At 33.4% G+C, this 115343-nt stretch carries 103 protein-coding genes, 1 tRNA gene and 1 riboswitch (1 of these 105 running past the window's edge); of the genes, 56 read left to right on the top strand and 48 right to left on the bottom strand.

What is annotated here, in order from left to right:
• The 7 genes from ACSVH2_RS00520 to ACSVH2_RS00490 all read right to left on the bottom strand — a co-directional run.
• Nucleotides 1-2022, bottom strand: the 5' portion of a protein-coding gene (locus ACSVH2_RS00520) for a peptidylprolyl isomerase (RefSeq protein WP_438091205.1). The gene continues 78 nt to the left of window position 1, outside the view; the window shows 2022 of its 2100 coding nt (coding positions 1-2022); the start codon lies at nt 2020-2022; the stop codon falls past the left edge of the window.
• Between the two features lie 107 nt (nt 2023-2129).
• On the bottom strand, nt 2130-3389 hold the full coding sequence (locus ACSVH2_RS00515; RefSeq protein ID WP_438091204.1) for a hemolysin family protein: 1260 nt from the start codon (nt 3387-3389) through the stop codon (nt 2130-2132).
• A 3-nt stretch (nt 3390-3392) separates the two neighbouring features.
• Nucleotides 3393-3590, bottom strand: a complete 198-nt coding sequence (locus ACSVH2_RS00510) for a hypothetical protein (protein WP_438091203.1) — start codon at nt 3588-3590, stop codon at nt 3393-3395.
• Nucleotides 3591-3592: 2 nt separating this feature from the next.
• Nucleotides 3593-4144, bottom strand: coding sequence for an LPS export ABC transporter periplasmic protein LptC (gene lptC / locus ACSVH2_RS00505; RefSeq protein WP_438091202.1), 552 nt, complete (start codon nt 4142-4144; stop codon nt 3593-3595).
• Nucleotides 4144-5418: a hypothetical protein gene (locus ACSVH2_RS00500; RefSeq protein WP_438091201.1), complete on the bottom strand. Its 1275-nt coding sequence runs from the start codon at nt 5416-5418 to the stop codon at nt 4144-4146. The genes lptC and ACSVH2_RS00500 overlap by 1 nt, the downstream gene beginning before the upstream one ends.
• A gap of 11 nt (nt 5419-5429) precedes the next feature.
• Complete coding sequence (locus tag ACSVH2_RS00495) at nt 5430-6680, bottom strand: hypothetical protein (protein WP_438091200.1); 1251 nt, start codon at nt 6678-6680, stop codon at nt 5430-5432.
• Nucleotides 6677-7405, bottom strand: coding sequence for a type III pantothenate kinase (locus ACSVH2_RS00490; RefSeq protein ID WP_438091199.1), 729 nt, complete (start codon nt 7403-7405; stop codon nt 6677-6679). Before ACSVH2_RS00490 ends, ACSVH2_RS00495 begins: the two co-directional genes overlap by 4 nt.
• Nucleotides 7406-7503: 98 nt before the next feature.
• Here ACSVH2_RS00490 and ACSVH2_RS00485 point away from each other — a divergent pair.
• The 6 genes from ACSVH2_RS00485 (at nt 7504) to ACSVH2_RS00460 (ending at nt 15347) form a co-directional block, all read left to right on the top strand.
• Nucleotides 7504-7576, top strand: a tRNA-Phe gene (locus ACSVH2_RS00485).
• 272 nt (nt 7577-7848) lie between these two features.
• A complete protein-coding gene (locus ACSVH2_RS00480) occupies nt 7849-10017 on the top strand; it encodes a S9 family peptidase (RefSeq protein ID WP_438091198.1) in 2169 nt (722 codons plus the stop codon).
• 36 nt (nt 10018-10053) lie between these two features.
• Nucleotides 10054-11577, top strand: coding sequence for a peptide MFS transporter (locus ACSVH2_RS00475; RefSeq protein ID WP_438091197.1), 1524 nt, complete (start codon nt 10054-10056; stop codon nt 11575-11577).
• A gap of 74 nt (nt 11578-11651) precedes the next feature.
• Nucleotides 11652-13310: a peptide MFS transporter gene (locus ACSVH2_RS00470; RefSeq protein ID WP_438091196.1), complete on the top strand. Its 1659-nt coding sequence runs from the start codon at nt 11652-11654 to the stop codon at nt 13308-13310.
• Between the two features lie 3 nt (nt 13311-13313).
• Nucleotides 13314-14825 carry a peptide MFS transporter gene (locus ACSVH2_RS00465; protein ID WP_438091195.1) on the top strand — a complete coding sequence of 504 codons (1512 nt, stop codon included), beginning with the start codon at nt 13314-13316 and terminating at the stop codon, nt 14823-14825.
• A 54-nt stretch (nt 14826-14879) separates the two neighbouring features.
• Nucleotides 14880-15347, top strand: a complete 468-nt coding sequence (locus ACSVH2_RS00460; protein ID WP_438091194.1) for a thioredoxin family protein — start codon at nt 14880-14882, stop codon at nt 15345-15347.
• A 9-nt stretch (nt 15348-15356) separates the two neighbouring features.
• On the opposite strand, the gene ACSVH2_RS00455 is transcribed toward ACSVH2_RS00460, so the two are convergent.
• The 4 genes from ACSVH2_RS00455 to surE are packed head-to-tail and all read right to left on the bottom strand — an operon-like array spanning nt 15357 to nt 20030.
• A complete protein-coding gene (locus ACSVH2_RS00455; protein WP_438091193.1) occupies nt 15357-17387 on the bottom strand; it encodes a ComEC/Rec2 family competence protein in 2031 nt (676 codons plus the stop codon).
• Between the two features lie 41 nt (nt 17388-17428).
• Nucleotides 17429-18046: a C40 family peptidase gene (locus tag ACSVH2_RS00450; RefSeq protein ID WP_438091192.1), complete on the bottom strand. Its 618-nt coding sequence runs from the start codon at nt 18044-18046 to the stop codon at nt 17429-17431.
• Nucleotides 18047-18094: 48 nt separating this feature from the next.
• Entirely contained in the window at nt 18095-19207 is a 1113-nt protein-coding gene (lpxB, locus tag ACSVH2_RS00445) for a lipid-A-disaccharide synthase (RefSeq protein WP_438091191.1), read from the bottom strand.
• A 52-nt stretch (nt 19208-19259) separates the two neighbouring features.
• Entirely contained in the window at nt 19260-20030 is a 771-nt protein-coding gene (gene surE / locus ACSVH2_RS00440; RefSeq protein ID WP_438091190.1) for a 5'/3'-nucleotidase SurE, read from the bottom strand.
• A gap of 212 nt (nt 20031-20242) precedes the next feature.
• Between surE and ACSVH2_RS00435 the strand changes: the two genes are divergently transcribed.
• The gene (locus ACSVH2_RS00435; RefSeq protein WP_438091189.1) at nt 20243-22420 is read left to right on the top strand and encodes a carboxy terminal-processing peptidase; all 2178 of its coding nucleotides are present in this window, start codon (nt 20243-20245) and stop codon (nt 22418-22420) included.
• A gap of 90 nt (nt 22421-22510) precedes the next feature.
• On the opposite strand, the gene rodA is transcribed toward ACSVH2_RS00435, so the two are convergent.
• The 6 genes from rodA to purH form a co-directional block, all read right to left on the bottom strand.
• On the bottom strand, nt 22511-23770 hold the full coding sequence (rodA, locus tag ACSVH2_RS00430) for a rod shape-determining protein RodA (protein WP_438091188.1): 1260 nt from the start codon (nt 23768-23770) through the stop codon (nt 22511-22513).
• A gap of 12 nt (nt 23771-23782) precedes the next feature.
• On the bottom strand, nt 23783-25723 hold the full coding sequence (gene mrdA / locus ACSVH2_RS00425; protein ID WP_438091187.1) for a penicillin-binding protein 2: 1941 nt from the start codon (nt 25721-25723) through the stop codon (nt 23783-23785).
• On the bottom strand, nt 25720-26226 hold the full coding sequence (locus ACSVH2_RS00420) for a rod shape-determining protein MreD (RefSeq protein WP_438091186.1): 507 nt from the start codon (nt 26224-26226) through the stop codon (nt 25720-25722). The genes mrdA and ACSVH2_RS00420 overlap by 4 nt, the downstream gene beginning before the upstream one ends.
• A complete protein-coding gene (gene mreC / locus ACSVH2_RS00415; protein WP_438091185.1) occupies nt 26219-27046 on the bottom strand; it encodes a rod shape-determining protein MreC in 828 nt (275 codons plus the stop codon). The genes ACSVH2_RS00420 and mreC overlap by 8 nt, the downstream gene beginning before the upstream one ends.
• Before the next feature lie 91 nt (nt 27047-27137).
• Nucleotides 27138-28166, bottom strand: coding sequence for a rod shape-determining protein (locus ACSVH2_RS00410; RefSeq protein WP_438091184.1), 1029 nt, complete (start codon nt 28164-28166; stop codon nt 27138-27140).
• A 55-nt stretch (nt 28167-28221) separates the two neighbouring features.
• A complete protein-coding gene (gene purH / locus ACSVH2_RS00405) occupies nt 28222-29748 on the bottom strand; it encodes a bifunctional phosphoribosylaminoimidazolecarboxamide formyltransferase/IMP cyclohydrolase (protein ID WP_438091183.1) in 1527 nt (508 codons plus the stop codon).
• Between the two features lie 195 nt (nt 29749-29943).
• Between purH and ACSVH2_RS00400 the strand changes: the two genes are divergently transcribed.
• On the top strand, nt 29944-31200 hold the full coding sequence (locus ACSVH2_RS00400; protein WP_438091182.1) for an ABC transporter permease: 1257 nt from the start codon (nt 29944-29946) through the stop codon (nt 31198-31200).
• A gap of 8 nt (nt 31201-31208) precedes the next feature.
• Here the strand turns inward: ACSVH2_RS00400 and ACSVH2_RS00395 are convergent, their stop codons facing one another.
• The 4 genes from ACSVH2_RS00395 to ACSVH2_RS00380 form a co-directional block, all read right to left on the bottom strand.
• A complete protein-coding gene (locus ACSVH2_RS00395; protein WP_438091181.1) occupies nt 31209-31805 on the bottom strand; it encodes a hypothetical protein in 597 nt (198 codons plus the stop codon).
• Nucleotides 31806-31875: 70 nt separating this feature from the next.
• Nucleotides 31876-32730 (bottom strand): acetyl-CoA carboxylase, carboxyltransferase subunit beta, encoded by an 855-nt coding sequence (gene accD, locus ACSVH2_RS00390; RefSeq protein WP_438091180.1) that lies wholly within the window; start codon nt 32728-32730, stop codon nt 31876-31878.
• A gap of 77 nt (nt 32731-32807) precedes the next feature.
• Nucleotides 32808-33875 (bottom strand): class II fructose-bisphosphate aldolase, encoded by a 1068-nt coding sequence (fbaA, locus tag ACSVH2_RS00385; protein WP_438091179.1) that lies wholly within the window; start codon nt 33873-33875, stop codon nt 32808-32810.
• Between the two features lie 71 nt (nt 33876-33946).
• Nucleotides 33947-36496: a POTRA domain-containing protein gene (locus ACSVH2_RS00380; RefSeq protein WP_438091178.1), complete on the bottom strand. Its 2550-nt coding sequence runs from the start codon at nt 36494-36496 to the stop codon at nt 33947-33949.
• Nucleotides 36497-36532: 36 nt separating this feature from the next.
• Here ACSVH2_RS00380 and ACSVH2_RS00375 point away from each other — a divergent pair, with 36 nt between their 5' ends.
• Entirely contained in the window at nt 36533-37264 is a 732-nt protein-coding gene (locus ACSVH2_RS00375; RefSeq protein WP_438091177.1) for a TrmH family RNA methyltransferase, read from the top strand.
• A 19-nt stretch (nt 37265-37283) separates the two neighbouring features.
• Here ACSVH2_RS00375 and ACSVH2_RS00370 read toward each other — a convergent pair whose 3' ends face one another.
• The 4 genes from ACSVH2_RS00370 to ACSVH2_RS00355 all read right to left on the bottom strand — a co-directional run bounded on the left by ACSVH2_RS00370 (nt 37284) and on the right by ACSVH2_RS00355 (nt 39650).
• Nucleotides 37284-37985 carry a porin family protein gene (locus ACSVH2_RS00370; RefSeq protein WP_438091176.1) on the bottom strand — a complete coding sequence of 234 codons (702 nt, stop codon included), beginning with the start codon at nt 37983-37985 and terminating at the stop codon, nt 37284-37286.
• Nucleotides 37986-38007: 22 nt separating this feature from the next.
• Nucleotides 38008-38739 (bottom strand): bifunctional demethylmenaquinone methyltransferase/2-methoxy-6-polyprenyl-1,4-benzoquinol methylase UbiE, encoded by a 732-nt coding sequence (ubiE, locus tag ACSVH2_RS00365; protein ID WP_438091175.1) that lies wholly within the window; start codon nt 38737-38739, stop codon nt 38008-38010.
• An 84-nt stretch (nt 38740-38823) separates the two neighbouring features.
• Nucleotides 38824-39318, bottom strand: coding sequence for a dihydrofolate reductase (locus ACSVH2_RS00360; RefSeq protein WP_438091174.1), 495 nt, complete (start codon nt 39316-39318; stop codon nt 38824-38826).
• Entirely contained in the window at nt 39318-39650 is a 333-nt protein-coding gene (locus ACSVH2_RS00355) for a 2TM domain-containing protein (protein ID WP_438091173.1), read from the bottom strand. Before ACSVH2_RS00355 ends, ACSVH2_RS00360 begins: the two co-directional genes overlap by 1 nt.
• Nucleotides 39651-39888: 238 nt before the next feature.
• On the opposite strand from ACSVH2_RS00355, the gene ACSVH2_RS00350 reads away from it, so the two are divergent.
• Nucleotides 39889-40185 (top strand): isoamylase early set domain-containing protein, encoded by a 297-nt coding sequence (locus ACSVH2_RS00350; protein ID WP_438091172.1) that lies wholly within the window; start codon nt 39889-39891, stop codon nt 40183-40185.
• Nucleotides 40186-40265: 80 nt separating this feature from the next.
• Here the strand turns inward: ACSVH2_RS00350 and ACSVH2_RS00345 are convergent, their stop codons facing one another.
• From ACSVH2_RS00345 to ACSVH2_RS00325, 5 genes are all read right to left on the bottom strand, one after another.
• A complete protein-coding gene (locus ACSVH2_RS00345; protein ID WP_438091171.1) occupies nt 40266-41234 on the bottom strand; it encodes a hypothetical protein in 969 nt (322 codons plus the stop codon).
• Between the two features lie 13 nt (nt 41235-41247).
• Nucleotides 41248-42072: a thymidylate synthase gene (locus tag ACSVH2_RS00340; RefSeq protein ID WP_438091170.1), complete on the bottom strand. Its 825-nt coding sequence runs from the start codon at nt 42070-42072 to the stop codon at nt 41248-41250.
• 44 nt (nt 42073-42116) lie between these two features.
• Nucleotides 42117-42746, bottom strand: coding sequence for a bifunctional nuclease domain-containing protein (locus ACSVH2_RS00335; protein WP_438091169.1), 630 nt, complete (start codon nt 42744-42746; stop codon nt 42117-42119).
• Nucleotides 42747-42924: 178 nt separating this feature from the next.
• The gene (locus ACSVH2_RS00330; RefSeq protein WP_438091168.1) at nt 42925-43893 is read right to left on the bottom strand and encodes an electron transfer flavoprotein subunit alpha/FixB family protein; all 969 of its coding nucleotides are present in this window, start codon (nt 43891-43893) and stop codon (nt 42925-42927) included.
• A gap of 59 nt (nt 43894-43952) precedes the next feature.
• On the bottom strand, nt 43953-44699 hold the full coding sequence (locus ACSVH2_RS00325) for an electron transfer flavoprotein subunit beta/FixA family protein (RefSeq protein WP_438091167.1): 747 nt from the start codon (nt 44697-44699) through the stop codon (nt 43953-43955).
• Between the two features lie 243 nt (nt 44700-44942).
• Between ACSVH2_RS00325 and ACSVH2_RS00320 the strand changes: the two genes are divergently transcribed.
• The gene (locus ACSVH2_RS00320) at nt 44943-45920 is read left to right on the top strand and encodes a pyruvate dehydrogenase complex E1 component subunit beta (RefSeq protein ID WP_438091166.1); all 978 of its coding nucleotides are present in this window, start codon (nt 44943-44945) and stop codon (nt 45918-45920) included.
• 61 nt (nt 45921-45981) lie between these two features.
• Nucleotides 45982-48471 (top strand): DUF5686 family protein, encoded by a 2490-nt coding sequence (locus tag ACSVH2_RS00315; RefSeq protein WP_438091165.1) that lies wholly within the window; start codon nt 45982-45984, stop codon nt 48469-48471.
• Nucleotides 48472-48526: 55 nt separating this feature from the next.
• On the opposite strand, the gene ACSVH2_RS00310 is transcribed toward ACSVH2_RS00315, so the two are convergent.
• Entirely contained in the window at nt 48527-49246 is a 720-nt protein-coding gene (locus ACSVH2_RS00310; protein WP_438091164.1) for a glycosyltransferase family 2 protein, read from the bottom strand.
• A gap of 188 nt (nt 49247-49434) precedes the next feature.
• Between ACSVH2_RS00310 and ACSVH2_RS00305 the strand changes: the two genes are divergently transcribed.
• Nucleotides 49435-52035, top strand: a complete 2601-nt coding sequence (locus tag ACSVH2_RS00305) for a sodium-translocating pyrophosphatase (protein ID WP_438091163.1) — start codon at nt 49435-49437, stop codon at nt 52033-52035.
• A gap of 77 nt (nt 52036-52112) precedes the next feature.
• Here the strand turns inward: ACSVH2_RS00305 and ACSVH2_RS00300 are convergent, their stop codons facing one another.
• Nucleotides 52113-52727, bottom strand: coding sequence for a deoxynucleoside kinase (locus tag ACSVH2_RS00300; protein ID WP_438091162.1), 615 nt, complete (start codon nt 52725-52727; stop codon nt 52113-52115).
• Nucleotides 52727-53521, bottom strand: a complete 795-nt coding sequence (locus tag ACSVH2_RS00295; protein WP_438091161.1) for a hypothetical protein — start codon at nt 53519-53521, stop codon at nt 52727-52729. Before ACSVH2_RS00295 ends, ACSVH2_RS00300 begins: the two co-directional genes overlap by 1 nt.
• A gap of 119 nt (nt 53522-53640) precedes the next feature.
• Here ACSVH2_RS00295 and ACSVH2_RS00290 point away from each other — a divergent pair, with 119 nt between their 5' ends.
• Genes ACSVH2_RS00290 through ACSVH2_RS00280 form a run of 3 tightly spaced genes read left to right on the top strand, consistent with a single transcriptional unit; the run spans nt 53641 to nt 58177 of the window.
• Nucleotides 53641-54543 carry a GLPGLI family protein gene (locus ACSVH2_RS00290; protein WP_438091160.1) on the top strand — a complete coding sequence of 301 codons (903 nt, stop codon included), beginning with the start codon at nt 53641-53643 and terminating at the stop codon, nt 54541-54543.
• Between the two features lie 11 nt (nt 54544-54554).
• Nucleotides 54555-55403 (top strand): GLPGLI family protein, encoded by an 849-nt coding sequence (locus ACSVH2_RS00285; RefSeq protein WP_438091159.1) that lies wholly within the window; start codon nt 54555-54557, stop codon nt 55401-55403.
• 26 nt (nt 55404-55429) lie between these two features.
• Entirely contained in the window at nt 55430-58177 is a 2748-nt protein-coding gene (locus ACSVH2_RS00280) for a carboxypeptidase-like regulatory domain-containing protein (protein WP_438091158.1), read from the top strand.
• Between the two features lie 91 nt (nt 58178-58268).
• Here ACSVH2_RS00280 and metK read toward each other — a convergent pair whose 3' ends face one another.
• Nucleotides 58269-59519 (bottom strand): methionine adenosyltransferase, encoded by a 1251-nt coding sequence (gene metK / locus ACSVH2_RS00275; RefSeq protein WP_438091157.1) that lies wholly within the window; start codon nt 59517-59519, stop codon nt 58269-58271.
• A gap of 736 nt (nt 59520-60255) precedes the next feature.
• Between metK and ACSVH2_RS00270 the strand changes: the two genes are divergently transcribed.
• The 8 genes from ACSVH2_RS00270 (at nt 60256) to ACSVH2_RS00235 (ending at nt 70619) form a co-directional block, all read left to right on the top strand.
• Complete coding sequence (locus tag ACSVH2_RS00270) at nt 60256-61548, top strand: O-acetylhomoserine aminocarboxypropyltransferase/cysteine synthase family protein (RefSeq protein ID WP_438091156.1); 1293 nt, start codon at nt 60256-60258, stop codon at nt 61546-61548.
• A 126-nt stretch (nt 61549-61674) separates the two neighbouring features.
• Complete coding sequence (locus ACSVH2_RS00265; RefSeq protein ID WP_438091155.1) at nt 61675-62670, top strand: alpha/beta fold hydrolase; 996 nt, start codon at nt 61675-61677, stop codon at nt 62668-62670.
• On the top strand, nt 62657-63757 hold the full coding sequence (locus ACSVH2_RS00260) for an aspartate kinase (RefSeq protein WP_438091154.1): 1101 nt from the start codon (nt 62657-62659) through the stop codon (nt 63755-63757). The genes ACSVH2_RS00265 and ACSVH2_RS00260 overlap by 14 nt, the downstream gene beginning before the upstream one ends.
• A 103-nt stretch (nt 63758-63860) precedes the next feature.
• A riboswitch (SAM riboswitch) is annotated at nt 63861-63950 on the top strand.
• Between the two features lie 115 nt (nt 63951-64065).
• The gene (locus tag ACSVH2_RS00255; RefSeq protein ID WP_438091153.1) at nt 64066-65055 is read left to right on the top strand and encodes a homocysteine S-methyltransferase family protein; all 990 of its coding nucleotides are present in this window, start codon (nt 64066-64068) and stop codon (nt 65053-65055) included.
• The gene (gene metH / locus ACSVH2_RS00250) at nt 65055-67727 is read left to right on the top strand and encodes a methionine synthase (protein ID WP_438091152.1); all 2673 of its coding nucleotides are present in this window, start codon (nt 65055-65057) and stop codon (nt 67725-67727) included. The genes ACSVH2_RS00255 and metH overlap by 1 nt, the downstream gene beginning before the upstream one ends.
• A 36-nt stretch (nt 67728-67763) precedes the next feature.
• Nucleotides 67764-68720: a methylenetetrahydrofolate reductase [NAD(P)H] gene (metF, locus tag ACSVH2_RS00245; RefSeq protein ID WP_438091151.1), complete on the top strand. Its 957-nt coding sequence runs from the start codon at nt 67764-67766 to the stop codon at nt 68718-68720.
• 50 nt (nt 68721-68770) lie between these two features.
• Nucleotides 68771-69859, top strand: coding sequence for an acyloxyacyl hydrolase (locus ACSVH2_RS00240; RefSeq protein WP_438091150.1), 1089 nt, complete (start codon nt 68771-68773; stop codon nt 69857-69859).
• Between the two features lie 10 nt (nt 69860-69869).
• Nucleotides 69870-70619: a head GIN domain-containing protein gene (locus ACSVH2_RS00235; protein ID WP_438091149.1), complete on the top strand. Its 750-nt coding sequence runs from the start codon at nt 69870-69872 to the stop codon at nt 70617-70619.
• 3 nt (nt 70620-70622) lie between these two features.
• Here the strand turns inward: ACSVH2_RS00235 and gldA are convergent, their stop codons facing one another.
• Nucleotides 70623-71522: a gliding motility-associated ABC transporter ATP-binding subunit GldA gene (gene gldA, locus ACSVH2_RS00230; RefSeq protein ID WP_438091148.1), complete on the bottom strand. Its 900-nt coding sequence runs from the start codon at nt 71520-71522 to the stop codon at nt 70623-70625.
• A 412-nt stretch (nt 71523-71934) separates the two neighbouring features.
• Here gldA and ACSVH2_RS00225 point away from each other — a divergent pair, with 412 nt between their 5' ends.
• The 5 genes from ACSVH2_RS00225 to ACSVH2_RS00205 all read left to right on the top strand — a co-directional run bounded on the left by ACSVH2_RS00225 (nt 71935) and on the right by ACSVH2_RS00205 (nt 77825).
• Nucleotides 71935-72762: a prephenate dehydratase gene (locus ACSVH2_RS00225; RefSeq protein WP_438091147.1), complete on the top strand. Its 828-nt coding sequence runs from the start codon at nt 71935-71937 to the stop codon at nt 72760-72762.
• A 141-nt stretch (nt 72763-72903) separates the two neighbouring features.
• Nucleotides 72904-74049, top strand: a complete 1146-nt coding sequence (locus ACSVH2_RS00220; RefSeq protein WP_438091146.1) for a pyridoxal phosphate-dependent aminotransferase — start codon at nt 72904-72906, stop codon at nt 74047-74049.
• A 25-nt stretch (nt 74050-74074) separates the two neighbouring features.
• A complete protein-coding gene (locus ACSVH2_RS00215; RefSeq protein WP_438091145.1) occupies nt 74075-74914 on the top strand; it encodes a prephenate dehydrogenase in 840 nt (279 codons plus the stop codon).
• 70 nt (nt 74915-74984) lie between these two features.
• On the top strand, nt 74985-76067 hold the full coding sequence (locus tag ACSVH2_RS00210) for a chorismate mutase (protein ID WP_438091144.1): 1083 nt from the start codon (nt 74985-74987) through the stop codon (nt 76065-76067).
• 102 nt (nt 76068-76169) lie between these two features.
• The gene (locus tag ACSVH2_RS00205; RefSeq protein ID WP_438091143.1) at nt 76170-77825 is read left to right on the top strand and encodes a hypothetical protein; all 1656 of its coding nucleotides are present in this window, start codon (nt 76170-76172) and stop codon (nt 77823-77825) included.
• A gap of 63 nt (nt 77826-77888) precedes the next feature.
• Here the strand turns inward: ACSVH2_RS00205 and ACSVH2_RS00200 are convergent, their stop codons facing one another.
• Nucleotides 77889-78941: a DUF4421 family protein gene (locus ACSVH2_RS00200; protein ID WP_438091142.1), complete on the bottom strand. Its 1053-nt coding sequence runs from the start codon at nt 78939-78941 to the stop codon at nt 77889-77891.
• 144 nt (nt 78942-79085) lie between these two features.
• Here ACSVH2_RS00200 and rsgA point away from each other — a divergent pair, with 144 nt between their 5' ends.
• The 15 genes from rsgA to ACSVH2_RS00125 all read left to right on the top strand — a co-directional run bounded on the left by rsgA (nt 79086) and on the right by ACSVH2_RS00125 (nt 91647).
• Nucleotides 79086-80063, top strand: a complete 978-nt coding sequence (gene rsgA / locus ACSVH2_RS00195; protein WP_438091141.1) for a ribosome small subunit-dependent GTPase A — start codon at nt 79086-79088, stop codon at nt 80061-80063.
• A gap of 12 nt (nt 80064-80075) precedes the next feature.
• A complete protein-coding gene (gene dtd / locus ACSVH2_RS00190; RefSeq protein ID WP_438091140.1) occupies nt 80076-80528 on the top strand; it encodes a D-aminoacyl-tRNA deacylase in 453 nt (150 codons plus the stop codon).
• A 1-nt stretch (nt 80529) separates the two neighbouring features.
• Entirely contained in the window at nt 80530-80856 is a 327-nt protein-coding gene (locus ACSVH2_RS00185; RefSeq protein WP_438091139.1) for a nucleotide pyrophosphohydrolase, read from the top strand.
• A 47-nt stretch (nt 80857-80903) separates the two neighbouring features.
• Nucleotides 80904-82181, top strand: coding sequence for a 3-phosphoshikimate 1-carboxyvinyltransferase (locus ACSVH2_RS00180; RefSeq protein WP_438091138.1), 1278 nt, complete (start codon nt 80904-80906; stop codon nt 82179-82181).
• Nucleotides 82182-82330: 149 nt separating this feature from the next.
• Nucleotides 82331-83380 (top strand): tRNA preQ1(34) S-adenosylmethionine ribosyltransferase-isomerase QueA, encoded by a 1050-nt coding sequence (gene queA, locus ACSVH2_RS00175; protein ID WP_438091137.1) that lies wholly within the window; start codon nt 82331-82333, stop codon nt 83378-83380.
• A 155-nt stretch (nt 83381-83535) separates the two neighbouring features.
• On the top strand, nt 83536-84819 hold the full coding sequence (gene kynU, locus ACSVH2_RS00170; RefSeq protein ID WP_438091136.1) for a kynureninase: 1284 nt from the start codon (nt 83536-83538) through the stop codon (nt 84817-84819).
• 83 nt (nt 84820-84902) lie between these two features.
• A complete protein-coding gene (locus tag ACSVH2_RS00165) occupies nt 84903-85265 on the top strand; it encodes a four helix bundle protein (protein WP_438091135.1) in 363 nt (120 codons plus the stop codon).
• A 58-nt stretch (nt 85266-85323) separates the two neighbouring features.
• Nucleotides 85324-86409: an agmatinase family protein gene (locus tag ACSVH2_RS00160; protein ID WP_438091134.1), complete on the top strand. Its 1086-nt coding sequence runs from the start codon at nt 85324-85326 to the stop codon at nt 86407-86409.
• A gap of 205 nt (nt 86410-86614) precedes the next feature.
• Entirely contained in the window at nt 86615-87094 is a 480-nt protein-coding gene (locus tag ACSVH2_RS00155) for a DUF2231 domain-containing protein (RefSeq protein ID WP_438091133.1), read from the top strand.
• Nucleotides 87095-87111: 17 nt separating this feature from the next.
• Nucleotides 87112-87789 carry a response regulator transcription factor gene (locus ACSVH2_RS00150; RefSeq protein ID WP_438091132.1) on the top strand — a complete coding sequence of 226 codons (678 nt, stop codon included), beginning with the start codon at nt 87112-87114 and terminating at the stop codon, nt 87787-87789.
• The gene (locus tag ACSVH2_RS00145; protein ID WP_438091131.1) at nt 87786-89162 is read left to right on the top strand and encodes a sensor histidine kinase; all 1377 of its coding nucleotides are present in this window, start codon (nt 87786-87788) and stop codon (nt 89160-89162) included. Before ACSVH2_RS00150 ends, ACSVH2_RS00145 begins: the two co-directional genes overlap by 4 nt.
• Nucleotides 89163-89253: 91 nt before the next feature.
• On the top strand, nt 89254-89490 hold the full coding sequence (locus tag ACSVH2_RS00140) for a hypothetical protein (protein ID WP_438091130.1): 237 nt from the start codon (nt 89254-89256) through the stop codon (nt 89488-89490).
• A gap of 24 nt (nt 89491-89514) precedes the next feature.
• Nucleotides 89515-90213 (top strand): rubrerythrin family protein, encoded by a 699-nt coding sequence (locus ACSVH2_RS00135; RefSeq protein ID WP_438091129.1) that lies wholly within the window; start codon nt 89515-89517, stop codon nt 90211-90213.
• A 12-nt stretch (nt 90214-90225) separates the two neighbouring features.
• The gene (locus ACSVH2_RS00130) at nt 90226-90720 is read left to right on the top strand and encodes a DUF2231 domain-containing protein (protein ID WP_438091128.1); all 495 of its coding nucleotides are present in this window, start codon (nt 90226-90228) and stop codon (nt 90718-90720) included.
• A gap of 225 nt (nt 90721-90945) precedes the next feature.
• Nucleotides 90946-91647, top strand: coding sequence for a VIT1/CCC1 transporter family protein (locus tag ACSVH2_RS00125; protein ID WP_438091127.1), 702 nt, complete (start codon nt 90946-90948; stop codon nt 91645-91647).
• Nucleotides 91648-91838: 191 nt separating this feature from the next.
• On the opposite strand, the gene gntH is transcribed toward ACSVH2_RS00125, so the two are convergent.
• The 7 genes from gntH to ACSVH2_RS00090 all read right to left on the bottom strand — a co-directional run bounded on the left by gntH (nt 91839) and on the right by ACSVH2_RS00090 (nt 97462).
• Nucleotides 91839-93035 (bottom strand): guanitoxin biosynthesis MBL fold metallo-hydrolase GntH, encoded by a 1197-nt coding sequence (gene gntH, locus ACSVH2_RS00120; protein WP_438091126.1) that lies wholly within the window; start codon nt 93033-93035, stop codon nt 91839-91841.
• Between the two features lie 362 nt (nt 93036-93397).
• On the bottom strand, nt 93398-93784 hold the full coding sequence (locus ACSVH2_RS00115; protein WP_438091125.1) for a hypothetical protein: 387 nt from the start codon (nt 93782-93784) through the stop codon (nt 93398-93400).
• Nucleotides 93785-93864: 80 nt separating this feature from the next.
• On the bottom strand, nt 93865-94386 hold the full coding sequence (locus ACSVH2_RS00110; RefSeq protein WP_438091124.1) for a hypothetical protein: 522 nt from the start codon (nt 94384-94386) through the stop codon (nt 93865-93867).
• A gap of 41 nt (nt 94387-94427) precedes the next feature.
• The gene (locus tag ACSVH2_RS00105; RefSeq protein WP_438091123.1) at nt 94428-94838 is read right to left on the bottom strand and encodes an energy transducer TonB; all 411 of its coding nucleotides are present in this window, start codon (nt 94836-94838) and stop codon (nt 94428-94430) included.
• Between the two features lie 173 nt (nt 94839-95011).
• Nucleotides 95012-95503 (bottom strand): hypothetical protein, encoded by a 492-nt coding sequence (locus tag ACSVH2_RS00100; protein ID WP_438091122.1) that lies wholly within the window; start codon nt 95501-95503, stop codon nt 95012-95014.
• Nucleotides 95504-95671: 168 nt separating this feature from the next.
• Nucleotides 95672-96073, bottom strand: a complete 402-nt coding sequence (locus ACSVH2_RS00095; protein ID WP_438091121.1) for a hypothetical protein — start codon at nt 96071-96073, stop codon at nt 95672-95674.
• A gap of 471 nt (nt 96074-96544) precedes the next feature.
• On the bottom strand, nt 96545-97462 hold the full coding sequence (locus tag ACSVH2_RS00090) for a carboxypeptidase-like regulatory domain-containing protein (protein ID WP_438091120.1): 918 nt from the start codon (nt 97460-97462) through the stop codon (nt 96545-96547).
• A 408-nt stretch (nt 97463-97870) separates the two neighbouring features.
• On the opposite strand from ACSVH2_RS00090, the gene ACSVH2_RS00085 reads away from it, so the two are divergent.
• Together ACSVH2_RS00085 and ACSVH2_RS00080 are read left to right on the top strand one after the other, a co-directional pair.
• The gene (locus ACSVH2_RS00085) at nt 97871-100258 is read left to right on the top strand and encodes a penicillin acylase family protein (RefSeq protein ID WP_438091119.1); all 2388 of its coding nucleotides are present in this window, start codon (nt 97871-97873) and stop codon (nt 100256-100258) included.
• 75 nt (nt 100259-100333) lie between these two features.
• Nucleotides 100334-101686, top strand: coding sequence for an FAD-dependent oxidoreductase (locus ACSVH2_RS00080; RefSeq protein ID WP_438091118.1), 1353 nt, complete (start codon nt 100334-100336; stop codon nt 101684-101686).
• Between the two features lie 38 nt (nt 101687-101724).
• Here the strand turns inward: ACSVH2_RS00080 and ACSVH2_RS00075 are convergent, their stop codons facing one another.
• The 3 genes from ACSVH2_RS00075 to ACSVH2_RS00065 are packed head-to-tail and all read right to left on the bottom strand — an operon-like array spanning nt 101725 to nt 103977.
• On the bottom strand, nt 101725-102084 hold the full coding sequence (locus ACSVH2_RS00075) for a cupin domain-containing protein (protein WP_438091117.1): 360 nt from the start codon (nt 102082-102084) through the stop codon (nt 101725-101727).
• A gap of 4 nt (nt 102085-102088) precedes the next feature.
• Nucleotides 102089-102457: a DMT family protein gene (locus ACSVH2_RS00070; RefSeq protein WP_438091116.1), complete on the bottom strand. Its 369-nt coding sequence runs from the start codon at nt 102455-102457 to the stop codon at nt 102089-102091.
• Complete coding sequence (locus tag ACSVH2_RS00065; protein ID WP_438091115.1) at nt 102457-103977, bottom strand: helicase HerA-like domain-containing protein; 1521 nt, start codon at nt 103975-103977, stop codon at nt 102457-102459. The genes ACSVH2_RS00070 and ACSVH2_RS00065 overlap by 1 nt, the downstream gene beginning before the upstream one ends.
• Nucleotides 103978-104370: 393 nt before the next feature.
• Between ACSVH2_RS00065 and ACSVH2_RS00060 the strand changes: the two genes are divergently transcribed.
• The 8 genes from ACSVH2_RS00060 to ACSVH2_RS00025 all read left to right on the top strand — a co-directional run bounded on the left by ACSVH2_RS00060 (nt 104371) and on the right by ACSVH2_RS00025 (nt 111276).
• Nucleotides 104371-105192, top strand: a complete 822-nt coding sequence (locus ACSVH2_RS00060) for a MotA/TolQ/ExbB proton channel family protein (protein ID WP_438091114.1) — start codon at nt 104371-104373, stop codon at nt 105190-105192.
• A gap of 42 nt (nt 105193-105234) precedes the next feature.
• Nucleotides 105235-105861 carry an ExbD/TolR family protein gene (locus ACSVH2_RS00055; RefSeq protein ID WP_438091113.1) on the top strand — a complete coding sequence of 209 codons (627 nt, stop codon included), beginning with the start codon at nt 105235-105237 and terminating at the stop codon, nt 105859-105861.
• A 19-nt stretch (nt 105862-105880) separates the two neighbouring features.
• Complete coding sequence (locus tag ACSVH2_RS00050; RefSeq protein WP_438091112.1) at nt 105881-106444, top strand: ExbD/TolR family protein; 564 nt, start codon at nt 105881-105883, stop codon at nt 106442-106444.
• 32 nt (nt 106445-106476) lie between these two features.
• Complete coding sequence (locus ACSVH2_RS00045) at nt 106477-107268, top strand: energy transducer TonB (RefSeq protein ID WP_438091111.1); 792 nt, start codon at nt 106477-106479, stop codon at nt 107266-107268.
• Between the two features lie 233 nt (nt 107269-107501).
• The gene (locus ACSVH2_RS00040; protein WP_438091110.1) at nt 107502-108422 is read left to right on the top strand and encodes a PstS family phosphate ABC transporter substrate-binding protein; all 921 of its coding nucleotides are present in this window, start codon (nt 107502-107504) and stop codon (nt 108420-108422) included.
• A 10-nt stretch (nt 108423-108432) separates the two neighbouring features.
• Entirely contained in the window at nt 108433-110094 is a 1662-nt protein-coding gene (locus ACSVH2_RS00035; protein WP_438091109.1) for a tetratricopeptide repeat protein, read from the top strand.
• Between the two features lie 117 nt (nt 110095-110211).
• The gene (locus tag ACSVH2_RS00030; protein WP_438091108.1) at nt 110212-110844 is read left to right on the top strand and encodes a 7-carboxy-7-deazaguanine synthase QueE; all 633 of its coding nucleotides are present in this window, start codon (nt 110212-110214) and stop codon (nt 110842-110844) included.
• A 27-nt stretch (nt 110845-110871) separates the two neighbouring features.
• Nucleotides 110872-111276 carry a DUF2059 domain-containing protein gene (locus ACSVH2_RS00025; protein WP_438091107.1) on the top strand — a complete coding sequence of 135 codons (405 nt, stop codon included), beginning with the start codon at nt 110872-110874 and terminating at the stop codon, nt 111274-111276.
• 43 nt (nt 111277-111319) lie between these two features.
• Here the strand turns inward: ACSVH2_RS00025 and ACSVH2_RS00020 are convergent, their stop codons facing one another.
• The gene (locus tag ACSVH2_RS00020) at nt 111320-112018 is read right to left on the bottom strand and encodes a class I SAM-dependent methyltransferase (RefSeq protein ID WP_438091106.1); all 699 of its coding nucleotides are present in this window, start codon (nt 112016-112018) and stop codon (nt 111320-111322) included.
• A 77-nt stretch (nt 112019-112095) separates the two neighbouring features.
• On the opposite strand from ACSVH2_RS00020, the gene ACSVH2_RS00015 reads away from it, so the two are divergent.
• A complete protein-coding gene (locus ACSVH2_RS00015; RefSeq protein WP_438091105.1) occupies nt 112096-112590 on the top strand; it encodes a YkgJ family cysteine cluster protein in 495 nt (164 codons plus the stop codon).
• A 207-nt stretch (nt 112591-112797) separates the two neighbouring features.
• Here the strand turns inward: ACSVH2_RS00015 and ACSVH2_RS00010 are convergent, their stop codons facing one another.
• The gene (locus ACSVH2_RS00010) at nt 112798-114015 is read right to left on the bottom strand and encodes an exo-beta-N-acetylmuramidase NamZ family protein (protein ID WP_438091104.1); all 1218 of its coding nucleotides are present in this window, start codon (nt 114013-114015) and stop codon (nt 112798-112800) included.
• Between the two features lie 4 nt (nt 114016-114019).
• Between ACSVH2_RS00010 and ACSVH2_RS00005 the strand changes: the two genes are divergently transcribed.
• Complete coding sequence (locus ACSVH2_RS00005) at nt 114020-115252, top strand: ABC transporter permease (protein WP_438092244.1); 1233 nt, start codon at nt 114020-114022, stop codon at nt 115250-115252.
• Nucleotides 115253-115343 lie beyond the last annotated feature (91 nt).

The following is a 115343-nucleotide window of genomic DNA, read 5'->3' as shown; positions in this document are numbered from 1 at the left end:
AACTTGTGGTTTCAATTTATTAACGTAGTCAGTGTATTTTGCAATAGCTGGAGCTTTTGTAACTGCTTTGGTTGAAATTACATATACACCAGAATTTCCTTCAATAGGTTTTGAAATTTGACCTGCTTTAGATGAAAATGCAGTTCCAACTACTTTTGGTTCAAATCCAGCTCCAGGAACATTAGGGTTTTCTATAGTTAAATCTAAAGCGTTCGTTACTGTTACTCTATTAGAAGCTGCAATAGCTGCCAATGATGTACCATTCATTTTTGCTTTAATCTTTTCAGCTTTCTTTTTATTCTTTAAAATTGGCTCAACTTGTGGTCTTGCTTCTTCAACTGCCATTAAACCTTTTTCATTTACTTTTTTCAATTTAGCAATAACGTGTCCAACATTTACTATTTCAAAACGTTTTACACTTCCTATTTTGGTTCCACTTTCAAACGCCCATTTTACAATTTGTCTTTGATTACTCATTGAACCAAAGTTCTCGTCAATAGCTTTAACTCTAACCGATGGATTAACGGTTAACTTCATTTGTTTGGCTAATGCAGCAAAATCTTTGTTAGCAGCATCCATTTCAAATTTTGTTGCTGTTGTGTATGTTTTGTCATTCGTTGCTTCTGAAGGCTCAATTTTTTGAGCAATAGTTGCTAATTTTATAGCATCTTGTTTGTCAGTAACATTAATAATGTGGTAACCAAATTCAGTTTCTACTAAACCAATTTTTCCAACCGGATTATTGAAAACAAAATCATTAAAAGGTTTCACCATTTGTCCTGGTGCAAAGTATCCTAAATCGCCACCTTGTTGTGCAGATGAATCATCAGAGTTTGACATTGCCAAAATCATAAACATAGATGGATTTGCTAATGCTTGTGTTAGTAAACCTTCCGCTTTTGCTTTTGCTTGTTCTTTTGTTCTTTTCTCTTTTTTGTTAGGAACTTGTGTTCCTTCCCAACTAATTAAAATGTGGCTTGCTTTTGATTTAGCACCCGCTTTTCTTCCTAAAGACTTAGAAATACAATAATAATTATTGTACATGTATGGTCCATAAATAGCGCCAGTAGCTAAATTAAATAATTGCTCTGCATTTTCTGCTGGTAAATCTTGTTTGGCAACATACGTTGAATCAAAAGGAATATCAGAATTCATGTTGACAAACTCAGCGTTGTTTGTAACCGATTGAAAACCTGGAATAGTATCATTTTTACCAGTTTCTTTGTTATAACGAACACTTGGTAAAAGTAATGCATCTACATTTTTCTTAATTTCGGCTTCATCTTGAGCAGATGGTTTTTCTTCAATCAGAACATAATCCAACTCACGTGATTCTTCCGATTTGAATTTCTTTTCCTTAGTTTTCATGTAAGCAGTAATTTCCTCATCAGAAATTTTTACATCACTATCTTTAATGCTTGAAAAAGGAACAGCAACAAAATCAAAATTTACTTTGTTTAATTCTGCTTCATATTTCATTTTCCCTTCAGCTTCAGTAGTATACATTGCACCTTTAACCAAAGAATTGTAGATTTGATACTTTGCATTTAGTTCAGCATCTTTTTCTCTTTCTTTCAACATTTGAATCCCCTCAGGATTTGATTTGAAGTAATCTTTAAATTTGGTTAAGTCAAATTTTCCTGCCGCATTTAAAAACATTTGATTTTGTCCAATGTTTGGATCAGCTTTAAATACTTCAACAATATGTTTTTCACCTACACGTAAACCTAATTTTTCGAACTCAGCAGTAAGTAAAGCAATGCTCACTTCTTGATTCCAAACTTGATTTGAAGCTTGTAAAGCAGTCATGTTTTGACCATTTTGTGGATTCTTTTCTGTGTTTGCTACTTTTACTCTAAATTCTTCAAAAGAGATATCTTTTCCATTAACACTTCCTACGTCTTTTGATAAACTTTTAAATCCTTTAGTAAATAAATCTTGCACGACAAATGCCAATAAAGCAAAACCTATAGCCAATAAAAGTAAACCCGAACGTTTTCTAATTTTTGATAAAACTGCCATTTCTATTCTTATTAATTTTTATTTCAGTTTGCGAAAATACAATTATATGTGAAATAATAATACTCACAGCGTTATAATTTCATATATTTTTTGATTTTTTTTGGAAATTAATCCAATATAGTCATTTTTACTAACTCAATTTTTTTGTTAGTAGCTTCTTCAATCAGAAATTGAAAATTTCCTATGGTAATTTGACTTCCTTTTTGTGGAATTTCTTTTGAAAAATCAACAATAAATCCGCCCAAAGTACTGTATGAATCATTCTCGGGAATATTCAATTTGTATTCCTCGTTTAAATATTCAACATCTAATCGGGTAGAAAATAAATAGGTGGATTTGTCCAATTGGTTTTCGATTAAAGATTCTACAGAGTCATGTTCGTCTTCAATTTCTCCAAAGAGTTCTTCCACAATATCTTCCATAGTAATTATTCCCGAAGTTCCGCCATATTCATCTAAAACCACAGCCACACTTTTTCTTTTTTTGGTAAGCAAATTCATGGTGTCTTTAATGAAAACCGTTTCGGGAACAAATTCAACTGGAATCATCACAGACTTGATGGTTCTAGGTTTTTTAAATAGTTCAAATGAGTGAATGTAACCCACAATATCATCAAGGGTATTGTGATACACTAAAATTTTTGAATAGCCCGTTTCAATAAATAATTCTCTCAATTCTACCACAGAACTATATAAGTCAACTGCCACCAATTCTGTTCGAGGAGTCATAATGTCTCTTGCTTTCACTCCCGAAAATTCGAGCGCATTTTGAAAAATTTGAATTTCAGAGTCGATATTTTCATGGTCTTCAACCGAATTCATTTGCTCTGTAATATAATTGCCCAATTCAACTTTACTAAAGGAAAGTGTGATTTGGTCGCCTTCGGTTTTAAAAAACTTTTTCAACACATAATCTGAAATTCCTATCAAAGTAGATGAAATGTAGTAAAACAATTTGTAGAAGAAGTAGGCAGGAAGTGCAAAAATTTTAATAAAACTATTAGCATAAATCTGAAAAAAAACTTTGGGTAAAAATTCAGAAGTTATTAAAACTATTAAGGTTGAAATGGTAGTTTGTAATAATAAATTGGACAAATCTGTGAAATGATAGCCTAAATTTTTGAACCAATTCATTAATAAATCGCCCATAAAAAAACCATAAACCACCATAGCGATGTTGTTGCCAACAAGCATTGTGGCAATAAATTTTGAGGGTTTTTCAGTAAGTTTAGTTAGGATTTTGGAAATAAAATCGTCTTGTTTTTTTTCGATTTCAAGATAGATTTTATTGGAAGAAACAAAAGCTATTTCCATTCCAGAAAAAAATGCGGAAAGTATCAAACACAGAATGATTATTCCGATTTCCATGGATTAAGGTTTTTTGTTTTGGTCTTCAAACTTTCTAGCAAACTTTCTTCTGAAGAAAAACATAAAGACTCCAATTGCCGTAAATCCCAATCGTAAATAGGCACCTTCTTTATTTCCGGCATTGTATTCTCTGAAGCCATCAATTGCAAAAAGGATTGCTGCAATCAAATAGGCGTATTGGGTAAATTTTAAATAGTTCATAGTTATTTTGATTGGACTTCTCCTGATATTTTTTGTGAGTTTATTTTTTTGAAATCTTTACTAAAATCAATTCCTTCTCCATAAGAAACTCCTTTTGGAGAGGTAAATTTAAACTTTTTTTCTGTAAAAAACCATTCATTCTTTTGGTCATAATACAACTGTTCTGTTTCTAGTTGTTCCCCGTTTTGGTTGGATATTTTTACGTTGCCTTGCAAATCGATTATATTGGTGGCTTTGTGCGAAATGGCATAAGCAGCATCAATATAGGTTTCTTTTCCATTTTTATCATATAAAGTGAGATGAATTCCTCTCGGAAACTCAGTATATGGAAATTCAACCGTAGCATAGTCAAGCATTTTTGGACTAATTAGATTGGCTGTAATTCTGCCCGAATCTGTATATTTTAAGTTAATAGAATCGGCATCGCCACTTGGAGCAAATTCAGAAACTCCCATTTTTTGTACATCTTTGAAATTGCTTTCACAGGAAACAATAGTGATACAAAAAAATATCGCAAAGAAAAAAGGAACACTATTTCTAAAAATGGATTTCATTATTTGGATGGAAAAGTAACGGTTTCATTAATCCAACAACCAATGGTTAGGGATTTTCCATTCATTTTTGCTTTTTTAATTTCGTCTTGAGTTAACGATTGTAAAGCATAGTCTGCCGCCATTTTATCTGCCGTTGGTTTTAATTTTGGATCTGCCACACCTGCTTTTTTCACCGTTTGAATAGCTAGATAATACACCGCTTTTTTCTCAAAATCTGTTTTTCCACATTCCTCTTTACTTGAAGCATATTGCTGTGCTAAAAACAAATAAGCTTTTCCCATTTTCGGATCAAAGCTTATGGCTTTGTATAGATATTCTTTTGATTTTGCTTTTTCACTACTTACTAGACCTGTAGCCAATGTATAGTATATAGTTGCTTTTTCAACGGGATTGGTTTGCAATTGTGCTGATTCTTCATAAAAACGAATCGCCTCAGGGAATTTTCTTTGTTTAACAGATGTCAACGCCATGAAATAAGCCGATTGAGCCGTAACTTGTATAGTATACAATTTTTCTGCCATGGTATAGAAAATGGGCTTTGCACTACATTTTCCTGAAAGATTGCTTAAAGCAGTTGATATCCAAACTGTATTTTCTTGATTGGCATCATACTTTTTTTCATAATAAGTACTTAAGTTATCACAAGTTGCTACCTCTTTTGCCAAAGCAATGATTCCGCGTTGTGCTGTTTTATAATCTTCTATTTTGTCAGGATTTGAAATTTGCAATTGGGTGAGCAAGGCATTTACCAAAGTATATTTTTCAAGAACTACATCTGAAGTAAATTTTTTATCGGCTGCTTTGTATTTTTCATAATACAAACTGAAATACAAATAAATAGAATTGGCATTAGTGATACTATTGGGAGCATTTAAAAAACCACTTTCGAGCAAACCGAAGATTTCTTCTTTGGAATCAATTTTATTATCATATAAAGCCATGGCTTTATTCACTTCAAAATCACCAGTAGATAAGGGAAAATTTTTATTGTATAGATCATACAATTTCATTTTATCTCGAACTAAAGCTGTTTTTTCTTCATCATTAACCGCATTGTCAATTTTATATTGAAGAATGGAAAATCCATCAGTGTAAACAGTTTCACTTTCTTTTGGGCAATTTTTTTTCACTTCGCTCCAAAGTTCAAATGATTCAGCTATTTTTTTTGCTTTGTAAAGTTCTTGGTAAGCAGCCATTTTTGGCAAACAGTCATACTTTTGCGCATTCAAAATGGATAAAAATAGAATACAGACAAAAGAAAAGATAGTTTTCATAACTGAGGCTTTTAATCAAACTTACGTTTCACGAACCATCTATCACTAAATGATAATCCTACTACAAAGTTGATATAGTTTTCTTCTACTAAGTTATAGTATTTTGTGCCTCTTTTTCCAATTTCAATACCTAAATTTATATTTGAAAAAGTTCCATTTATAGGTAAACCTACACCAAATGTTCCTGCAAAATCGGTAATCGATTTAGTTTGAAGTACTAAACCCGTGTTTTCATAGCGCAAACCAGCACGATAAGTAACTCTTTTGAAGTAATTGGAATAGGAATTATAATTTGGAATAAAATAACCTCCTAAGTTATAACGAACAGTATTTTCAAAATAGGCATCATCAATATCGTTAAAACGATTCGACATTACACTGTTTTCAATTAAAGAAATTTCTCCACCAATAAGCCAACTTTTCACTCTTCCATAACCTGTTCCAAAGGTTAATTTTGATGGGATTTTAATATCGGTGTCTTCTACGTCAATATCTTGAGATTCAATAACCCCAATGGCACCTGAATTTAAAAATTGAATAATATCAATACTTCGCGCATTGTTAAGTCTCATTTGAGATTGTGGTGTGTAGGACAAACTGGTGAAAAATGCACGATTTCCTTTGAATTTTGTTTGATAAGTAATACCAAAATCGGCATTTATTCCTTGTAAGTTGGAATAATTATTTTCACGTGTTCCATATTGAACTGTGTTTATAAAACGCAAACTTGTAGTTTCAATAGTTCCAAAACTGTATTGAACATCCACTCCAAGATTAATTTTTTTAGTTAATTGATAACCCGCACCAACAAAAAACTTATTGACACCACCAACACCACCATATCTAGAAAACACAGGAGGTGTATCTCCAGATAGGGTCTGAATTTTGTATCCTACAGAACTGTAGGGATAAAGTGCAATAGCGAAACCAAGTTTCCCTGTAGGAATACCTACCGCAAAATAATCGAGCGTAGTACGTTTAGATCTTTCTTCTTGGGTTTCTGTTTTGTAATTATTAGAATTGTAAGTTCCTGCAACGCCAAAAGAAGTTAATTTGAGACTTGCTAAGTGAGCAGGATTTTGAAGATTTATGTGAATACTATCAGGAAAAACAGAAATTCCTCCCATAGAACGAGTGTCAACCGTACCTTTAAATCTAATATCACCTATTCCATAAAATGAATATGCTGATGAAGTTCCTTCTTGAGCTAAAGCAGTAAATGAAATTAGTAAACATAGGCTTACTATAATTTTTTTAATCATTTTTGATTGTATTGAAAAGTTTGGTTCAAACTTTCTAGCAGAAAATTTGAATTGGCAAATATGGTATTTTTTAATCGTTTAGCCAAAAAATCTCCATCACCACCCGTTAAAATTATGATAAATTTAGCGTATTGGGTTTTATATTGTTCGATAAAACCGTCTATTTCAAGAATTACACCATTAATCACTCCGGAGTGAATAGACTCTTGTGTTGAGTTTCCAATAGTATTTTCGGGATATTTTTTAGTAAGTAAAGGTAATTTTGCTGTATGCTGGTGCAAAGCTTCATAGCGCAGTCTTATTCCGGGAGAAATAGCACCACCAAGATAATTGTTTTTAGAATCAATGAAATCATAAGTAATACAAGTTCCTGCATCAATAACTAATCTATTTTGATTTGGAAATTGTAAAACGGCACCAGCTGACAAAACCATTCTATCAATTCCTAAAGTGTCTGGCGAAGCATATAAATTGTGAAATGGAAACTTAGTTTCTTTGGAAATGAAAAAGACGGAAACCTTATTTTCAAAAGTCAAAAAAGTATTTTTTTCAAGATTTCCAACAGATGCTACCACAATAGTATCAATTTTTTGAAATTGTTTTAGAATAAAATCAATATCAGAAATCAATTTCTCTTTGTTTAAAATTACGATTTCTACAGGCTTACTGTCTTCAAAGACAGCGGCTTTTATTCGAGTATTTCCAATATCAATAGCTAAAACCATACAGTTGTTTTTGAAGACGCTAAGTTACGAATAGATTTTTTTTATTAATTGTTTTGGATAAATTAAAAATCGTTCTATATTTGCACCCGCATTAAAAAGGTACCTTAGCTCAGTTGGTAGAGCAATGGACTGAAAATCCATGTGTCCCTGGTTCGATTCCTGGAGGTACCACTGAAACCCATCGCTGAAAAGTTGATGGGTTTTTTGTTTGGTAAAAAACATTGTTATTTTTTTTTAAAAGAAATCATAATCTATGTGTCCTTGGTTCTTTAGAAGCTTCGGGACTGGAGGTACCACTGAAACCCATCACTGAAAAGTTGATGGTTTTTTGTTTTCGGCAATTTTGAAAGTCAAAAAACTTTCGAAACTGCATTTATCACAAAAAAGCGTGTTTATTTCTAAATTTTTCACTAAAATTGACGGTTTTTAAAAATCAATTTTTAATGAAATCAAAATTCATAATCGCTCTTTTCCTTTTATCATGCTTTGTGATTGAAGCGCAACAAAAACTAACAGTTGAGGAAATATACTCAGGAGCTTTCAGACCTGAGGCCATGGATGAACTTGTCGCCATGAAAAACACCAACCAATACACTGTTTTAAATTTTGACCGAGCCACAAGATCCATGCAAATTGATTTGTATGATTTTGCTACACTCAAAAAAGTAAATACAATAATTGACACCAAAAATTTTGTTGAATTGTCTGATGGCATTGACAGTTTTGTTTTTAGCAATGATGAAAAGCAAGTATTACTCGCCAATAATACTAATCCCATTTTCCGTCGATCCTTCACTGCCGATTATTTTTTGTATTCGTTAGAAACAAAAAAACTCACCAAAATTTTAGAGCAAGTACAAGAACCAACTTTTTCTCCCGATGGTACAAAAATAGGTTTTGCCAAAGAGAACAATCTTTATTTCTATGATATTGCTACTCAAAAAACTACTCCAGTAACAACTGATGGCAAAAAAAATAGCATCATTAACGGTATAACAGATTGGGTTTATGAAGAAGAATTTGCTTTTGTGAGAGCTTATGATTGGAGTGCTGACAGCAAAAAAATGGCGTATATCCGTTTTGACGAAACTGAAGTTCCAGAGTTTTCTATGAATATTTTTAAGAAAGAGCTGTATCCATCGGTTGAAACATTTAAATATCCTAAAGCAGGCGAAAAAAACTCTAAAGTCTCTTTACTAGTTTATGATGTTCCTTCAGGAAGTTCAAAAACGGTTGATTTGAGTAAATACAATGATTTTTACATCGCTCGAATCAAATGGACAAATGATGCCAATACACTTTCGGCTCAAATATTAAACCGTCATCAAGATAATTTAGATTTGCTTTTTGTAGATGGAACTTCGGCCAATGCTAAAGTAATTTTAAACGAAAAAGATAATGCCTATGTTGATGTTACCGATAATTTGACTTTTTTAAAAGACAACAGTTTTATTTGGACATCAGAAAAAGATGGTTTCAATCACATTTACTTGTATGACAAGACTGGGAAGTTAAAAACTCAAGTGACTAAAGGCAATTGGGAAATCACCGCCTATTACGGTTTTGATGAAAAAAACAAAACTATCTATTACCAATCTGTTGAGAATGGATCAACAATTAGAGATGTATATCGCATAGGATTAGACGGTAAAAACAAAGTAAAATTATCGCAACAAGTTGGTACGAATGCTGCTACTTTCAGTCCGAATTTTGACTATTTTATCAATTCGTATTCAAGTTCAAGTCAACCAACAATTTATTCTTTAAATAATTCTAAAGATGGTAAACAAATCCAATCCATTATTGATAACAAAACGTTAGCTGAAAAAGTAAAAAAATACAATTTACCTACCAAAGAATTCTTCGTACTCACTACTGAAAAAGGAAACAAGTTGAATGCTTGGATGATAAAACCTTCTGATTTTGATGCAACCAAAAAATACCCAGTTTTCATGTATCAATATTCTGGACCAGGTTCACAAGAAGTGGATAACAAATGGAATACAGCAAATGACTATTGGTTTATGATGTTGGCACAACAAGGCTATATTGTTGCCTGTGTAGATGGAAGAGGGACAGGTTTTAAAGGTGCGGCTTTTAAAAAATGTACTCAAAAAGACTTAGGAAAATTGGAAGTGGAAGATCAAATTGACGCCGCCAAAGTCATCGGAAACTATGGGTATGTGGATAAAAGTAGAATAGGTATATTTGGCTGGTCTTACGGCGGATTTATGTCGAGTAATTGTTTGTTTAAAGGTGCTGATGTTTTCAAAATGGCAATTGCCGTTGCACCAGTTACCAACTGGCGTTTTTATGATAGCATTTATACGGAGCGCTATTTACAAACCCCACAAGAAAACCCGAATGGTTATGATGATAACTCACCTATAAATCATGTAAGTAAATTGAAAGGAAACTTTCTTTTAATTCACGGAACTGCTGATGATAATGTGCATGTTCAAAACAGTATGCAAATGATAGAAGCTTTGGTACAAGCCAACAAACAATTTGATTGGGCAATATACCCAGATAAAAACCACGGAATTTATGGAGGAAAAACCAGAATACAATTGTACAACAAGATGACCACTTTTATCAAAGAAAAATTATAACAACTAAAACCAAAACTAAAACTAAAACAAATCAATATGAGTGAAACAACAGTAAAAACAGGACATCCAAAGGGATTATACTTCCTTTTCTTCACAGAAATGTGGGAGCGATTTAGTTATTATGGAATGAGAGCCATCTTTATTCTTTTTATGACAAAAGTGTTATTAATGAAAGATGCTGATGCATCACAAATTTATGGAAGTTACACTGGATTAGTCTATTTAACGCCACTTTTAGGAGGTTATTTGTGTGATAAATATTTAGGAAACAGAAGAAGTATTGTTATTGGTGGACTATTAATGGCATTGGGACAATTTTGTATGTTTTTGAGTGCTTCGGCTGGTGCAAATGGTGGAATTTCAATAATGTGGATGGGATTAACAGCGATTATTATTGGAAATGGATTTTTTAAACCCAATATTTCAACCATGGTTGGACAATTATATCCAGCCAATGACAGAAGAATTGATAGTGCCTTTACTATTTTCTATATGGGAATAAATCTTGGAGCATTTTTCTCGCCATTAGTTTGTGGTTCTATGGATTTCAAGTGGGGATTTTTAGCTGCTGGAGTTGGAATGTTACTAGGTTTAGTCGCATTTGTTTTAGGACAGAAAAAATACCTTATTTCTGAAGAAGGCAAGCATATTGGCTTACCAGTAAAAAAATTAGATGTAAAAAGTATCGGAATGATTGTTGGTTCTATTGCAATTATCTTTTTTATGTTGAACTTCAAGCAAATGTTTAAAAGTGATGTAGATATTATTAGTTATTTTATTTACGGCGCTATGATATTAATGCCAATATTGATTTTTAGTGATAAAAGTCTATCTAAAATTGAAACTCAAAGAATAACCGTAATATTCATTTTGGCTTTCTTCGTAATTTTCTTTTGGGGTGCATTTGAACAAGCTGGTGCTTCTTTAACATTATTTGCTGATAGGCAAACCGAAAGAACACTTTTTGGTTGGGAAATGCCGGCATCCTATTTTCAATCAGTTAATCCATTAGCGGTTATTTCGCTTGCACCAATTATGACTATAGTTTGGGGATTTTTGTATGCTAGAAAATTAGAGCCATCATCGCCTAAAAAAATGGCAATAGGTCTAGGATTAGTAGCCATGGGATATGTTGTAATTGCCATTGCTGTTAAAGGTTTAGGTTTAGGAGAAAAAGTGTCAATGTGGTGGTTAATTGGTTTATATGTAATTCATACTATCGGAGAATTATGTTTATCCCCAATTGGATTATCTATGGTTTCTAAACTAGCGCCTTTACGTTTGTCTTCTTTAATGATGGGAACTTGGTTCTTAGCCAATGCTGCAGCCAATAAGTTTGCAGGAACACTAAGTGCTTTAATTCCCGGAGGAGAAGATGGAACTGGTGGACCAACCCATTTCTTAGGATTTCAAATCACAAACCTTTATGAGTTTTTCGTGTTATTTATCATCATGTCTGGTACTGCTGCAGCTATATTATTTGTGTTGAGTTCTTGGTTAGAAAAACGTATGCACAATGATCATGTAGAAGGTGTTGATTTAGAAGTTGAGAATAGATAAACTGTTTAAAAATATTTTTATATCTTTCAAACCTCCAAGATTTATTGGGGGTTTGTTTTTTAAATAAATAAATTATGTGGAAAAGTCATCCTAAAGCACTGCCTTATTTGTTTTTATCCGAAATGTGGGAACGTTTTGGTTACTATTTAATGATCGGAATTTTTACACTTTATCTTAAAGATGTCGAAGCTGGTTTCGCTATGACCGAAAAAGAAGCTTCCGATTTATACGGAACTTTTATTGCCTTAGTATTCTTAACACCATTCATTGGCGGTTTAGTTGCCGATAGGTATTTGGGCTATAAAAAGTCTATAGTTATTGGAGGAATAATGATGGGTGCAGGATATTTTATGATGGGAATTCATAGTTTGCCAATGCTTTATTTAGCCATGACTTTGGTAATTTTGGGTAATGGATTTTTCAAACCCAATATCTCAACACTGTTAGGGAATTTCTACAACGAAGACCAATACAAAGAAAAGAAAGACGAAGGATACAACATTTTCTATATGGGAATTAATGTTGGTGCTTTCATTTGTAACTTTTTTGGAGCAGCTTTGCAAATACTTTTAGGTTGGCAATATGCTTTTATGGCGGCTGGAGTTGGAATGTTTATTGGTGTAATCGTATTTCTTTTAGGTACAAAACATTACGGCAATAAAACAGAAAAGAAAGGATTTCAAGAAGGCGATATGCCTTTTTACAAAATTGTATTGTATATTTTAGTGCCATCAGTTGTTTTTGGTATCATTGGTTGGTTGACAAAAGGTGTTCAATCGGATACCAATTTAGATAGCGCTATTTTTGGTTCTGATAGTACCGATGCTTTTATCTTTGCTTGTATTCCAGTAATTTATTTTTATGGAAGTTTATATTTCAAAGCGAAAGTTGAGGATAAAAGACCAATAGGTGCTTTGCTATCTATATTTGCTGTAGTAATTTTGTTTTGGGCGGTTTTTAAATTAAATGGTTCAGCATTAAATACTTGGGCAGACAGATATACGGATAGAGAAATTACCGGGAATACTAAAGCCGTTTTCAGCACACTAAAACTTTCCAAAGAAATAGAATTTAAAAAGGACACAACTGAACTTTATGATTCGAGTTTCCGACTTCAAAAAGAAAATGGAGAAGTAAAAAAAGTAGTTGATTATCCTATTTACTTCAGAAACGTGCACAAAGAAAATATTCCTCAAGAAGGAAGTAAAATAAGTATTTGGGCAACTAATTTAAGTCAATCGATAAATCCAGGTTGGGTAATTATTTTAACACCATTGGTTGTGGCATTTTTCACCTTTTTGCGAAGTAGAAAAAAAGAACCATCCACTCCAACAAAAATCGCTTTTGGATTGTTAATTTCAGCATTATCGGTTTTAGTGATGGTTGCTGCAGTTCACATTGGGAACAACGGAATGGAAAAAGTTTCGGTGTGGTGGTTAGTTGCAAATTATGGTGTGATAACGATTGGAGAATTGTTTTTAAGCCCAATGGGATTATCTATTGTTTCCAAATTGTCTCCTAAAAATATAACCGCTTTAATGATGGGTGGTTGGTTTTTAGCCACTTCAATAGGAAATAAATTATCAGGCGTTTTAGCTAGTATGTGGGATACTTATGAAGATAAAGCCAATTTCTTTTGGGTAAACTTTGGGTTGTTGTTATTTGCAACAGTTTTAATGTTTGCTTTGGTTAAAAATTTAAATAAAGTAATGAAAGACCACGGAATAAATTAAATTATGGAAATCAATCAATCAATAGAAGAAATTCAAAATTTTAAAGGTAAATATCCAAAACAACTGTGGTATTTATTCTTCTCCGAAATGTGGGAACGTTTCAGTTTCTATGGTATGCGTGGCATGTTGGCCGTTTTCATGGTTAGCCAACTTAAGATGGATGAAACAACTGCCAATTTGCAATATGGAGCAACGCAAGCTTGGGTATATGCTTTTACATTTATTGGAGGATTGTTTGCCGATAAAATTTTAGGTTTACGGAAGTCGCTTTTTTGGGGTGGCATTTTAATGATAATTGGAAGTATAATTTTGGCGGTTAGTCCTAAAGAGTTGTTTTTTACAGGCATTGGTTTCTCTATTGTAGGAACGGGATTTTTTAAACCCAATATTTCCTCAATGGTTGGACAATTATATAAAAATGACGATCCAAGAAGAGATGCCGGGTTTTCTTTGTTTTATGCTGGTGTTAATCTTGGAGCTTTGATAGGAGGTTATATTTGTATTGCTGTTGCCAATGGAACACTATGGGCAGGTTTTGTTCCTGAAAATATGAGATGGAATTATGCCTTCGGTTTTGCTGCTATAGTTATGGTTGTTAGTTTATTGACTTTTACACAAACACAAAAGAGTCTAGGGGGAATTGGATTATCACCTATTGCACATTTTGAAAAATCCAAAAGAAATATTTATGAAGTTGTAACTTATATTGGTTCATTGGCATTAATTCCTGTTATTATTTTGATGGTTGCCAATACGGTTTATACTGATTATTTCATGATGATTATTGGACCAGTATCCATTCTTTATTTGTTTTACGAGATGAGGAATTTCTCTGCTGTTGAAAATAAAAAATTATTGGCAGCTTTAGTTTTTATCCTTTTTTCCATTTTCTTTTGGGCATTTTATGAGCAAAGTGGCGGTTCGTTAAGTTTATTTGCAGCCAATAATTTAAATAACAAATTATTAGGAATGGAACTTGATCCGAATGGGGTTAATAATTCTTCTGGAGCTTTATTCGTTATCATATTTGCAGGGTTGCTCGGAATTTTGTGGATTTGGATGGCAAAGAAAAAAATTGAACCTAATACAGTAGTAAAGTTTGGCTTAGGATTTTTATTTCTTGCTGGTGGTTTTTGGATTTTTTATTACACCAAATTCTTTGCTGGCGCTGACGGAAAAACATCATTAAATCTATTCACTTTCGGTTGGTTTGTTATTACTTTTGGAGAATTGTGTTTGTCACCAATAGGCATGAGTGCGATGACAAAATTATCACCACAAAAATTACAGGCGGTAATAATGGGAATGTGGTTTTTAGCCAGTGCCTATGGGCAATATTTTGCAGGGTTGTTAGGCGCCAATATTTCTGAAGCTTCCGAAAATTCTTCAAATCTAGAAAAACTAAATGTATATGCTGATGGATATGAACAATTGGCTATTTATGCATTAATAGCTGGCTTACTTTTGATTTTGATTTCACCTTTGGTGAAAAAATTAATGCAAGATGTAAAGTAACAACTATTGTTTGGTATCATTTTTGAATATATTTGTAAAAAAAAATAAATAACCATGAAAAAATTAGCACTTACGTTATTCCTAGTTTTAGGGTCATTAACGATACAAGCACAAGAATTAACTTGGCAAACAGACATGAAAAAGGCAACGGAAATGTCTAAGAAATCGAAAAAACCATTACTATTATTTTTTACTGGGAGTGACTGGTGTGGATGGTGTATTCGTTTGCAAAAAGAGGTTTTGAAAACACCTGAGTTTGCAAAATGGGCAAAAGATAATGTAATTCTAGTTGAATTAGATTTTCCAAGACAAACGCCTCAAACTCCTGAAATTCAAAAACAAAATGCAGAATTGCAACAAGCTCTTGGCGTTAGAGGATATCCAACAGTATGGTTTGTAAAAGCAACCAATAAAGATGGAAAAGTAAATCTTGAACAATTAGGAAGTACAGGATATGTTGCTGGTGGACCAAGCGTTTGGTTAGCTGGAGCTGATGGAATATTAAAAAACAAAAAGGCGTAACGATTTTAATTACAGTTTATAAAATCCCTTTTCATTTGTATTGTGAAAAGGGATTTTTTCTTTTCTACAAGTCGCTTCCCATAGTCTAACATAACTTTTGTAATTTGAACCATCAATAACAACTTGTTCTGGTTTCCACTTTTTAAAAATGCGCAGCAGGTTTATTTTAGGGGAATTAATAACGATTAAAATATCGGGCTTAGTTTTTTCTAGATAAACACTGGAACTGTCAATTATCAAAATCTTTTTGTTTTTAAAATAGAAAAGGTTTCCAATATTCTTTTTTTCTTCAATTTTGCAAAAATTACCAATCAGGTAGGATTGAATTGCCAAGTTGTTGTCAATATTTTCTAATATGCTATCGTTGCTATAAACAGTGATTAGATCTTTTTTTCTCTCGGTAATTATACTGTGTTTTTTAGCATTGAAAACAATGAACTCATCAGTGTTTTCTGTTTTAAATTTGGTGTAGATAAAAACAAATTGTAGCATCACAATGCTGATTAATGTCAATAGTAATGTTTTGAAATCCCTCTTTTTAAACCAAAGAATACTGAAAATAATTGCCAAATAGGAAACGAATAGCATTTCTTTATTGAAGGAAATATTTTTGATGATAAAATTGTCAAAAGTTGCCACCCAATGAATTATGAAATTCATAATTTCTATTAGATATTCCAAAGGTTGTGCCACAATAAGAGGAACTTTGCCAAAACTGGCAATTACAATTGCTATCAATCCTATAACCATAATTATACCCAAAAGTGGTAGTACAATAAGATTCGTCACAAAGAACAAACCCGGAAATTGATGGAAATAATAAATACTCAAAGGCATAGCGCCAATTTGAGCGGAGAATGAAACGGTTATAATTTCCCAAAAATAATGTGTGATTTTATTTTTTGGTTCCCAAATTTCAGATAACATTGGCTGTAACCAAAGTATAAAAAACAAGGCCAAGTAACTCAATTGAAATCCGATATCAAATAGAAAAGAAGGTTTCCAAAGTAAAATTAAAAGCATGGAAACTAGTAATGTGTGAAATATATTGACCGTTCTGCGAAGATGAGTTCCAACAGCCACAAATGAAAACATGGTCACAGAGCGAACAACCGAAGGCGAAAGTCCAGCTAATATTCCATAGGTCCAAAGTGAAACAACAATAATTATTAGTTTCAGCAATGAATTTCTTTTGGAATTGGATAATGGTTTTAACAGAAAGGTAATAAACATCAATATAAATCCAACGTGCAATCCAGAAACGGATAAAATGTGAACTGCACCAGCATATTGATAATCTTTTAGTATTTCGGGGGAAATATCCTGTTGTTGTCCGAGTAGCAATGCAATTAAGATATTTAGTTCCTCAGTTTTGAAATCAGAAAGTTCAAGGTTGCGGATAATTTTTGTTCTGAAATTTGAAAACCGTGACCAAATAGTTTCTTCATTTCCTATCAATTTTATTTGGTTTTCGTAAGCGTACACTTGAGCATAAATATTCTGCTTCTCTAAATATTTTCCATAATCAAACTGATTAGGATTAAAAGAACCTCTGTTTTTATATAATATCCCAACAACATTTAATTCTGCTCCAATTTTTAAGCTGTCTATTTGATTTGGTTTTTTGATATTCAGCATTATTTTACCTAGACTTTGATGTTTATCAATGCTTTTTATGGTGGCTATATAACGTGAATTCTTTTGGGTGTTTTTTAATTTTTCATTGATAACCAATTGTATAAAATGGGGAGTTTCATAATCCTCAATTTGATTGGTATAATGAAGTGGGTTATAGTTTTCTTTATGAATAACAGAGGTAGAAACTCCAAGTAAAAATGATGATAGTAATGCTGTAACTCCAAAAATAATTTTAAAACTATCTTTTGTTTTACTGATGAAATGCGAGAGAAGTAATAAGAGTAAACAAAATAAAAGTCCTCCAAAAACCCAATTAGGATGAGGTTTAAAAAACTGGAAACTTACTATTCCAAGAATAAAAGCAATAGAAATTTTTGCTAAAGGAAATTGTAGGATTTTCATGTAATCAAATTACATAAAAATATTTTAATTATGCAAGAAAATTATTCAAGAACTCTATTAATTTGTGCAAATGTCCTTTGATAATAAGGTTCTTTTATGGATGAAACAACAACACCACTTTGAGTTGAAGAATGAATAAACTTTATATCATCGCCACAAACATCAACCACCATACCAACATGGTTTATTCTTTTTTGTCCTCTATTGATAAAGAAAATCAAGTCTCCTTTTTTGGCATTTTGAGGTTCGATTTTCGAACCAAAACCAGCCATTTCGTGAGAAGAACGTGGAAGTGTTAAGTTGAATTTATTGAATGTAGAATAAATCAATCCGGAACAATCAAATCCGTTTTTTGAAGTTCCGCCTGCTCTGTATACAACACCTAAATTGTCTGAAGCAACATTGATAAGTTGGTTAGCAACATAGTTTTCGTAATCAGTGTCAATAAAAATGTCTTCTGCATTTTTATCGTTAAGATTGATTTTTTTTCGAGGATCAGTTTTCTTTGGCTCAGTAGTCGGATTTTTTACCGTGTCATTTTCAACAAAATAATGAAAATCATTTTTTTTATTTAAAATAGATTTATCCGAGTCATTTGCAGCATAAGTACTAGCGGAGCAAACTATCAAGAAAAGTGCTATTTTAAATATGTTTTTCATTCATTTATTTTAGAAATACAAATATACAGTTTTAAAATCTAAAACCAACTACTTCAAATCTTTTAGGATTAATTTAGCAGTTTTTTCACTCGCGCCAATACCGCCGAGCTTGGCTTCTAAAGTATCATATTTTGCCAATAATGATTTTCGATAATTCTCATCCAGAAGTGTAGAAAGTGCTTTTTTTAGATTTTTAGAAGTAAATTTATCTTGAATAAGTTCCGTAACAACCTCTTCGTCCATAATAAGATTAACCAGTGAAATATATTTTAATGTTATTATGCGTTTGGCAATTTGATAGGAAGCCCAACTTCCTTTATAACAAACCACTTCTGGGACTTTGAATAAAGCCGTTTCCAATGTTGCCGTTCCAGATGTGACTAATGCTGCGGTTGCAACACTTAATAAATCATACGTTTTATTGGAAATAAATTTTACATTTTTGTTTTTTAAGAATTGTTCATAAAAATGAAATTCCTGACTCGGTGCGCCAGCAATTACAAATTGGTAATCACTAAAATCATCAACAATACTCAACATCACATGCAACATTTTTGCTATTTCTTGTTTTCTGCTTCCAGGAAGAATGGCGATGATGGGTTTCTCGTCGAGATTATTGTTTTCTCTAAAGGAAATTTCATCTGTCTTTTCACGATTATGAATAGCATCAATCAAAGGATGACCCACAAAATCTACTGGAAATTGATGTTTCACTTCGAAGAAATCTTTTTCGAATGGAAGAATAACAAACAGTTTGTCAAAATCTCTTTTTATTTCTTTGATTCGATTTTCTTTCCAAGCCCAAATTTGCGGAGCAATATAGTAATGTGTTTTTATTCCTCTAAGTTTTGCCCATTTGGCAATACGCATGTTAAAACCAGGATAATCAATAAAAATAATGACATCAGGACTGAATTTGAGAATATCTTCTTTACAAAATTTAATGTTGTTTAAAATTGTTTTTAAGTTAAGTACCACTTCGGCAAATCCCATGAAAGCTAATTCACGATAGTGTTTTACTAAAGTTCCACCGACATTTTGCATCAAATCACCACCCCAAAAATGAATTTCAGCAGAAGAATCTTCTTTATAAAGTGCTTTCATCAAATTAGAACCGTGCAAATCCCCCGAAGCTTCTCCAGCAATTATATAATATTTCATTTTTTGAGTTTTTATTTTTTATAGGTAAAAAATACAGTCGCTATCACTCGTGTCATAAATTCCAAGTATTAAGTTGTGCAATAGCATGGTGCGCCGTTAAATCAAATTGAATAGGAACTATTGAAATATAACCGTTTGCCAATGCCCATTCATCAGTGTCTTCACCTTTATCTTGGTTTACAAATTCTCCAGTCAACCAATAATAATCTTTGCCATAAGGCGTTTGTCTTTTGTCAAATTTTTCCATCCAAATGGCTTTTGCTTGTCGACAAATCTTTATTCCTTTTATTTCTTCTTTTTTAAGTTTGGGAAAATTAACATTTAAAACAGTTCCTTCTGATAATTTTTTTGCCAGAACTTCCAAAGCTATTTTTTTAATAAATGGTTTTATGGTTTCAAAATCAGCATTCCACGTATAATCTAATAAAGAAAAACCAATGGCAGGAATTCCTTCGATACCAGCTTCTACAGCAGCACTCATCGTTCCAGAATAAATTACGTTAATAGAAGAATTGGATCCATGATTTACTCCTGAAACACACAAATCGGGTTTCTTTTTTAAAATTTCGTTAACTGCCAGTTTTACACAATCCACAGGTGTACCTGAGCAAGCATATTCGGTAATGGCTGCATTTTCAGCAGAAATTTTATTTAAGTACAAAGTGCTATTGATTGTGATGGCATGTCCCATGGCGCTTTGTGGACTATCTGGCGCAACAACAATGACATCCCCAATCTCTGCCATAACCGCTATTAAAGCTCTTATTCCCGGAGCATTTATACCGTCATCATTGGTTACTAAAATGGTAGGTTTTGAAATCATTGGTATGTTTTAGAATTATTAAATTTTTAGCATAGTTTTTGTACAAGCTAGAGTGATTGCAAAATTAACTTTTTTTAAGGTTTTATGCAGTTACATTTTTTATAACTTTGAAACCTTAGGCTAAAATGATAAATTGCCTTATGAATTTTCCAAAAATTATTTCAGTAAATGTTTATTGACTTTTTTTTGTTTATTTTAGAACCAAATAATTAATGAATAATATAATTCAGTTTATGAAAAGAAATTATAAAGTCCTTCTGGTAATTGTAGCTTTATCAGTGGCATTATGGAGTTTTATTCCTAAAGAAAAAGAGTCTGATCCAGAAAAAGACAAGCTATTAATAGAGTTGTTAACTTTTGTCATTGAAAAAGGACATTATAATCCTGCAACAATAGACGATGCTTTTTCAAAAGGAGTTTACAAAGATTATTTGAATGCATTAGATCCGTCTAAACGTTTCTTTTTGCAATCTGATATTGATGAGTTTGCTCAATATGAATTAAGAATTGATGATTTTATTAGAGAAAAAGACTTAACTTTTTTTGATTTAACATACGCTCGTTTGATGAAACGAATGGATGAAAGCAAAAGTTATTATAAAGATGCGTTGGCTAATCCATTTGATTATAAAAAAGACGAAAGTTTCAATACGGATTATGAAACGATGCCTTATTCAAAGAATGTACAAGAATTAAAAGAAAGATGGCGTTTGCAATTGAAATTATCGGCATTATCTTCATTAGTTGAGAAGCAAAAACTGGAAGAAGATAAGATTAAGAATAAAGATGCAGTTAAAAAATCAGAGCCAAAAACATTTGAGCAATTAGAAAAAGAAACAAGAGAAAGTACGCTGAATTCATTGAATGACAATTTTAACTTCATCGCCGATTTAGATAGAGAAGATTGGTTTTCAGTATATGTAAATGCTATTGCTTCTCGTTTTGATCCTCACACTGCTTACATGGCACCAAGTGAAAAAGAGCGATTTGATGTTAGTATGAGTGGAAAATTGGAAGGTATTGGTGCAAGATTACAAAAGAAAGGGGATTTTACAGAAATATCAGAATTAATTTCTGGTGGTCCAGCTTGGAGAGGAAAACAACTAGAATCGGGTGATATGGTTTTAAAAGTGGCACAAGGTGACGCGGAACCAGTTGACGTAGTTGGAATGCGTTTGGATGATGTTGTTAAAAAAATTAAAGGACCAAAAGGGACAGAAGTTCGGTTAACAGTTAAGAAGACAGACGGCACGATAAAAGTGATTACCATCATTAGAGATGAAGTGGAAATTGAAGAAACTTATGTTAAATCAAGTGTTGTTGAAAAAGACGGATTTAAATATGGTGTGATTTATTTACCTAAGTTTTATATTGATTTTGAAGATCAAAATAGCCGAGACGCAGGAAAAGATGTTGCGATAGAAGTAGAGCGATTAAAAAAAGAAGGCGTTCAAGGAATTGTAATGGATGTGAGAGATAATGGTGGAGGTTCTTTGAAAACCGTAGTTGATATTGCAGGTTTATTTATTGAGCAAGGTCCAATTGTTCAAATTAAATCGGCAGCAGGAAAAAAAGAAGTTCTTTATGATAGAGATTCAAAAGTACAGTGGGATGGACCATTGGTTATCATGATAAATGAATTTTCTGCTTCTGCTTCAGAGATTTTAGCAGCAGCTATTCAGGATTACAAACGCGGGGTTATTATCGGCAGTAAACAATCCTATGGAAAAGGAACAGTACAAAATGTGATTGATTTAAACCAATTTGTTCGTGGCAGTACTTATGGTGATTTGGGAGCATTAAAAACCACAACTCAAAAATTTTATAGAATAAATGGTGGTTCAACTCAACTTGAAGGAGTGAAAAGCGATATTGCTATCCCAGACAAATATTCTTATTTAAAAATGGGTGAGCGTGATATTGATAATGCCATGCCATGGGATAAAATTGATCCAGCCGATTATAAAACATGGGATAAACAAAATAATTTTGATTTAGCTATATCAGAAAGTAAATCGAGAATGAAAAACAATGCCCAAATGAAGTTGATTGATGAAAATGCAAAATGGTTAGATGAAAGAAATAAAGAAAACGTTTATAGTTTGAATATTGATAAGTTCAAAGCGGAACAAAAAGCATTAGAAGAAAAAAGCAAAAAATACAAATCAATAGTTGATTATAAAAATGCTTTTGAATTTAAATCGCTTCCATATGAAATTGAAAGTATGAATAACGATACCGTGCTTAAAGAGAAAAGAGATAGATGGCATGAAAGTTTATCTAAAGACATCTACATAGAAGAAGCAATTCATATTTTAAATGACCTTCAATCTGAAAACAAAAAAGGATTATCTACAAAAGTAAAAAAGGATAAATTAGTTAAATCATAATTATTCTATAATTTCAAAAGTAAAAGCCACCAATTTGGTGGCTTTTACTTTTGAAATGAATAATGTGTCTCGAAGTAAATATTTTTTTACTTACCATTCATTTACTTTATTAGCATCCATTTTGAGGAAGATAAAAAGTAAAATAGTAAATCCCCATAATCCAGAACCACCATAAGAAAAGAAAGGTAGTGGCACACCAATAGTTGGAAAAATACCAGCAACCATAGCTATATTTACAAAGAAATGAATAAATAAAATTCCGGCTACACAATAGCCGTAGACTCGGCTGAACTTAGTTTTTTGCCTTTCGGAGAGGTAAATAATTCTAATTATTAAAATTACAAAAAGGGCAATCACAAAAAGTGATCCTAAAAATCCCCATTCTTCTCCCACAGTGGTAAAAATATAATCAGTGTGTTGTTCAGGAACAAATCCGCCTTTAGTTTGAGTGCCTTCAAGATACCCTTTTCCAAACCAACCGCCAGAACCAATGGCAATTTCTGATTGATTTGTATTATAACCAATGCCTTTCATGTCCACTTCTTTCCCCAAAAGAATATTGAAACGATCACGATGGTGTTGTTTAAATACATTTTCAAAGACATAATCAACCGAAAATACAAATCCGCTTATTAAAACAAATATTATGCTACTAAGTACCCAATTGCGATTGATTAACCTGCTTCTGTAGTAAATAAAAATAATTACAGCTAAAGCAATTCCTATTAGTACTAATGGTTTGATAATTAAGGCTAAAACGAACAAAATTAGAGCTATAAATCCCGTCCATACATACCATGAAGGCAAACCTTCTCTGTACAATACTAGGATAAAAACGCTGTAGATTAAAGCACTTCCTGGATCATGAGGAACGATAAGTAAAATGGGCAATGCCAGTATTCCTAATGCTTGTAATTGTCTATTGAAATCTTTAAGATTTACTTGAACATCACTCAGATATTTTGCGAGGGCAAGTGCTGTTGCTGCTTTAACAAATTCAGATGGTTGTACCCCAAACGAACCAAAAGAATACCAATTTGCCTGTCCTTTAACGGTTTTACCAAAAACAAATAAACCAGCCAAAGAGAATAGACCTATGACATAGAAAACACTTGAAAACTTCTCGTAAAATTTTCCGTCTACCGATAGAATTACGAAAATTAATGGAATAGTCAGTATAATGAAAAGAAACTGTTTACCGTAGATTTGTGAGAAATCAAAAATGGAAGTTTCTTGATCTATTGTTGATAAAGAGGAGGAATAAATATTCAGCCATCCCATTATTACCAAGACAATGAAGATTACAACGCTTATCCAGTCAAGATTATTAGTTACACTTTGATTTTTCATAAATGATAGAAATTAATTTCCAGTTGGATTTGTTATTTTAATTTCCTCTTCTTTTTTTATGGGTAGTTTAGTATTTACTACTGTCGTAACTTTAGTATTGATTAAAGTATCTTTAATAGGATTGGCTATATATTTATTGTATTCTCCTTGTAAACTTCCTTCTAACATTCTTTTTTCTAAATCTTTTCTAGTGATTTTCTTTTTGATGTATTTTTCAATCATCAAACTTGTAATTGGTCCTGCCCATCTTGCTCCCCAATATCCATTTTCTACAAATACTGCTATAGCTATTTTTGGATTGTCTTTTGGAGCAAAAGCAACAAAAATGGAGTGATCCTGAAGTTTTACTCTTTTTCCATTAATCTTCGCATAGTTTTCTGCGGTTCCTGTTTTCCCACAAATATCAATTCCCTCTACATTTAGTCCTCTCGCTGTACCTAAATTATAAACATCAAACAAACCGCTAATAACAGGTTCAAAATACTTTTTATCAACAGTTGTTACATGTTTTGTTCTAAATCTTTTGTCAATTACTCCGCCTTTAATTTTTTTGATGATATGTGGTGTATAATAATAACCACGATTGGCAACTATAGCAATCATGTTAGCTAACTGAATAGGTGTCATTAAAACTTCTCCTTGTCCAATAGCATTAGAAACAATCGTTTTACTATCCCAACCCCAACCTGGATACATTTTTTTATACGTTTTTGATGTTGGTAAATTTCCTTTTTTACCTGTTGGCAAATCATAACCCATAAATTGACCAAGGCCAAAGCTTTTTAAATGGTTACTCCAAACATCAACTCCATCAGATGGTTTAACATACTTATTTATTGTTCGCATGTAAACATTGGCAAAATAAGTGTTGCAAGAATTGTAAAAACCATTATGCAATACCGAAACTCCAGAGTCGTGGCATTTCATAAACCTACCACGAGCATAACTAAACCCGTGATGACATACAAAAGAGGTATTTTCATCAATGACACGTTCTTGTAATCCAACTAATCCTGTTAGTATTTTGAATGGCGAACCTGGTGTATATTCAGCTAAAAGTCCTCTGTCGTATAGTGGTTTTGCTATAGAGTCATGGTACAACATGGTGTAGTTTTTAGAACGTTGTCTTCCCACTAATATTGCTGGATCATAAGATGGTGCGGTTACCAATGCTAGTATTTCTCCTGTTTTAGGGTCAATGGCAACAATTCCACCTCGTTTGTTTACCATTAATTCTTCACCATATTTTTGCAAATCAACATCAATGGTAAGATTAATGTCTTTTCCTTGCAGGGCAATTGTGTCAAATTTACCTTCTTTATAAGAACCTATTTCTCGATTGTATTTATCTTTTTGGATGTATTTTACGCCTTTTACACCACGTAAAATATCCTCGTAACTTTCCTCAACACCTTGTCTTCCAATTAAATCTCCAGAATTGTAATATTTATTTTTTTCAATAATCTTGTCATTCACTTGGGTTATAAATCCAAATATATTAGCCCCAACAGCAACTTGATAGTCTCTCAAGGAACGTTTTTGGATATAAAAACCATTGAACTTTCGTTGAATTTCTTGAAAGGCCGCATACTCTTTTTTATTAAGTTGTGCCAAAAAAACCGAAGGAAGTCTTGGACTGTAAACTTTTGCTTTGGCAATTTTCTTGAGAAATTCTTCTTTGGTAATCTTCAATAAGGAACAGAATTCTGTAGTGTCCAAATTTTTCACATCTCTTGGAATAACCATGATGTCATAAGAAGGTTGATTAGCAACCAAAAGTTTGCCATTTCTATCATAAATATAACCTCTTTCGGGATAATCATATTTAATCTTAATGGCATTATTATCTGACTTTGCTAAAAGCGTATCATCAATAACTTGCAAGTAAAAAAGCCGAATTACTAATAAAATAGTGGCAATGAAAATTATTGTTGGCAATAATACTTTTCTCATCGTTTACCCGGTTTTATAATATAGATTATGATAATACAAGTAATGATTGTAAATAGTGTACTTAAAACGGTACGCAGTAAAATATCTAACAGGAAACTAATTTTGAAAACTTCTAGTATAAATAATACACTATGGTGAATGACCACTGCAATTAAAATAAATGAAAATCTTTCGGGTGTCAAAACATCATTCAGTTTAACGGTTTGATATTCATAGCTTAATCCGAAGGAAAATTTAAAAATTGAAGGTCTAAAATAAGCTAGTACAATACAAGCAGCAGCATGAACACCTCCAGAATTACAAAACATATCCATCAATATACCTAGGAAAAAACTAGCCAACAATAAACCTGATTTATTTCCGTTAACAGGATAAAGAATTATAAATAATATATAGGGAAATGGATTGATATATCCAAAAAGATCAATTCTGTTGAATATCAAAACCTGTGCAGCTAGCAACAAGATAAATCGGGCAATATTTTCTAATAAAGCACTATTCATCTTTCTTGCTTTGATTTTCTAAATTGGATATTTCTTCGGCATCTTTATTTTTAATAATATAAACATGTCCTAAGTTTGTCATATCATTAAATAATTTTATATCCAAAGTGTAGTAGTTGGTTACGTTATCAATATAAACTTTGTCAATAGTACCAATACCTATGTTTTCTGGAAAAATTATTGATTGTCCACCGGTTACTATAGTATCTCCTTTGCGAACACCAGCGAGTCTAGGCACATCTATTAATTGAACAAAACCAGTACTTTTTGCATTCCAAACCAAGGAACCAAAATGATTTGATTTTTTAATCTTAGCATTGATTTGAGATTTGACATTCAAGATACTGATAATAGTAGCATAGTTTTTTGAAGTATTGTCAACTATACCTATAATTCCCGCACTGTTAATTACACCCATATTTGGTTTTATTCCAGAAGCAGAACCACTATTTATAGTGAGATAATTTTCGTGAGCGCTATAGGAATTTCTAATAATTTTTGAAACGATAATATCCGTTTTTTTAACTCCTTTTATAGAATCTATTTCGGGTAATTTTGTAGTGTCTTTTTGATTGAATAAAAGTGATTTCAATCTGGCGTTTTCAAGAGCCAACTCATCGTTTTGGGCTCTTAGACTAAAATACTCATCAATGTTATTCACTTTTTCATAAATGCCACCAGTAAAAAAATTAGCGGAACTAATTATTTTGCTTTTATGATAGGAATGTGATTGAATAGTTAATGATAATGATATAACCAAAAGCAGCAAAAACAGTAAACGATTACTGTTTTTAAGTACAAAATTAAATATTTGCTGCATCGTTTAAAAAGTATAAAATCTTAAAATCCAAATTCCAAATAACATAAATGTGTCAAAAATTTGGAATTTGGAATTTCTATTATTGGAATTTCTATTTTAATAATATGCTTCTAAATCTTGGTATGTTTTTAAGTGCCATTCCAGTGCCACGAACAACCGCTCTTAATGGATCTTCGGCAATATAAACTGGTAAATCTGTTTTTTGAGAAATACGTTTATCCAATCCTCTCAACATCGAACCTCCACCAGCAAGATAAATACCTGTATTGTAAATATCAGCGGCTAATTCAGGTGGTGTTTGCGATAATGTTTCCATGATAGCATCTTCAATACGTTGGATTGATTTGTCTAAAGCTTTGGCTATTTCTCTATAAGATACTTCTACTTGTTTTGGTTTTCCAGTCAATAAATCTCTACCTTGTACAGACATTTCATCTGGTGGTGTTTCTAAATCATCAGTAGCAGCACCAATAGTGATTTTGATTTTCTCTGCAGTGCTTTCTCCTACAAATAAATTGTGTTGGGTTCTCATGTAATACACAATATCATTTGTGAAAACGTCACCTGCAATTTTAACTGATTTGTCACAAACAATTCCGCCAAGCGCAATTACCGCAATTTCAGTTGTTCCTCCACCAATATCAACAATCATGTTTCCTTTTGGTTGCATAATATCAATACCAATACCAATAGCTGCTGCCATTGGTTCATGGATTAAGTATACTTCTTTTCCGTTTACACGCTCACAACTTTCTTTTACTGCACGCATTTCCACTTCTGTAATTCCAGACGGAATACAAACCACCATTCTAAGTGCAGGTGTAAACATTTTTTTCTTTAACGCTGGAATACTTTTGATGAACATGCTAATCATTTTTTCAGACGCATCAAAATCAGCAATAACCCCATCTTTCAATGGACGTATAGTTTTTATGTTTTCATGTGTTTTACCTTGCATCATGTTGGCTTCTTTTCCAACAGCGATAATTTTTCCCGATATTCTGTCTCTAGCAACAATTGATGGGCTATCAATTACAACTTTATCGTTGTGTATTATCAGAGTGTTTGCTGTACCAAGGTCAATTGCGATATCCTCAGTCATGAAATCAAAAAATCCCATAAGTCTTTTAAGGGTTTAAATAGTTATAAATTTTTAACGCACAAAGTTAAACAAATTAATGTTTGAAATGACGTGTTCCTGTAAATACCATTGCAACTTTATTTTCGTTACAAAAATTAATGCTCAATTCATCTTTTATCGAACCTCCTGGTTGAATAACGGCTGTAATTCCTGCATTATACGCCATTTCGACACAGTCTGGGAAAGGAAAAAAAGCATCACTTGCCATTACTGCGCCATTTAAATCAAATCCAAAAGTAGTTGCTTTTTCAATCGCTTGTTTCAAGGCATCTACTCGAGATGTTTGACCCGTTCCAGATGCTACTAATGTACTGTTTTTTGCAAATACAATCGTGTTTGATTTGGTATTTTTACAAATTTTTGAAGCAAATAATAAATCGTCAATTTCTTGAGCGGTTGGTGCCGTATTGGTTACAGTTTTTAAATGCTCTTTGGCATCAGTAATGTTGTTTTTATCTTGTACTAAAAGACCGTTTAAACAAGTTCTAACTTGACGATTTGGCAATTCCACATCATGTTGAACCAAAATAATTCTATTTTTCTTTTCAGATAAAACAGCAATCGCTTCATCATCATAACTTGGTGCAATGACTACTTCGCAAAAAAGTGAGTTAATTTCATTGGCTGTAGCCAAATCTATTTTGCCATTAGCAATTAAAACACCTCCAAAAGCCGAAGTTGGATCACAAGCCAAAGCTGCCAAATATGCAGCCGTCATATTATCTCTAGTTGCTAATCCGCAAGCGTTATTATGTTTTAAGATGGCGAATGTTGGTTTGTTTTCTTTGAATTCCAAAATCAAGTTTACAGCCGCATCAACATCTAATAAATTATTGTATGACAATTCTTTGCCATGCAGTTTGGTAAACATTTTATCAAATTCGCCAAAGAAAAATCCTTTTTGATGAGGGTTTTCTCCATAACGTAATACTTGTCCGTTTTCGATACTCGCTTTGAAATAGGTTTCTTCAGTATTAAAATAATTAAAAATAGCGGTATCATAATGAGATGAAACATGAAAAGCTTTAGTAGCCAAAAGTTTTCTTTGTTCTAAAGTAGTATCACCGTTTTGAGTGGATATCAAATCCAATAACATAGCGTATTCATTAACAGAGGCAACGATTACAGTATCTTTAAAATTCTTTGCCGCTGCGCGAATTAAAGAAATGCCACCAATATCAATTTTTTCAATAATATCAGCTTCACTTGCACCAGAAGCAACTGTTTTTTCAAACGGATATAAATCAACAATGACTAAATCGAGTTGCGGAATTTCAAATTCCTGCATTTGTTGCACATCGGTTTCATTATCTTGACGGTTAAGAATACCACCAAAAATTTTTGGGTGTAATGTTTTTACTCTTCCGCCTAGAATAGATGGATAAGAAGTAACTTCTTCCACCGGTACAACCGGAATTCCTAGGTTATTTATAAATTCTTCTGTTCCTCCAGTAGAATAAATAGTCACATTTTGTTCGTGTAGTTTTCGAACAATTGGCTCCAAACCATCTTTTGAAAAGACAGAAATCAATGCCGATTTAATTTTTTTTGTAGTGTTCATGTAGTGTGTGTTGTGTGTGTTTCTTGAACTCAAGATGTAAGCGTACAAAAGTAGTTTATTACCAAGAATGAAGCAATCTGATTTTTTATTTTTTTTGTAACAAAATTTAATTTCAAGACACCAATAAAGCATCGATTATAATATTAGTAAATTCAGATATTTTTTTTCAAATTTACACATCTTAATAAACAGCAAATGTTATTTTACTTCAGGTTATTAAAAGAAAGTTTTGGCTTTGCCATGAATGCGTTGCGCAACAATAAATTGCGAACCATGCTTTCTCTTTTAGGCGTTACTATTGGTATTTTTTCAATTATTGCAGTATTAGCGGCAGTTGATTCTTTGGATTTACAAATCAAAAAAAATTTAAACACTCTTGATAAGAACACCATTTATGTAACTAGCATGTCATTTGGGCCAAGTGAAATACCTAAATGGAAAAGAGAACAGTTTCCCAAAATGAGTTATGAAGAATTCCAATATTTAAAAAATAGTTTAAGCAACATTGAAAATTCCTGTTTTCGATATTTCACTTCTAGTCAAAATGTAAAATTTGAATCGAGTACAGTGAATTCTGTAAGTATGGTACCTGTTACTTCTGAATTTGACGATATTAAAAGAATGGAGTTTTTAGATGGTCGATTTTTTAATGATTCCGAGTCTAATTCTGGAAAACAAGTGGTGGTTTTAGGATTTGATATTGCCAAAGGACTATTTGATGATGTAAATCCTATCGGAAAACAAGTCAGAATGTATGGTCAACGATTTACGGTTATTGGAGTAACTAAAAAGAAAGGCGAATCAGTCATACAATTGGGTGAAAATGATGATAATTCTGTTTTTTTTCCTTCTCTTTTTTTGAGAAGAATATATGGCGATAATAATAAAATTCTTTTGCCAGTTGTAATTTTAAAACCCAATGAAGGAATAGATATTGATGCATTAAAAGAGGAGATTTCTCAAAAGTTGCGCAACTTTAGAGGAGTAAAAGATGGTGAAATCGACAATTTTTTTGTGAGTGTTTTGTCTGGTTTCACCGATTTGATAGATGGCGTTATTGGTAATATGAAAATGGGTGGTTGGGTTATTAGTTTGTTTTCGCTTTTGGTTGGTGGTTTTGGTATTGCAAATATTATGTTTGTTTCGGTGAAAGAACGCACCAACTTAATTGGGATTCAAAAATCATTGGGTGCCAAAAATAAATTTATCCTTTTCCAATTTCTATTTGAAGCCATAATTCTTTGTGTTATAGGAGGAATTATTGGATTGTTTTTAGTGTGGATAATTGCCTTGGTTTTAACCAAGTTTCTTGATTTTGAATTTGTTTTAAGTTTTGCCAATATCCTTTTAGGAACAAGTTTGGCCGCTATAATTGGACTTATTGCTGGAATTCTTCCTGCTATTTCTGCTTCAAAACTAGATCCTGTGGAAGCGATTAGGAGTGGAATGTAGATAATGGATTAATCTCGAAATTTGATTTTTGATTTATCCCATTTAATTTCATTTGAATAATAATATTTATCGGTTTTCTTATAATGTAACACGGTGTCTTCTTCTTGTGTTGTTCTTCTTATAAAATAAGTCGGAACCTTTAAGTTATAATAAAATTTTAAAAAACCTTTATCTTTAATGGTATCATTTTGAGAAGCAATAATGAGAATTCTTCTGTTATTAGGTTTTTTCATTACATTTTCATAGACAATTTTTTCTAGACTTTCTATTGGAATTTTGATTAAATCTTTCGGCTGCAAATCTAAAAATTGAGGCAATGTGTCATTCTCAGTTCCATATTTGCAAATTATTTGAATGTATCTTTTTTGGTAGTAATAGATTTCTCCTTTTTTGTCTATTATTAAATTACTTTCTCCATAGAAACCTTTTCGAGGTAAAACTATAGTTTCAGCTCTATAAAGATTTAATGAGTCTGTATATTCTTTTAGTTTTCTATCTTCTGCAGAAATAATGTAAGGTATTAGTGGAAGATTTTTTTCAATATTTTTCTTTTTATGACAACTAAAAACTAATACAATAATCAATAAGCAAACAATTTTTTTCATAATCTAAAGATATAAAAAAAACACAAAGCATAAACTTTGTGTTTTTTGTAATTCTCCCTTATAATTAAAACTATCTAATTTCTTGATTTAAAATTAAATCGAGATATAAGTTGATTTTGTCTTTTAATTCTTTTCTTGGCGTGATAAAATCAAGGAAACCGTGGTCTAAAACAAACTCAGCCGTTTGGAAACCTTCTGGTAAATCTTTTCCGGTTGTGTCACGAACAACTCTTGGTCCGGCAAAACCTATTAACGCACCAGGTTCTGAAATATTAATATCACCAAGCATAGCATAGGAAGCGGTTGTTCCTCCTGTTGTTGGGTCAGTACATAATGAAATATAAGGGATTTTAGCTTCGGCTAATTGGGCTAACTTTGCTGAGGTTTTTGCTAATTGCATTAACGAATAAGCTGCTTCCATCATACGAGCACCACCCGATTTGGAAATCATTACAAATGGCACTTTATTTTTAATAGAATAATCAATACCACGAGCAATTTTTTCTCCCACAACAGCACCCATTGAGCCACCGATAAAAGCAAAGTCCATACAACAAACAACCAAATCATTCCCTTTTGATTTTCCAACAGCAGTACGAACAGCATCTTTCAATCCTGTTTTACTCATAACATCTTTTAATCGGTCGGAATATTTTTTTGTATCAACAAAACCCAAAGGATCTTTTGAAGTCATTTTAGCATCCAATTCTTTGAACTCATTATTATCAAATAAGATTTCAAAATATTCTTTGCTACCAATTCTAACATGAAAATCATCCTCTGGACTTACCCAAAGGTTTCTCGCCAATTCGTCTTGATCAATAATTTTTCCTGTTGGCGATTTATACCAAAGCCCTTTTGGAACGTCTTTTTTCTCTTCAGTAGGCGTTGTAATTCCTTTTTCTGTTCTTTTAAACCAAGCCATAATTAAGTTTATTTGTTTTTGGTTTATTGTTTATAGTTTGTAGCTTAACCATAAACTACAAACTATAAACTACAAACTTATAATGTATTAACGTTATTCAAGTCAGCAAATGCTTGTTCTAATCTTTTGTTGAATGTCAATTCACCTTCACGAACCCATTTTCTAGGGTCATAATGTTTCTTGTTTGGTGAGTCAGCGCCATCAGGACTTCCGATTTGAGTTTTCAAATAATCGATTTTTGATGTCATATAATCACGAATTCCTTCAGTGAAAGCAAATTGTAAATCGGTATCGATATTCATTTTAATTACACCATACGAAATTGCTTCTCTGATTTCTTCCAACGTTGAACCTGAACCACCGTGAAAAACAAAGTCAACCGGATTTGGTGCTGTTTTGAATTTATCTTGAACGTAATGTTGAGAGTTTCTCAAGATTTTTGGGGTCAATTTGACGTTTCCTGGTTTGTAAACACCATGAACATTTCCAAAAGAAGCTGCGATGGTAAATCGTGGACTCACTTTTAATAATTCTTCATAAGCATAAGATACTTCAGAAGGTTGAGTGTACAATTTTGAGCTATCTACATCAGAGTTGTCAACGCCATCTTCTTCACCACCAGTAATTCCCAATTCAATTTCTAGAGTCATTCCCATTTTGCTCATTCGAGCCAAATAGGTTTTACAAATTTCAATATTTTCTTCAATTGGTTCTTCTGATAAATCAATCATGTGAGAAGAAAACAAGGGTTTGCCAGTTTCAGCAAAATGTTTCTCAGAAGCGTCTAGCAAACCATCAATCCAAGGCAATAATTTTTTGGCACAATGATCTGTATGAAGAATTACGGTTGCACCATAAACTTTTGCTAAAGTGTGTATGTGTAAAGCTCCAGCTATTCCACCAGCAATGGCTGCTTTTTCATTTTCGTTTGATAATCCTTTTCCAGCGTTAAACTGTGCGCCACCATTTGAAAATTGGATAATTACAGGTGCATTTAGTTTAGCCGCAGTTTCAAGAACACCATTTATAGTGCTTGAACCTATCACATTTACTGCAGGAAGTGCAAATCCTTTTTCTTTAGCATAATTAAAAATTGCTTGAACTTCATCTCCAGTAGCAACTCCAGGTTTAATAGTATGAGCCATTGTATTTTTTTTAAAAGTTAATTCCGTCCCGAAGTTTCGAAACAGGAATACAAAAATAATAATTTCTAATTTTAGAAAGGATAATTTATTCCAATATTTACTACTGATTTGTCAAAGCGCATTTCTTTGAACCATTTTTCACTATCAGCATTGGCAGGGTTGTAGGTTTTGAACCCTAAATCTAATCTGACTACAAAGAAATTGAAATCATATCTAGCTCCAAATCCAGAACCAATAGCTGTGTCTTCCAAAGATTTTATACCAGAAAATACAGCTTTAGGATTTGTAACAATATCACTAACGTTCCAAATATTTCCAGCATCAATAAAAATGGCACCAAATAATTGTTGGAAAATGTTGAAACGCAATTCTGTACTAACACTGATTTTCATGTTGGCTTCGTTAAAGTCATTAACAGCGCCAGTGCTACCTGGACCTAAACCATACGATTGCCAAGCACGAATATCATTTGAACCACCAGCAAAATAACTTCGGGAAAAGGGTACACTATTAGTATTGCCATAAGGTATTGCAATTCCAAAAAAGGCTCTTGTTGCTAATACTTTTTTTCGGGATAAATCCCAATGTTTTATGAATTCAAACTCTGTTTTTAGATATTGTGAATACACTACGCCAAAGACAGTTTTGCTACCATTTGAATCTTGTGGTTGATTGGAACCATTGGCTAGTAACGACAATAAATTTCCTGCTGATTCTATTTTGCCTCTAAAAGTATAAAACTCATTATCTAACAGGTCTTTTTTAGAGGTTTTTGAATAGGCAAAACTTGTGGCAAAAATTAAGTTGTCTTCTGTCAATCGATTTTTTCTTTCATCAATACTGCGAATTTCATCGAAATCATTAGGCGCGGGAAAAACCACTGGAGTTGGACCTAATACATCGTTCAAGAAACCGTCTGTTCCCGATTCAATTATCAAATCTCCTCTGTCGTTAATATAATCAGGATTTGTATTGTAGGTTTGTGCTTGTTCATTCAACGCATCGTATGATGATTCATACACATTAAAATAATTACTCGGATTTAAGTTTTTTACAAACTGAATGTTTAATAAATCAAATCGTACCGTAGTGTTTTTCTTTGGTGTCCAATTGTAAGCTAACGAACTTGTGAAGTTTTGTTTGTCTAATCCGATATTGGTTTGTTTAGAATAACCAACACTTATAGTTGTAAATGGAATCATCGATTTTGGGACGATTTTATCTGTTTTGAAAGGAAGAAATAGTCTCGGGAAATTTATTTTAGCATCAATCCCTAATTCTGAAACATTAAAAAAAGTGTTGTTAGGATTTGCCACATCTCTTGAAGAACCAATATTTCCTCTTAATCCAAGTTCAAAAGTTTCGGCACCATTAAATATATTTCTGATAGAAAAAGTAGTGCTTCCTTCAATACCAATATCTAAAATATTAGAATGTGTAAAATCCGTTGAAAACCCAAAAGTGTGCTTTTTTCTTGGAGTTAAATAAATGTTGGCAATCAGCCCATTTTCTTGATTTTTATCTTCGGTATATTGTATTAACGGATAATTAAAAACTTTAAGATTGCTCAAATATTTTGAGGTTAGCGAAGTTTTAATATCCGAAAAATAGTTGCCTTTTATGATGAAAATACCATCGGTAAGGGCTTTTGGACGGTATTTTAATTTGTTAGTACTATATAAGGTAAAGTCTTTATAAACAGTACTATCGTTTATTGTGGCATTTGGATTGGCTGGACTATGGTCTGTATAAAGATTGACTTTACTAATTTTATACAATTTAAATGGTACCGTTCTAACTGTATCATCTACTCTGATGTTTTCGTCATTAATCAATACATCTATATTGGCAACATGTGATTTGACAATAGTGTCAATATTAAAATTCACATAGTTTTGCTGAAAACGAAAAGCACCATTGTTCCTGAAATCTTCAGTAATTCTAACTCTTTCTTCGTCAAATGAATTTTTGGTATACTTTTCTTTGGTCTTTAATTTCGAGTCTTTTTTCTTTAATTGATAAATCGAATCTAAAGGTGGACTTGTAATATAGGAATTAATGCTGTCCAATGTGTAGGGTTTCCCTAATTTTATATCATACTTGAGTTTTACTTTTTTCTTGGCCAAACTATCAATAGTATAATTGGTTGTAGCATCAAAATAACCTCGGTTAAAATAATATGATTTCAATCGTTTAAGCGATTTTCGAGTACTTGAAGTATCAATAATTACTGGTGCTTCTCCAGTTTTTCTTAAAAAATCATGAATGCCCGAATAGTAAAAAGACTCGCCTAGTCGTTTTACTTGTTTCTTTGAAAGCCATTTTGCTTTTCTATAATACTTCTCTGGATTATTGGTGAACTTTGCTCTGAAAATAGAATCTGTTTTTTCTTTGGCTAAATTGTATATATTCAATCGAAGGTTATATCCTAAAAGCTGACTGTTTTGTTTTTGGTACAATTGATTAAAAACATCTTCGAGATTATTTTTTTTACCATCAACATAAATATCATTTTTGGTAAGTAGACTTTTTCCATCGGGAACTTTTTTTGTAGCGTTGCAACCAAATATAATTAGCCCAATTAGAATAAATAATGATATTTTTGTGATGCTTTTTATCAAGGGGATTTTTATATTAAATTCAAAAATACTGTTTTTATGGTTAGTAAAAACCAAATTAAATTAATTACAAGTCTTCAACACAAAAAATACAGAAACGAGCATCAATTGTTTATTGCTGAAGGTGTAAAAGTAATTCAAGAATTGTTACAATCAAATTTTGTGCTAGAACATTTGTTTGTTTCTGATACTATTTTTGATGGAATTGCTATTTCTCAAAAAACAGTCATAAATGAACAGGAAATGAAGAAGATTTCTACCTTGAGTTCTCCAAGTTCATGTTTGGCTATTTTCAAAATGCCCAAAGTTTCTGTAATTGAAAATAAAGGATTGATTGTAGCATTGGATGATATTCGAGATCCAGGAAACTTGGGAACTATTATTCGACTTTGCGATTGGTTTGGCATTAAACAATTGCTTTGTTCTGAAGCAACCGTTGATGTTTATAATCCAAAAGTGGTGCAAGCCACCATGGGTTCTTTAGTCAGAGTTAAAGTCAATTATGTTGATTTGAATAATTTTATTGCAAACACTACGCTTCCAGTTTTTGGTACTTTTATGGACGGCAAAAATATTTATAAAGAACAATTACCTTCAGAAGGAATTTTAGTTTTTGGAAATGAAGCCAATGGAATTTCACCAGCATTAGAAAAAAATATTAAAAATAGGATTGCGATTCCAAGATTTGGTGACATTCAAAAAACAGAAAGTTTAAATGTAGCCACTGCTACCGCAATTTTCTTGAGCGAATTTAGAAGAAATTCGCATTAGCCATCTAATTTTATTTTTTTTAGTGGAATGTAAAATTGATGAGCACTGCTCTGGTTTTCATTGACTCAATGTTTCCTGTCCAAGGACTATTCGGGTCATTATCTCTTATTAATTCATCAGTCAAACCAAATACACCTCTTATTGACGGAGAAAATTTGAAATATTCAAAATAAAAATCAATACCAAAACCCAACTGGTAATTTTGTGTCCAAGGTTTTACTCTGAATTTTTGTTCGGAATTATCCTCTTTAGCTTTTGAATTGCTAGAAAGATTCAAAGTAGCCGAATAACCTCCGACCAAAAAAGGACGTACATTTCCAGTACGAAGCGAGCAAAATTTCACTAACAATGGAAAGTCAATATACGTTGCTTTAACCTCTCTCAATGCATCAAGGTCATTAGTAAATCCTTGGAAAGTCAATGTTCTGCTGGCGTAATACAAACCAGGTTCAAATCGCAATTCCACATACTCGTGAAGACGAAGTGCACCAACTAATCCTACGTTAAACCCAGTATTAGCTACAACATTTATATCTTGTCCAGGTGTTTTGTATTCTACTTTGAAATCAAATGAACTAAATCCTAAAAAATAACCCCAATACACTCTTTGTTTGTCAAAATTTTCCAAATTTACGATTGGATCTTTCGCAAACATGCTTTTTCCAAATTGAGCATGACTGGAAATAGAAATTAAGGTTAGAAGAATTAATATTTTTTTCATTTTCTAGCTGAAAAAGTCAGTTTTATTTTTTTGTTGCCGTATAAATTGTAGCAACTCCAAAAGTCTGTGGCATTGCTTTACAATCAATAAACGAAACTTTTCTCAAAATATTGTTTAAGGCTTCGCCAAAAGGAAAATTCGCTGCCGATTCTGATAAATACCCATACGCATTATCATCTTTCGAAAACACTTTACCTATTAAAGGAAGAATAAGTTTGGTGTAAAAAGCATATCCTTGTTTGAACGGAAACTTTGTTGGAACGGATGTTTCCAATATCACTAAAATTCCTGTTGGTTTTAAAACCCTATAGATTTCTGCCAATCCTTTATCCAAAGTTTCAAAATTTCGAATACCAAATGAAACGGTAATAGCATCAAAATGATTGTTAGGATAAGGAATATTTTCGCTATCGCCCAATACCATTTCTATTTTTTCATCTAGCTGTTTTTTAAGGATTTTTTGTTTACCTACTTCTAGCATGCCAGCCGATAAATCAAGGCCAATGATTTTTTGAGCAGAAGTGCTAGTCATTAAAATGGCTAAATCTCCTGTTCCAGTAGCTATGTCAAGAATGTTTTCGGGATTTTTTGCAGCAACAAGCGACACTACTTTTTTTCTCCATTTCACATCAATTCCAAGCGATATCACTCTGTTTAAACCATCATAATCCGATGAGATGTTGTCAAACATTTGAGTGACTTGTTCTTTTTTTCCGAGTGTTGAATCTTTATAGGGAGTTATGTTCTTTGACATTCTTCAATTTTTGACAAATATAAACCAATAATTTAATAAGAAGAATGCTTTAAAATGTTCTTTCTAATTAATTATCACTGACTATTAATTACTATTCGCTATTCTAGCATAGGTTTCAAACGTGAAGTCATACAGGTGTTTTTCGTCTTTAGCATGAAATTCTTTTGAAATTAATTTCCATTTTGTCAAATCAATTTCAGGGAAAAAAGTATCCGCTTCAAAAGAATGATGCACTCTTGTGATGTCAATTTTATCAACAATTGCTAAGGATTGATTGTAAATTTCGCCACCGCCAATAATAAAAACCGTTTCATCTTTTGGGCATGATTTCAGTGCTTCTTCCAAGGAATGCACAACGATACAATCGGGAACGTGGTAATCTTTTTGACGCGAAATAATAACATGGGTTCTGTTGGGCAATGGTTTAGGAAAGCTTTCAAACGTTTTTCTTCCCATGATGATGTAATGTCCAGAGGTAATATTTTTAAATCTTTTAAAATCATCGGGTAAGTGCCAAAGCAATTGGTTGTTTTTGCCTAAGGCATTGTTTTCGGCGATAGCCGCAATAAGTGTAATCATTATTGTTCTTTTGAATTTTCTAAATCATTATTTAATTGTTCAATTTTTTTGGTTTGTTTCAACATGAGTTTGTCAATTTGCGCTCTTTCCCAGTTTTTATTCATAAAACTATCGGTGATGAAAACCTTGATGGTGTGAAACAGAAAAATAAATCCCCAAATGGTTACTGCCCAAATCCACCAATTGGTTTCGGGATAGAGCGACAACCAATTATTGGCTACAAAAAAGAATAAACTACCTATTACCAATAAAATTAAATGTAGCGATAAAAACTTCTTTTGTTTGATTCTATCTCTAGCATATTCGTATAATTCGTGTTGACTGTTGTCCATAAGATAAAAATTTGTCCTTAAAGGTAAAATTTATTTTTAAAATGATGAAATTTCATTTTATCATATTGTAGTAGGAAAACGTTTTCTTAATTACAGATTGAAAAATAATGTAGTATATAATTACACATCTTCTTTTAAATTGGGATACTTTTTAGCAAATTCCTAAAAATGATTCGTGCTGTAAAACATATATAAAAACCGCTTAACTTTGCCACAGTAATCTATAAATGAATTAGTTATGGCTATTAAAAAACAAGTTATAAAAACAAAACCGGTTGTTAAAGTTACTTTTTCAATCGAAGCAAAAGAGGCAAATACAGCTTCAGTAGTAGGTGATTTCAATAATTGGAATCCAGCAGAAGGTGAATTATCAAAACTAAAAACAGGAACTTTCAAAGCTACTTTTGATTTACCAAAAGACAATACTTTTGAGTTCAAATATTTAGTTGATGGTGCTTATCTAAATGATCCAGAAGCAGATAGTTATGCTTATAACGAATTTGCTGGTGCAGAAAACAGTGTTTTAGCGCTATAGGTTTTATTTGTTTTAAAATTAAAATCCGCTGAGAAGCGGATTTTTTTATTTTAAAGATGGAAATAATTCATAAACAAATTTTATTCTTGTCCCTTTATTGTTATTGGTAATGTAAATTCAGAATCAATTGGCATTCCTCTATATTTTGCTGAAGTAAAAGAATTGTAAGCCATAATTACTCGAATGGCTTCATCGTCAATCTCTTTTCCTGCGCTACTGAGAATACGAATTTTGGTTATCTGGTTTTCACTCGTTACCGTAAATATGGTATAAACTGTTACCTTTTTTTTAATGTTTTCAGGAACTTTAAAATTTACTCCAAGAAAGGTATAAAATAGTTTCATTCCACCCATCGCTTTAGCAATAACAAACGCTTGGTCGTAAGTATACTGATTTCCATTTTTGTCAATACTTTTGCCGTTAGTTAAAGTTCCATTAATGTAGGTTTCAGTAAATATAATTCCTTTTTTATCATCTTTGCCCATCCAAACGCCATTTTTAAAGCCGTTTTCTATGTTTCCTGAAGAAATAGAAATATTGCTTAAATAATCAAAGAAACCATCATCTGTATATTGTCCGAAGCCGTTAGTTACTGTTTGTAAATTGTCTTGGTTCCAATATGAATCAACCCTTAATTTTGTTTCTTTTATTTCTTCACCATCTTTATTATTAGTTAAAATTAAAAAGCAGCCTTCAAATTTTGGCTGGCCATTTTCATACCAAAACAAAACTTTTCCTTCTTTTCCACCTTTATCATTATAAGTTATAGTATTCTTCTTATTTCCATTTTTATAATAAGAAATGGCAATCCCTTTGTTTTTAAGAAAGTCTTTCGAAGTTGAAGTGCGCTCGCTCTCGAGTTCTCCGGTTTTATAATATTGGAATACATCATATTCAGGTTTATCTCGTTTATAATCTTTGATAATTTGATAATAAACCTGATTGATTTCATCAGTTGGAATATAAGTTGAATCTAAATATACTTTTTTGTCTTGTCCAATCGTAATACTCGAAATAAATATAAAAAATAGTAAAAATTTTGACTTCATAGTTAGTTGAGTTTTAAACCGCCACAATTCCTTTAATATGTGGATGAGGTTCATAACCTTCCAAGGTGAAATCTTCAAAAGTAAAATCGAAAATGTTTTTTACTTCAGGATTTAAAATCATTTTTGGTAATGGTTTTGGTTCCCGTGACAATTGCAATTCCAACTGTTCAAAATGGTTGTTGTAAATATGCGCATCGCCAAAAGTATGAATGAATTCGCCAACTTGTAAATCACAAACTTGAGCAATCATCATGGTTAATAAAGCATAAGAAGCAATATTAAATGGTACGCCTAAGAAAATATCTGCACTACGTTGGTACAACTGACACGATAATTTTCCGTCAGCAACATAAAACTGAAAAAAGGCATGACATGGAGGCAAAGCTGCTTTTCCATTGGCTACATTTTCTGCAAAAGACTTTGAAGTATCAGGCAAAACCGATGGATTCCAAGCAGAAACTAACATGCGTCTGCTGTTTGGATTTTTCTTTAAAGTATCAATTAATTCGGTAATTTGGTCAATTTCTTCGCTGTTCCAGTTGCGCCATTGATGTCCATAAACTGGACCTAAATCGCCATTTTCATCTGCCCATTCGTCCCAAATTTTAACGCCATTTTCTTGTAAATAACCAATATTAGTATCGCCTTTTAAAAACCATAACAATTCATATACTATAGATTTTAAATGCAGTTTTTTGGTTGTAACCATAGGGAAACCATCATTTAAATCAAATCGCATTTGATAACCAAATACGCTTTTGGTTCCTGTTCCTGTTCGGTCACCTTTTTGTGTTCCGTTTTCTAAAACGTGCTTAACTAAATCGTGGTATTGTTTCATGGTTGCTAATATATAAATCTGAACACTAAAAAGTGATTACTAAACTATGATTCTCTTTTTGAAATTTCGTCTCTTATTCTTGCTGCTTTTTCATAATCTTCTTCTTGAACAGCATTTTCTAATGACGAATGTAATTCAGATAGACTCAATTTTGAATAGCCTTCACTTGGTTCTTTCCCTTCTTTGTCAAGACCAAAAGTTTCCGGATTTGAAAGTACGCCTTCATCATCAATGTTTTGATTTTCAATATCTGAAGAACCGGTATTGAAATAGATTCCAGCTTTATCCAAAATGTTTTTATAGGTAAAAATAGGAGCTTGAAAACGCAATGCTAAAGCAATGGCATCCGAAGTTCGAGCATCAATTATTTCTTCTATTTTGTCTCTTTCGCAAATAATACTGGAATAAAAAACGCCATCAACCAATTTATGAATGATAACTTGTTTGACTACAATATCAAATCTATCAGCAAAACTTTTGAATAAATCGTGGGTTAGTGGTCTTGGTGGTTTAATCTCTTTTTCTAGTGCGATAGCAATAGACTGTGCTTCGAAAGCTCCAATAACAATGGGTAATTTACGTTCGCCGTCAACTTCATTTAAAATTAAAGCATAAGCACCATTTTGTGTTTGGCTGTATGAAATTCTATCTATGGTTAGTTTTACTAAACTCATTATTTTTCAGTATAAAGCATTGATTTATAAGTATCAAAACTTTTTATTTATTAATTGTTCAAATTTATTGCAAAGTAACAAAAACTTTTCGCTTCTAAAAATTCAAACACTAAAAAAAGAGCCACCAGAAATTTTTATTTTCTGATAGCTCTTTTATTGAATTTTATAAAAAAATGGTTTAGGCGTTTTGTGCTTTGAATGCAGCTAGTTTTTCGGTTAGTCTTGGTAAAATGTCAAATGCATCGCCTACAATTCCATAATCTGCCACTTTGAAAAAAGGAGCTTCTGGGTCAGCGTTAATAACTACTTTTACTTTAGAAGAGTTTATTCCTGCAATGTGTTGGATGGCTCCAGAAATTCCTACTGCAATATATAAATTGGTTGCCACTGGTTTTCCTGTTTGACCAACGTGTTCACTATGTGGACGCCAACCTAAATCGGAAACTGGTTTTGAACAAGCCGTTGCAGCGCCAAGAACTGAAGCTAAATTTTCGATTAAACCCCAGTTTTCTGGACCTTTTAATCCACGACCACCAGAAACAACAACATCAGCATCGGCAATAGTTACTTTTCCTGATGATTTTTCAACTGATTCTACTTTTACATTGAAATCAGCATCGTTTAATGTTGGCGTGAAATTTTCTTCTGTTAATGAAACAGCGTTTTCAAATAATCCGAAAGAGTTTTTTCCAATGGAAAGCACTTTTACATCTGTTGAAATTTCTGTTACATTGAATGCTTTGTTTGAAAAAGCAGTTCTTTTTACTTGAAAAGGTGATGTTGAAAGTGGTAACCCAACAACATTTGGAACAAAACCTGCATCTAAACCTACAGAAACAATAGGAGCAAGATATAAACTGTCGGTTGTGGCAGAAAGCACAATTACTTTTGCACCTTCTTTTTGCGCTGCTTGTTTTACAACATCGGCGTAAGCTTTTGCATTGAAATTGGCTAACTTATCATTAGCAACTTTCAAAACTTTTGATACACCATAGTTTGATAATTCTGAAACATTTTCAGTATTTACACTTACAGCGGTTACTGTTGTTCCAAGTGTATCGGCTACTTTTTTTGCATAGGAAGCTAATTCAAACGCTACTTTTTTGAATTTTCCATCAGCTGATTCTGCGTATATTAATATTGACATATTGATTTTAGATTTTAGATTAAAGATTTTTGATTTCAGAATTAACTGAACACTGATTACTATATTACTTTTGCTTCGTTGTGTAATGCGTTAACTAATCCGTCTAAATCGTCTGCTGCAAATAATTTCACTGCCGATTTTGGTGCTGGTTTTTCAAAGGAAACAGCTTTAGTATTGTTGTTTGCACTAACAGGTTCCAAAACGGTTAAAACTTTGGTTCTTGCTGTCATGATTCCTCTCATGTTTGGAATACGCAAATCTTTTTCTTCCACTAGTCCTTTTTGACCACCAATTACTAATGGCAATGAAGCCGAGATAATTTCTTTTCCACCATCAATTTCTCTAGATGCTTTAGCATTGTTTCCTTCAATTGTTAGTTCTGTACATGAATTTACAAAGTTGAAATCCAATAATCCTGCTAACATTCCAGGAACCATTCCTCCGTTGTAATCAAGAGATTCTTTTCCACAGATAACTAAATCGTAACCACCATTTTTGACAACTTCCGCTAATTGTTTAGCCACAAAAAAACCGTCGGTTGGCGTTGCGTTTACACGAATAGCTTCATTAGCACCAATGGCTAATGCTTTTCTCAATGTAGGTTCAGTATCTGGTCCGCCAACATTTACAACAGTTACTGTTGCAGCTTGTTGTTCTTGAAACCAGATGGCTCTTGTTAACCCAAATTCATCGTTAGGATTAATTACAAATTGAACACCATTAGTGTCAAATTCACTGTCGCCATTTACAAAATTAATTTTTGAAGTAGTATCAGGAACGTGACTGATGCAAACTAATATTTTCATATGTTTTATGTGTTTGTTGAAAATTTGAAGCACAAAATTAGTATAATAATTTTAATTATATACTATGCGTGCATAATATTTTTTCAGTATTATATCGATTTCGTAGAATGTAATTTAGTATTAAAAACTATTATTCGAACTTTATCAATAGTTGACAGTATTATTTATGACTTAAATATCTTTTTTAATCATATTTAATTTTTATTTTTGCCTTTCAAAATATTGAATGTAATAGTATCCTATATGAAAACAATACAATTTAGAGAAGCGATTTGTGAGGCAATGAGTGAAGAAATGCGTCGTGATGAGTCAGTATATTTAATGGGTGAAGAAGTAGCAGAATATAATGGAGCTTACAAAGCTTCCAAAGGAATGCTTGATGAATTTGGACCAAAAAGAGTTATCGATACGCCAATTGCTGAGTTAGGTTTTGCCGGAATTGCCGTAGGTTCAGCGATGAATGGTTGTCGTCCAATTGTAGAATACATGACTTTCAATTTTTCATTAGTTGGAATTGACCAAATCATCAATAACGCAGCCAAAATGCGCCAAATGTCTGCAGGACAATTTCCAATGCCAATGGTATTTCGTGGACCAACAGCTTCTGCAGGACAATTAGGAGCAACCCATTCACAAGCTTTTGAAAATTGGTTTGCCAATACTCCAGGATTAAAAGTAGTAGTTCCATCAACGGTTTATGATGCTAAAGGACTTTTAAAATCTGCTATTCGTGATAATGATCCAGTTATTTTCATGGAAAGTGAGCAAATGTATGGTGATAAAGGCGAAGTGCCAGAAGAAGAATACACCATTCCGCTTGGTGTTGCCGATATTAAAAGAGCAGGAACAGATGTAACGATTGTTTCTTTTGGTAAAATTATTAAAGAAGCTTTACTAGCTGCCGATGAATTAGCCAAAGAAAATATTTCTTGTGAAATCATTGATTTGAGAACCGTTCGCCCAATGGATTATGATTGCATTATCAATTCTGTTAAGAAAACAAACCGTTTGGTAGTATTAGAAGAAGCTTGGCCATTTGCTAGTGTTGCTTCCGAAATCACCTATATGGTTCAAGAAAGAGCTTTTGATTATCTTGATGCTCCAATACAAAGAATTACCACTGCAGACACGCCTGCGCCTTATTCGCCAACTTTATTAAAAGAATGGTTGCCGAATGCTCAAGATGTTATCAAAGCAGTGAAAAAAGTAACTTACAAGTAATATTTTATTTAACTATATTTGAACTTCATCAAAACAATCTTTTGATGAAGTTTTTTTTTCCATGAAAAAGATATTCACACTATTTATTTTGTTTTTTGCTCTGGCAAATACTATTTCTGCACAAACAAAAGTGAGTGGAATAGTGGTGGATAATTCTAATCAACCTGTTCCTTATGCTAATATTGTTTTTAAAGGATCAAATACAGGTGTAGTGTCTAATGAAGATGGAAGATTTTATATAGAATCTCCTGATAATTTCACGGTTTTAATGGTTTCTTTTGTTGGTTTTCCAACTAAGGAAGTCAAATTGCCGAAGCTTGTTAATTATGATTTTAAAATAGTATTGACTGAAGGCAACAGTTTAAAAGAAGTGGTAATTTTTGCTGGTAAAACATCAAAAAAGAATAATCCGGCTTTGGATATTTTGCGAAAAATTTGGGAACGAAGACGAAAGAACGGACTAAAAATGTTCAAACAATATCAATTTGAAAAATATGAAAAAGTAGAATTTGATATGAACACTATCGATAGTGCCTTTATGAAAAACAAAATTTTTAAAGGAATGGAGTTTGTGTTCAAAAACGTTGACACTTCTAAAGTAACAGGAAAAACCTATTTACCCATTTTTATAAATGAAACACTTTCAGATTTTTATGGTGATAATGAAATCAAAAAAACAAAAGATGTAGTAAAAGCCAATAAAAATTCAGGAATAGGAAGTGGTGATGGAGTGAGTGTTTTTATAAAAGATTTGTACAATGATTTTGATATTTATGATAATTATATAAACCTGTTTGATAAGAGTTTTACAAGTCCATTATCAACTACAGGAATTGACGTTTATAATTATGTATTAGCCGATACTGCTTTCATCGATAACAAATGGTGTTATAATATTGTTTTTTATCCAAGACGGAAAAACGAATTGACTTTCAAAGGCGATTTTTGGGTAAACGATACCACATTTGCTATTAAAAACATTAATATGTCTGTGACAAAAAGCGCTAATATTAACTGGGTGAAAGAGATTTATATTGAACAAGAGTTTGAGGTTTTGAACGACTCTATTTTTCTGCCAACGCGAGATTATATGATGTCTGACTTTGCCTTGAAAAAGAAAGAAGAGTCTAAAGGAATTTATGGAAAGAGAAGTACACTGTATCGAAATTTTAAGTTTGATGAAAAAAAACCTGAAAAATTCTTCAAACAGGAAGTTAATTTTATAGATAATTCGGTTTATAATAAGTCAGATGATTTTTGGCAAGAAAATCGTTTCGAAAAATTAAACAAAGATGAAGTTGCTATCTATAAAATGATTGATACCTTAAAAACGGTCAAAAAATTCAAGCAGATGTACAATTTAGTTTCTGTATTGGGAAGTGGATATATCGAATTTCCTAAGTTGAATTTTGATTATGGTCCTATTTTTTCAACGGTAGGATATAACGAGGTAGAAGGACTTCGACTTAGAGCTGGAGGAAGAACTTATTTTGGTCCGAATGATCTTTGGCGTTTGCAAGGATATACTGCTTATGGATTTGATGATAATAAATTCAAATATGGAATTTCTGGAAAATGGATGGTAAATAAGAAAAACAGAATAATTCTATCCGCTGGAAACAGAAGAGATGTCGAACAAATAGGTGCCAGTTTGACAAATACCAATGATGTTTTGGGTAGAAGTTTTGCATCCTCAGCTTTTTTTACCACTGGAACTAACGGAAAACTAACCAACATCAATCTAACTACTGTTGCAGGAGAAATTGAGCCTGTCAAAAATTTAATATTTCAAGTGGGTTATTCTTATAGAACATTAGAATCGGCATCGCCAACATTTAGTTTGGATTATTATACCGATGATACTTTTACGACTACAGCAAGTGAAGTGAAACAAGCTGAGTTAAGTTTGCAAGTTGAATACACACCGGGAAGAAAAACCATTGGATATGGCGTGGAGAGACGAGAAGTTGATAATCAGTATAGCCGATTTTTTGTAAATTATACTCAAGGTTATAAAGGATTTATTCAAAGTGATTTTAAGTATGATAAATTGCAGATTTATTACAAACAACCAATAATTATTGGAGCACTTGGGCGTTCCAATTTAATCATGGAATTAGGGAAAACATTTGGCAAAGTGCCACTTGGTTTACTTAGCATCGTTCCAGGGAATCAAACTTATTTCTTGATTGAAAATACGTTTAGTAATTTAAATTTTTATGAATTTGTAACCGATGAATATGCTACTTTTCAGTGGGAGCATAATTTTAATGGAAAAATATTATCTAGAATTCCTTTTATGCGTAAATTGAACCTAAGAGAATTGGTAGGAATGAGAGCCGTTTACGGAACGGTTTCAGATGAAAATATAGCCATAAATGCTTCGGGATTAGTCTATAAAGCTCCAGTAAATCCTTATTGGGAATATAATGTAGGAATTGGAAATATATTTAAAGTATTCCGACTAGATTGTACTTGGAGAGGAAACTATAGAGATGTGCCCGATGGTAATAACTTTACAATTAAAGGGTCATTTGGTTTTTACTTCTAAGAAAATGGATATAATTTAAATCTATTACATAAAATAATAGTAAGTACAATATATTTTATTTAAATAAACCATATTTCAAAACACAATAAATCGCTCGAAAACCATCTTTCCAATTTATTTTTTTACCTTCTTCAAAAGTTCTACCATAATAACTGATACCAACTTCGTAAATTCTGATTTTAGGAATTCGAGCTACTTTGAGCGTCACTTCAGGTTCAAAACCAAATCTATTTTCTTTTAATTTCAATGATTTTAAAACATCGGAACGAAACATTTTATAACAAGTTTCCATGTCTGTCAAATTTAAATTGGAAAACATATTGCTTAAAAATGTCAAAAATTTGTTTCCAATACTGTGCCAAAAGAAGAGAATACGATGCGGTTTTCCTCCCATAAAACGGCTGCCATAAACAACATCGGCAACACCATCAACAAATGGTTTCAAAAGAATGTTGTATTCCTGTGGGTCATATTCTAAATCGGCATCTTGAATAATAATAATATCTCCTGTGGCTAATTTAATTCCTGTATGTAAAGCAGCACCTTTACCCAAATTTACGGTATGTTGCTCAAAGGTAATATTCAATTCTGGATTGTTTTTAATATAGTTTTGTACACTTTCAGCAGTATTGTCTGTGCTACAATCATTCACAATAATAATCTCCTTTTCTATTCCATTGATTAGTGTAACGAGTTTTATTTTATCCAATATTTTATATATAGTTGGACCTTCATTATAGGCAGGAATAACAATTGATAAGGTTTTGTTTTTCATCAAGCATTGAGATTATTTTTCAAAAATAACTTTTTTCTTTGTGAAGCAACAATTTATTATTCTCTAATAATAACATTAAAGTTCTGCATGTATATCAATTGAACTAATATTCATAAATTATATTGTTTTTATTTGTTAAAGATTTGTTACTTTTGCGACCGATAAATTTTATAACAAAAATTATATTTATGGAATCAATGATGATTTATGTGCCTATAATCATGGCATTAATTGGACTGGCTTTTATGTCAATTAAAAGAAGCTGGGTTTTAAAACAAGACGCTGGAGATGGTAAAATGAAAGAGATTTCAGATTATATCTACGAAGGTGCATTAGCTTTCTTGAAAGCGGAATATCGATTATTAGCAGTATTTGTTGTAATTGCAAGTATTGCATTAGCCGGAATTACTTTTATTCCTGGTGTAAAAACAGACATATTAATTGTAGTTGCTTTTATTTTTGGAGCTTTCTTTTCTGCTTTGGCAGGAAATATGGGAATGAAAATCGCTACCAAAACTAATGTTAGAACAACACAAGCTGCTCGTACTAGTTTGCCACAAGCATTGAAAGTTTCTTTTGGTGGTGGAACAGTAATGGGATTAGGCGTTGCAGGTCTTGCTGTTCTTGGTTTAACAGGTTTCTTTATATTTTTCTTCAATGTTTTCATGGGTGGTGTTTGGACAGATACAGACGGAATGACTGTTGTACTTGAAACATTGGCCGGTTTTTCTCTTGGAGCTGAATCTATTGCTTTATTCGCCAGAGTTGGTGGTGGTATTTATACTAAAGCTGCCGATGTTGGAGCTGACTTAGTAGGTAAAGTTGAAGCTGGAATTCCAGAAGATGATCCAAGAAATCCTGCTACAATTGCTGATAACGTAGGTGACAACGTAGGTGACGTTGCCGGAATGGGTGCCGATTTATTTGGTTCTTATGTTGCTACAGTTTTGGCTGCAATGGTTCTTGGTAACTATGTGATTAAAGATATGGGTGGAAAAATTGTTGATGCCTTCGGTGGAATTGGACCAATTTTATTACCAATGGCTATAGCTGGTTTTGGAATTTTATTCTCAATCATCGGAACAATGTTAGTTAAAATTTCAAGCGACGATGCAAAAGAAGCTCAAGTTCAAAAAGCACTAAACATTGGAAACTGGGTTTCTATTGTCTTAACAGCTATTGCATGTTTCTTCCTTGTACAATATATGTTGCCACAAACCATGAAAATGGAATTCTTTGGTGAAGGTTTACAAGATATTTCTTCAATGCGAGTATTCTATGCTACTTTAATTGGATTATTTGTTGGTGGAGCTATTTCATCAGTAACAGAATATTACACAGGATTAGGTACAAAACCAGTTTTGGCAATTGTACAAAAATCATCAACTGGAGCTGGAACAAACGTAATTGCTGGTTTGGCAACGGGTATGATTTCTACTTTCCCAACAGTATTATTGTTTGCTGGAGCAATCTGGTCAACCTATGCTTTGGCAGGTTTTTATGGTGTAGCATTAGCTGCTTCAGCTATGATGGCTACAACAGCTATGCAATTAGCAATCGACGCTTTCGGACCAATATCTGATAACGCAGGTGGAATTGCTGAAATGAGTGAATTACCAAAAGAAGTTCGTACACGTACAGACATTTTGGACTCAGTTGGTAACACAACTGCTGCAACGGGTAAAGGTTTTGCTATCGCTTCTGCTGCATTAACCTCGTTAGCTTTATTTGCGGCTTATGTAACGTTTACTGGAATTGATGGAATTAATATTTTCAAAGCTCCAGTATTGGCTATGTTATTTGTTGGTGGAATGATACCAGTAGTTTTCTCTGCATTGGCAATGAATTCTGTTGGAAAAGCGGCAATGGACATGGTGTATGAAGTGCGTCGTCAGTTCAAAGAAATTCCTGGAATTATGGAAGGAACAGGCAAACCAGAATATGGCAAATGTGTTGAGATTTCTACGCAAGCGGCTTTACGTGAAATGATGTTACCTGGAATCATGACTATTGGTTTCCCAATAGCAATTGTACTTATTGGTAAATTAGTTTATGGTGATAATAACCAATTAATCGCTGAAATGTTAGGTGGATATATGGCTGGAGTTACTGTTTCTGGTGTACTTTGGGCTGTGTTCCAAAACAACGCTGGTGGTGCTTGGGATAATGCTAAAAAATCTTTTGAAGCTGGGGTATTAATTAACGGTGAAATGACATACAAGGGTTCTGATGCGCACAAAGCAGCGGTAACTGGAGATACTGTTGGTGATCCGTTTAAAGACACTTCTGGACCATCAATGAACATCTTAATCAAATTGACTTGTTTAATTGGTTTGGTTATAGCTCCAATTTTAGGTTCGGGTCATTCTGAAACTGCTATGGCATCTTGTTGTGCTAAAACTGAACAATGTGCATCCATGTCAAAAGAAGAATGTGAAGCAAAAGGTTGTACAAATGCATCATGTGAAATGATGAAAGCGAAAGATGGAAAAACATGCGACATGAGCAAATGCGCCACCATGACCAAAGAAGAGTGTGCTGCTATGTGCGACAAAAATGGATGCTCTGCTGACGATAAAGCAAAATGTATGGCGATGTATGGAGAAGATGGCAAGTATATAGGCGAAGATGAAGGTAAAGAAGAAATTTCAAAAAAAGTTGAAACGGTAGATCTACCAAATGGAAAAGTGAAAGCTACATACACTGTAACATCTACCAAAGTTAAAACTGTTAAAGTTTTTGAAGGAACAGAAAAAGAAGTTTCGGATAAAATAAATGCTTTGAAATAATATTATTAGTATATAAAAAAAAGCCTCGTCTCAGAGTTAAATTGAGACGAGGCTTTTTTTTGGGATATATTAATGGCTTAAAACAAACCGTTTATTTCAGCATCAATTCGATTAATAATCATTCCCAAATCTTCGGGATTATTGACAAAATCTACATTGTCAACATCAATAATTAATAATTTTCCTTTGTCGTAAGTAGTAATCCAAGCTTCATAGCGTTCGTTTAATCGGCTTAAATAATCAATAGAAATCGTGTTTTCATAATCACGACCGCGTTTGTGAATTTGTGAAACCAAATTTGGAATAGAACTTCTTAAATAAATAAGTAAATCAGGAGCTCCAACCAAACCTTCCATTAATTCAAATAGCGAAGTATAATTTTGAAAATCACGATTAGTCATTAATCCCATTGCATGCAAATTGGGTGCGAAAATATGGGCATCCTCATAAATAGTTCTATCTTGAATAATGTTTTTACCACTTTCGCGAATTTGTAACACTTGACGGAAACGAGAGTTCAAGAAATAAATTTGAAGATTGAAACTCCAACGTTCCATTTGATGATAAAAATCGTCCAAATATGGATTGTCGACTACATCTTCAAAATGAGGTTCCCATTTGAAATGTTTTGCTAAAAACCGTGTTAATGATGTTTTTCCTGCGCCTATGTTTCCTGCTACTGCTATGTGCATTATGGTAATTTTAATTTTAAATTCTTAATTTGTTGGTTGGTAAAAATAGCTAAAATTTGGTCTTTGTAGTAAAATTTCTGGAACGATTTCTCAACAATTTCAATTTCGTAAATCACTTTCGATTTGTTGTTCAAACAATAAAGAACATTGTCATAGGAAAATAAAAGTCGGTCAGTATCAATAATCTGAATATTTTCCCATGGCGGAATGTTAGCTAACAAATTTACTTTGCCAAAAATGTCAATCGAAAACCAATTGTTATTTTCATCAATCCAATAAAAATTATTAAAATCGGATTGGGTGTATTTTATACTTTCCTGAATTGGATTTCCAATATTTTTAAAAGTATTGTTTAGATAATTAAATAAAAGAATTTGCTGTGTTAAAGCATTATAAATCCAAAATTGGTTGAGAGAAGCCATGCCAATTTTAGAAGCAAAAATGGTATTATCGATATCAAAAAGATTAAGCTTTTGGATTTCATTTAATTGATTATCTAATGTGATAATGGTGTTAAAATCCTCATAGAAAACTACAATTTTTAAAGGATTTACATAATCAACAGAGGTAATTTTACCCAATGGTACATTCTTGTATTCCCATTTTTGAGTGTCATTTTGTTTGATTAAAACATTGTTTTTGATGTAGTAATTACTACCTAATCCGTCAAAACCTAGATAGATTTTGTTCTCCATTTCCTCTGAATTGATTGCAGAGGTTTTGAGTTTTTGGTTTTGTCCAAAACATATCGTTTGTGAACATATAAAAAGGAATAAAACAATGTTTTTCATCATAGCGCTAATTTACATTAAACTAAATTGATTTTACCTTGTCTAAAATAATATTTTAACAAAATATTGGTAACATTTTGGGCATAGTTTCGTCATATTTGTTCTTTCCAAAACAAAATAACATGAAAAAAATTCAGTACACATTTGCATTTTTATTTTTATTTATAGCCGCTAATGCTCAGAAAGACTTCCAAGGAATGGCTGTTTATGAGTCCAAAACCAGCACTTCTGATTTCAAAACTAGAATGGAAGGAAATAAAAATATCACTCCCGATATGCAAAAAATGATTGAAGAGCGAATGAAAAAAATGTTTGAAAAAACTTTTTTCCTCAACTTCGACAAATCAGCGTCAATCTATAAAGAAGAAGAAAAATTAGAAGCGCCAGGACAAGGTCAAGGCGGAATGAGAATGATGAGTTCTATGATGGGTGGCGGTGGAACCTACTATAAAAATGTCAAAGAAAAAAAATATGTGGTTGATAAGGAATTTATGGGAAAAGAATTTTTAATAAAAGATACTTTAACTAACTATAAATGGCAAATGGGAACAGAAACAAGACTTATTGGTGGCTATAATTGTTTTAAAGCCACAGCCGTAATTCCTGCTAGTAAAACTGATTTTAGAAATTTCAGAGCTAAAAAAGAAGACGAAAAGAAAGAAGACACTAAAGATAAGGCTATTAAAACTGAGGAAAAAGAAAAGAAAACTAATTTTATGGATGACTTTGATTTGCCAAAAGAAATAACAATTACAGCTTGGTACACGCCAGAAATTCCTGTAAATCAAGGTCCAGAAGGATATTGGGGTTTGCCAGGTTTGATTTTGGAGGTGAATGATGGAAAAACAGTTATCCTTTGTTCTAAAGTTGTTTTGAATTCAAAAGAGAAAGTAGAAATCAAAGCGCCAACTAATGGTAAAGAAATATCTCAAAAAGAATACGATGAAACGGTAGTTAAGAAAATGGAGGAAATGCGAGAGATGAACGGTGGAAGAGGAGGTTTTCAAATGAGAGGTACTAGATAATGTATAAAAAGATGATAAAATCTGTATTGTTAAGCTTGTTTTTATTAACAGGCTTTTTTGTAAATGCCCAAGAATTTCAAGGAAAAGCGGAATATTTTTCCAAAAGGATTCAAAGTAAAAAAGTTGAAAAAATTGATGTGGACGGCAAAGACAAAATGGATGCTGAAACAGAAAAAGCATTTCAAGATGCTATCAAAAAAGCTTCCGAAAAGCAATACATGCTCACTTTTAATAAAGTAGAATGTCTTTACGAAGAGCAAGAGCAATTAGATAAGCCAGAAGCACCAACAGCAGGAGGAATTTCTTTTAAAGTTTCTTTTTCAGGAGAAGGTAAAAAATATCTAAATGTTAAAGAAAAAAATAGCATTACCGAAGATGAAATTTTTGGCAAAGAATTTTTAATTGTTGAACCTCTTGAAAAATTGGATTGGAAACTCGGCAATGAGACCAAAAAAATTGGAGATTACACTTGTTTCAAAGCCGAACTTCTTGTTCCAGTTACGGATAAGCAACGAAAAGATTACGAAGAATTTCTTAAAAAAGAAGAAACAAAACCTTCGTTATTCAAAATGGAAGAACCAAAGGACAAAACCATTATTGCTTGGTACACACCAGAAATTCCGGTAAGTTTTGGGCCAAATAATTATTGGGGTTTACCAGGATTAATTCTGGAAATTAATGAAGAAGATAAAATTATACTTTGTTCGAAAGTAACTTTAAGCAACAAAGAAAAAGCTAAAATAAAAGTACCAAATACAGGTGAAAAAGTGTCACAAAAAAAGTTTGATGAAATACAAAAGAAAAAAATGGACAGCATGAAAGACGAAGATGGTAACATTATTTTCCAAACTACAGATTAACAACTAAATAAAATAAGCCAAAACCAATGAAGAAAATTTTATTTCTTGTCACTGTTCTTTTTTCTCTTTTTTCCTTTTCTCAAAGCATTCGTTTTGAAGGTATCATTCAAGATAATACAAAAGCACCACTCGAAATGGCAAACGTCATGGCTATGAATCAAGCCACAAAAGCAATGGATGGTTATGCGATTACTAATGAAAAAGGTAAATTTATTTTGAATCTCAAACCAAATACTACTTATATTATAAAACTGAGTTATTTGGGAATGCAGAATAAAGAAATTACAGTCACAACAGAGTCCCAAAATATTACTCAAAATATTACTATGGAATCTGGTGGAATAGAATTAGAAGGTGTTGAAATAGTCCGCGAAATGCCAGTTTCTATAAGTGGTGATACGATAGTTTATAATGCAGACTCTTTTAAATCAGGAACAGAACGAAAGTTAGAAGATGTTCTAAAAAAGTTACCTGGCGTTGAAGTAAATGCTGACGGTGAAATTGAAGTAGAGGGAAAAAAAGTAACCAAATTAATGGTTGAAGGCAAAGATTTTTTTGATGGTGATACAAAACTTGGCGTTAAAAATATTCCTGCCGATGCAATCGATAAAGTGCAAGTACTTCGAAATTATAATGAAAATTCCATTTTGAAAGGCGTTGAGAACAATCAAGAAAACGTAGCCATGAACATTAAACTAAAAGAAGGAAAGAAAAACTTTTGGTTTGGTGATGTTACTGCTGGCGGTGGTTTTGGTCCTGATGGAAAGTTTGATCGATACAACGTAAATCCAAAACTTTTTTACTACAACCCAAAATACAGTGTTAATGTCATTACCAATTCTAATAACATTGGAGAATTGCCTTTAACAGCTCAAGATTATTTTAAATTCACTGGAGGTTTTAGAAATATGATGGGCAAAGGTGGTTCTAGTTTTAATGTTTCCTCCAATGATTTAGGAATTTCTTTATTAAGAAATAATAGAGCCAAAGAAATAGAAACCGATTTTGGTGCTGCTAATTTCTCATATAATCCATCAAAAGCATGGACTATAAGCGGTTTCGGAATTCTTTCTGCTTCTATAACGGATTTAGAAACAAAATCAAAAACAAACTTTTTAGAACCAAATTCTACTGAAGTTGCTTCAACAGAAAACCGAATAGAACAAGCAAATCAAAAGAACAATTTAGGATTATTCAAATTAAGTACGAGTTTTAAACCCAATGCCAATTTTCAATTTGATTATGATATTTTAACCAAATTGACAAAACAAGACGAGAACAGTTCCTTGATAAGAGAAACTATTGATGAAAGTGATAATTCAACCGTTGAAGATATTTATACAGGGAAAAATCAAGAACCTATTTCGGTAAATCAAAATTTGAGTTTTTATTATACTGCTGCTGAGAAACACGTTTTTGCTTTTGAAACGCAACATTTGTATCAAGATGAAGATCCCTTTTATACTGCTAATTTAGCAAGTGATCCATTTACATCTTCTACCAGTAATATTTTAGGATATGACACTTCACAAGTTCGAACTGATTTGAACCAAAACCGATTTGTAAAAACAAATAAATTGGATGCCAAATTGGATTATTATTATATGTTAACCCCAAAAAGCAACATCAATATAACACTTGGAAATACTCACTCAAATCAAAATTTCGACTCAAGTATGTACCAAATTTTAGATAACGGAAGTCAAAATGAATTGGATAATACTACAAACACTAATAATGTAAATTATAAATTTAATGATGCTTTTCTCGGTTTGCATTACAAAGTATTAACAGGTAAATTTACCTTCACGCCAGGAGTTAGTTTACATACTTATGCATTAGATAACGAACAATTGGGAACAAATTTCAAACAAAATTTCACTAGAGTTTTACCCGATTTCTTAGCCATTTATCAAATTAAGAAAGCAGAAATGTTGACCTATAATTTTTCGTTTACCAATAATTTTACCGATATAAACCGACTAGCTGAAGGATTCTTATTGAACAGTTATAGTAGTTTATCAAGAGGAAACAGAACTTTAGAAAATGCTATTCAACAATCGCACTCAGTTACATATCAGAAATACAATATGTTTAATTTTGAAAGTATTACTTCAAGAATTCAATACAATCGAACAGTTGATGCTGTAAAAATCAGAGCATTATTTGACAATGTAAATCAAATTTCGGAACCCTTTAATTCAGAGTTTGCCGATGAAACAATTACCTTTTTTGGAAGTTATGGACGTTCTTTTTTCAAATATTACAAAGCTTCGTTATCTGCTAATTTAAATTGGTCAAAATTTAACAACATTCAAGTGGACCGATTGACACAACAAGATGTTTTGATAACCAACGAAAGTTTTACTCAAAATTATTTTATCAGAGCTTCTACTAATTTTAAGAGTCTTCCAAATATTGAACTTGGTTATGGTTATACAGTGAATAATTATCCAAATGACACTTTTTTTACTGATAGACCAACCGTTAAAATTGATTATTTTTTCCTAAAAAGCTTTTCTTTTGTTACCGAATATGAGTTTTATAATTACAAAAACAAGGATAAAACCATTACCAACGAATATGATTTTTTATCAGCAAGTTTGATTTATCAAAAAACCAAAGACAGCCATCTTGAATATAAAATTTCGGCCACCAATATTTTAAATACTACTTCTTTAAACGATGATAGTTTCTCTCAGTTTTCTACAAGAGCAACACAATACACCGTGCAACCGAGGTATATTATTTTTAGTTTAAAATATAATTTGTAGTTACTATTTTGCATACAAAAAACCCTGACAATTTATTTTGTCAGGGTTTTTCTTTGCGCTTTTTGCGATATTATCTTTGTGTACTTTGGGGTTAAATTCCAAAAGCCGCTTTCACTTTATCTACAAAATCTAATTTCTCCCAAGTAAATAAATCTACAGTTACCGTTTTAGTCAATCCACCTGGAGCAGAAAAAGTTTTGGTTACCGTTTCTGGAGTTCTTCCCATGTGACCATAAGCAGCTGTTTCGCTGTAAATTGGATTTCTCAATTTTAATCTTTGCTCTATAAAGTAAGGACGCATATCAAAAATTGCCTCTACTTTTTTGCTGATTTCTCCATCAGTTAAATTCACTTTAGAAGTACCATATGTAACCACGTTTATAGAAGTTGGTTTTGCTACACCAATAGCATACGAAACTTGCACTAATACTTCGTCACACAATCCTGCAGCCACTAAGTTTTTTGCAATATGACGCGTAGCATAAGCAGCTGAACGGTCAACTTTACTTGGGTCTTTTCCAGAAAAAGCACCACCACCATGAGCACCTTTTCCACCATAGGTATCCACGATAATTTTTCTTCCCGTTAATCCCGTATCTCCGTGTGGTCCACCAATTACGAATTTCCCAGTTGGGTTAATATGATAAGTGATGTCGTCATTAAAGAAATGAGCATACTGAGGGTATTTTGCCTTAATTCTTGGAATTAAAATAGAAACTAAATCGCTTTTAATTTTGGCTAACATTGCAGCTTCTTCATCAAAATCATCGTGTTGAGTAGAAATTACAATAGCATCAATGCGTTGTGGCTTATTATCATCTGAATATTCCAAAGTCACTTGTGATTTAGCATCAGGACGAAGGTATTTTATTTCATTATTTTCTCTTCTCAAATTTGCCAATTCAATCAACAAAGCATGAGAAATATCCAATGCTAATGGCATGTAGTTTTCTGTTTCATTGGTAGCATAACCAAACATCATTCCTTGGTCACCTGCACCTTGCTCTTCTTTACTTGCTCTATCAACACCTTGATTAATATCAGCCGATTGTTCGTGAATAGCTGAAAGAATCCCACAAGAGTTGGCCTCAAACATGTATTCGCTTTTTGTATAACCAATTTTCTTGATGACATCTCTAGCAATTTGTTGCACATCAAGATACGTGTTTGATTTTACTTCACCAGCCAATATCACTTGACCTGTAGTAACCAATGTTTCGCAAGCTACTTTTGAGTCAGCGTCAAATGCTAAAAAATTATCAATTAACGCGTCACTAATTTGGTCTGCAACCTTGTCTGGATGTCCTTCACTCACTGACTCCGACGTAAATAAATAAGCCATAACTATATTTTAGTTTAATATTAATTTTATCGAAAAAAAGAGGATTGCAGCGAAAGCTAAAGAAGAGTTTCTGCTTTAGCATTTTTTTAACGAGGTTGCAATCAGTACAAATTTTTCCTCTTAATTTCGGTTGCAAATGTATAAAGACTATTTCGAATAGAAAAAACTATTTTACTTTTTTTATTTTTTTGTGATTTGTTGAAAATTCTAAATACGTAGTATTTAAATATATATACTCTTGTTCCAAATGTTAAATTTTCAAATTTGATTTGGTCAATTAAAAAATTGTTCAGATGTTTGCCTCGTTAAAAGAAACAAAAATGAAATTAATGATTTGCAATATGTGTTGTATGATGTGGAGAAATCCCGCAGAGAAAACTATTGCATAATTTTAATTTTTAAAATATATACAATCGAAACCTCTGCAAAACGCAGAGGTTTTTTTTATTCTGAATTTAATTCAGAATCTCAAGTAAATAAATAAAATAATGATGCTGAAAAGAGTTCAGTATAAACAATTTCAAATGAAAGTAACAGTAAAAAATATGATGATGTCTTGTATGATGATACACTTGATGTGTTGTTGCATGACTATACCCTGTTGCCAAAAGAGGAAAACCTAAATCGTAGTATATATTTCTACTCTAAAAGTCCCTTTGGTAAGCCATCCAAAGGGACTTTTTTTATTTTCAAAAATTCGTAAAAATTTAAAATTTAATATTTAAAATCAATTATCATGAGTACACAAAAATTCGCAACAAATGCATTGCACGCAGGACACGACGTTACTAAAAACGCAGGAACAAGAGCTGTCCCAATTTATCAAACCACTTCGTATGTGTTTAACAATTCAGATCATGCTGCCAATCTTTTTGGTCTTGCCGAAGCTGGATTTATTTACACAAGGTTGAATAACCCAACCAATGACATTCTCGAGCAACGTTTAGCCAAGCTTGAAGGCGGAATCGGTGCTGTGGTGACTGCTTCGGGAACTTCCGCAATTGCCACAACACTTTTGGTTTTACTAAAAGCTGGTGATCACATTGTAGCTTCCAACAGTTTGTATGGCGGAACATACAATTTGCTAAAGGTAACTTTACCAAGATTAGGTATTACAACAACTTTTGTTGACCCTTCAAATCCTGAAAATTTTACAAAAGCTGCGCAAGAAAATACGCGTGCATTCTTTGCAGAAAGTTTAGGAAATCCAAAATTAGACGTATTGGATTTGAAGGCTATTTCCAAAGAAGCTAAAGCTTTCAAAGTGCCTTTTATTGTTGATAATACTGTAGCTACACCCTTTTTGCTGAACCCAATTCAATACGGAGCGGATATCGTTATTCACTCTTTAACCAAATACATAACTGGTAACGGAACTTCACTTGGCGGAGTTATCATCGATGCAGGAAACTTCGATTGGAGCAATGGGAAATTCCCAGAATTTACAGAGCCATCATCGGGATATCACGGATTAAAATACTTCGAAGCGCTTGGTGCAGCGTCATTTATAGCGAAAGTTAGAATTGAAGGATTGCGTGATTTTGGTGCCGCTTTAAGTCCGTTTAATGCTTTTCAAACCATTCAAGGATTGGAAACCTTGGAGATTAGAATTAAAAAACACAGTGAAAATGCTTTGGCTTTAGCCCAATGGTTGCAAACGCAAGAAGAAGTCGCTTGGGTAAATTATCCAGGTTTAGCAACTTCAAAATACAAAGCATTAGCCGATGAATATTTGCCTGAAGGAAAAAGTGGCATTGTTACTTTCGGATTAAAAGGTGGATTTGAAGCTGCCAAAAAAGTGGCTGATGGCACTAAATTATTTTCACTGTTAGCCAATATTGGCGATACAAAATCATTGATAATCCATCCTGCAAGTACAACACACCAACAATTGTCAGATGCGGAACAAGAAACTACCGGAGTTACTAAAGATTTAATTCGTTTGTCTGTTGGATTAGAGGATATTGAGGATTTGAAAGCTGATTTAAAAGCGGTTTTTGTAACACTTCCAGTAGAAAAAGTTGTATAAGTTTTGTTTGTTTTTAACTGTCTTCAATTTTGCGATTGGAGGCAGTTATTTTTAAAAAGTGCAACCAATATAAAAGCTGTAAGAGCTTAATTTTCTGAATGCCCTAATGATTTAAAAAATAAAAAAATGCTACAAAAAATAGATGTTCTTAATTTCAAATTAGAAAGTGGGAAGCACAAATCGTGTATTCCATTATGCTATCAAACTTTTGGTCAGCCTATCGGTCTTGCACCAGTGGTTGTGGTAAATCACGCCTTGACAGGGAACTCCAATGTAACGGGTGAAAAGGGTTGGTGGAACGATTTGATTGGTGAAAACAAAACAATTGACACCAATTATTTTACAGTCATAGCCTTCAATATTCCGGGAAATGGATATGATGAAAACCTTGAAAATCTGATTTCAAATTATCATGATTATACCATTAGAGATGTTGCACGAGTTTTTTGGGAAGGATTATTTTTATTGAAAATTGAAAAAGTTTTTTCGGTTATTGGAGGTAGTCTTGGAGGCGCAATCGCATGGGAAATGGCAGCGTTGCAACCTTATGAAATTGAAAATTTAATTCCAATTGCAACCGATTGGAAAGCGACCGATTGGGTTATTGCCAATGTGTTAATTCAAGATCAAATCCTTACTAATTCTAATAATCCCATTGCAGATGCGCGTTTGCATGCCATGCTTTTGTACAGAACACCACAATCCATTAATTTACGATTTCAAAGGAGTAAACAAGAAAATTTAAACTTTTTTCAAATAGAAAATTGGCTTCTCAATCACGGAATTAAACTTAAAAACCGATTTCAATTGTCATCCTATAAATTGATGAATCATCTTTTGAAAACTATCGATATTACCTATAATCGAAAAGATTTTTTGGCTTTAGCCAATGAAATCAAATCCAATATTCACATTGTGTCAGTTGATACTGATTACTTTTTCATTGCTGATGAAAATCGTAAAACGCATCAACAGTTAAAATGTATAAAAGAAAATGTGTTCTATCATGAAATTATTTCCATTCACGGTCACGATGCTTTTTTGATAGAATTTGAACAATTAGCCGCCATTTTGAATCCAATTTTTAATAAACAAAAAAACAAAAATTATGTCAACGCTTAAAATAAATATCATCCTTTTTGGGATTGGAAATGTGGGTAGTACTTTAATAAATCAAGTATTAGAAAGTCAAAAGTTCTTTCTTGAAAAAAGAAATATCGAATTGCGTTTTCCAATAATCACCAATTCTACCTTAGCTTTTTTTGAAAAAGATGGGTTAAAAAATCAATGGGAAGCAAATTTTGCTCAATCTGCCATCCCTTTTCGAATAGAAGATATTATCGAATATGTACAAGAGCAACAACTAGAAAATCTCATAGCTGTTGATGCTACAGCAAGTTCTGAAATTATCAAAAACTACATTCCGTTAATTCAAAATGGTTTCAATATCGTTGCCGCAAACAAGAAAGCAAACACACTACACAATGATTTCTATGGAGAACTTCGAAGAAATCTTAAGAAATTCGATAAATATTTTTTATATGAAACCAATGTTGGTGCCGGATTACCAGTAGTTCAAACGATTAAAGAGTTGCACTTTTCGGGAGAAAAAATCACAAAGATTAGAGGTGTTTTCTCGGGTTCGTTGAGTTATATTTTTAATCGATTTTCAAATGAAGAAACCTCTTTTTCAAAAATATTACTTGATGCAGAAAAGATTGGATTAACCGAACCTGATTCTCGCGAAGATTTATCAGGAAACGATGTGGCAAGAAAATTATTGATATTAGCACGAGAAATAGAATTGCCATTTGAATTTACAGATATTAAAATTGCAACTCTTTTGTTGCCAAATTTAAACGAAAAAACTTCAAAATCGGAATATGCGATTAGTAAATCATTGTTTGACAAGCCATTTCAAATTGCTAAAATAACACAAGCCGATAATCATGTATTGCGCTACATTGGTGAGTTGGATGTACAATCAAAACAACTAGAGGTTAAACTAGTTTCTGAACCAAAAAGCTCTCCAATAGGACAACTCAAAGGTGCTGATAATCTCATAGAAATTTATACCAAATCGTATGGTGAAATTCCAATTGTTATTCAAGGCGCAGGTGCAGGAAAAGAAGTTACGTCTCGAGGTGTTTTAACCGATATTTTGAAAATAGCCGAACAACTAAAAATAATAGAAACCGTTTGGCAATAAATGCAAACCTGCAACTTTAAAACGTTGTAGGTTTTTATTTTTTGAAAACCCTTGCAAATCCCAAATCTATGTCATTACTTTGCACCGTTCATAAACTTATTGTTCGTTATCACGAAAGCTGGAGGGATTAGACCCGATGAAAGCTTAGCAACCCTTTGCCAAAAGAAGGTGCTACATTCTATCTTTATGCTGAATTCATTTCAGTGTCTGTTAAATCAGAAGTAGAGAACAGATAACCCGAGAATTCCTCTCCCTTTCACGATAACATATAATTTAATTACAGCAACTAGTAAGTTGTCACTATTTATATGTCAAAAATTCAAGAAGCTATAAAAAATCGAATTCTCGTGCTCGACGGAGCGATGGGAACGATGTTACAACGCAATAATTTTTCGGAAGAAGATTTTCGTGGAGAGCGTTTTAAAGATTTTCCACATCCGTTAAAAGGAAACAACGATTTGCTTTCGATCACACAACCCGAAGCGGTAAAACAAGTGCACCGACTTTATTTTGAAGCTGGTGCAGACATTGTAGAAACCAATACTTTCTCAGGAACAACCATAGGAATGGCTGACTATCATTTGGAAGATTTAGTCTATGAATTGAATTATCAATCGGCTAAAATTGCAAGAGAAGTTGCCGATGAATTCACCGATAAACCACGTTTTGTAGCGGGTTCCATTGGGCCAACAAATCGAACAGCGTCCATGTCACCTGATGTAAACGATCCAGGATTTCGTGCGGTAACTTTCGACGATTTACGAATTGCCTACAAACAACAAGTCGAAGCTTTAATCGATGGCGGTTGTGATGTTTTATTGGTAGAAACTATTTTTGATACTTTAAACGCAAAAGCTGCACTTTTTGCTATCGAAGAAGTAAAAGAAGAACGCAATATTGATATTCCAGTAATGGTTTCGGGAACTATTACCGATGCTTCTGGGAGAACACTTTCTGGGCAAACGGTGGAAGCTTTTTTGATTTCCATTTCACACATTCCCTTGTTGAGTATTGGATTTAATTGTGCACTTGGTGCTGACCAATTAAAACCGTATTTAAGCCGATTAGCCATGAATACACAACTCAATATTTCAGCACATCCAAATGCTGGTTTGCCAAATGCTTTTGGTCAATACGATCAAACTCCAGCGGAAATGCAGGCATTAATCAAAGAATATTTACAAGATAATTTAGTCAACATTATTGGTGGTTGTTGTGGCACAACGCCTGAACATATTAAAGCTATTGCTGATGTGGCTAAGGATTTCAAACCAAGACAAATTTTAGAAACGATATAATGGCGGAAGCAACAAAAAAGTATTTAAAACTTTCGGGATTAGAACCTTTAGTGGTAACTCCTGAAACTAATTTTATAAACGTTGGTGAACGAACTAACGTTACAGGTTCGCGTAAATTCCTTCGATTAATCAATGAGGAGAAATATGACGAAGCACTTTCTGTAGCGCGTGACCAAGTAGAAGGTGGCGCACAAATTATCGACGTCAACATGGACGAAGGAATGTTGGATGGTGTTTATGCGATGACCAAATTCCTAAATTTAATTGCTGCAGAACCCGATATTGCTCGTGTTCCGGTGATGATTGATAGTTCCAAATGGGAAATTATTGAAGCTGGATTGAAAGTCATTCAAGGGAAAGGCGTTGTAAATTCCATTTCTTTAAAAGAAGGTGAAGCAGCTTTCATTCATCACGCCAAGTTAATTAAAAGATATGGCGCGGCAGTAATCGTTATGGCATTTGATGAAAATGGTCAGGCCGATAATTATGAAAGACGCATCGAAATTTGCAAAAGAAGTTATGATATTTTGGTGAATGAAGTACATTTTCCAGCCGAAGACATCATTTTTGACCCCAATATTTTTCCGGTAGCAACTGGAATGGAAGAGCACAAGTTAAACGCTTTAGATTTCTTCAGAGCAACCAAATGGATTAGAGAAAATCTCCCTTATGCAGGCGTTTCTGGTGGCGTGAGCAACGTTTCTTTTTCATTTCGTGGAAACGATAAAGTGCGCGAAGCCATGCATTCGGCATTTCTTTATCATGCCATTCAAAACGGAATGACCATGGGAATTGTAAATCCGGAAATGCTGGAGATTTATGATGAAATTGACAAAACATTATTAGAACACGTTGAAGATGTGTTGTTGAATAGAAGAGAAGATGCCACGGAACGATTATTGGATTTGGCCGAAAGTTATAAAGGCGATTTCAAAGCTAATGAAAAAGAAATAGCTGCTTGGCGAAATGACTCTGTTCAAGAAAGATTGACACATTCGTTAGTAAAAGGAATTGACGAATTCATTGAAATAGATGTTGAAGAAGCAAGAGCAACATCGGAAAAAGCCATTGATGTTATCGAAATCAATTTGATGGCAGGAATGAATGTAGTTGGTGATTTATTCGGAAGCGGAAAAATGTTTTTGCCTCAAGTAGTAAAATCGGCACGAGTAATGAAAAAAGCGGTTGCATATCTTTTACCATTTATTGAAGCGCAAAAAGATGGAAAATCATCGTCGGCTGGAAAAGTATTGATGGCTACAGTGAAAGGTGATGTGCATGATATTGGGAAAAATATAGTGGCGGTAGTTTTGGGTTGCAACAATTTTGAAATCATAGATTTAGGTGTAATGGTTCCACCAGAAAAAATCATTCAAGCCGCCATTGAACATAATGTTGATATTATCGGATTGAGCGGATTGATTACACCTTCGCTTGATGAAATGGTTTATTTGGCCAAAGAATTAGACAAACTCAACATCAAAATTCCAATTATGATTGGTGGTGCAACAACTTCGCGAGCGCATACGGCTGTGAAAATTGCACCTGAATATAAGGAAACAGTTGTTCACGTAAACGATGCTTCGCGCGCGGTAACCGTGGCGAGTAATTTATTGCAAGCCGAAACTAAAGAAGAGTATTCTAAAACAGTTCGAGCCGAATATGACAAACTTCGAGAAGGTTATTTGAGCAGAAGTCGCGATAAAAATTACTTGTCCATTGAAGATGCTCGTAAAAACAAATTGCAATTGGATTGGGATAATTTCAATCCTGTAAAACCGAATTTTATTGGGTCTAAAACTATTGAAGTCGAATTGTCTGAACTTGTAGATTTTATTGATTGGACACCATTTTTTAGCTCATGGGAATTGTATGGAAAATATCCAGCCATTTTGACCGATGAGGTTGTTGGTGAACAAGCAACCCATTTATTTGCAGATGCAAAAGAAATGTTGCAAAAAATTGTTTCCGAAAAGTGGTTAACCGCTAAAGGTATTCTCGGCATTTTTCCAGCAAATACTATCAATGACGATGATATTGAAGTTCAACTTCCAGCTTCCAACTTTCAGTTGTTAACTTTAAGACAACAATCTCAAAAAACGGCTGGAGCACCAAACATTGCATTGTCTGATTTTGTTGCTCCAAAAGGCATCGGAAAACAAGATTACATAGGATGTTTTTGTGTTACAACTGGATTTGGCGTAGATGAAAAAGCTGCCGAATTTGAGAAACAATTAGACGATTATAATTCTATTTTGGTAAAAGCACTTGGCGATAGATTGGCTGAAGCTTTTGCTGAATATTTGCATTTAAAAGTGCGAAAGGAAATTTGGGGTTATGCTTCAAATGAAAATTTATCAAATCAAGATTTGATTGCTGAAGAGTACAAAGGCATTCGTCCTGCACCAGGTTATCCTGCATGTCCAGACCATTTAGAGAAACCAACGATTTGGAAAATATTGAATGTAGAACAAGAAATAGGAGTGAAACTTACCGAAAGTATGGCGATGTGGCCAGCATCATCGGTTTCGGGATATTATTTTGCCAATCCAGAAAGCAAGTATTTTGGTTTAGGAAAAATAAAAGAAGACCAAGTAGTAGATTACGCAAAAAGAAGAGGCATTTCAACAGAAGTTGCCAACAAATGGCTTGCGCCGAATATAGCAGATTAAATCCCAAATCCTAATTCGTAAATCCTAAATAAAAAAATGAAAGTAACACAACATATAGAAAACGCCAACGGAAAACCATTATTTTCTTTTGAGATATTACCGCCTTTGAAAGGACAAAATATTCAATCCATATTTGATAGTATCGATCCTTTGATGGAGTTTCAACCTCCGTTTATTGATGTGACCTATCATCGTGAAGAATATGAATTTAAAGAATTACCAAGCGGACTTTTACAAAAAAAAGTAGTTAAAAAACGTCCTGGAACAGTAGGTATTTGTGCCGGAATTCAAAATAAATATTCGGTTGATGCGATTCCTCATATTCTTTGTGGAGGTTTTACAAAGGAAGACACTGAAAATCTTTTAATCGATTTGGACTTTCTTGGGATAGACAATGTTGTAGCATTGCGTGGTGATGCGTTGAAAAACGAAACCTATTTTAAACCAGAGAAAGACGGTAATGAATATGCCACAGATTTGGTTTTACAAATTAACAATTTGAATAACGGAATTTACCTTGACGAAGATTTGCAAAATTCTGCGTGTACTAATTTTTGTATTGGAGTTTCGGGATATCCCGAGAAACATATGGAAGCGCCAAGTTTGGATAGCGATATTCATTTCTTAAAACAAAAAATAAAAAACGGTGCCGATTATATTATTACTCAAATGTTTTTTGACAATAAAAAATTCTTTGATTTTGTAGATAAATGCAGAGCTGCAGGAATTACAGTGCCCATTATTCCTGGACTAAAACCTATTGCCACTAAAAAGCAGTTGAATTTAATTCCACATCGATTTTCATTAGAATTACCCGATGATTTGATAATGGCAGTAGTAAAAGCAAAAGACAATGATGCAGTAAAACAAATAGGAATTGATTGGTGTGTAGCCCAAAGTAAGGAATTAGTCGCTGCCGGAATTCCAGTCTTGCATTATTATTCAATGGGAAAAGCAGAGAATATTAAGGCGATTGCGAAGGAAGTTTTTTAAAATTAAATTCCAAATTATATTCTGTTATATTTGTCACATAAATTTTCATAATGAGGAAGCTTTACCTTCTTTTTTTACTTTTTTCCATTTCGCTTTTTAGCCAAAAAACAAATCCTTTTGCCGTGGAAGCTTCCTTATTAAGAGGAAATACTTTACCACATAGCGAAGATATGTACCACTTAGTTAATGGTCATCCTAGTGGTTTGCTGCTGACTGTACTTAAAAGAACATCGGGTTCTAAAGAGTGGCATCAGGCCTATAATTATCCTGATTATGGAGGTTATTTTTTGTATCAAGATTTTAATAGTCAACCATTAGGTCAAAATTATTCTGTTGGAGCGCTTTATAATTTTTATTTTTGGAATAGAAATCTGCAATTCCAACTCGCACAAGGTATTGCCTACACGACTAATCCTTATGATAAAGTAGACAATAGTAAAAACAAAGCTTTCGGGTCTCGTTTGATGGGAAATACAAATATTGGCCTTGCCTATGATAAGCAGAATTTATTTGAAAATTTTGGGGTTCATGCTGGTATTTTGTTTACGCATTATTCAAACGGTAGAGTAAAATCTCCTAATAGTGGAATCAATACTTATGTGCTCAACCTTGGAGTGAATTATAATTTCGATAAAAATTTTGTTCGTCAACCCGATACTACTCAAACTAAAAAATCATACAAAGAACCTATTCGATATAATTTTGTTTTGCGAACAGGAATTAACGAAAGTCCAATTATCAATAGCGGTCAGTTTCCTTTTTATCATATTGGTTTTTATGCTGATAAACGCTTGAATAGAAAATCTGCATTGCAGTTGGGAACAGAATTGTTTTTAACCAAATCAATTGAGGAATACATTAAATATTATGCTGTTGCTTATCCGGAAGATGGATTAAGCGCTGATACTGATTATAAAAGAATTGGGATTTTTGTTGGACATGAATTACTGATTAACAAAATTTCACTCGAAGTGCAAATAGGATATTATGCTTATCAGCCCTATAAAAAGGATATTCCGATTTATGATAGAGTAGGAATAAAATATTATTTTACAGATAAAATTTTTGGTGGATTTACCATTAAAACACATATGTTTTTAGCTGAAGCTTTGGAGTTTGGAATTGGATATAGAATATAAAAGTAGGGTTATGAAGCGATTTTTCTTGTTGATAGTTTTGTTAGGTATATTTAATGCTTGTGAAAAACCAAGCGATTGTATAGAAAGTTCGGGTGCCACAATCACCAAGGATGTTGTTGTTGAGCCTTTCAAAAAAATAAAAGTTTACCGTGGTATTGAAGTCGTAATCACACAAGGAACAGAATATAAGGTTCAAATTGTTGCTGGGGAAAATTTTATTAGTAATGTGGAAGTTACCCAAAATGGTGATCAACTTATTTTTAAAGATGAGACAAGTTGCAATTGGGTTCGTGATTATGGTACGACAAAAATTTTGGTCACTACACCAACACTAGAAGAAGTTTATTCTAAAACCGAAAGAAATATCAGTTCAAATGGTGTGCTGACTTTTCCATACATAAGTTTTATCGCCATGGATAAAGATGGTGATGGAGAAAGTGGTGCTGGCACAGGAGATTTTATTTTAAATGTGCAAAATGAATATTTGAACATAGCCAATAATAATGTGTCGCGTTATTATATCACGGGTCAAACCAATACAGCTAATTTTAATTTTTATTATGGAGATGGAAGAATTGAAGCTGAGAATTTTACCGCTCAAAATATCTTAGTATATCATCGTGGTTCGAATGATATGATAGTGAAACCTATTCAAAGCATCAAAGGAATAATGAATAGCACTGGAAATATTATCCTAAAAAATGTACCGCCAATTGTGGACGTTCAACAATTATATCAAGGAAGAGTAATTTATCCTTAACGACTACTTCTTCGTTTTTTCTCTAAAGATTTGTTCGAGATTTTTGTTCTTTTGATTGAGTTGTAATGTTCGTAAACCATTATCATGAGCAAAATCAAAAACTGTTGGTCTCATGTCTTTCTCAGACAAAAAGGTTAATTCCCAAGTATTTTCATGATTGTTTTTATAGGATTTCAAATGTGGAATACAAGCAATCGCTTCTTCTGAAACTTTATCATCAAATTCCACTTCTATAATTTGTTCTTTGTTAGCCGAAAATAAATTATCTAATTTTTTATCGGTTACAATCTTTCCATTATCAATAATGATGACGCGGTCGCAAATGGCTTCCACTTCTTGCATAATGTGTGTAGAAAGGAAAACCGTTTTGTCTTTACCTACATTCTTGATTACATTTCTGATTTCTACTAATTGATTTGGATCTAAACCGGTAGTTGGTTCGTCCAATATCAACACATCAGGATTGTGTAAAAGTGCTGTAGCTAGTCCAACTCTTTGTCGATATCCTTTCGATAGTTGCCCAATTTTCTTATGACTTTCGGGAGTTAAACCTGTCAACTGAATTACCTCTTCAATTCTAGATTTTGCCACTTTATACACATCAGCATTGAATTCTAAATATTCTCTAACATACAAATCAAGATACAACGGATTGTGTTCAGGTAAGTAACCTACTGATTGTTGTACTTTCAGTTGGGCTTCGTTCACATCATTTCCATTAACGCTTGCTGTTCCTTCATCAGCGTTGATAAAGGTGGTCAAAATTTTCATTAAAGTCGATTTTCCTGCACCATTTGGACCAAGAAAACCAACGATTTCTCCTTTCTTAATCGAAAAAGAAACATTGTCTAATGCTTTTTGAGCACCGTAACTTTTGGAAATATTTTGAACTTCTATGGACATAGCAAATGATTTGAAGCAAAGGTAACAATTAATCGAAGAATTCTAAAAAATTGATTTTAGTAGCAACTTAAAATTATTGTAGTAAATTTTTATTTTTATTTTGTTAAATCTAAACTTTTATTTTTACTTTAGCCGAATAGTAAAATGCAATGAGAACATATAACACTTTTTTTAACTATTTCTTTTATTTCTTCTTCGGACAGAAAAAGGGATTAGTATTGTGTTATGTAAAAAGATAAAAAGTAAACAAACAATAATATAAATCCCGATGAAAATCGGGATTTTTTTTTGACTAAAATTTAAACCATTAACGTCATTAAGAAAGTTAAGATTGAAATAGAGTAAGAAACTGCAAAACATAAAGCATAATCTTAATGAAACTTAATTTTTCTTAATGGTTAAAAAATATAAAATGAAAGAAAAAATAGCTATACAAGGAATCAAAGGTTCGTTTCACCATCAAGTGGCGTTGGAATATTTTCATGAAGAGGTAATTGTAGATGAATGTTTGTCGTTTGAAGCATTAACAGATAGTTTACTGACCAATCAATCACAACTAGCAGTTATGGCAATTGAGAATTCGATTGCAGGTTCAATCATTCCAAATTACGCATTGATTGACAAGAATAATTTACATATTATCGGCGAATATTATTTAGATATTGTCCAAAATTTAATGGTTTTGAAAGGACAAAGACTGGAAGCGATTCAAGAAGTTCATTCCCATCCAATGGCGTTATTACAATGCATGGATTTTTTGAAAAAACAATCCAATATAAAGTTGGTGGAAGACAAAGACACAGCCGAAACCGCTCGCAGAATTCACCAAAATCAAATCAAAGGAATAGCGGCTATAGGAAGTAAAGTAGCAGCCAAAATGTATGATTTAGAAATTATTGCTCCAGAAATTCAGACGGTAAACAATAATATGACACGTTTTTTTATCGTTAGTAAAAACGAAAACAATGTTCCTAAAGAAGAAATTAATAAAGCTTCCTTGAAATTTGTTCTGGAAGATACACCGGGAAGTTTAGCCACCGTTTTGAATGTAATGACCAACTGCAAATTGAATTTAACTAAAATCCAATCTATGCCTATAATTGAAACACCATTTCAGTACTCGTTTTTTGTGGATGTTGTTTTTGAAAAGTATAAACATTATGAAAAAGCGGCAAAGGTTTTAGAAATAATGACCAATCATTTCAAAGTTTTGGGCGAATATAAAAACGGGAAAAAATAAACACATAGATACATAGAAAGCAATATTTGAAAAAGATTTTATAGAAACTTTGTTTCACATAGCTATGAAAACTCAAGTCAAGCGAAGCGTCTTTATTAGAAAATGAAATCTATGTTTCTATGTGGTTAAAAAAATAAAAGAATGATAACAACAGCAAAAAGATTAGAAACCGTACAGGAATATTACTTCTCCAGAAAATTGAGAGAAGTGCGCCAACTGATTTCAGAAGGAAAACCAATTATCAGCATGGGAATTGGAAGCCCAGATTTAGCGCCACATATTTCGGTTATTGAAGCCATGCAAAAAGCTCTATTTGATGACAAAGCGCACGAATATCAAAGCTATCAAGGTTTACCTGAATTGCGAAAAGGTATGGCCGATTTTTATAAAACCCATTTCAATGTTACTCTAGATTTCAACACCGAAATTTTACCATTAATGGGCTCTAAAGAAGGAATTATGCATATTTCATTAGCTTTTTTAAATGAAGGCGATGAAGTTTTAATTCCAAATCCAGGTTATCCAACCTATGCTTCGGTAACCGAATTGGTACAGGCAAAAGTGGTTTTTTATGATTTGGTTGCCGAAAATAATTGGCTTCCTGATTTTGAAAAATTAGAGCAAACCGATTTGTCCAAAGTAAAACTAATGTGGGTTTCGTATCCACACATGCCAACAGGTGCTAATGGAACTTTGGAACTGTTTGAAAAGTTGATTGCATTCGGGAAAAAACATCAAATCCTGATTGTGAATGACAATCCCTATAGTTTTGTATTGAATAAAAATCCAATTTCTATTTTGCAAATAGAAGGAGCAAAAGATATAGCATTAGAATTGAATTCTTTATCCAAAACCTACAATATGGCAGGTTGGCGAGTAGGAATGGTTTCGGGCAATAAAACCTTAATAGATTCGGTTTTGAAAGTGAAAAGCAACATGGATAGTGGCATGTTTTATGGCATTCAAAAAGGAGCTATCGCTGCCTTAAAACTTGAAAAAGACTGGTTTGAAAAACAAAATGAAGTATACACAAAAAGACGCAATTTAGTCTTTAAGTTGGCCGAAAAACTGGGCTGTACTTTTAACAAAAACAGCGTTGGATTATTTGTTTGGGCAAAACTTCCAGAAGGCATTTTGGCAGAAGCATTTATTGATAAAGTATTATTGGAAAAGCATATATTTATTACGCCAGGAACTATTTTTGGCAGTAATGGCGAAGGTTATATTCGGTTTTCATTATGTGTGAAAGAAGAGGAAATTCAAGAAGCAATTAAAAGATTTGAATAAAATTTCAATTATAAGGTAAAAAATTATGAAAGTATTTGTGATTGGAATAGGATTAATTGGCGGTTCAATGGCATTGGACATCAAAACGCATTATGAAAACGCAACAATTTTTGGGATTGATGCTAATGAAAATCATTTGGATGAAGCCATTAAACTGGGGATTATTGACCAAAAGGCAACAATGACTGATGTAATTAACGCAGATTTAGTAATTGTTTCCGTGCCTGTTGATATTGCTTTAGTAATTTTGCCAGCAGTTTTGGACGCAATTGGTGAAAATACGTTAGTTTTTGATGTAGGTTCAACTAAATTACCCATTTGCGAAGCGATTACAAATCACCCTAAAAGACGACAGTTCATAGCATCACATCCTATTGCAGGAACCGAATTTTCTGGACCTTCAGCAGCTATAAAAGGGTTGTTTCAAGACAAGACTAATATTATTTGTGAAGTCGAAAAAACTACTTTTAAATTGCAGGAAATCGGGATGAAAGTATTTAAAAAACTAGGCATGCGCATTCGCTATATGGATCCAAAATCGCATGACAAACATATTGCCTACGTGTCGCATTTGTCACACATTAGTTCGTTTATGTTAGGAAAAACCGTGGTAGAAAAAGAGAAAGATGAGCGCGATATTTTTGACATGGCAGGTTCAGGATTTGAAAGTACCGTTCGATTAGCCAAAAGTTCGCCAGCTATGTGGACACCAATTTTTAAACAAAACAAAAAACATGTCGTTAAAAGTTTAGAAGAATACATTTTGAATTTAACTAAGTTTAAAAATTTATTGGAAAACGAAAATTACGAAGCCGTTTTCAACGAAATGCAAAATACGAACAGAATAAAAGAAATATTAAAATAAATTGTTATCAGTTGTCTGTTTTCGGTTTTATAACTGACAACACACAACTGACAACCGACAACAAAAGAAAATGGAAAACAACAAAGAAAACAGAAAATGGTTAAACGATTTCAATTTAAATCATCCGCTAGTAATAGCTGGACCATGTAGTGCAGAAACAGAAGAGCAAGTATTAAAAATTGCACACGAATTAAAAGATTCAAAAGTTTCTGTTTTTAGAGCAGGAATTTGGAAACCACGAACACGACCTGGAGGTTTTGAAGGTGTTGGCGCAATAGGTTTAAAATGGTTGCAAAAAGCCAAAGCCGAAACAGGATTGCTAATGGCAACCGAAGTAGCAACAGCTGCTCATGTAAAATTAGCTTTAGAGCACGATATTGATGTGTTGTGGATAGGAGCAAGAACCACTGTAAATCCGTTTGCAGTTCAAGAAATTGCCGATGCGTTGCAAAATACCGACAAAATTGTTTTGGTAAAAAACCCAGTAAATCCCGATTTAGCTTTGTGGATTGGTGGTGTAGAACGCTTGTATAATGCAGGAATTAAAAAATTGGGAGTTATTCATAGAGGATTTTCTACCTATGAAAAAACAAAATTCAGAAACAATCCTGAATGGCAAATTGCGATTGATTTTCAAAACAAGTTTCCAAACATTCCTCTAATTATTGATCCATCCCACATTACAGGAAATCGCGAGATGATTTTTCAAGTAACGCAAGAAGCCTTGGATTTGAATTATGATGGAATGATAATTGAAACCCATATCGATCCAGATAATGCTTGGAGTGACGCCGCACAACAAGTTACACCAACAAAATTGAAGGAAATCATTTTTGATTTAACCATCAGAAAAGAAACGGATGAAGCTGATGATTACAACAATAAAATGACAAAATTGAGATCCAATATTGATGTTTTAGATGCTAATTTATTGGAACTATTAGGCAAAAGAATGAAAGTTGCTGACAAAATTGGCGCCTTGAAAAAAGAAAAAAACGTTGCCGTGTTACAAAATAAACGTTGGAACGAAATCTTAGGCAAAATGATTCTCGATGGCGAAGAAAAAGGATTGAGTGAAGAGTTTGTTTTGAAATTATTCAAAGCTATCCATCAAGAAAGTATAGCGCACCAAGAGAAAATAATTAACGGATAAATACTTTCCCTACAATAATCAAAGACCTAAGGCATTCCCTTAGGTTTTTTTTGTATCATTGCGCAACAATAAAAATAACCCTTTAACATTATCCCACACAAAATGAAAAAAAACCTAATTGGTTTTTTCTTTTTTATTTTAAGCTGTACCAATTTGAGTGCACAAAATAAAATTGAAAAAATGAGTATGACTTATGGCGAAGAATTGCCAGATGACAAACAAAAAATTGTCAAAATTATTGGCGAGGTCAATAATAAAATTTATGCCCTAGCCTTTAAAGAAAAGGAAGATTATTTCTTAAAGATTTTTGAGGCAAAATCAATGAAGATGATTTCTTCAAACTTGATTGTAATTCCACAAGTGAGTGACAGAGAAGTTGATTTTGAAGAGGTTTTTTTATTAAATGATAAGTTGTATGCCGTTGGTAGTGTTTATAATAAAAAAGACAAAACATTCAACTTGGTGGGAACTGAAATATCTGATAAAGGGGTTTTAAGTAAAAATACAATCATATTATTCAACTCTCAAGTTGCCAAAAAATCTGAAAAAGGAGCATTTTACTTCAAACAATCTCCTGATGGCGGTGCTTTGTTAGTGATGCACACTTCTCATTTTCCAAAAGAAGATGCGGTGAAATATGAAGTAAAATTAGTAGATGATAAATTGACCACTTTATTTTCTAGCGAAGAAAAAGTAGTTTTTGATGACAACAAAAAAGATTTTGAATTCACCATAGCCGATTTTGAATTGAATTTTCAAGATGATGTGTTTTTGGTAATTAACGAAAGCTATAGAGATTCAAAGAAGAAAGAGAAAATCGAAAATTTCAAAATCCACGCTTTCAAAAAAGCTAATAATTATCAAAAAGAAGTTGTTGATATCAACATAAAAGGAAAAGAAATCATTAATTGCAAGATGATGTCAACTAATAAAAACACACTTCAATTGGTTGGTTTTTACTCTAGCGTTCGTGAAAATGGAAAAGCAAATAAAGACTTAAAAGGAGTTTACAATGCTACTATAAATTTAGCAACTAATAAAAACGATAACTTAAAATTCAATGAGTTTGACTATGAAACCAAAGTTAAACTACTAGGAGAAAGAAGAGCCAAAAAAGGGAAAGATGTAAAACCATTATACAATATCACAACCATTATTGAAAAAAATGATGGTGGATTGATTGTACTTTCTGAATTACAATTTGTATATGTTGGTGCTAGTTCAGGAATTGGACCATTAGCTTTCACTCCGGTAACTTATACTAAAAATGAAATCATTGTCACTTGTTTAAAACCTGATGGTTCATTGGATTGGAGTAACGTTTTGCCAAAAGAACAATCAGCGGTTGTCACTACTATGTCATTTGTATTTGGAATGGGTTCCAGCAATGGTAGTTTTGCAGTTGGTGGCGCTATAGCAATACCTTTGGCACAAATGGGTAAAGGACCAGAATATTTGGGTGCTATTCCAATTTATAAAAACGGCGTATTAAACATTGTTTTCAATGATAATATTAAAAACAAAGGAATAACGGATATTGAAGAAATAAAAGCTTTAGGGAATTATAATAATGCTGTTCCTACACTTTTTATATTTGACGATAAAGGAAAAATAACCAGAAAAGATCCTGAAGAAGTTATCAAAAATGAACTGGTAATTCGACCAGGAATTTATTTTAGAAAAAGTGAAAATGAGTTAATCATATATTCCTCCAGAAAGAAATTAGACAAACTCGGAAGATTATTATTGGAAGACTAAAATTTAAAAAGGTTGTGAAATTTTCACAACCTTTTTTATTTAATATTAGCTCTTAAACCCTTATTACAATTGTATTCTTGATTCTGCTTTCTGAACTAATTCTTGAACTTTTTTTGGAGCATTAAATCGATAACCTACAAAAAACTGGAAGGCATTGTAAGTTGTTATCTGATTTATGGTGTTATTTTCATCTTCTTTACTTGAACGAAATGCCGTAATTTCAAGACCGCCAAAAAAACGTTCAGAATTAAAACCTAAACCACTTTTGCCATTAATTCGGTAAACGGCAGAGGAATAATTAGTGTGAATGTTTTCATCAGGTAATCTTGTGAGTAAATCAGTATAATTATAGCCAATACTCGGTGAAACTCCTAATGCAACATACCAACTTCTATTTAACACAAAAGTGTAATAGTAACCAAAGTTGGCAAGCACTTCATAGTTGTTTGATCTTTGACTAGAACTTTGATTTATTGAATTACTTTGATTGTCGATAATGAAATAGCTATAGATTAATCCAGGAATAAAACTTCCAGCACTTTTCAGCTGAATCTCTGTTTGAGTACTTATGGCTTTAAGGGAAAAATTGGAATTAAATTTATAAGATGTTGCACCTCGAAAAGAAGTTACTTTTAATTCAGGAAATTGAATATAGGGAGTTGTACCTTCAATCCAAGGCGTTACATAATCTTGAGAATTCTCTAGATAAAAACCAGTAACCTTACCATATTTTAATTCCTGAACCCAATGATTGAAGTTTAAAGTAAGACCAAAACTAGAACCTTTTGTTTTGCCTTTTAAATCATTATCATTATTTCCTGGAAAAAATTTAGGCAGATATCTAAAACTAAATGAGATAAATGAATAGTTGACAGATAATCGGCTAACAGTCGAAACATTAGGTCTAATATCATAATCAAAATCTGTTCCTGTTATTTCAAAACGTTCGTTATTGCTTTCTAAATCAAATTTAATACTGATATAATCCGGTACACTTTTTAAATATAAATTTTTGGGTTCTATTTTTATTTCAATAGTGTCTTTTTCTGTTTGTGAAACAGAAATGAAGTAACTAAATAGAGTCAAAATCGAAAGTATGATTTTAATTTTTTTCAAAAGGCACAACCTTTATTTTAGTATAAAAACTTATAATTTTTTAAAAGTAATAAAAAAACTAATCTCATAAACCTATAAACTTATAATCTCCTTTTTTACCTTTGTCAAAATCAAACTCCGTACTTCGAATCGTAAATTAGAAAAATGACTGGACTCGTATATAAATCTACCGGAAGTTGGTACACTGTAAAATCGGAACAAGGTGACTTTATGGAATGTCGCATCAAAGGCAAATTCCGCATGCAAGGCATCAAAAGTACTAATCCCATTGCTGTGGGCGATGTGGTAGATTTTGAACTCGATGAAACGTCAGATACTACAACAGGAACCATCCACAACATTCACGATAGGAAGAATTATATTGTTAGAAAATCGGTTAATTTATCCAAGCAAACCCATATTATTGCGGCCAATATTGACATCGTTTTTCTATTAATTACCATCAATAATCCGCCAACAACCACCAGTTTTATTGACCGATTTTTAGTCACAGCCGAAGCTTATGGTATTGAAGCCATTTTGATTTTCAATAAAATTGATACCTATGATGATGCCATGCTCGATGAGCAATTGTATTTGCAACACATTTATGCTACTATTGGTTATACATGTTTGAGAGTTTCTGCCAAAGAAAAAAAAGGATTGGACCAACTCAAAGAAATGATGATTGGAAAAGTGAGTATGTTCTCTGGACATTCGGGTGTTGGAAAATCCACTTTGGTCAATGCATTGGAACCCACTTTGAATCTGAAAACCAAACACATTTCTGAACAAAGCAAACAAGGACAACACACTACCACTTTTGCCGAAATGTATGACTTGTCATTTGATGCCAAGATTATTGACACGCCAGGCATAAAAGGATTTGGGATTGTAGACATGGAACCAGCCGAAATAAGCGGATTTTTTCCAGAGTTTTTCAAGCTCAAAGACCAATGCAAATTCAATAATTGTCTCCACAAAGAAGAACCACACTGCGCGGTGAAAAAAGCCCTCGAAGCCGACAAAATTGCATGGTCACGCTACAACAGTTACCTTAAAATCTTGGAAGGCGATGACGAGCATTACCGTTCCGATATTTATAACGACGACAGAATTGCTAGTGATGACACAAGGAAATAATTCACCAATCGTATGAAAGCAGTAATCCAAAGAGTTTCACAAGCATCAGTTGAAATTGACAAAACCATTGTAGCAAATATAACTGCTGGACTATTAGTCCTAGTAGGTTTTGAAGATTCCGATTCCCAAGAAGATATCGATTGGCTCACGGCAAAAATTGCCAATCTCCGAATATTTGCTGACGAAAACCAAGTCATGAATTTGTCTTTGAAAGACACCAATGGCGACATGATTATTGTGAGCCAATTTACACTCCACGCCTTGACCAAAAAAGGCAATCGTCCGTCCTATATCAAAGCCGCCAAACCCGAAATTGCCATTCCACTTTATGAAAAATTCATAATTCAAATGGAAACCGAACTAGGTAAAAAAGTACAAACCGGACAATTTGGTGCCGACATGAAAGTAATGCTTGTAAACGATGGACCGGTAACAATAGTAATTGATACAAAAAATAAAGAATAATATGAACCTAAAAAATTCCCAACTCGCCGTCGATACTTGGATAAAAGAACACGGTGTTCGCTATTTCAACGAATTGACTAACATGGCACAACTCACCGAAGAAGTAGGCGAAGTAGCCCGAATTATTGCGCGTCGTTATGGCGAACAATCCGAAAAAGAAAGCGATAAAAACAAAGACCTTGGCGAAGAACTAGCCGATGTGGTTTTTGTAGTTTTGTGCCTTGCCAATCAAACTGGTATTGATTTGCAAGCCGCTTTTGATAAAAAAATGGATTTGAAAACCAACCGCGACCACGATAGACATCAGAATAATGAAAAACTGAAGTAGTAGTAAGTATTAAGATTAGAGTATTAAGTATTAAGACATTCTTTATTGTGAATTTAAAACTTCAAAAATCAAAAATCGCTTTTCTTCAATCGGCAATCTCCATTACAGGAAGTAAATCCGAAACCAACCGATTGTTGTTGTTGCAAGCATTGTATCCAAATCTGACATTGGAAAACACCTCCAATTCAGACGACTCAGACGTTATGTTCAAAGCAGTTCAACAATCAACAATCAACAATCAACAATCAACAATCATAGACGTTCACCACGCAGGAACTGCCATGCGATTCCTGACCGCTTATTTTGCCATTCAAGAAAATCAAGAAGTAATTTTAACAGGTTCATCTCGCATGAAAGAACGACCGATTAAAATTTTGGTAGAAGCATTGCACCAATTAGGTGCGGAAATAACCTATCAAGCAAACGAAGGTTTTCCACCAATAAAAATCAAAGGGAAGAAACTCACGCAAAACAAAGTTTCATTGCCTGCCAATGTTAGTAGTCAATACATTTCGGCATTATTATTAATTGCTTCTAAACTCGAAAACGGATTGGAATTAACCCTTGAAGGCGAAATCACATCTGTTCCTTATATCAAAATGTCATTGGCATTGCTTAACGAAATAGGAGTAGAAACTTCTTTTGTCGGAAATAAAATAATAGTAAATCCTAAATTCCAAATCCCAAATCCTAAATCTATAATTGTTGAATCCGATTGGTCATCTGCGTCCTATTATTATTCCATCGTGGCACTATCAGAAATCGGTACCCAAATCACGCTTTCCAGTTATAAAAAAAATAGTTTGCAAGGCGACTCAGTTTTGGCGGAAATCTACAAAGATTTTGGAGTGGAAACGGTTTTCAATAGCAATAAAACAATAACAATAGCAAAAAACAAAATCAAAAATCAATCCCGAAGCTTCGGGACGTTAATCTTCAATCTTCAATCTTCTCCCGATATTGCCCAAACCATAGCCGTGACGTGCTTCGGATTAGGAATAGGCTGTCATTTAACAGGTTTGCACACCTTAAAAATCAAGGAAACCGATAGACTAGAAGCCTTGAAAACGGAATTGACTAAACTTGCTGCCACTATTTCAGTAACCAATGATAGTTTAACGCTAGAACCTCAAGTCCTTCCCTTTGGGAAGGATTTAGGAAGGGCTTCAATCTCAACCTATCAAGACCACCGAATGGCGATGGCTTTTGCACCTTTAGGGTTAAAAACGTCTTTAATTATTGAAGATGCAGAAGTAGTTTCAAAATCCTATCCCACTTTTTGGGAAGACTTAAAAACAATTGGTTTTCAAATAGAAAAACAATAAAAAAACTTTGCGACTTGCTGTGTTTGTGGCAATCCCGAAAATAAACAGCAAAACACTTGACATTGCCTCTCTCACGATAGTATATTTGCACCCTGACTTAATTAAGGCTAACGTCTTAATACTTAATTCTAAAATCTTAATACTATAAAATGAAATTATCTCATTTCCAATTCAATTTACCAAACGAATTACTAGCCGAATTCCCAACAGAAAACAGAGACGAATCACGTTTGATGGTCGTTAACAGAAAAACAAAAACTATTGAGCACAAATTGTTCAAAGACATTATCGATTATTTTGATGACGGCGATGTAATGATTTTGAACAATACCAAAGTTTTTCCGGCACGTATGTATGGAAACAAAGAAAAAACTGGAGCACGTATTGAAGTTTTCTTATTAAGAGAATTGAATGCAGAGCAACGTCTTTGGGATGTATTGGTAGATCCAGCTCGTAAAATCAGAATTGGGAATAAATTATATTTTGGCGATGACGACTCGTTAGTAGCAGAGGTAATTGATAACACTACTTCTCGTGGGAGAACATTACGTTTTTTATATGACGGTTCATACACTGAATTCAGAAAAAAATTAACAGAACTAGGAGAAACTCCTATTCCAAAATACATCAACCGCGAAGTTACTGAAGAAGATGCAGAGCGTTACCAAACCATTTATGCTAAAGAAGAAGGTGCAGTAGCAGCTCCAACAGCAGGTTTGCATTTCTCAAAACATCTTTTGAAAAGATTAGAAATTAAAGGAATTGATTTTGCTGAGGTTACATTACACGTAGGTTTAGGAACTTTCAATCCAGTGGAAGTGGAAGATTTATCCAAACATAAAATGGACTCTGAAGAGTTAATTATTACACAACAAGCGTGTGATATTATCAACAAGGCCAAAGAAAGAAAGAGTAAAGTATGTTGTATCGGAACCACATCCATGCGTGCTATTGAGAGTTCGGTATCATCTCAAAGAACTTTAAATCCTTTTACAGGTTGGACCAATAAATTTATTTTTCCTCCACACGATTTCAGTATTGCAGATTGTATGGTTACTAATTTCCACACTCCAAAATCAACTTTATTAATGATGGTTTCTGCTTTTTGTGGTCACGATTTAATGAAGAAAGCCTACGAAGAAGCCGTTAAAGAAAAATACCGTTTCTATTCTTATGGTGATGCTATGTTGATTATTTAATCTGAACTAGTTTCATATTTTTACATATAAAACCTAATCTAATTTGAAAAACTAGATTGGGTTTTTTCGTTTTTCAATAGTACAAAACTTTGTTTCTTTCCGACTTTGTAGCCTTCTAACTTTTCAATACTTTTACACCACAAATAAAACAAACAATGACATTTCAAAATACCCGCGAGTTTGCACAACAACTTGACTCACAAGACGAATTAAAAGACTACAGAAACGAGTTTATCTTCCCACAACACAACGGAAAAAATGTAATTTATTTTACGGGAAACTCTCTAGGGTTACAACCCAAACGCACCAAGAAATATGTAGATGATGTCATGAACGATTGGGCAAACCTTGCCGTTGAAGGACATTTTTATGCCGAAAAACCATGGTGGGATTATCATGAGCGATTTGCCAATCCGTTGGGGAAATTGATGGGTGCAAAACCATCCGAAATTACCGTAATGAATACACTTACCGTAAATTTACATTTGCTGATGGTGTCTTTTTACCAACCCACAAAAACACGGTATAAAATCATTTGCGAAGAAAAAGCATTTCCTTCAGACCAATACATGTTCCAAAGCCAAGTTCATTTTCATGGATATAAAACGGAAGATGCCATTGTAGAAATCAAAAGAAGAGAAGGTGAACACAACATCCGTTTAGAAGATGTGTTGGCAAAAATTAATGAAGTAGGCGATGAGTTGGCTTTGGTTTTAATCGGTGGCGTGAATTATTACACAGGACAAGTGTTTGATATGAAAACCATCACCGAAGCTGGACACAAAGTAGGTGCTATCGTTGGTTTTGATTTAGCACACGCCGCAGGAAATATCGAATTGCAATTGCACGATTGGAACATTGATTTTGCCGCTTGGTGTAGTTATAAATATATGAATTCGGGTCCAGGAAATGCATCGGGTTGTTTCATTCATGAAAAGCATCATGCCAATAAAGACCTAGCTCGTTTTGGCGGTTGGTGGGCGCAAAACAAAGAACGTCGTTTTAAAATGGAACCTGTTTTTGACCCAATTGTAGGTGCCGATGGATGGCAAGTAAGCAATTTACCGATACTATCTTTAGCACCTTATTTAGCATCTGTGGAAATGTTTGCTGAAGTAGGAATGCAAAAACTGATTAAAAAAAGAAACCAAATTACAGCCTATTTAGAATTCATTCTTCACGAAATTGATAATGAAATTGACGGTACTGAATTTGAAATCATCACACCAAGCAATCAAGAAGAACGCGCTTGTCAATTATCTGTTTTTCTGCACGGGCAAGGAAGAAGCTTATTTGATTACCTGATGAAAAACGGCGTAATCACCGATTGGCGTGAACCTAATGTAATCCGTTTAGCACCTGCACCGTTCTATTGTTCTTATGAGGATATGTATGAGTTTGGACAAATATTGAAAGAAGGAATAATCTCTCTTAAATAGATTTTTAGACAATTGGATTTTTGATTTTCGGAAAGTTGATTTCCAGTTTCTATTTTAAATTGAATTTAACATAAACGAAAGTAATGCATAACTATAAAGAACTTGAAATTTGGAAAGGCAGCATCAAGTTGTGTCCGAAAATCTATAAAATATCGGATACATTTCCTGATTCTGAAAAATTCGGATTGATATCACAATTAAAAAGAGCAGTAATATCAATTCCATCAAATATTGCAGAAGGTTCTGCAAAATCTTCGGATAAACACTTTGTAATATTTCTTGAAAATGCACTTGGTTCTTGCTATGAAATAGAAACTCAATTATTAGTTGCATTAGAATTAAACTTTATTTCAGAGGATAATTACAGTTTTCTTAATGACGAAGTTTCTTCAATTATTAAGATGATTATTAAATTCATCAAATATTTACAAAATAAAAATCAGTAGATTTTTCTATAAACTCTATTCTGAAAATCCAAAATCCTTAATCTGAAAATCTAAAATAATGACCAAACAACAAATCATAGACACTTTTGACCCATCGCAACCAGGATTAGCGGATGCTACTGTTTTTGGGTTACCATTTTCAGCCGAACAATCAGAAATTATTATTATTCCTGTGCCGTGGGAAGTAACGGTAAGTTATGGTGCAGGCGCTTCTGAAGGACCAAATGCGGTGCTTGACGCTTCCTTTCAAGTAGATTTAAACCACCAAGATTTTCCCGAGTTATGGAAATTAGGCATGTATCTTGACGAAGCTCCACCGCATTGGGCAACCAATTCTGAGAAATACAAAGCATTAGCACAACCCATCATCGAAATGCTCGAAAGTGGTGAAGCTATTGAAACATATCCTGCGTTACAAGCTGATTTAGACAGCATCAACAAAGTGTGTCGTGAGTTGCACACCGAAGTGAAAGAACGCGTTTTGTATTGGATGAAGCAAGGCAAAAAAGTAGCACTGCTTGGTGGCGATCATTCTACACCATTGGGGTATTATGAAGCATTGGCAACTATCCATGACAATTTTGGAATTCTGCATCTCGATGCCCACATGGATTTGCGAATTGCCTATGAAGGGTTTACCTATTCTCATGCCTCTATAATGTACAATGCCTTGAAAATTCCTCAGATTACTAAAATTACGCAAGTAGGAATTCGTGATTTCTGTGAACAAGAGGTAGCCGTAGTGCAAAAAGAAAAGGGAAGAGTGTTAGTTAACACCGATGCGGATTTGAAAGCCGAAATGTTTGCCGGAAAAACTTGGGCACAACAATGTGAGGACATCATCGCAACCTTGCCCCAAAAAGTGTGTATTAGTTTTGATATTGATGGCATGTATCAGTGGTATGCACCAAGCACAGGAACACCAGTACCGGGAGGATTTTCTTTTGAACAAGCTACTTATTTGTTTAATAAATTAGCCGAAAGTGGTAAAGAAATCATCGGTTTTGATTTGGTAGAAGTTGCGCCTGGCGAAACCGATTGGGATGGAAATGTAGGCGCAAGAATGCTTTTCCACATGTGTGGGGTTTTAGCCAAGAACAACGGAATGAATGTGGGACAAAAAATAAACTTCCCTAGAAAATAAAACATCGCATTACTTGAATTATCGATTATAAATCAAGAAACCCTTTTAGTATTTAAATGCTGAAAGGGTTTTGTTATTAAAAGTACAGTTGTATCATTCCTGTTTTTGTTGTACCTTTAATATTGTTTTTCTTTAGAAAATCTTAAGAAATCATTAACCCGTTCCAAATTTTTTTGACGCCACCTTTGTATAAAATTAGTATATTATGATATCTTCAACTCACCTTCATGCGATGGTAATTCATTTTCCTATCGCTATATTAATCATCGGATTTTTATCTGAATTAATCGGATTGTTTTTCAAAAAAACATTTTTCAATCAAGTTGCTTTTTATCTATTGCTTGTGGGAACCATTGGCACTATTGTTTCTTATCTTTCTGGCGACGCTGCAGGCGAGGGAATGGAAGAGGGAACACTAGGTAAAGCAATTGGGATGCACGAGGAAGCCGCTATTATTGCGTTATGGCTTACCATTGCAACAGCTGTGGTTTATATCGCTATTTTTATTTTTAAATATAACCAACGATGGGCCAAAATAATGAGCGTAATTTTATTTGCTGCTGTTGTTGGCGCTATTGCTAGAACCGGATATTTAGGCGGACAATTGGTTTATAAACACGGAGCTGGAGTAGAATTGGGACTTCCTGATTTCTCTGGTGCCGACCTTGAAAATGAAAGTAAATAACAGGTTAAAATAATACTATGAGAGTTTTATTGGTAGAAGATGAATCCGCTATTTCAGGGTTTTTAAAAGAAGGACTTGAAGAAGAAGGATTTGCCGTTGATGTGGCAAACAATGGCAGGAAAGGCCTTGAACTGGCAATGGATTATATCAACGAATACGACATCATACTGCTCGATTGGATGCTTCCTGGGGTTAGTGGAATAGAGATTTGTAGAAACGTTCGCAAAGAAAACAAAACAGTTCCTATTATTTTTTTAACCGCTAAAGACACGGTTGATGACACGGTTTTCGGTCTAGAAACTGGAGCTAATGACTACCTCAAAAAACCTTTTGCGTTTGAAGAACTCCTAGCACGAATGCGTGTTTTGCTTCGCAATAGCGCTGGTGAACAAACTGTTTTCAAAACAAGAAACATCAGCATGAACATCGACTCTCATCAAGTCACAAAAAATGGAGAAATAGTAGAGCTTACCCAAAAAGAGTTTGCCCTGCTCGAGTATTTACTGCGTAACAACGGGAAAGTTTGTCGCCGCACCAGAATTATGGAAAAAATTTGGGATATTCATTTTGACAAAGACACATCGGTAATTGATGTTTTTATCAACGGATTGCGAAAAAAACTAGATGATAAAAACGAAGAATCAATTATTCAAACCATTCGCGGAATAGGTTATAAGATTAATGAAAGCCAATGAAATTAAGCTTTAAAAAAAGAATTGCAACCTATAACATGTTTGCCATTGCCATCCTTATGGCTGTGGCATTTATTGTCATATATGCGGTTGTTTTTTATACCTCATACAAGCATTTGGATGATGATATTACTACTGAAAAAATAGAAGTTTTTAATAACTTAGATTGGAGTGGCGATGAAATTATCATGAACAAAATGCCCGAATGGGAGGAAGCAGAACACAAACAAATAGAAATAAATCCAACCTTTATTCAAATTGTTGACATCAAAGGCAACACTGTTTTTAAGTCGGCAAACTTACAGGAAAATCATTTCCTCTTCAACCCTACAATTGAAAAAACCACCTTTTATAATGCAATCATAAACAATCAAAGAATAAGACAAGGACAATTCCCGGTTTTTAATAACGAGAATAAAATAATAGGACAATTAACCATCGGTGTTTCACAACAAGAGTCCTATAACGTACTTCATAATCTTTTGATAGTATTGTGTTTGACTTACTTCTTCATGTTGTCAGTAATCTATTTTATATTGTCTTTTGTAGCTTCAAAAGCTATTGCGCCAGTGAATGAATTAATAAATTCAGCAGCAAAAATTAATTATGCCAACATTAATTCGCGTTTGCCAGTGCCACAAAATGATGACGAAATACAACAACTTGCCACTACCATAAACGAATTATTAAACCGATTGGAAAATAGTTTTTACCAACAAAAACAATTTACTTCTGATGCTTCCCACGAAATGCAAACGCCATTAGCAGCCATAAAAGGTATTGTTGAAGTCTTGCTCAGAAAGCCACGAACACCAGAGCAATACCAAACCAAGTTGAATGAAGTAGTGCTACAAACCGATAGATTGTCACTCCTGTTTGATCAATTGCTGCAACTCGCTCGACTAGAGTCTAATGTACTATCTGTAAAAAAAGAAAAGGTTGTACTAGATAATGTTATTCAAAAAATTGCCACAACACATCAAGACTTTTTCAAGACTAATAAAATCAATTTTCATAACAATATCCCCAATAACACGATAATACAAGCCGACGAAATGCTGCTCGAAAGAGTATTAGACAACCTCATTACCAATGCTGTAAAATACAATCAACCTAATGGAAATGTATATTGCGATTGGAATGCAAAACAAAAAACACTAACCATCAAAGACGATGGTATAGGTATTCCACCCGAGCAAGTTTCTTTTCTTTTTGACCGTTTTTACAGAGCAGACAATTCTCGAAGTTCTCACATTCCTGGAAACGGACTAGGATTGTCTATTGTAAAACGACTTTGCGAAATGCAAAACATCAACATCACAGTGGAGAGTGTTGAGACAAAAGGAACTTCTTTCCATTTAGTTTTCAATGACTAAAACTTTAGCTTAATTTAAGAAATCACAAAGAAAAGCTAAAGACAACCCGTCGCAACTTTGCCTTAGAAATAACAACTAAAAAGGTAAAGAAATGAAAACAAATCCAATCACTATCGGTTTAATGATTCTAACAGTAAGTTTGTTAGTATCCTGCAAAAACAATGAACCTGCACAAACAGAAACTCCTGTAGTTCCTGAAACAACTACTACAGCACCAGTGGATACCACTGCTGTTACAACCAAACCAGAGGTAGCAAAAGATTCTCCGATGTCTAAAGAAACCAAAGAGACAGAAGAAAATGAAGAAAACGAGAAAAACGAAAAATAATACAATAACTTAAAAACATACAAAATGAAAAATAAAGCATTTATACCAGCATTACTAATTCTTAGCAGTCTAAGTTTATTCTCTTGTAAAAACGCAGAAGATAACAAAGCTGAGATGAAAAAACCAGTAGAAACAACTACTGAAAAAGCTTCGGTAAACGTAGATGAGGCAAAAACCAAAACCATTGCTAATTTACAAGACGCTTTCAATGGCGAGTCAAACGCAACAGCAAGATATGCTGCATTTTCTAAAAAAGCCGCCGAAGAAGGATACAAAGAAATTGCCATGCTTTTTAAAGCAGCATCTTTAGCAGAAAAAGTACACGCCGGTAATCACAAAGCCGTTTTAGAAGAAATGGGAGTTGAGGTAAAACCAGCCGTGTTAGATGTAAAAGTGAATTCAACAAAAGAAAACCTTGAGTTTGCCATCAAAGGAGAAACCTATGAAGCCAACGAAATGTATCCAGCATTCCTAAAAGATGCTAACAATGCAGGCAATCAACTAGCATTAATCAGTTTGAACTATGCTTATAAAACCGAGAAAAAACACAAAGAGTTTTATGAAAAAGCATTAGCAGCTTTGGTAGCTAATAAAGTAAACACGCTAGCCACTACCTATTTTGTGTGTCCAACATGTGGTAACACCTACGATGCAACAGCACCAAAACGTTGTGGAATTTCCATGACAAGCGGAGAAAAATTTGTAAAAATCAACACATTGTAAATTTTAGAAATCATGGATCAAACACACTTGCATTTACTCATTACACACTTGCCTATTTTTGGTTCACTACTCGGAGTTTTTGTCTTAGTTTTTGGAATGTGGCGCAAAAGTGATACTACTATACTAGCTTCCTACTTCTTGTTTATTATTTCAACTATTGGAGCTGTTATTGCCTATGTAACGGGAGAAGCTGCCGAAGAAACGGTAGAAAATATTCAAGGAGTTTCAGAAAGTGTGATTGAACAACACGCCGATTTTGCCCAATTTGCCCTAATAGGTTTAATTGTACTCGGAGTTGCTGCTCTAGCCAGTGCTTTGACACTTTACAAAAAAAGCCCTTTTTCAAAAATGCTGACTATGGTTACGTTATTCCTTTCGATTGTTAGTTTTGTGTTAGTAGCAAGAACAGGATATCTTGGTGGACAAATACGCCACACCGAAATTGCTGCTGGAGTGACACAAAATGCAGGAGAACAAGGCGGAGAACAAGAAGGTGACGACGATTAACAGCAACAACATTCTCCATTAAAAAGAACAATAATTCACAAAGCGATTCATGTTGGGTCGCTTTTTTTAAGCAAAATAACTGTGATCTATCGGTTAATTATAGTACATTCGTGTAGCTCTTCATCAGAATATAGATTCCCTTTACGAACCCTATTGTCTTTAGTTATACTAGCGATGTATTCTAGCCAATATGGTTAAGTCCTAATTTAAAAAACAACGAAGAAAATGATAACAATAGATAACTATTTAGACAGTCATTACATCCACAGAAGCAATTGGTTGAGAGCTGCTGTGCTGGGAGCAAACGATGGAATTATTTCTATTTCCAGTCTTGCAATAGGTGTGGCCGCTGCCAGTTCAACAAGAGAACCCATTGTTTTAGCAACGGTTGCCGGACTTGTAGCTGGTGCATTATCTATGGCTGCTGGTGAATATGTTTCGGTGAGTTCACAAACCGATACAGAAAAAGCAGATATCCAAAGAGAAATACAAGAACTTGAAGATATGCCCGATGAGGAATTACAAATTCTTGCGCAAATCTATGAGAAAAGAGGACTGAAAAAAGAAACTGCCCTTCAAGTAGCCACTGAGTTAACTGCCAATGATGCATTGGGCGCTCATATCCGCGATGAATTGGGAATAAACGAGATTAGTCAGGCCAATCCCATTCAAGCTGCTGTAGCCTCGGGTGCGGCTTTTAGTGTTGGAGGAGTTTTACCGCTTTTGGTTATCCTTTTTGCTCCTTTAAAGGGTATGGAATATTGGCTTTACGGTTTTACGATACTTTTTCTAGTGATTTTGGGAACCATTGCTGCAAAAACTGGTGGTTCGAGCATAAATAAAGCTATTTTCCGTATTACTATTTGGGGAACCATTGCTATGGGCTTATCCGCTTTGGTGGGTTATATCTTTGGAGTTAGAGTATAATGTATAGTTTCTTAAACTACTGTATTGGAAATTGATGCCGGTTTTAAAAATAAACCCTTTCAGAGTGTGAAACTCTGAAAGGGTTTTTAACTATAGAGTTTACTCTATAAGCTGTAGTGATTACGAAATTGCATTGGTTTGGAGAATATTACTTATAAACACCTTTGGTTTGATTAATTAATGGCTCCAGCTTACTTAGAAAGCACAGGCCAAGCCACAGGATCAGTGACTGCTTGCCGAACAACAACACCTTCTTTTGTAATGTTAAAAACAGTCAAATCCTGAGCAATTGTTACAGGACCATCATATTCTCCCCTCATTTCTTTATAAACAGAACCCACAGTTTCATGATCAACAGCAAGATGGAATATAACCGACATTCGAGCATCGGCTTGCTTAAATATCTTTCCAGCCATGGCAGGACTAGTGTGCAAGTGGCTTAGCGCTGTTTTAGCGACTTCAAGTGGCCAACCGGCCTTTTTTGAAAACGTTACCGCGTCAGGAAATGTCTCATGAATAAGCAGGTCAACACCGCCTTTGGAAGCTACTTGTATACTATCGGTAGGAGTGGTGTCGCCAGAGTACACGATAGATCTGCCGTTGTAGTCGAGTCGCAAGCCTACAGGTCCAGCAATCATATGTTTTACAGGAAAGGAAGATATTACCACTCCGTTGCGTTCATATATTTTGGTTGGTTTGTCGCTTGGGATTTCAGTTGCAATAATCTTTGCACCCGATTTACTAGGATTTTCTTTCATCGCCTCAGTATCCCATGCATGTGCCAACATTAAATGCTTGGCATAGGACTCAGTGCCCAATTCTTTAGTAGCACCTGATGGTCCCCATAGCTCAACAGGAACATTCCTTCCACTCTTACCTATGCTCCAAACAAGTGCAGCCATATCGCCAACATGATCGGTATGCAAATGAGTGGCAAACACCTTAGAGGCCGAATTCAATGGCAATTTTAATCCGGTAAAATTACGTAATGCGCCAGCGCCAAGATCAAAAAAGAACACATCCTTCTCCTTGTTTCCCACCTCTATTAAGATAGATGCTGATGCTTGACTGGATTTCACAAACGGATCGCCACTGCCTAATATGGTAACTCTTATCTCATCCTGTCCAAGTTCCTCAGTACCCGGAATGAAGGTAGCAGCGTATTTTTTTGGATTACCTACTATAGGTGTGGTTGTTAAAGGTATGACAGCACCTTCGTAAGCCAACTTAGTAGTGGAATCAATAACCGATAATTTCTGTTGCGCCATACTATCGGCAGAGCCAGATTTCAACTTTGTATCTTTAGCTGCATCATTGCAGGACACCATTAGCAGCGTTACAGAAAGTAAGCTACAGTGAAAAAAACGCAGTGATTGTAAATATTTCATAATTCAAATTCATTAATGTTTAGAGAGGCTTTTTATTTATTTTATAAGTTCTAAGTTTATCCACAAATTTACGAAAAATAGTAGGTGTTTATAAATTTATAGTTTGATTGTTTTTAATTTTTTGTGGGAAGTAAAAAAACAAAACAAGTTTACTTTAATCTGCAATTAACAGTTATAAAGCTAAATGCTTTCTTATTTTAATTTTGTCAATATCGAATCTGTATGTCTATCTGCGTTACAATTGTTGCTAACTTGTATATGAACTTAGTTTTTATTCCAAAAACTGAGCAAAGTCAAACAATTATAGGAGTATATATGAAGTTTTTGTAAAATCAACTATAATTAAATCATCGAATGGAGTTTTAGCTTTTAATTCCGTTTTGATTTACTACAACAAACGTTTCTTTGTCAGGTATTTCAAAAACTAAGTCTTTCCATTTTGTTCCTTTTTTCCCAACCAAAGTTATTTTTTTCCCTTTTCTGGTTATGGCAATGATATACTTTGAGTTTTCGTATTCCTCATGGTTATTTTCAATAGTAACCATCCCATTTTGGTTTAAATAAAAGGAATTGCTTTTAACAGCTAAAGTATTCCAATTATTGCCATTCACACTTTCCATAGTAATTCGATTGCTATCTAAATAAAATTTTATTTCAAAATTAGCTATACCATTTTGGGCATTCAAATTGGTAATAAAAAGTAAAAGGAATACCATCTTCAGTGCTGCTTTTTTAAATTGACTTTTCATTGTTTTTGTGTTTATGTTGAGTATTTAACTTTTTGAGAGGTTGTGCAAAGGTTACGGCTGTAGTGTGAGACTTATTTGTTTTATTTCTTTTCCCAACTAGTTTTTAATTCCTGTAAATCTTTATTTGAAATTGGTATTTGTAACATTTCTATAAAATTTGGAAACATATAAATTTCCGAAGTGCTGACGCCCTTTTTTTCTAATTCGTTATATATTTTCCCCATGTGAATAAAAGCTAACTTATTCTCTTGATTTGGATCATTGAAAACATATTCCTTGTTATTAGGTATTGTATATAAATATGTTTCAGGTTTGTCACTTTCGTTTACTTTTTCCTTATTAAAATAAAGTTGAATATTTTCTGAGCCATTTATTAGATCTTTATTGACAACAATTGCTGTATATGAACTTTTGTCTTTTTCTGAAGTGAATCCAAAGAAATATCCTGTTCCATTTTTTTTGTTTAAACCTTTTTTAGCTTCAATTTGAATAGTGCTAGATTCATATCCTTCAAGCATTTGCGCTGAAATATTTTCAAATAGAAATAATAGAGTTATGGAGTATAAAATTTTCAAATTTGTCATATTATTAATTAGTATCATTTTTTTAAGTTTTGTGCGCTGTTATGTAGCGTTGTTCTTCTCTATTCATCTATACCTCTTGGAATATTAATAGGAAGTGTGTATGTGCATTCAACAGGTTGTCCATCCTTTACAGCTGGCGTCCATTTAGGGCTTTTTTGTAGAATTTTTTTTATTTGCTCTCCAACTCCGTATCCTATGTCTTTTAATATTTTTATGTTTCCAACAGTCCCATCCGTTTTTATGGTAAATTCTACAATTTCTTTTCCTCCAGGGAAATTATATACATTTGGAGATCTAAAATTATCACTTATGTATTTGTAGAATTTATCTAGGCCACCGCTGGATGTTTTTTCTACTTTTTGTATTTTATTATCAGTTAGACTATCTTTTTGTATTTCAATAGTATTATTATTTTGAGCAAAACTAATATTGAAGATTGCTAGTAAACTTAATTGTAATAAAAATTTCATTTTTCTTGTTATTTAGGTTTTGTACAATGCTGCATAACGTATTGCGGCTTGTGATAGTGGCGAACTTCGTAACGGCATATTTTCCACTAAGATAAAAATTCTTGCGAAATGTAAACGTGTATTTACTACAAAATTCGCAATCTTGCCAAACGCCTGTTAGTGGCTGCCAAAATTTAGAGGAATAATCTTTGGACTTTTTTCTTCGCGACTTCTAATGTATCTAAATTTCTTCTGAAATCTGAGTTTTCTTCTAAAAGTTCAAAAATGTCTTTTCTGAAATTTAATATATCAATTTCAGTTTTAGTAAATTTTGAGTTTAAATTTGCCTGCCTAGAAATATCTATTCTGGAGACGGTATCTTTTTCTTCTTTCAAAATGAATACGTCATTAAAATACGGCATAATTGAGTTTTTATTATCTTCCACCAATTTAATACCTTTTAAAGTATCTAGATGATATTTAAAAATTAACTCATTTATTTTTTCTTTTTCATTTTGAGTTAACTTTATCTTGTCGCTGTAATTATTATACCATTCCATTTTATATTCACCAGTTTGTAAATTTAAATTATAATCTTGATTTAAAATTGATAAATTAAAATATGCTGTCTTCTTTTTACAATTTACAAATGACAATAAAATCAATATCAGTAATACTTTCTTCATTTTTACGTTTTTTGAGGATTGGTTGCCACTAACGTTCTGGCAGATTTGCGATGGGCGGGATTTTTAGCACAAATGTTGATGCGGAGCACAAAACTTTCGGCTACCACTAAACTATCTGCGGAGTACGAACCCCCGCCTATTGCAAATGTGCTGTTAGCTGCTGCCCTTCTATCTGTCGTTTTCATTCCTTTGTTTTCTAAAGTTAAAGATTGCCGGACTAATAAGTTTTAAAATTATGTAGTCCATAAATAACGCTGTCAACAAATACAACCACTTATAATCTTTATCAATTATTGCGTCTGAAACAGGGTTAAAGTTTTCAGTTAGTGTCAAGAGAGGAAAAATTCCTTTCTCATAAAAGAACATATACATCCAAGCGAAACTTCCTTGTCCTGCAACATTTGGGTCGGGCTTGTCAAGCAAAAGAATTAGTAAAGTGAAGAATGCTATTTCAACTATTAGTAGTGTCAGTAGAGATTTTCTTGTCTGCCGAAGTCCTAAATACTTATTTTCTGGATGTCTGAACCCGAAAACAATCCAAGGGATTAAAAGAAGAGTTGAAATAAACATTGTCAGCTACAGTTTGTCAAGAAGTTAATAAAGCCCCAGGTATAGAAGAGTAAAATTACTCCACTAAAAATCACGAGTGTCATTTTAAGTTTATGTCTTGTTGTTGTAATGGTTATACGAGCAAGAATAAGTTGAATAACACCTAAAACAAGTCCAACCAAAATAAGAACAGGTCCGCAAACCCAATTTGATTTATTTTGGTCAAGAATTGCTGTCGTAACCACCAGTCCGATGAGTAAAATTGTCAATGAGATTGTTACGATTTTGTAGTTCATTTCTTGTCGTCAGTTTCGAGTTTGCTGTGTCGTCATAGGGTTGCAGCTAACTATCTTATAGGTCTGACAACCGTCAGACTTTATTACAATTGTAAATATAGAAATTAATCTTATAAATTATTAAAGGATATAAATTGTTTGATGAGATGCTTCTCTCGTCCCAAAAGACGAGACAGCATGACAAGTATTATTTGGATTATGCGACGTTTTCGTTTTCTTGTACTGGTTGCATGGTTCTGTTGAGTTGGAGTCGCATGCGTTTTATAGTTCCTACTTGTTCCTCGATGGGTTTATAGTTGGGGTGTGTGATGGTTATTTTGTGGAAACCTGGTGGTAGGTTTTTGAATTCGAAGTAGCCTTTGGTGGTTGTGGTGGCTGTGTTTTTTATTTTGGCTATTTTTATTTTGGCTCCTTGTATTGGTGTTCCATCTTCGTTGGTTATGATGCCACGTATGGCTAGTTTTGAGCCATGACGGTTTATTGTTTTTCGGGAGAAGTAGTAGCTTTCGACGAAGCGTGGGTTGGTTAGTTTTAGTATTTTAACGAGTTTATCCATTCGTTCTAGAATGGTGTTGCATTCATTTATTAGTTCTTTTATTTTTTGGGTTGTTGTTTTCTTTTTTAAGATATTGGTTCTAGGTTGTATGTTGCTTACTTCATATTGGCTGATGGCATCTTTTAATTCATCGAGTGTGGTTTGTGTTATGCCGTATGGGATTAGTTGTTGGCTATTTTGTGTTGCGATGGTGTGTATGTAGCTACAGCTGGTTGCCACGGATAGTTCACGAAGACGTATGAGTCGAGTTTTTGTGAACGTCATGCTTTTTTCGAGGACGATGTTGTTAATTGAGTCGGCGTAGGCACGGACACAGTTGGCTGTGTTGAGTGCTAGGGATATCATGATGTCCTTTTTGTCGAGTTTATCTATTCGAAGTCCTTTTCCGCTAGCGGATTGTTTGCTACTGTTTTGCTGTAGTTCTTCGAATTTTGATTTGAATTCTTCAAAGAGTTGGTTGAAGTTTGGGATGCTTTGAAGTGTTTCGGGTGCTTGGTTTCTTAGGTTTTCTATAACCACTAGAAACATGTTTACTTTGTTGGATTGTACGGATGTCATAGCCTTGTAATTTAATAAGTTAGTTATGCTATTGTAGATATGGTATTACAAATTATATATCTTTTTTTGGAATATGCAAGTTTTTGATGTTTAAATTGAATTGTTTAGGTAAGAGATGCGTTTGTTTTACTAATAGATAAGCTTGCTTTATTTATAAATTAATTTGTTTTGTTCAGAGATGCATTTGTTTTTATAAAAGATATAGTTGTTTTATAAAGATATTTATTTGTTTTGTTAATAGATGCATTTGTTTTTCTATATTATGTAGTTGTATTGATGATAGCTGTAGCTATTTTGATGAGCGATTACATTTTTTTTGGCACTCTTAAAAAAACTTGGAGGAAATCTGCCTTTTCCCTTTACTCATTCATTAGATATTTAATTACATTTGTCTAAACATCATACCAAATGAAACTCTTAAAGAAAACTCTTTTAATACTATTAGCATTACTAATCCTCATTGCCTTGATAGGTTTTGGTTACTTACAATACAGCAAACCCAAATACGAAGGCGAAACTTCCTTAACTGGAATTAGCAAACAAACGACAGTCTATTTTGATGACTATGGTGTGCCACACATCTACGCCGCTTCCCAAAAAGACGCCATGACCACACTAGGTTACGTTCACGCCCAAGACCGCCTTTGGCAAATGGAACTCATGCGACGCATCGCACCCGGAAGATTGGCGGAAATCTTTGGAACTCCAGCGTTAAAAACGGATAAATTCTTTGCTGGTATTGGTATTGATCAAAATTCTGAAAGCGCAGTGGCTCATTTGGACCACAACTCTCCAACCTACATTCTTGCAACGGCCTATCTTGACGGCATCAACCAGTACTTGGAAGAAGGAACAACGCCAGTAGAGTTTACTTTGCTGGATATTAAAAAAGAGAAGTTCACACTAAAGGATGTATACAACATATTTGGGTTTATGTCCTTCAGTTTTGCTATGGCACAAAAAACCGACCCATTACTGACGGACATTAGAGACCGTTTTGGGATGGATTATCTGAAAGACTTTGGCATCAATGGGGAATTAAACACCAAACAATTGCTATCACACAACGGCAAATACAAAGAATACAGTGAAATATCCAAATCAGTAGCCGCATTGCTGGAAGCATCACCTGTTCCTGCATTTATAGGAAGTAATAGTTGGGTATTAGGCGAGGCCAAAACCAAGAATGGAAAAGTAATCCTTGCCAATGACCCTCACATTATGTATTCGCAACCCGGCACATGGTATGAAGCCCACATTGTTTGCCCTGATTATGAAATGTATGGCTATTACATTGCCGGAACTCCGTTTCCACTGCTAGGACACAACCGCAATTACGCCTATGGACTGACGATGTTTGAAAACGACGACGTTGATTTCTTTCTGGAAGAAGAAAACCCCAATAACCCAAAACAGTACAAAACCCCTGAAGGTTATAAGAATTACACCTACCAACAGCGAATCATCAAAGTAAAAGACAGCACCGATGTAAAGCTCAATGTAAAAACCAGTCAACATGGACCTATTATCACTGGTCTATTGGAAGGGTTGAAATCAGAGCAATCAGTAGCCATGTCTTGGATTTACACCCAAGAAAAAAATCATATACTAGATGCTGTTTATTCGTTAAGCCATGCCAAGAACTTGGAAGACTTTCATAAAAACATTGAACTTATCAAAGCACCTGGGCTCAATATCATGTATGGCGATGCCAAAGGTAATATTGCTTGGATTACTTCGGGCAAACTGTATAAAGTGCCTAAAACGGTAAATACTAACTTTATTCTAAATGGCGCCAACGGCATTGATGATAAGAAAGAGTTCATTCCGTTTGCTAAACATCCGGCTGCTATTAATCCGCCGTGGCATTATGTGTACACGTCTAACAATCAACCCGAAGCTATTGATGGTTACTTGTATCCTGGGTACTATTTGCCAAATGACAGAGCACTTCGCATAGATACGTTACTACAACCTAAAAATAATTGGACCAAAGAGGATGTTAGCAAAATGATAGTGGATAATACGTCGGCAACTGCACATACTGTCGTGGCTACTATGACAGCAGCTATTAATACCAAAGGTTTCAGTGCCAATGAAAAGCAAGCGTTAACTGTTTTAAAAGAGTGGCAATCTACCAACAATACAGAGGATATTGCGCCAACGCTATTAAACAAATGGCTTTATTGGTATTTGAAAGATACTTTTGAAGATGAGTTTGGGAAAGATAATTTTACACTACTGCTGAACACTCACATTATCAAACAAACTATTGAGTCACAAACCAAGAACGTGACTTCGCCATGGTGGGACAATGTTGCTACAAAAAACAAGAAAGAGACTCAAGCCGATATCTTAACTCAATCTTTCAAAGAAGCTGTGGCGTCTCTTGAAAAACAATTAGGCAACGACATCAATCAATGGCAATGGGGGAAAGTACACCAAGTAACATACCAACATCCGATAGGGAAAGTGAAATTGTTTAGCCAATTTTTCAACATTGGGTCATTTCCTATTGCAGGCACCAATGAAGTCATCAACAACCAACTTTTCACCTATACCGATGATGCGCTAATCAATACCAAAGGTGGACCATCGACGAGAAGAATTATAGATTTCTCAGATATTGAAAACAGTATGAGCGTATTGCCTACAGGGCAATCGGGCAATCCTATGAGTGAACACTATAGCGACCAATCGGACTTATTCGTGAAAGGGAAATTCAGAAAGATGAAAATGAACAAAAAGGAAATCGAAGCGACATCGACGAAACTAGTCTTTACACCAAAAGAGTAAGATTGTAAAATTATCTCAATTCCATTATTTATTTGTTTCAAAAACATAAATTTGCAAACCGCTTAGTAAAATTAAATGCAAACACCCAAAAAAATTGCTATTGTAGGTTCTGGTTTAGTTGGCACTTTACTTGGAATTTATCTTAAAAAAAGAGGGCATCAAGTAGATGTTTTTGATAGAAGTCCAGATATTAGAAAAATAAATTTTTCTGGAAGATCTATTAATCTTGTAATGTCCAATAGAGGTTGGAAAACCCTACGGGATATTGGTCTAGAAGATGAAATTAAAAAAATAGGAATTCCAGTTGATAAACGCTGCATTCACATGGTTGATAGCAGTTTGATTTATCAAAACTATGGTAAGGACGGCGAATGTATTTATTCACTCTCAAGAGGAGTTTTAAATAAACGAATGATTGATTTAGCCGAACAAGCTGGCGTTAATTTTAAGTTTGAGCAAAAGGTTTGGGATGTTGATTTAACCACTGCAACAATATCAATTGGCGAATCCGAAAGAGGCGAATGGACGACGGAAGATTATGATTTAACTTTTGGTTCGGATGGTGCGTTTTCTAGAATTCGTCACCGTATGCAACGCCAAAGCATGTTTAATTATTCGCAAGAATTCCTAGAAATAGGGTATAAAGAATTGCACATTCCTGCTAATGAAGATGGCTCTCACAAATTAGATAAAAACTCTTTACACATTTGGCCTAGAGGAAGATTTATGTTGATGGCACTAGCCAATTTAGACGGTAGTTTTACATGTACTCTTTTTATGCCACATGATGGTGAAAACTCTTTTGAATCATTAACTAATAAAGATCAATTAATTACTTTCTTTGGATTACACTTTCCAGATACTAAAGCCGTTATTCCTGATTTGGTTGAAGATTTTTTTAAGAATCCTACCAGTTATTTGGTTACCATGAAATGTTTTCCTTGGACCTATTCAGATAAAGTGGCCTTAATTGGCGATGCTTGTCATGCCATTGTTCCGTTTTACGGTCACGGAATGAATGCTGGATTTGAAGATATTACTGTGCTAAATGAAATGATAGATAAATATGGTGATGACTGGGCAAATTTGCTTAATGAATATGAAAACTCTAGAAAACCTAATACAGATGCGATTGCAGAGCTATCGTATCGAAACTTTATGGAAATGAGTTCAAAAACAGCTGATGCCAAATTCTTATTACAAAAGAAAATAGAAAAATGGTTTTCAGACAAACATCCTGATAAATGGATGCCATTATACAGTAGAGTAACTTTCAGTTTACAACCTTATTCCGAAGCGCTTGCCATTGGCGATTTCCAAAATAAAATTATGGAAGAAGTGATGCAAATGGAAAACATTGAGGAGAAATGGAATAGTGAAGAAGTGGAACAAAAAATAATTCAACTTTTAAATTCCAAATTCCAATAGGTAAAAGTTTGTAATTTGGAATCTTATTTTTTGGAATTTCATTCTCGATGTACTTTGTTGAAATCAAAGGCAGGTTTGCAAATGGCAATATATTCACAGGGTTCGTCAAACGGATTGGAATATTGCACTCTGGTATTCTTTTCTATCTTGATGGATTGACCCGCTTCCAGTACTACCACTTCATCTTCAATGATAAATTGTTTTTTTCCCGAAATGATATAGGTGTATTCGTCAAACTCAGGTGTTTGAAAAGGTTCGCTCCATTTGGGTGGTGCTATCATGTGGGCTATGGAAATTTCATCATTATCGGTAGTTGCTTTTCCGTGGTGCTCTTCTATTAGTTTTCCATCGGTTGTGGGAACTATGAAGGGTGATTTTTGGATGAGGTATTTTTTCATGTCATTACTTTTTGAAGATAAAATAAACGGCTAAAACCAAGAAAATAAAACCAACTAAATGATTCCATTTTAACGTTTCATTTTTGAAAAACAACAGTGTGAAAATAACAAAGATGGATAAAGTTATTACTTCTTGAATGACTTTTAATTGCACTAAAGAAAACGGACCGCCGTTTCCTTGATAACCAATTCTATTAGCTGGAACTTGAAAGAAATATTCAAATAATGCCAATCCCCAACTTATTAAAACTATTGTTATTAAGCCAGCATTTTCAAACCATTTGAGTTCTTTAAATTTCAAATGGCCATACCATGCTAAGGTCATAAAAACATTGGATAGTATTAGTAAGCCAATGGTTAAAAAACTTTTCATTATTTTCTTAAGAGTTTGCTTAATACACCAAACATACCACGTATAAACGTAGCACTTGTCACCACTTTTACCACGGATTTTCCGATGACTTCGGTGGTGCTTGGTTCGCTGGTTTTTCTTTTTTCTTCTTCTTGGGTTTCTTGCGCTGCTTCGGCTTGTTGATTGGCCACTTCTATTTTTTTGGTTAGCATTTCATAAGCGCTGTCGCGATCAATTTCTTCGTTGTATTTTCTAACTAATTTTGATTTGGCATTGATTTCGGCAATTTCAGTTTCATTTAATACATCCATTCGACTCATTGGCGCTCGCATCATGGTCGCAGCCAATGGTGTTGGAATTCCTTTTTCGTTCAAAGCAGTTACAAAAGCTTCTCCAATTCCGAGTGATGTCAATACTTCATCGGTTTTGTAATAATCGGATAGCGGATAATTCTCAGCGGTTTGTTTGATGGCTTGTCTGTCTTTGGCAGTGAAGGCACGTAGCGCATGTTGGATTTTTAATCCTAATTGAGCCAAAACACTCGCAGGAACATCCATTGGGTTTTGTGTAACAAAATAAACACCAATCCCTTTGGAACGAATTAATTTGATGATGGTTTCAATTTGGTTCAACAAAGCATCGCTAGCTTCATTAAAAATCAAATGGGCTTCGTCTATAAAAATTACCAATTCGGGTTGATCTGCATCTCCTTTCTCAGGCATTTGTTGGTATATTTCTGCTAATAAACTCAACATAAACGTAGAGAATAGTTTTGGTTTGTCTTGAATATCGGTTAAGCGAATAATGTTTACATATCCTTTTCCGTTTTCGTCAATGCGCATTAAATCATCAATTTCAAATGATTTTTCGCCAAAGAAAATATCGCCGCCTTGTTGTTCTAATTCTATAATTTTACGAAGAATAATTCCTGTAGTTGAGGTAGATATTTTACCATAGTTTTCTTCGATTTCGTCTTTGCCTTCTTCGGTGATGTAGTTAATCACTTTTTTGATATCCTTCAAGTCCAAAAGCGGCATTTGTTTGTCATCACAATATTTAAAAATCACGGCAACTACTCCGGCTTGAGTGTCATTCAAATCTAGAATTCTGGAAAAGAGTACTGGACCAAATTCAGAAACCGTGGCACGCAATCTAACACCATCTTGTTGCGATAACGACATCAATTCAACAGGGAAACTTTGCGTTTTGTAGGGAATATTTATTTTGGCATGACGTTCAGTTATGAATGGTTTTTCTTCACCTTCTTTTGCAATCCCAGAAAAATCACCTTTGATATCCATCATGAGCACTGGAATTCCAAATGAGGACAATTGTTCAGACAGTACTTGAATAGTTTTGGTTTTTCCAGTTCCTGTTGCGCCAGCAATTAATCCGTGACGGTTTAACGTTTTTAAAGGCACTTTTACAAAAGTATCTGCAACGGCTTCGCCATTTAGCATTGCACCTCCAAGGATAATGCTTTCTCCTTTTGAAGTATAACCTTCATTTATATGTTTTGTGAAATCTGATGAAGTTGGCATGGTTTGTATTTTTTGAAATTAGAATTGTGACTATAAATGTATTGCAAAATAATGCATTTTTTGAAAACAAGAAATGATAATCTTATTTAATCTAATCAAAATAGGTTTTAGTCCTTACAATTCAAAATAGTTGCTTAAAAAAATACATTTTCAAACCTTTTTACGTTATGCTATAGATGACCTATTAAAACCTTAAAAATCAGTCTTATTTTAATGTTATATTTAGCGAATATTTCTGATGACTGAATCGCTCTTTTGGGTGCATTTAAATCGATATCGTATTAATAGTAAAAAAAGTTTTTTTATTTCAAGTAAAAAATTAAATTTGTCCCAAACAAGTTTATAAACAACTAAAAATTATAATTTATTTAAAACATTTAAAATTTAAAAAAAATGGCAAACGTTAAGCAAGAAAGTGGATCAAAAGGAGGAACTATGTTCTCTGGAATTGTAATTGTAGCATGTATCTTAGTTGGTATTCTGGTATGGAATTTCATCATGGGTGCTGGCTCAAATTTTGAAGGTGGAGTTAATACAGGTCATCCGCTACCAGGAAATTATTTGGCAATGGTTTATAAAGGTGGACCAATTGTTCCTGTTTTAATGGGGTTATTGTTGATGGTGGTTGTTTTTTCTATTGAGCGTTTTGCTGTTATCACAAAAGCGGCTGGAAAAGGAAAATTGGATGTGTTCATGAAAAATGTTCAAGGGAACATCAAACAAGGAAATATTGAAGATGCAATCAGTGCTTGTGACAAACAACAAGGTTCTGTTGCTAATTCTATTAAATCTGCTTTGGTAAAATACCAAGAAGTTAAAAAAGAAGGTTTCACAAGTGAAGAAGCGGCTGAAACTATCCATAAAGAAATTGAAGAAGCTACAGCTCTTGAAATGCCAATGTTAGAGCAACACATGACTATTTTGTCAACTCTTGTTGCGCTTGGAACACTTGCAGGATTATTAGGAACTGTAACAGGGATGATTAAAGCATTTGGTGCGTTAGCAACAGCTGGAACTCCAGACCAAGCGGCATTAGCAAATGGTATTTCTGAAGCACTTATCAATACTGCAACAGGTATTTCTACTTCTGCTTTGGCAATTGTTACTTATAACTATTTTACTTCTAAAATCGATACGTTAACTTACTCTATTGATGAAGCAGGTTCAACTATCGTGAACACTTACAGAAAATTCAGAGGAAGTTTAAAATCATAATACAGTTTTAGAATTATCTAAAATTGTTTAAAAACAAAAATAATGAGTAAAGTAAAAATGTCAAAAAAGTCAACTTCCATCGACATGACGGCGATGTGTGATGTGGCTTTCCTTTTACTTACATTTTTTATCTTAACAGCAACGGCCAAAGTGCCTGCGCCGTTACCTGTGGACACACCTTCATCAACGGTTCAAACTAAATTGCCAGACACTGATTTGGCGACTTTGACAGTTGGTAAAAGTGAAGGCAAAGAACAAGTGTTCTTTGGTGTAAAAGGAAGAGATGTACGTATTAAAACATTGGAGTTAATGGCTGAGAAATATAATGTAACTTTCACTGATGATGAAAAAACACAGTTTTCTCTTGTAGAAGAGTTTGGTGTGCCAATACAGTCTATGAAAGAATTATTAGCCATGAAAGGTTCTGATAGATCAAAAGCGGGTGTTCAACCTGGAATTCCTTGTGACTCTATCAATAACCAATTGAAAGATTGGATATATACTGCGCGCCAAGCAAATATAGATGTAGCTGATAAAGAGTTGCAATTTGCTATCAAAGGAGATGCAAAAGAAGAGTATCCACAGATTAAAAAAATCATGGATATGTTGCAAGACCAAAAAATCAATAGCTTTAATTTAGTTACTGGTTTAAGAGGAAAAGATTATTAATATTTAATAATAATACAAAATGGCTGAATTAAATACCGGCGATGGCGGTGGCAAAAAAGGAAGTAAAAAGGTAAGGAGTAAAAAATCTAACGCAAAGGTTGACTTAACAGCCATGGTGGATTTGGCTTTCTTATTAATTACCTTCTTTATGCTTACAACCTCTTTATCAAAACCACAATCTATGGATTTGGGTTTGCCAGATAAAGATAAACCAGATGATGTTAAAACTGATATAAAAGTTGATCAAAGAAGAACGATGACTGTTATCTTAGGAAAAGATAATAAAATCAAATGGTTTCATGGATTGCTTGAAGCACCAGAACAAAATGGTGGTGTGACTGATGCGGTTTATGGTAAAAATGGTATCCGTAAAGAGATATTGAAACGCGTAGTTTCAATTCCTCAAGTTACTGGTAATAAAGATAAAGGTATGATTGTAATTATCAAACCTTCCAAAAAATCGACTTATAGAAACTTAGTGGACATTTTAGATGAAATGGCTATTTGCAATGTGCCAACCTATGCTATTGTAAATGACATTACACCTGAAGAACAGAAACTAATAGACGAAATGAACAAGTAATGCTCTTGTGCTAATCTTTAAAATTTTAAAAAATGAAATTAGACTTATTAACGAGACAGTGGATTGACATCGTTTTTGAAGGGCGTAACAAGGCATATGGTGCATATGAATTGCGAAAAGATAGTCCTAAAACTACGTTGCGTTCTCTTCTTATTGGAGCATTAATTTTTTGTTTTGCAGTAGCTTCTCCATTAATTATAGACTTAATTCCCGATTTATCCAAAGAGGAAGAGTCCATGGATAAGAAAATTGTAACAATCAAATTACCTCCTAAAGAAGAACAACCAAAAGATCTTCCACCACCACCACCACCACCACCAAAAGTGGATCAGGTAAAATTTGTTAAACCAGTAGTGGCAAAAACGGAAGATATTACCGAAGAAATAGTAAAGATAGAGGATATAAAAGATAAAAATCTTGGAAAAGAAACTATCAAAGGTGATCCAGATGCTGAACTTACTGTTGAACCAGTAGGAAACGGACCAAGTGAAGTGGTAGAAGAAGATAATACTATCTACAACACGGCAGGTATCGAAGTTAAACCAGATTTTCCTGGAGGATTAGAGAAATTTTACAAATTTATTGGTAAAAATTTCCAAGTTCCAGAAGAAGAAGGATTGAAAGGAAAAATATTTGTAACTTTTGTTGTTGAAAAAGACGGTTCATTAACGGATATCAAAGTAATTAGAGACATTGGTTACGGAACAGGAAAAGAAGCTATGAGAGTTTTAAAATCATGTCCTAGATGGAATCCTGGAGAACAAAACGGGAAAAAAGTGAGAGTATTGTACTCGCTTCCAATTTCTATACAATCAGCAGAATAAATGATTTCCAAATTCATTGAAAATTTTCAGAAGAAATCGCTTAAAGAGCGATTTCTTCTCGTTATAGGGATTTTGTTTTTTTTGATTTATTTAACACTTGGCTTGATTATTATATTTTGGAAGTCGCTGCCCTTAACTTTACCATACAATTATAGAATTGTTTTTGGTATTTTGTTAATTGTATATTCTTTTTTACGATTTTTGCGTTTCTTTACTAAAGAATAATTTTTGAAATGAATAAAGTAACCAAAACAATTACTGGTTTTTTACTACTGACTTTGCTTTTTGTTTTCTCTTGTCAACAGAAAACTGAAGACAATAAAGAAACTATTATCAAAGGAAAAGCTACAATTTATGTAGACGAATCTATTTTGCCAATAGTAGAAGATGAAGTAGCGGTATTTGAAACACAATATGATGCCAAGTTACATTTAGTTTCAAAATCAGAAAATGAAGTTTTGAATTCGATGTTGACAGACACAGCTAAAATTGCTGTTATAACAAGAACGCTTTCAGATGCTGAATTAGCTTCTTTCAAAAGCAAAAAAATATTTCCAAAGATTACACCATTCGCAACAGATGCTGTGGCTTTTATTAAAAATAAAACGGCAAATGACACTTTAATAGCTTTGCAAGATGTTATTGATTTTGTACATGGCAAACCAGTGCCATCAATAAAAGGTTTAGTGTTTGATAATGCTAATTCTAGTACGGCAAGGTATATTTCTGAAGTAGCAGGAATTGCTATTACTAATCAAAAAAACATTTTTTCATTTAAAACAAATGAAGAAGTAATTAAATATGTGGCAGAGAACAATGGCATGATCGGTGTCATAGGAATGAATTGGATTTTTCAACCGCCATTAGATTTGCAAGAAGTTGTAGATAAAGTCAATGTTTTAGGCGTAAAAGGAAAGGATTCTAATGAGTATGTTTTCCCTACACAAGATAATCTTGCATTAGGCAAGTATCCTTTGGCACGTCATTTGTATATCATCAATTGTCAAGGATATTCTGGATTGGGAATGGGGTTTGCTTCCTTCCTTGGAGGAGAAAGAGGACAACGCATTATTTTAAAGTCAGGATTAGTACCTGAGCGTGTTCCCACAAGAAAAATAATGATAAGAAATAATGTTAGTAAAGATAAAAAATAAAAATTGTAAGATGAACAAGTTTAAAATTTTCAGCTTAGCGTTAGTAGCAACAACATTTGCGAAAGCACAAGATTTAGAACCAGCGAAGAAGGCAATAGATGCAGAACAGTTTGAAAAAGCAAAATCAATGCTGAAATCAGTTATACAAGCAAAACCATCTAATGGGAAAGCCACTTTTCTTTTGGGTAACATATACTTGAGACAAAATATTGCCGACTCGGCTACTATTTATTTCAAAAAAGGACTGGCTTGTAGTGAAAGTGCAAAGTTCAATAACATTGGTTTGGGTCAAATGGATTTGGATGACAATAACAAGGCGGCAGCTCAAGCTAAATTTGATTTGGTTACCAAAGACATGAAAAAGAAGGACACCGAAGAATATGTTTATATCGCTCGTGCCTATATGAATGCTGATAAACCAGATTTCAAAAGTGCCATTGAGGTTTTAACCAAAGCGAAAACTGCAAATCCTACTGATGCACAAGTGCAATTGGCTTTGGGTGATGCGTATTATGGAGACAAAAATCAAAACGACTCTTATGTTGCCTACAGAAATGCATACCAAACTGATCCTACATTAATAAGAGCAAAAATGCAATTGGGCGTTTTATTGAAAGGCGCCAAAGCTTACACAGAAGCAGTAAAAGCGTTTGATGAAGTAATTGCAATCAATCCGAATTATGGTCCTGTTTATAGAGAATTGGCAGAAACCTATTATTTGTGGGGAAATAATGAACCAAAAACCTATAATGAAAAAATTCAAAAAGCATTAGGTTTTTATGAAAAGTACATGAGTTTAACTGATTACTCTCTAAATTCACGTATGCGTCACGCTGACTTTTTAATCTTAGCCAAAGATTACAAAGCATTAGAAGTTGAAGCTAATGAAATGAAAAAATTAGATGGTGTAAATCCTAGAATTCTACGTTACTTGGGTTATTCGGCTTTTGAAAATGGAAATCCTGAGTCTGCTTTGAATGCCCTAAAAGAATTTACATCAAAACTTACTAATAAAATCATTCCTCGTGATTATATGTATATGGCGCAATCCAAAATAAAAAAAGGAACAAGTGCCGATGGTAAATCAGTTGATGCCGCTTTGTTAGCTTCTGCTATCGAAGATCTTAAAAAAGCAGTGGAATTAGAACCGCTTGCCGCAAATGAACTGAATGAAATGGGGAAAAAGTTATACGATCAAAAAGCATTTGGAGCAGCTGCAGCCGTTTTTGAAGTAGCGGTAACTGTACCAACTTCTAAAAACTATACACTTGATAATTTCTATTTGGGAACTTCTTTGTATTATGATAATACTAGAAAAGATGTTGTTAAACCAGATCCAATTGCGCTACAAAAAGCAGATACTGCACTTGGAAATGTAATCACCGCATCGCCAACTACTCAAGATGCTTACTTGTTTAGAGCAAGAACGAATAATTTATTGGAAAAAGATGAGTTGATGGCAACCTATTATCAACAATATGTAGATGTTGTTACCGCAAAAGGAGATGCTGAAATCACAAAAAGTAAAAATAAGTTTATCGAGTCTTATAACAACATGGCTTCTTTTTATGCTAATTCAGATAAACCAAAAGCAATTTCGCTTTTAAACAAATCTTTAGCGCTTGATCCTGCAAATGCTTATGCACTTGAAGCAATAAAAATGTTGAAATAAAATTTTGGCTAAATTATAAGTAAACCGTTCCAATAATTTGGGACGGTTTTTTATTTGAAAAAAATACAAATTAATACAAATGTTTAATTAGTATCTTTGCCAACTATATTAGAAAAAATGTTATCAAAAGAAACACAATTAGCGGTTGATAAAGGAGAAATGCTTCCGTTAATGGAAGAGTTTTACACTATTCAAGGCGAAGGATTTCACACGGGAACAGCGGCTTATTTTATCAGAATTGGCGGTTGCGATGTAGGATGTCATTGGTGTGATGTAAAAGAAAGTTGGAATGCCGAATTGCATCCACCAACGGCTACTGATTTAATTGTTGAAAATGCCAAGAAATATGCTGACACAGTTGTTGTAACTGGTGGTGAACCTTTAACATGGGACATGACTGTATTAACACAAAAGTTAAAAGATAAAAATCTAAAAGTACACATTGAAACCTCTGGTGCTTATCCTGTGACTGGAACTTGGGATTGGTTTTGTCTTTCGCCAAAGAAAAATAAACTTCCTGTTGACGATGCGTATGCCATTGCTGATGAACTAAAAGTTATTATTTACAACAAACACGATTTTATTTTTGCTGAAGAACAAGCTGTAAAGGTGAATAATAATGCGATTCTTTTCTTGCAACCAGAATGGAGCAAAAAAGAAGAAATGACACCATTGATTGTGGACTATGTGATGAAAAATCCAAAGTGGAGAGTGTCATTACAAACCCATAAATATTTGAATATTCCTTAATTTTTTAAATCTATAAACTAAACTAAAATGAAAAAATTTTTAATTGCAATAGCATTTGCATTTGTTTCACAAGTAGGTTTTGCACAAGACAAACCAAGTAAAGAAGAAGTATTACAAGTAATAGAAAAAAGTGGTGGTTCAGGTCAATTGAATGCAGCCAAAAAACAATTACTTGGAATGATACCCGCTGAAAAGCAAGCAGCATTTGTAGTTGAATTTGATGCGTTAATAAAAAAAGCAAACGATGCTACAGCCGAAATTTATATGAACGAATATACTAAAGAAGATGTAAAAGCTATGTTAGCTTTTTACGATAGTCCAACAGGTAAAAAAATGGCTGAAAAATCAGAAGTAATTGCAGAAAAATCGCAAGCAGCTATGATGAGTTTGCAAGGAGATATGCAAGCTATGATGTCAAAATACATGCAATAATAGAGTTTCAAATAAATCCCAAACTCAGTTTGGGATTTATTTTTTAAAACAACTTTGCTAAATAATCAAAATGATTTCCTTCTAAAATTAATTCGCATTGCAAGCCATTGGCAAAAGCTGCATTTTGCAACGTGTTGTAATCAAGATATAACCAAGGAAATGGTTCTTCGGTTTCATTTTTATAGCAAATAGTAAAAGTCAATTCTCCATAATATCCATCGGCAGGAACTTGAAAACTACCATCATCATCTTTGTCAAACATATAAATGATATCGGAACTATCAATAAGGATTTGCCCGTTTGGATTTAAAAGCGACTTAAGTTTTTGCAAATATTTCGAAGTTTTAGCTAAGGTTTCAAAAATACCAGTGCCATTCATCAAAAGTAGAATAGTGTCAAATTTTTCATTTTCAACTTCTACTATATTTTGAACTTTAGTGTTTTGTAATCCTCTTATTTCACATGCTTTAATAGCATTTTCAGAAATGTCTATCGAAGTAACATCAAATCCTTTCTCCTGAAGATACAAACTATGACTTCCTGCACCACAACCAATGTCGAGAACTTTCCCTTTGGTGAGTTGTAATGCTTTCTTTTCAAGTTTAGGCATTTCATTGTAATTTCTGAAAAGATAGGCAACGCTCATTTCGTCAAGTTCGGAGATATTAGTTTCTGTAAATAAATCTTCGGGGGAATTATTAGTTTGAAAATCGAGTATGGCTTGGCCGAATAAATCTTTCATTTAATATAGTTTAAATTGTTTAAAGGTTTAATTTTGTTTACAAATAAGGATTTAACAACCTTAAACAATTTTAAACAATGTTAAACCAACTCGAACAATTACAAAAGCTTGCCAAAGATAAGCATATCGAAAACAAAAAGTATTTTGATAAGCTGAAAAAGAAAACACCCAAGAATTTGGATTATGTCATGCAGGATTTGCATGATGCCGAGTTCAAAAGAACCGATTGTTTGAACTGTGCCAATTGTTGTAAAACTACAGGTCCACTTTTTACTTTGGCAGACATAGAACGAATAGCAAAGCATTTAAAGCAAAAACCACAGCAATTCATCGACCAATATTTAAGAATTGATGAGGATAAAGATTATGTGTTACAAAGCGTTCAGTGTACATTTTTGGATAATGAAAATTATTGCATGATATATGAAGTTCGTCCTAAAGCGTGTCGCGAATTTCCACACACAGATAGAAAAAAGTTTCAGCAAATTTCGGATTTAACACTGAAAAATGTAGCTATTTGTCCGGCAGCGTATAATATTGTGGAAGAAATGAAGAAGAAAATACCTTTGTAAAGACAATTTTCTTATTACTTAGAATTAACCTTTAAAATAAAAAATATTAATCCTAAAAATGTTAATGCTAATCCTAGTAGAAAACAAATTGTATTTATTGGATGACCTAAATTTGTTGTGAATCCAAAACCTATTGCTAAAATACCTATAAAAATAATAAGAATTGATTGAGTTATTTTTTGTGATCTTTTCTCCATCTTGATTTTTCTATTGGTATATCAAATACTTTTTTCTCATTTCTTTAAAATCACTCAATCCTTGTTTCCAAGAATTTCTAATTTCAGTTTCAGTAACTCCTGTTTCAATTTGTTGTTGTAGTTTTTTTGTTCCAGCAAGTTTAGTAAAAAATGAATTGAAGAATTTGGTTTTATCTGATGTGGTATTGTACGCTTTTATCAACCATTTCAATTCTAGTTGTTTTACTTTCTCTATTTTGGATAAATCTTCTCCGTAACATAATTGTCCTTTGTGCAACGGTTCTTTAGCGCCAAAATTCGGAACAGGTGTAAAACTAAAATCACTTTTTGGTAGAAATGGAGAACCATAGATTTGAAATTGTTTTTCAGTGCCACGACCAACGCTAACATTAGTGCCTTCAAATAAACATAAACTGGCATATAAATTTATCGATTGGTCATTAGGTAAATTTGGTGATGGTTTTACAGGCAAACTATATGGCATTTCTCTTTTGTAATTCAAACAAGGGATTACAGTTAAGTTGCATTTAACTCCGTTTTTCAACCATTTTTCGCCATTAATCATTTGGGCATATTCGCCAATGGTCATTCCGTGTAATAAGGGAATTTGGTGCATTCCCACAAAACTGGTGAATTCCTTTTCTAGTAATGGTCCATCCACAATGCTACCGTTTGGATTTGGTCTGTCGAGAACTAATAGTGGAATATTGTTTTCGGCACAAGCTTCCATGATGTAATGAAGCGAAGAAATATAAGTGTAAAAACGTGCGCCAACATCTTGTAAGTCGAAAACCATGATGTCAATTCCTGCTAATTGTTCTGGCTTTGGTTTTTTGTTATCGCCATAAAGTGAGATTATAGGCAAACTCGTTTTAGTGTCTTTTCCATCAACAATATGTTCGCCTGCATCCGCCGTGCCTCGGAATCCATGTTCGGGAGCGAAGATTTTTTGGAGATTGATTTTTTGTTCTAAAAGAAAATCAACAAGATGTATTTTGTTGGAAATGATTCCCGTTTGATTGGTTACAATTCCCACTTTTTTATCTTTTATTAAAAGAAGATAAGCTGCATAATTATCAGCTCCGGTTTGAATTCCTGTGGTTGTATTTTCTGAAGTATCCTCTATTTCCTTTTCTCTATTCTCTATATTCTTTACTGAACTACCACAAGATAGTATTAGTAAAAATGATAATAAAACTGTATTTTTGAACACCAAATTTGAATTCATACTATTGAAATTAGAATATTTTATAGCAAAACGACTCATTACTGCTAAAGACCATAAAAGTAGTATTTCTGCGCCAATAATAAAAATTGCCATCACTGCCATAGCTATTGGAATGATTATGATGATTATTTCTATTGCTACTGGAATTGGTTTGCAACAAAAAATACGCCAAAAAGTATCATCATTTAATGGACATATTATAATTTCCGGATACAACGATAATAATTCTGATGTCAGTACTGATCCAATTTCTATTCACCAAGACTTTTATCCCAATTTTAATAGTGTTGAAGGAATAAAGCACATACAGGCGGTTGCTTCTAAAGCGGGTATCATAAGAACAGAAACAGCTTTTGAGGGAATCATTTTTAAAGGTGTTGGTAAAGATTATCAAACGGATAATTTAAAAGAGTATTTAGTAGAAGGGAGATTGCCTAATTTTAAGTCATACCTCAATGAAGAAGTTTTAATTTCTCAATACCTTGCTGATAGGTTAGGATTGAAGCTTGGAAATAAATTTGTCACTTATTTTATAAAAGAAAATAATGAAGGGTTTAATCTGCGAAATTTCGAGATTGTCGGCATATATAATTCTGGATTTCAAGAATTTGATGCAACTTATGTTATTGGTGATATTCGTCATGTTCAGAGAATAAATAAATGGAAGCCTGATGAAATAGGTTCTTTTGAAGTTTTTGTTGATGATTTCAATCAAATTGAAGAGAAAGGACAGCAAGTTTACCAAGAGACTTCTTCTACACTTGACTCTCAAACCATAGTTGAAAAATTCTATTATATTTTTGAATGGCTTAAACTTTTTGATTTTAATATAGTGATTATTTTAATCGTTATGATTGCGGTATCCACCATTAATATGGTTGTAGCACTCTTGGTTTTGATTCTTGAAAGAACCCAAATGATTGGAATTTTAAAATCCCTCGGTGCTAACAATTGGTCAATTAGAAAGATATTTCTATACAATGCTTTTTATTTAATTGTTAGAGGGTTGTTTTGGGGAAATTTGATAGGGATAGGATTGTTGTTAATTCAAAAATATTTTGGTGTAATTAAATTAAATCCCGAAAGTTATTATGTGAATGAAGCACCCGTTGATATTAATCTTTTCTATATTCTACTTCTAAATATAGGAACTGTATCAATTTGTTTATTAGTTTTACTAATCCCATCTTTTATTATTACCAAAATTACTCCATCAAAATCCATCCGTTTCGACTAGTCTTCAAAGAATATTTTGTTCCTTATTCAGTACAATAAAGATTTTATTGTTTAGAATTCACCTTCAAGAAACGCATTTTCAGCGTATTAAG

It is taken from the genome of Flavobacterium sp. RSB2_4_14 (genome assembly GCF_051547085.1).
GTDB lineage: Bacteria > Bacteroidota > Bacteroidia > Flavobacteriales > Flavobacteriaceae > Flavobacterium.
The sequence above is the reverse complement of the archived record's forward strand: the minus strand, read 5'-3'. Positions and strand labels throughout refer to the sequence as shown.

Bases quoted from the DNA above. Each gene is read 5' to 3' on its own strand.
- ACSVH2_RS00515 (WP_438091204.1), bottom strand. From the start codon at position 3,389: ATGGAAATCGGAATAATCATTCTGTGTTTGATACTTTCCGCATTTTTT.
- ACSVH2_RS00510 (WP_438091203.1), bottom strand. From the start codon at position 3,590: ATGAACTATTTAAAATTTACCCAATACGCCTATTTGATTGCAGCAATC.
- lptC (WP_438091202.1), bottom strand. From the start codon at position 4,144: ATGAAATCCATTTTTAGAAATAGTGTTCCTTTTTTCTTTGCGATATTT.
- ACSVH2_RS00500 (WP_438091201.1), bottom strand. From the start codon at position 5,418: ATGAAAACTATCTTTTCTTTTGTCTGTATTCTATTTTTATCCATTTTG.
- ACSVH2_RS00495 (WP_438091200.1), bottom strand. From the start codon at position 6,680: ATGATTAAAAAAATTATAGTAAGCCTATGTTTACTAATTTCATTTACT.
- ACSVH2_RS00490 (WP_438091199.1), bottom strand. From the start codon at position 7,405: ATGGTTTTAGCTATTGATATTGGAAATACTCGAATAAAAGCCGCTGTC.
- ACSVH2_RS00480 (WP_438091198.1), top strand. From the start codon at position 7,849: ATGAAATCAAAATTCATAATCGCTCTTTTCCTTTTATCATGCTTTGTG.
- ACSVH2_RS00475 (WP_438091197.1), top strand. From the start codon at position 10,054: ATGAGTGAAACAACAGTAAAAACAGGACATCCAAAGGGATTATACTTC.
- ACSVH2_RS00470 (WP_438091196.1), top strand. From the start codon at position 11,652: ATGTGGAAAAGTCATCCTAAAGCACTGCCTTATTTGTTTTTATCCGAA.
- ACSVH2_RS00465 (WP_438091195.1), top strand. From the start codon at position 13,314: ATGGAAATCAATCAATCAATAGAAGAAATTCAAAATTTTAAAGGTAAA.
- ACSVH2_RS00460 (WP_438091194.1), top strand. From the start codon at position 14,880: ATGAAAAAATTAGCACTTACGTTATTCCTAGTTTTAGGGTCATTAACG.
- ACSVH2_RS00455 (WP_438091193.1), bottom strand. From the start codon at position 17,387: ATGAAAATCCTACAATTTCCTTTAGCAAAAATTTCTATTGCTTTTATT.
- ACSVH2_RS00450 (WP_438091192.1), bottom strand. From the start codon at position 18,046: ATGAAAAACATATTTAAAATAGCACTTTTCTTGATAGTTTGCTCCGCT.
- lpxB (WP_438091191.1), bottom strand. From the start codon at position 19,207: ATGAAATATTATATAATTGCTGGAGAAGCTTCGGGGGATTTGCACGGT.
- surE (WP_438091190.1), bottom strand. From the start codon at position 20,030: ATGATTTCAAAACCTACCATTTTAGTAACCAATGATGACGGTATAAAT.
- ACSVH2_RS00435 (WP_438091189.1), top strand. From the start codon at position 20,243: ATGAATAATATAATTCAGTTTATGAAAAGAAATTATAAAGTCCTTCTG.
- rodA (WP_438091188.1), bottom strand. From the start codon at position 23,770: ATGAAAAATCAAAGTGTAACTAATAATCTTGACTGGATAAGCGTTGTA.
- mrdA (WP_438091187.1), bottom strand. From the start codon at position 25,723: ATGAGAAAAGTATTATTGCCAACAATAATTTTCATTGCCACTATTTTA.
- ACSVH2_RS00420 (WP_438091186.1), bottom strand. From the start codon at position 26,226: ATGAATAGTGCTTTATTAGAAAATATTGCCCGATTTATCTTGTTGCTA.
- mreC (WP_438091185.1), bottom strand. From the start codon at position 27,046: ATGCAGCAAATATTTAATTTTGTACTTAAAAACAGTAATCGTTTACTG.
- ACSVH2_RS00410 (WP_438091184.1), bottom strand. From the start codon at position 28,166: ATGGGATTTTTTGATTTCATGACTGAGGATATCGCAATTGACCTTGGT.
- purH (WP_438091183.1), bottom strand. From the start codon at position 29,748: ATGAACACTACAAAAAAAATTAAATCGGCATTGATTTCTGTCTTTTCA.
- ACSVH2_RS00400 (WP_438091182.1), top strand. From the start codon at position 29,944: ATGTTATTTTACTTCAGGTTATTAAAAGAAAGTTTTGGCTTTGCCATG.
- ACSVH2_RS00395 (WP_438091181.1), bottom strand. From the start codon at position 31,805: ATGAAAAAAATTGTTTGCTTATTGATTATTGTATTAGTTTTTAGTTGT.
- accD (WP_438091180.1), bottom strand. From the start codon at position 32,730: ATGGCTTGGTTTAAAAGAACAGAAAAAGGAATTACAACGCCTACTGAA.
- fbaA (WP_438091179.1), bottom strand. From the start codon at position 33,875: ATGGCTCATACTATTAAACCTGGAGTTGCTACTGGAGATGAAGTTCAA.
- ACSVH2_RS00375 (WP_438091177.1), top strand. From the start codon at position 36,533: ATGGTTAGTAAAAACCAAATTAAATTAATTACAAGTCTTCAACACAAA.
- ACSVH2_RS00370 (WP_438091176.1), bottom strand. From the start codon at position 37,985: ATGAAAAAAATATTAATTCTTCTAACCTTAATTTCTATTTCCAGTCAT.
- ubiE (WP_438091175.1), bottom strand. From the start codon at position 38,739: ATGTCAAAGAACATAACTCCCTATAAAGATTCAACACTCGGAAAAAAA.
- ACSVH2_RS00360 (WP_438091174.1), bottom strand. From the start codon at position 39,318: ATGATTACACTTATTGCGGCTATCGCCGAAAACAATGCCTTAGGCAAA.
- ACSVH2_RS00355 (WP_438091173.1), bottom strand. From the start codon at position 39,650: ATGGACAACAGTCAACACGAATTATACGAATATGCTAGAGATAGAATC.
- ACSVH2_RS00350 (WP_438091172.1), top strand. From the start codon at position 39,889: ATGGCTATTAAAAAACAAGTTATAAAAACAAAACCGGTTGTTAAAGTT.
- ACSVH2_RS00345 (WP_438091171.1), bottom strand. From the start codon at position 41,234: ATGAAGTCAAAATTTTTACTATTTTTTATATTTATTTCGAGTATTACG.
- ACSVH2_RS00340 (WP_438091170.1), bottom strand. From the start codon at position 42,072: ATGAAACAATACCACGATTTAGTTAAGCACGTTTTAGAAAACGGAACA.
- ACSVH2_RS00335 (WP_438091169.1), bottom strand. From the start codon at position 42,746: ATGAGTTTAGTAAAACTAACCATAGATAGAATTTCATACAGCCAAACA.
- ACSVH2_RS00330 (WP_438091168.1), bottom strand. From the start codon at position 43,893: ATGTCAATATTAATATACGCAGAATCAGCTGATGGAAAATTCAAAAAA.
- ACSVH2_RS00325 (WP_438091167.1), bottom strand. From the start codon at position 44,699: ATGAAAATATTAGTTTGCATCAGTCACGTTCCTGATACTACTTCAAAA.
- ACSVH2_RS00320 (WP_438091166.1), top strand. From the start codon at position 44,943: ATGAAAACAATACAATTTAGAGAAGCGATTTGTGAGGCAATGAGTGAA.
- ACSVH2_RS00315 (WP_438091165.1), top strand. From the start codon at position 45,982: ATGAAAAAGATATTCACACTATTTATTTTGTTTTTTGCTCTGGCAAAT.
- ACSVH2_RS00310 (WP_438091164.1), bottom strand. From the start codon at position 49,246: ATGAAAAACAAAACCTTATCAATTGTTATTCCTGCCTATAATGAAGGT.
- ACSVH2_RS00305 (WP_438091163.1), top strand. From the start codon at position 49,435: ATGGAATCAATGATGATTTATGTGCCTATAATCATGGCATTAATTGGA.
- ACSVH2_RS00300 (WP_438091162.1), bottom strand. From the start codon at position 52,727: ATGCACATAGCAGTAGCAGGAAACATAGGCGCAGGAAAAACATCATTA.
- ACSVH2_RS00295 (WP_438091161.1), bottom strand. From the start codon at position 53,521: ATGATGAAAAACATTGTTTTATTCCTTTTTATATGTTCACAAACGATA.
- ACSVH2_RS00290 (WP_438091160.1), top strand. From the start codon at position 53,641: ATGAAAAAAATTCAGTACACATTTGCATTTTTATTTTTATTTATAGCC.
- ACSVH2_RS00285 (WP_438091159.1), top strand. From the start codon at position 54,555: ATGATAAAATCTGTATTGTTAAGCTTGTTTTTATTAACAGGCTTTTTT.
- ACSVH2_RS00280 (WP_438091158.1), top strand. From the start codon at position 55,430: ATGAAGAAAATTTTATTTCTTGTCACTGTTCTTTTTTCTCTTTTTTCC.
- metK (WP_438091157.1), bottom strand. From the start codon at position 59,519: ATGGCTTATTTATTTACGTCGGAGTCAGTGAGTGAAGGACATCCAGAC.
- ACSVH2_RS00270 (WP_438091156.1), top strand. From the start codon at position 60,256: ATGAGTACACAAAAATTCGCAACAAATGCATTGCACGCAGGACACGAC.
- ACSVH2_RS00265 (WP_438091155.1), top strand. From the start codon at position 61,675: ATGCTACAAAAAATAGATGTTCTTAATTTCAAATTAGAAAGTGGGAAG.
- ACSVH2_RS00260 (WP_438091154.1), top strand. From the start codon at position 62,657: ATGTCAACGCTTAAAATAAATATCATCCTTTTTGGGATTGGAAATGTG.
- ACSVH2_RS00255 (WP_438091153.1), top strand. From the start codon at position 64,066: ATGTCAAAAATTCAAGAAGCTATAAAAAATCGAATTCTCGTGCTCGAC.
- metH (WP_438091152.1), top strand. From the start codon at position 65,055: ATGGCGGAAGCAACAAAAAAGTATTTAAAACTTTCGGGATTAGAACCT.
- metF (WP_438091151.1), top strand. From the start codon at position 67,764: ATGAAAGTAACACAACATATAGAAAACGCCAACGGAAAACCATTATTT.
- ACSVH2_RS00240 (WP_438091150.1), top strand. From the start codon at position 68,771: ATGAGGAAGCTTTACCTTCTTTTTTTACTTTTTTCCATTTCGCTTTTT.
- ACSVH2_RS00235 (WP_438091149.1), top strand. From the start codon at position 69,870: ATGAAGCGATTTTTCTTGTTGATAGTTTTGTTAGGTATATTTAATGCT.
- gldA (WP_438091148.1), bottom strand. From the start codon at position 71,522: ATGTCCATAGAAGTTCAAAATATTTCCAAAAGTTACGGTGCTCAAAAA.
- ACSVH2_RS00225 (WP_438091147.1), top strand. From the start codon at position 71,935: ATGAAAGAAAAAATAGCTATACAAGGAATCAAAGGTTCGTTTCACCAT.
- ACSVH2_RS00220 (WP_438091146.1), top strand. From the start codon at position 72,904: ATGATAACAACAGCAAAAAGATTAGAAACCGTACAGGAATATTACTTC.
- ACSVH2_RS00215 (WP_438091145.1), top strand. From the start codon at position 74,075: ATGAAAGTATTTGTGATTGGAATAGGATTAATTGGCGGTTCAATGGCA.
- ACSVH2_RS00210 (WP_438091144.1), top strand. From the start codon at position 74,985: ATGGAAAACAACAAAGAAAACAGAAAATGGTTAAACGATTTCAATTTA.
- ACSVH2_RS00205 (WP_438091143.1), top strand. From the start codon at position 76,170: ATGAAAAAAAACCTAATTGGTTTTTTCTTTTTTATTTTAAGCTGTACC.
- rsgA (WP_438091141.1), top strand. From the start codon at position 79,086: ATGACTGGACTCGTATATAAATCTACCGGAAGTTGGTACACTGTAAAA.
- dtd (WP_438091140.1), top strand. From the start codon at position 80,076: ATGAAAGCAGTAATCCAAAGAGTTTCACAAGCATCAGTTGAAATTGAC.
- ACSVH2_RS00185 (WP_438091139.1), top strand. From the start codon at position 80,530: ATGAACCTAAAAAATTCCCAACTCGCCGTCGATACTTGGATAAAAGAA.
- queA (WP_438091137.1), top strand. From the start codon at position 82,331: ATGAAATTATCTCATTTCCAATTCAATTTACCAAACGAATTACTAGCC.
- kynU (WP_438091136.1), top strand. From the start codon at position 83,536: ATGACATTTCAAAATACCCGCGAGTTTGCACAACAACTTGACTCACAA.
- ACSVH2_RS00165 (WP_438091135.1), top strand. From the start codon at position 84,903: ATGCATAACTATAAAGAACTTGAAATTTGGAAAGGCAGCATCAAGTTG.
- ACSVH2_RS00160 (WP_438091134.1), top strand. From the start codon at position 85,324: ATGACCAAACAACAAATCATAGACACTTTTGACCCATCGCAACCAGGA.
- ACSVH2_RS00155 (WP_438091133.1), top strand. From the start codon at position 86,615: ATGATATCTTCAACTCACCTTCATGCGATGGTAATTCATTTTCCTATC.
- ACSVH2_RS00150 (WP_438091132.1), top strand. From the start codon at position 87,112: ATGAGAGTTTTATTGGTAGAAGATGAATCCGCTATTTCAGGGTTTTTA.
- ACSVH2_RS00145 (WP_438091131.1), top strand. From the start codon at position 87,786: ATGAAATTAAGCTTTAAAAAAAGAATTGCAACCTATAACATGTTTGCC.
- ACSVH2_RS00140 (WP_438091130.1), top strand. From the start codon at position 89,254: ATGAAAACAAATCCAATCACTATCGGTTTAATGATTCTAACAGTAAGT.
- ACSVH2_RS00135 (WP_438091129.1), top strand. From the start codon at position 89,515: ATGAAAAATAAAGCATTTATACCAGCATTACTAATTCTTAGCAGTCTA.
- ACSVH2_RS00130 (WP_438091128.1), top strand. From the start codon at position 90,226: ATGGATCAAACACACTTGCATTTACTCATTACACACTTGCCTATTTTT.
- ACSVH2_RS00125 (WP_438091127.1), top strand. From the start codon at position 90,946: ATGATAACAATAGATAACTATTTAGACAGTCATTACATCCACAGAAGC.
- gntH (WP_438091126.1), bottom strand. From the start codon at position 93,035: ATGAAATATTTACAATCACTGCGTTTTTTTCACTGTAGCTTACTTTCT.
- ACSVH2_RS00115 (WP_438091125.1), bottom strand. From the start codon at position 93,784: ATGAAAAGTCAATTTAAAAAAGCAGCACTGAAGATGGTATTCCTTTTA.
- ACSVH2_RS00110 (WP_438091124.1), bottom strand. From the start codon at position 94,386: ATGATACTAATTAATAATATGACAAATTTGAAAATTTTATACTCCATA.
- ACSVH2_RS00105 (WP_438091123.1), bottom strand. From the start codon at position 94,838: ATGAAATTTTTATTACAATTAAGTTTACTAGCAATCTTCAATATTAGT.
- ACSVH2_RS00100 (WP_438091122.1), bottom strand. From the start codon at position 95,503: ATGAAGAAAGTATTACTGATATTGATTTTATTGTCATTTGTAAATTGT.
- ACSVH2_RS00095 (WP_438091121.1), bottom strand. From the start codon at position 96,073: ATGTTTATTTCAACTCTTCTTTTAATCCCTTGGATTGTTTTCGGGTTC.
- ACSVH2_RS00090 (WP_438091120.1), bottom strand. From the start codon at position 97,462: ATGACATCCGTACAATCCAACAAAGTAAACATGTTTCTAGTGGTTATA.
- ACSVH2_RS00085 (WP_438091119.1), top strand. From the start codon at position 97,871: ATGAAACTCTTAAAGAAAACTCTTTTAATACTATTAGCATTACTAATC.
- ACSVH2_RS00080 (WP_438091118.1), top strand. From the start codon at position 100,334: ATGCAAACACCCAAAAAAATTGCTATTGTAGGTTCTGGTTTAGTTGGC.
- ACSVH2_RS00075 (WP_438091117.1), bottom strand. From the start codon at position 102,084: ATGAAAAAATACCTCATCCAAAAATCACCCTTCATAGTTCCCACAACC.
- ACSVH2_RS00070 (WP_438091116.1), bottom strand. From the start codon at position 102,457: ATGAAAAGTTTTTTAACCATTGGCTTACTAATACTATCCAATGTTTTT.
- ACSVH2_RS00065 (WP_438091115.1), bottom strand. From the start codon at position 103,977: ATGCCAACTTCATCAGATTTCACAAAACATATAAATGAAGGTTATACT.
- ACSVH2_RS00060 (WP_438091114.1), top strand. From the start codon at position 104,371: ATGGCAAACGTTAAGCAAGAAAGTGGATCAAAAGGAGGAACTATGTTC.
- ACSVH2_RS00055 (WP_438091113.1), top strand. From the start codon at position 105,235: ATGAGTAAAGTAAAAATGTCAAAAAAGTCAACTTCCATCGACATGACG.
- ACSVH2_RS00050 (WP_438091112.1), top strand. From the start codon at position 105,881: ATGGCTGAATTAAATACCGGCGATGGCGGTGGCAAAAAAGGAAGTAAA.
- ACSVH2_RS00045 (WP_438091111.1), top strand. From the start codon at position 106,477: ATGAAATTAGACTTATTAACGAGACAGTGGATTGACATCGTTTTTGAA.
- ACSVH2_RS00040 (WP_438091110.1), top strand. From the start codon at position 107,502: ATGAATAAAGTAACCAAAACAATTACTGGTTTTTTACTACTGACTTTG.
- ACSVH2_RS00035 (WP_438091109.1), top strand. From the start codon at position 108,433: ATGAACAAGTTTAAAATTTTCAGCTTAGCGTTAGTAGCAACAACATTT.
- ACSVH2_RS00030 (WP_438091108.1), top strand. From the start codon at position 110,212: ATGTTATCAAAAGAAACACAATTAGCGGTTGATAAAGGAGAAATGCTT.
- ACSVH2_RS00025 (WP_438091107.1), top strand. From the start codon at position 110,872: ATGAAAAAATTTTTAATTGCAATAGCATTTGCATTTGTTTCACAAGTA.
- ACSVH2_RS00020 (WP_438091106.1), bottom strand. From the start codon at position 112,018: ATGAAAGATTTATTCGGCCAAGCCATACTCGATTTTCAAACTAATAAT.
- ACSVH2_RS00015 (WP_438091105.1), top strand. From the start codon at position 112,096: ATGTTAAACCAACTCGAACAATTACAAAAGCTTGCCAAAGATAAGCAT.
- ACSVH2_RS00010 (WP_438091104.1), bottom strand. From the start codon at position 114,015: ATGAATTCAAATTTGGTGTTCAAAAATACAGTTTTATTATCATTTTTA.